The following is a 115,343-nucleotide window of genomic DNA, read 5'->3' as shown; positions in this document are numbered from 1 at the left end:
CCGGCTCCACGACTACACCAACAGCCGCCGTCTCAAACTCCTCTCCGAGGTATTGTCCATATCGGAGACGAAGGAGTTTTTGATCGTAGCCGATCTCGTTGGAAGTAGAATTGAATTTCTTTTCGGCTATTCTGGATTTTTCAGCAAGCAGCTTCTCGGTGTCAATGATGATTTGTCGCTGACTTCGGAAGTACTCTGGCAAAACTTGAATCGCCATGCCTTCCAGCACCGCATTGCTTTCCTCGCTGTCATCAAAATACTTGATGAAATAGGTATCAGTCCGACTTGTGTTGGCCTCGGGGGACTTATTGTCCACAGCCGTCCAATAATAATAGAGCTCATCTCCCGGCTGAAAATCCAGAGACGAAACATTCAACACAAAGCCGGAGATCTTGGATTGGAATGGGACAGTTTCTACAGGAAAGCGCGTCTCGCGGAATTTTACATTTTCCCCTTTACCCCTGACCAAAGTGGCTACAATCTCCACCTGGTTTACTCTGAAATCATCCCTGATGTCAGCTTTGAGCGAAAGCTTGGGGTCATTTCCCGGGAAAAAGAACTTATAAATCTCCTTTTCCTCGGGTATGATTTGAGGACTTTGATCCTCGATGGATTCGATGGTGTAAAAGTCCGATTCAAAAACTCCCACACTATCCCTGAATGCCTGAATGGAATAAATCCCCGAACTAATCAATTCCTGACTGAGCTGAAAACCTGAATCAGAAGCCTGAAAATCCAATTTGTCTCCGGAGGAATTGACCAAAAAAACATCCAGATCACGGCGATTTCCAAAGCCAAGTGTCCAGGTCAGGAGAGATCCTTTCATCGCCTTGATATCCAAAACATCCTGTAACTGAGCAGGAATTCCGGTATAATCAGGGGATTGGATCCGGACTTGAGTTTGGGTCAAAAGAACAGGAGCATCCGCCACCAAAGTCGCCGGGAAATTCTCCTTCGTTCCAGCTTGGCCCTGATTTTTCTCCTTCAAATCAGGAATGTAGTCCAGCCCAAAACTCAATAAATAGACAAAGCCAAAAGCCAATACAAAAGGCAAAAGGCCCCGGTGAAAGACCGTGATTCTGGGAGGAATTTTTGAACCAATCCGCTCCAACTGCATGCGATCAGCGATCGTGAGTTGAGATTTTTCGAGCAGTTCCAGGCTGAATTCTAAATTTCCCGCCTCCTCATGCAGGATATGAATTGCCTCTTTCCTTTTGGATCTAAATCCGCCAAAAGCAAACTGAAATACCAACATCAAACCCACTCCCAGCATAGTCGCCCAGGGTTTGGGAAGACCAAGCGTAAAAGCGACCAATCCAACCGAAAGCGCCAGCAATAGCGCCTTGATCCAGCCATTCAGCTGAAGTTGGGTCTCTATTGAGCGGATATGTTGAGGCAGCGTTTTCACAGGTCGTTTCGATAAGCCAGAAATCGCTCAAGGGCAAAAACCAGAGCGATCAAGACCAGGATGATTTCTGAGGTATTTGGAAAAACGGAAAGCTGGGCTTTGGGGATTTCGATAAACTTTTGGGCGATTTGGCGCTGGGTCAAAAGCGGATCAGCAGCTCGAATTCCGAAAAATTCAAGCAATGGTGAAAGAATCAATTCAGGCAAAAGGCCCTTTTCCAAGACTTCATCTGCTGGCAATTGAACCGAATGGTAAAGCGAAATCATCGATTTATTCCCGGGAGTATCAAGGGAAGAAGTCAGAAAATAGAGTTTGGCATTGTCAGCATTTTCGGGGATCTGGTCGGTAAAAACCAATTTGGCTTTTCCAGTTTCTACTTCAGCAAAGGATAATCCATAGACCTCAGTCAATGCGGCCAAAGCGGCTTTGATGTTGGACTTTTCACCTTCTTCTATTTCCAGGCTATAGGGAATGGATCCTGTAAAAACCACTTGGTGATTTGGGTCCTTTTCAAACGATTTTGCCAAAATTCCGCGTTCATCCAAACCCAAAAAAGAACCTGAATCCAAGGCAATCACCTGTTGAGCGATTTTGGTCTGAGTCCATTCTTCGGCTAGATGCAGTTGGGGAAATACAGGCACCCAAATGAGTGTAGAAGGCAAATCTCTCGGATTTCCAGAGGTGTAAATGTGAAGCGAATCCAATCTTTTGGGTAAGAGGTCAACGTATTCCTGAATTTTTTCCCCCTCGAACACCGGCAATTCTCGAAAACCTGCTTCATATGAAGGCAAGCCCTCAGCCAGCCAAAAAACCGACTCCCCATTTTCCAATGCTTGGTCCAGCTCAAATCGAAACTCTGAGGCAACCTGCTCATCCGGGATGATCAAATGAACAGTTTCATCAGCTGTTTTATCCAGATTTTTCCACCAAATCCCCACTGCAAAAAGTACCAGCAAAGTCCAAAGAAGGATTCGAAGCAGCAAAAGAAGAATTTGGTCAAGCTTGAGTGATCGGCTTGATTGAGACTCCTGTGGCTGGAGCCAGGCCATGGCAGCCCAGGCAATGACTTTTCCCTTTTTTCCATTCCAAAGGTGGATCGCCAATGGAATCGAAATTCCCAACAATCCCCAAAACAGGCTTGGTTGAATCCAATCCATCAGGGCAATTTCTTAAGGTTGAGAATTCTCCGTGCAAGCTCAGCCAAAGGGGTCTGCATAGATTCCCGGATGAGATGAACCTGCGGTAGCTGAAACTTCCGATCCAGATGGCTGAGGTAATCCTGAAACTTCCTATGAAAGTCCTCTCTCAACTGTCTGGCATCCTGCACCACTTCGCGACCGCTCTCCAAATCCCGAAAAACAAAATTTCCCTTCATGGTAAAATCAAGTTCCTGCTCCCCAAGGACCTGCACCAGCATCAGTTCTTTTCTCGGATGGCGAAATGCCTGCACGAGGTTTTCCCATTCTGAATTTTCCTGAAGAAAATCCGAAACCCAGATGATTAACTCTCGATTGCGGCCCTGCACCAAAGAGGCAGGAATCAGCTCCAAAGGCCAGGAACCTTGTGCTTTCTCCTCCCCTAGATGAAATAATATCCGCTGAAAGCTCTTTGGGGTCGGAGCTACTTTCTGCTCGATTTTACCAGCCGAAAGGGTATAATAGCTCAAAGAATCTCCCTGCAAAAAGCCTAAATAGGCGAGGGATGCAAGGAGGTTTTTGGCGTAATCCAAGCGGGAAAAACCGTTTTCGGAGTAATTCATCGAGCCTGAAAGATCCAGCATCAGACGGATGTGCAGGTTGCTTTCGGTGGTCGATTCCTTGACCATGTACTTGCCGGACCGGGAAAAATACTTCCAGTCGATCCGCTTGAGATCATCTCCCGGACGGTAGTGCCGGTATTGCTCAAACTCGCTCCCCACCCCCACCCGGATCCCCGAATGGACGCCCTGCCTCAGCTGTTCGCTGATCAGCCGGGCCGAAAGGCGCAGGTCGTTGAGTTTGATGATCTCCAGATTACTTGGCATGAACAGGGACTAGTTCGACGATTTTTGAAATGATGAAATCGGTATCCAATTGCTCCGCTTCGGCTTTGAAATGAAGCGAAATCCGGTGGCGTAGGACCGGGTACACCAGGTATTTGATGTCTTCAGGAATTACCGAATAGCGGCCTTTCAGCAAAGCCCTGGCTTTGGCACAGAGGATCAAAGCCTGTCCTGCCCGTGTTCCTGCACCCCACTCTACATAAGTTTTGACCTCGGGAACATTGGTGTTTTCCAATCTCGTAGCACGTATCAGTCTGGTGATATAGGTCAAAAGCGAAGAGTCCAAATGAACCTCCCGAGTCAGTTGCTGAAGCTGGACTATTTCGGAGGCTGTAATGATTTTGTCAATGTGCGGCTTGTACGTGCCTGTGGTTTTTTCCAAGACTTCCAGCTCTTCCTGCTCGCTGGGGTAGCCCAGTTTGATGTAAAGTAAAAAGCGATCCAACTGAGCTTCTGGGAGCGGATAAGTTCCACTTTGCTCGATTGGATTTTGCGTAGCAATGATCAAAAAAGGATTGGGCAAAGCGTAGTTTTTTCCTGCATAGGTCACCACTTTTTCCTGCATAGCCTCCAAAAGTGCCGCTTGGGTTTTCGGAGGAGTTCGGTTGATCTCATCTGCCAAGACCATATTGGCGAAAATAGGCCCTTGGGAAAATTGAAAAAACTTCTTGCCTGTGCTGTGGTCTTCCTCCAGGATTTCTGTGCCGATAATGTCGCCCGGCATCAAATCCGGAGTAAACTGGATCCGCTTAAAACTCATTTCCATTACTTCAGAAATAGTCTTCACCATCAGCGTCTTGGCCAAGCCCGGAACTCCTTCCAGCAGACAATGACCTCCGGCAAGCAGGGTAATAAGTACTTCGTCCAGCACTTCCTCTTGCCCTACGATGACTTTGGCAATTTCTTTTTTTAGCTGGGGAAGCTTATCCACCAGTTGTTGGTATTTTTTCAGTTCAGTTTCCAAAAGGTCTTAGGTTAAAGCATACACCACAATGTTGACTCCAAAGCGTGTGTTGTCGATTTTGAGAAATCGCTTGTTTCGAAAATCGTAATCCCATTCACAGCCATAGTCTTTGTTACTATAGAGTACTCCGATTCGGCCGTTGATTTGGATGGCTTTAAGATAGTCGTGCACCAGATCATCTCCCCAGCCGTTGAGCTCGAAAGAAGTAGCCGGAGGACCATCCTCAAACTTGAAAAAACAGCGGTAAATCCAATGGTCATTTGGGATTTTTTGGAGGGAATCGGGGCCGAAAGTCCGGCTCATCTCCTCCTCAAAGGATTTGGCAAAAAGGCCATCAATGTCATGGTTGCAGTCATCGACGAATACAAATCCGCCCTGCTCCACGTAGGTTTTGAAATTTTTTCTTTCCGCTTGGGAAAACTCTACCAGCTTGTGTCCACTCAGGTAGCAAAAGGGGCTTTTGAAAATCTCCTCGCTGCTAAGCTCCACTACTTTTTCCTTTTCATCCACAGGAATCGTCGTGTACTCCACCAAGCTGTTGATGAGATTGGATGGCATGCGCTGATCCGTATCCCAATTGCCGGAGTTGTATTTGATTCTTGTGAAAAAGAAAGCCATTCTTTAATAGTTGGTAGTGATCAGTGATCAGTCTCAGTGGTCAGTTTTGTCAGGCTGAGCGGAGTCGAAGCCCAGTTAATTTCTGTACCGTTGGAAAAACCCTTCGAACTTCCTGACTTACGTCAGTCAGGTGCTCAGGGTGACACCCCAGTTAAGCGTTGAAACCATTTTTCGAAGTCAGAACCTAATGGTCAGTTTCCAAGGAAAAGTAAAAAGTAAGTAGTAAAGTGAGAAATTCATCTACTACTTACTGATCACTAATAACTGAACACTGCCTACTGAATTAAACAGCGTCAGAAAGACTGGAGAAGGTAAAGTCTCTGATCTTCATCGGCGGGATCATGCTTCCGCCCACTCGCTGTGGTTTGCCCAAAGCCTCAATGTTGTTAAGCATGATGATTGGGCTTTCGTTGAATCGGAAATTTTTCAATGGAAACTTGATTTTTCCGTCTTCGATGTAGAAAGTACCGTCTCGGGTCAAGCCTGTAAAGAGCAAAGTCTGAGGATCGACCGCTCTGATGTACCAAAAACGGGTCACCAAGACACCTCTTTCGGTGTTACTGATCATGTCTGCAACAGACTGGTCTCCACCGGAGAAGATAAAACCTCCACCACCGAATCCGCCGCCGCCAAAACCACCGCCTCCTGGTCTGGACAAAGGCGGCACTCCTTTTTTCTCTGCCCAATAGCGGGAGTAGGCAAGGTTTTTTACCACTCCGTTTTCTACCCAAACAGTCTTCTTTAAAGGCATGCCATCACCATCCCAAGGAGCCAAAGGAATCTCCGTATTGGCAGGATCGGAAATGATAGTCACTCGTTCGTCAAATAACTTTTCTCCAAGACGGGTTCCCCCACCTTTTTTGCTCATGTAGCTTCGCCCTTCGTCTGCACTTCTTGCATCAAGCCCTCCGAACATCAATCTAAGGAGATCTCCTGCTGCAGTAGGCTCCAAGATCACTGTGTACTTGCCCGGTTCGATCGCTTGGGCACCTTTTGAGGCTTGCGCTTTTTGCATTGCCACGGTGGTGACATCCTTAGAGTTTAATAAACTTACATCATTGAAATCACGAATGGCGTAGCCAGAACCAGTTCCGTCTTCAGTTCTCACTGTTACAGAAAAGTCAACGGAAGTACTTGTGTTATAATTGAATTGCCCCTTGCTGTTACCTCTTGCTACAAATCCGGAGAAATCTTCCAGATACCCAGCCGCTACCAATCCGGCAGCATTGCATGGCTCTATCGAGTCAATCGCCAACTGAGCCCGGTAATCAGGATTAATTTTATCGGTAGCCGTGCTGAAGGTAGCAGCGGACTGCTCAGGTTGAGGCCCCAACATCGGCATGTATTCCGGGTTTTCCGGAGCCAACTGGGCAATTTCCTCGGACCGCTCCACCGCTTTCTTCAGGGATGCATCATCCAACTCATTGATTGAGGATGAACCGATTCTTTTCCCAAAAACAGAGGTGACACTTAATTGAATTTCATTCGATTCGCCACTGGTACTTACTGTATTGCGCGCATAGCGAATATTACCAGTCCTTCCGCCGGAAATCGAAACCGCGGTTTCGTCGGCTTTAGCATAAGACAATGCCTTATCTATATATTTCTTTGCTTCTTCTTTAGTCAAAATAGCCATAATGCTCTTGTTGTGGTTAGATACTTCTTGCAGTGTTGATGACATTCACTCCATCGAAGCGGGTAGTCGAACTTCCGTGAGATACTGCAGATGACTGAGATGGTTGCCCTTTTCCGTCAAAGAAAGTACCCATGAATCGGTAGTCGTCTTTGTCGCAAATCGCAGAGCAGGAATTCCAAAACTCCTGGGTGTTGGACTGATAAGCCACATCCTCGAGCATGCCTACAATCTCCCCATTTTTGATTTCGTAGAAAACCGTCCCGCCAAACTGGAAGTTGTATCGCTGCTGATCAATTGAGAAGGATCCTCTTCCCAAGATGTAGATTCCTTTTTCTACATTTTTGATCATGTCCATAGGGTTCATTTTTTCTTTCCCTGGTTTCAAGGATACATTGGCCATACGCTGGAATTGAACAGAACTCCAGTTGTCGGCAAATGAGCAGCCATGGGATTCCTTTTCACCCAAAATTCCCACTTGGTCTCTGATCGCCTGATAATTGACCAAAACGCCGTCTTTGATCAGGTCCCACTCTTTACACTTTACCCCTTCATCGTCATAGCCCATGTTGCCCAGAGAATATGGCTGAGTCTTGTCAGCTATGACATTGACGATATCAGAGCCATACTTGAAATTGCCTGACTTCCACTTGTCCAGCGTGGCAAAGCTCGTTCCGGCGTAGTTAGCCTCATAACCCAAAACTCTGTCCAATTCCAGCGGGTGACCGATGGACTCGTGGATCGTAAGACCCAAGTGATCCGGATCAAGCACCAGGTCATATTTACCCGGCACGACAGATTTGGCAGTGATTTTCTCTTTGGCCTGCTTGGCTGCGGTGATGGCATCTTCGACCATGTCGTAAGAATACCTGTAGCTATTGAAGCCTGCCGCATTTGGAATTTTTTCTGAAGGCGTGCCATCCATGTACTCATAGCCCATACCCATTGGGGTGCTTAGGCCCTGTCTGGAACGGAAGCCTCCAGAAGCTTTGTCCACAGCGGTCACGGTAAGGTTTGGCCACAAGCGGTGAACATCCTGGTCAATATAGGATCCGTCTGTAGAAGCGAAATATTTTTGCTCATTGATCATAAACAAAGCCGAATTGACGAAAGCGGCCCCATTGTCCATTGCCGCGTTGTTGGCAGCCAGCATCAGGTCAATTTTTTCTTTCACCGGCACAGCCATTGCGTTTTTCTTGATCGGCGTGTTCCAGGTCACTTCGCCATAGCCCTTTTCGGGTGCCAATACGACTGGTTCTTTTTGGAGTTTGGAGTTTGCCTTGGCGATAGCCACTGCAGTCTCTGCGCATTTTTTTATTCCATCAGGTGTCACATCGGAAGTGGCCGAAAAGCCCCAAGTTCCATTGGCAATGACCCGAATGCCCACCCCGAAGGTCTCGGTATTGGCAATGTTTTGGACGTTTTTTTCGCGGGTGAAAATACTCTGAGATAGGTATCTCCCGATACGCACATCAGTGTAAGTCGCTCCTTTTGCCTTTGTGGCGTTCAGCGCAGTATCGGCAAGGAGCTTCTTGGCGGCCGCGTCGATCCCGGGCTCAATCAGCCGCTCGGCTGAGACGGGATTTCCCATCGCCATGACTCCGGGAGTCATCAGGGCACCAAGTCCCAAGCCGGATAGGTGAATAAAATCTCTTCTTTTCATTTTTTAAAACTAGTTTTTCTCTTGAACACTTAGCCTGTCAGGAATCCATTTTGGGAGAATCTCGCCTCTTGGCTTGTCTTACCTCAGAGATTCGCATGTTCAGGCTCAATTTCAAGAATTGTTAGTAAGATGGTTAGTTGATTTTCCTGTTGCTTAAATGTAATCCTATTCACCACTCAATTCAACGGGAATGTTATAATTGCGGTAAAATGGGTTTATCTGACGGGAAAAATTCAGTTTGGAAGCCCTGAATTTTTTGAAACAGGGGTGAAAAATCCATTAGGATCAGGCTAAATAGAGGATTTTTCTGAAAATCAGGTTTTTCCTGAAAACAAAATCAATGCCATGGAAACTTTCTTCAGCGATAAGAAATCCAGAAGCTATCAGATCAGCTAGTTAGCAATTCCAAGCGGATCGGTAACTTGCAGCGAAGCTTTTATATGATATTCCTATGGAACTCAAACTGACTGAAACCGAACTCCAATTTTTAGCCGAAAAATATTCAGGTTCAGAAATCAGCTTTGTCATTACCGGTCCAGAAAAATTTACCGTATTTCATCCAAAAGCTGAAGTTTCCTGTAAAATCCTGGGATTTACCAAAAGGTCTATTGTAGTGGGATATAACATGGGCTTTTGGAAAAACCTTCTGGTAAAATGGTTTGTCAAATTCGAAAAAGAAGGCATTCTATGGGATAAAAAGCAAAGGCAACTTAAAATCGATCCGTTTTCATTTCTGCCACAAAAAGAGAAAACCGCAACAGCAGATTTCAGCATTCAGAGGATTTCTTTGGAGCCCGGATTTTTGCTGATTCAGCTTGGGGTAATCCCGGAACAAAATTAAAAAGCCCCCCAAATCTCTTCGGAGGGCTCGTATTTCGTTCTTCGTATTTCCTATGAGATTGCTTCTCCGTCTAGACGGATCGCAATGATGTTAGACCTTCGGCACATTCCAGCCATTGTGATAATTGGCCTTCATCAGCTGGTTGGCTTCTGAGTCAGTGAACATGTTTTTTGTCGCATCCCAATACACTTTCTTGCCAGTCTTATAGGCGATATTTCCCATTTGGGCATTGATCGCAGCTACCGAACCGGTCTGAATCGCACACTTCAATAATTTAGGATCATTTGCAGTCATGGCTTCGACAAAGTTGACCGCATGCAGCTCCAAAGCAGAACCCTTGGGTTTGGTATGGGGAACTTCCTCAATCTTGTTTTCCTTCTTGCCATCGACTGTCTGGGTTTCTGGGATTACTTTCCATCCTCCACGATTCACGACCAAAGTTGCATTATTGCCGATAAAAGCGATGCCTTCTGTAGTGCCGTAATTTCCTCCGTCAATGCCTGTGGCATGTTCCCAAAGCATATTGAATCCGTCGTATTCATACACCGTCTGAAGCGTATCTGGAGTTTCGGAGGCGTCATCCGGGTAGGCAAACTTGCCACCGGAGGCCATCACGGATTTTGGCGCACTTACGCCCATTGCATACAATGCGATGTCAATCTCATGCACGCCCCAGTCCGTCATCAAGCCACCCGCATAATCCCAAAACCAGCGGAAGTTGAAGTGAAAACGGTTGGCGTTGAATTCCCTTTTCGGAGCCGGACCAAGCCACATATCATAGTCGACACCAGCTGGCACGGGGCCATTTGGCACAACCGGAACGGGCTTCATCCAACCCTGATAAGCCCAGCATTTCACCAATCGAATCTGGCCAAGCTTGCCGGATTTCACATATTGAATAGCCTCATCGTATTGGGAACCTGAACGCTGCCATTGTCCAACTTGCACGACTTTTCCGTAGCGCTCCTGAGCTTTTACCATAATCTGGCACTCTTCAATCGTATTGGCGATCGGCTTTTCGACATAGACATGTTTGCCTGCAGAGACGGCATCTACCATGTTCAAGCAATGCCAGTGATCCGGTGTTCCGATAATCACCACATCGATATCCTTGTCTTCAAGGAGCTTGCGGTAGTCTTTGTATTGCTTCGGTCTCGTGCCTCGGAGCTTGAATACATCCTCGGTTCGCTGATCGAGGACACTCTGATCCACGTCTGCCAAAGCCACGCAGTTGACCTGTGGGATTTTCAAATGGGCATTCATATTGGACCAACCCATTCCCTTACAGCCGATCAGGCCGTAATTGATCTGGTCATTGGGTCCGATGCTGCGGGTAAACCGGCCAAAGTCGGATGCGGTCAGGATGGAAGGCATACTCAGCCCTGCACCCAGCAGCATGGTATTTTGTATAAATCGTCTTCTTGAGGACATAGATAGATGGTTATTGGGTTATTAGTTGTTTAAAAAGTACGATTTCAGATTTACGATTTACGAGGCTGAGAATAGCATCATTCTTTGTTTTCTGAATTGAACTTTTTTCTTTCAAATCAAAGAGGATTGAATTAGAAAGCTATCTCAACTCTGCCGAAAGCCTCGTAAATCCAAAATCGTACTTCGTAAATCACAAAGGTCTTACCCAGATGTTTCTGAATCTTACCGGATTGCCATGGTCTTGCATTTTGATCGGAAGGGCCTCAGCATGTGCTTTGTAGTTTGGAATACCGATGTATTCGGTTGGGCCTTTGAGGATCACATTGTTTTGTACCAACACGCCATTGATCAGCAAAGTCACTGTCGCCGGAGAGGTTACCATGCCGTTTTTGTCAAATCTCGGAGCCTTGAAGATGATGTCGTAGTAGTTCCACTCACCCGGAGCTCTCAGGGGATTGACCAAAGGAGGATGCTGCTTGTAGATACTTCCAGCTTGGCCGTTAGTATAAGTTTTGCTTTCGTAGCTGTCCAAAACCTGCACTTCGTAAATTCCCATCAGGAAAAATCCTGAGTTGCCTCGACCCTGACCTTCGCCTACGATCTCTGTCGGTGCGGACCATTCCAGGTGGTACTGCGCATCACCAAATGCCTGCTTGGATTGGATATCGCCTTTTCCTTTGACCACAACCAATTCCCCATTTTCAATCAGCCATTCTGCTGGGCCGTTGCCTTCTCTCGCGCTGACAAATCCATTTAGGTTTTTTCCGTCAAAAAGTACGATCGCATCTGAAGGCGGAAGATTGTTTTGTGTTCCAGCGGTGATTTTCGGTGGAACAGGCGTGTAAAACTCAGTAGCCTGTGGCGGTAATTTTGGAGGGGTTTGCTCTTGGGCCTGGGATAAAGAACTTATAGAAAGTCCTGCTGCCAAGAATGCGATAGCAACTAGCTGCTTCTTCATACAATAGATTATTTTAGGAAATGAATGTTAACCCGATAAATAACAGGAAAAAAGCCGTGAATTGGAAAACCACTGATGGATTTTTGCTGGATTTGATAATTTCATTTTTTACTTTTCAAAAAATAACCACCCATGAAATCGAGCAAAACTCAAGCCTCACTCAAAGTGATGATTCATAACAATGCGAAATTCCATTTGACCTTGAAAAATCAATTATAATCACATGAAAAAAACTTTACTCTGGCTGCTTTTCACCTTATTTCTCGGCCAATTCACCTTCGCACAGGAGGACTATTATTTCCCCGGGGAAAAATTTGATCCAGCCATCCCATCCCCTTCCCAGTTTTTGGGATATCCTGTTGGCGATTGGCATACCCGCTATGATCTCATTGTGAAGTACTTTGAAAAGCTGGATCAGGTCAGTGAACTCGCCCAGCTTCAAACTATCGGATATACCCACGAACACCGACCAAAAGTCATTCTGACCATTGCCTCCGCTTCCAACATGGGAAATCTGGAGCAAATCCGCCAAAAGCAGCTCCAACTTGCAGACCCCAATCAGGCAAAACCGGATGTGAATTCCATGCCTTCCATCGTCCACTTAGGATATGGAGTCCATGGAAATGAGCCTTCTTCCGCAGAAGCTGCTATGTTGACCGCCTATTGGTTGATGGCCTCTCAGTCGGATTTGGCAAAAAATCTAAGAGAAAACTCAGTCGTCCACATCGATCCGACCCTGAACCCTGACGGACGCGACCGACATAGTCTTTGGGCCAATTCCAACAAAGGCTTCCCTCCTGTTGCAGATCCAATGGATCGTGAGCACAACGAAGCTTGGCCAGGCGGGAGAACCAACCATTATTGGTTTGATCTAAACCGGGATTGGCTTCCTTTGGCACATCCGGAATCCCGCGTGAAAGTGGAATGGTACCATCAGTGGTATCCCAACGTGACCACCGATTTCCATGAAATGGGCACTAACAGCACCTATTTCTTCGAACCGACCAAGCCCTTTGGCTCTGAAAATCCAGTCGTTCCGAGAAAAAACTATGATGACATCAATCCACGTTTTGCCAAGTATTTCGCCAAATACATGGATCAGATCGGTAGCCTGTATTGGACAAAAGAGGTTTTTGACAACAGCTATCCGGGCTACGGCTCAACCTATCCGGACATCCATGGAGGTTTGGGTCTGGTATTTGAAACCGCAAGTTCTAGAGGTCACGTGCAAAGCAGTCAGCGAGGAGATATCACTTTTGCTTTCACCATCCGAAACCATGTGGTAAACTCCTTGGCGACGATGGAAGCAGCTCTGGACAATCGGGTGTATATGCATGATTACTTGCGGGAATTTTTTGAGTCCGCAGTGGCTGAAGGTGCAAAAGACACCGCAAAAAGCTATGTCTTCGGAGATGAATTTGACGAAAGCAGAAACCGACTATTTGTGAAGTTTCTCCTAGATCACAAGATCAAAGTCTATGAAAACTCGGCTGATGTCACAGTTGCTGGCCAATCCTACAAAAAAGGAAAATCCTGGATCGTGCCAACCAATCAGCCTCAATACCGAATGGTAAGGACGATGTTTGAGTACGAGAAAGAGTTTGCCGACTCAGTATTTTATGACGCCTCAGCCTGGACAATGGCAGCGGCTTATGGGATTCCTTTTTCTTCTGCTGGTTCTGCTAAAGCTGGAACCGAGATCAAAGAAGCTCCTAAAGCAAATCATGTTTTCCCAGAAGGAAAAGCTTACGCCTACCTGATCGACTGGTCGGATTATTATGCCCCAAAGATGTTGTTTGAGATGCAAAAGGCGGGAATTCATGTTGAAGCAATTCACCGAGCATTTTCCTCCCAAACTCAAGATGGAAAAATCGATTTCTCGGCTGGAACCATGATGATTCCGATGGGTTTCCAAAAGTTGAAACCTGAAGAAGTCTCTGCCAAGCTGAAAGAACTGGCCGCCAAAAACGCCCAGAAAGTCTATACAGTGCAAACCGGACTCAACCTCAGTGGAATCGATTTAGGTTCTAATCTGGTTTCTGCTATACAGCAACCAAAGGTCCTGATGATGGTGGGAAATGGAATCAATGCCAATGAGGCTGGCGAAATCTGGAACCTGATGGACCAGCAGCTTGGAATGCCAATCACCAAAGTTAATTCCGATCAATTTGCCAGAATCAACCTCTTCGATTACAACACGCTCATTCTCCCAAGCGGGAGCTACAATTCACTTTCCGAAGGACAGGTCAGTCATTTGAAAGATTGGATCAACCGAGGCGGAACAGTCATTTCGATGAAAAGTGCTTCCCTTTGGCTGAATCAAAAAGAAATTACCAAAGAGGCTCCTGTCACTTTGGAGGAAGAACCAAAAGAAGCTGATTCACTTCCATTTGGTGTGAGAAATGATTTTGAAGGTGCCAAGGAAGTAGGCGGAAGTATTTACATGGCTGAGTTGGATCTGACACATCCAATTGCCTATGGCTATCACAGTAAGACCTTACCTGTGTACCGCAACACAAGTATTTTCATCAAACCGTCCGCTGATAAGTATTTGACACCGGTGAAATATTCCGCTGATCCGCATTTGGGAGGCTATATCTCCAAAACCAATCTGGAAAAACTGAAACTCAGCGCTGGAGTTGTCATTTCATCCGTTGGTCAGGGACGGGTGGTACATTTCTTCGACAGTCCAAACTTCCGCGGGACTTGGTTTGGGACGAACAAACTGTTTTTGAATGCCATTTTCCATGGGGAGAATATGAATTGATTCGATTTCGGATATACTTCCCAAATAAAAAGCTCCAAAACGAATCGTTTTGAGGCTTTTTTTAGTAATAATTGGTTTAGCAATGTTTACAACTTGAACTGGATAGGCAGAACCATTTGTGTGGCGACTGCTTTCCCATCCAGTTTTCCCGGAGTCCAGGTGCCAAAGTTGTCGACCACCCGCAGCGCTTCTTCATCACAACTTTTCCCGATTCCCTGTAGGATTTCGGAGTTGGTAACAGTACCGTCGGCTCTGACTACAAAGGTGACCATGACTTTACCCTCGATTCCCGCTTTTCGGGCGTCCTTTGGATATTTCAGGGTTTTGATCATGTAGTCGGTTAGGCCTTCCATCCCTCCCGGAGGCACGGGCATTTCGTCCACCTTATCATGGACAGTTTCTTGCGCTTGGAGCTCGATTGGATATGCCATCCAGGCAAAAATCAACAGCATCAAACACAGCAATTTGGTAACTGAATTGTTTTTCATGATTTCTATAGATTTGGTAAAAGGTTCTTTATTTTAAATATTTTTATTCAGGATTTAACTCAGTTTGAATCGTACCGGAAGTCTCATTCTGGAATTAACGACCCTGTCTTTTTGCATTGCCGGAGTCCATTTCGGTGAGTTTTCAACTACCCGAACAGCTTCTTCATCAGCACCACCACCGATTCCTTTTAGAACTTCGACATTGGAGATGGACCCATCTGAATTAATCAGAAACACAACGATCACAGTGCCTTCAATCCCCATTTGCCGGGCCTGAGCCGGATAGGTAAGATTTGTACTCAGATATTCCGACCAACCTTGCATACCCCCGGGAGGATTGGGTTGCACTTCGGTCACGTCGAATATTTCTTTTCCGTCTTTTCCCACATCATCGACCAGCGCCAGAATACTAGTAGGACCCAGGCTTTGCATAGCCTCCACTTGAGTGGGGCCTTCCAGTTCGGCCACTTGTTCCATTTGGCAGCTGGTCACGGTCAAAACCATTCCTGTTACGACTAATAGACTTAATGCCTTGTTTTTCAATTTGATAAGCTTCATGGTATACTTGGTTTTTGGTTAAAATTAGGCTGTATCATTCCAGGCCTTCGGTTTTTTCCAAAGGCTGGACATTTGCAATAAGAAATCTGATTGGGGACTAGCGCGTATTCGACTTAGGAGAATATCCAACCACCACGAGGTAATCCTTGCCGTATTGTTCGGCAATGATTTTCTCGCTTTCTTGGTTGGGAGAAGCAGTGCCTGGTTCTTTAGACAATACAAACCTAACAGGAAGACTCATTCTGGTTTTGACAGCTTGCCCATTGATCATTCCCGGATCCCAATTTGGACCCTCAGCGACTAACCGGACAACTTCCTGATCACATTCTCCTCCGATTCCTCTCAGAATTTCGATGTTGTGCAGAGAGCCGTCTTCATGGACTTCAAAACCTACGATGACCGTCCCTTCTACGCCTGCGGATCTGTCGTTTGCCGGATATTTAGCATTTTTTGCCATATAAATATTCCAACCGTTCTCTCCGGATACAGGCCTTGGTTTTTCTTCCACCCGATCGAATACTTCTTTAGAGCTTTGCATTTCAGAATCAGAGGCAAGCCTAACGACCACTTTTGGACTTCCATTTAGCACTACCTCGACACTTTTAGAAGTACTAAAGTGAGAAATAACAAGAATCGATTCCTTGGAGGGAACCTTCAAAGTAAAAAAGCCAGTCGTGTCTGTGACTGTACCAATTGTAGTCCCTTTGACCAGAATTGCCGCACCGATCGCCTTTTTACCTTGTGGATCGTTGACCCTACCCTCAACCACATAACTATCGCTGGTTTTTTGGGAAAAAACTTGCTCTTGAATGCCTAGTGAAGCAATTGCCAGCAGGATAAGAAACCGTGCTAAAACTTGGGTTTTCATGTTAGTATGAGATTAAGTTAGAAAATGGACAAAAAATAAGGATAGAAGTTAAGATTTGTTGTCTGGTTTTTTTGAAACATATGATTTGTTAAAATACTGGACTACAATCAATTGTATCCAATCACCACTACATTCGGTTTCACCTCACCCTTTTCTTCAATTTTTTCTTTTGACGCAACTGAGCCGTTGTCCAATTTAAACCTGATAGGAAGTCTCATCCTAGTATTGACGGCTCTTCCTCTTTGCCTGCCCGGCTCCCATCTTGGTGAATTGAGCACCACTCGCACCGCTTCCTGATCAGCTCCTCCGCCAATTCCTCGGAGAATTTCCACATTGTGGATCGAGCCATCTTTGTGAATTTCAAAAACCACAATGACGGTTCCTTCAATTCCCATACGCCTTGCTTGAAATGGATAATTGAGATTTTTGCTTAAATATTGATTCCATCCACTCATGCCTCCGGAAGGGATAGGTTGCTGCTCCACTAAGTCAAAGACTTCGTCGCTTGGATCCAATAGTAAAGTCGCGTTTCTTAAATCTTCAACCGATTGCTGAGGCAAGAGGTCTTCTCTTTCACAGGAAAAAACAAACAACAATAGGCCAACAGCCGGAATCAGTGCAAGAAAGCGCAGGCGCTGCAATGGCCCTGAAGCAGACTTTGCCATCATCTGAATCCGCTTTTTGGTCTGAAACTGGTTAAAATTATTCATAAACTGCCAGCCTGGCTTCGCTGTAATCAGCTGAAGAAGCAGTGTGGCATATTCCTTTGGAGCAACCTGTCTGGTGACGCCCTGATCAGCCTGATACTCGTGGACTTCCCGAAGATAATTTTCAAAAAGGTAAATCATGGGATTAAACCAGAAAATGACTTTTGCAAAATTTACCAATAGAAGATCCCAACTGTGTCTGAGTCTTACGTGAACCGATTCATGAGCCAAAATCTGTTTTTGTTTAGAATCCTCCGGATCAAAATCCGGCATCAGGATGTACTCAAAGAAGGAAGCAGGTACAAACTCCGGGTGTATCGCCACCCAAAAGCTTCCAAAACGGGTCAGCCGGGCTTGTCCGATCAGCTTTTGGGACATCATAAATCCAAATACCAGGCGGGAAGCCGTAAAAAGGGCTCCTAAAAAGTAAACCCATATCAAAACCTGAGACAAAGAAAACCACTGCTCAACAGTTGGCTTCACTTGATCACCCACCTGAAAAACAGGAAGTGTCATTTCTGAAACCTCCTTGCCAATCCCAAAAAGTTCAAGCCTGAGCAAAGGAATCAATCCCGAAAGGACTAACAAACTGAGCAGGATTGACCTGTTCCAGGAAAAAAAGGTCAATCCACTCAACCAAACCCTGTAGATCACCAAGGAAATCCCCAAGCAAATGGAGACTTCAACCAGATAAACCAAAAGCCCGTCCATTACTTTTGAGGATTATCCATCTTGTCGATCATGTCCTGCAATTCTTTCACTTCCTTATCGGAGATGCTTTTTTCCTTGACCATAAATGACAGGAAATTCCCTACTGAGCCACCAAAGAAATGCGTGACAAGCCGATTGAAGCTCTTTTTGCTATAATCTTCCTGATTCACCGCAGGCTTGTAAATATTCACCGTACCATACATTCTGTGAGTGAGATAGCCTTTCCGTTCAATATTTTTTATCGTAGAGGCTAGCGTTGTATAAGGAGGTTTAGGTTCCTGCATTTGGTCCAATACATCCCTGATCAGCAATTCTCCCTGACTCCAGAAGATCGCCATGATCTGTTCTTCGTTTTGATTTAATTCTTCCATAAATGAAAGGTAAAAAAGAGGAATTTATATTCCTACGATTTTTTCGTATTTCTACGATATAAATTTAAATTGATTCAAAAGCAACTTTTCATTGCAGGTTTTCATCTTTGATAAAGTGCTGAAAAACTGAGCCCTAAACACTCATTCATCCATGAATAAAGCCTTGAAAAAATCAATTTTAACCTATCTCATATTTTTGTTGATCTGCATTGCCGGAATATTTTGGTCAAAATACCTCGTGGACACTTATCCTTTTCTTAGAACCTGGGGCTGGGTTTCCGTCGTCATTTTGCTGATCGGGATTCCTTTTCTGTTTCTTCAAAAACAGGCCGGGATTCCCGAATTCTGGACAAAAGAGATTTCCAATCGGAACAGAATCTGGATTCCGGCATTGATAGGAATTGGATTCGGGATTTTGGACGTGATAATTATAAAGGGGATCCTGCATCCTGAGCCCTACACTGAACTACCTCCTTTTCTTCAGCCATTCCCGTATTCGCTTTTCCTCTATTTTTCGGGAGCATTTGAAGTGGAGGTTTTCTACCGGTTGATTCCGATTGTGTTGGTACTTTTCATTTTCTCAAAAATCGAAAAGGGAAAATACCAGACCCAGGCATTCTGGATAATTGCGGTTTTGACGGCAATCCGGGAACCTCTGGAACAAATGCCAAGCGGAGAAACCTGGTTTATCGCCTATGCCTTGATTTCAGGTTTTGGGATGAATTTCATCCAGGCGGTTTATTTCAAAAAATCAGGCTTCATAGCAAACTTAAGCCTAAGACTTGGCCATTACCTTGTTTGGCACATTCTGTTGGGGCTATATGTGCAAATGGTGGGGTTGGGATAAAGTCTAGAGTTTAAAAGTTGACTATTGAAGATTTTCCTTCACTTTTTGGAAGATGAAGAACAACTCCGATCCGATTTGATGCGACCGCTCGGAGTACATTTTTTCTTCCAAATCTGTCCCGTCAAAGGCTTTGGGGTCCTCGTATCGTAGTGGAATCCGCTTTTCAGTGCCTGGAATAAAAGGACAATTTTCATCCGCATGATCGCAAGTCATCACCGCTGCAAAACCGGTAGTTGGATTAATCGGATCATCGTAAACTTTGGAGAAAGTGATAATAGGTTCAGAGGATTCCCCGTGGAAAACAAAGTAAACCGGATTCCCCTCTCCTTTTTGAACCACTTTGAAACCATCCCTTCGAATGGCAGCTACCGCCCTTTCGTTGAATGCTGTTACTTCTACCCCACCAGAATAGCAGAAGGCTTCAATCCCGAAAAAATCCGCGGCAGTTTGCGCCCAAATTTGCGAAAACTGGCTTCTGCGACTGTTGTGGGTACAGATGAAATTTAGTCTGACTTCTTGGTTTGACTTGATTTTCCCCAAAATATAATCCACTGTCTGCCGGATTACAGGCATTCTGTCAGCGGAGATTTCAGAAATCGGCAGAGAGGAAATGGTTTCCTCCACTGCCGGATAAAAAGAGTTTATCATAAATGAATTTGAAACGATTTAGCAACAGCCTGAATTTGGAGCGCAGCAACCTGTGCCAGCGGCTTGAAGTTCAGATATACGGATTTTAGGTTTCTGGGCAGGAATACCGCATTTGTCTTTGGCCAGGCAGTCGGTCATTTTTTTGGTCAGAACAAAAGCCTCCCCATTGAATTCAAGGCCATATTTCCCAATGGTATCGCCCTGATATTCGACTTCAATTTCAAGATCTTCCAAGCCTAAAACCCGCTCTGAAAGCTGGATAATGTCCAATAATTTCTTTGCACCCAACCGGTGATCGTAATCACCATCCTCCCAAAGCTGGAAGTTGATGGATTTTTCATCTCGGAGCGTTCCTCCGCAGTCGATGAATTTTTTGTTGACCTGACCGATTTCCGTGATGTGAAAATGGGCCGGAACCTGAGTGCCGTCAGGCAATTGGAATGTCAATTGGCTTAACTGAGGCAGCTGGGATTTGATTTCAGAGAGTGTCATAGTATTTAGGTTATTGCAATATTACGATGGATAAATTCAAATTTTTTTAACAACAGGAATCGGAACTGCAGGAATTGTTCACCTGGTCAAACAAGCCATTGAAAAGTCCCTGCACTTGATCCCATTTTTGGGAATTGATGCAATAGCTGATCGAGGCACCTTCGATTGAACCTTTGATCAGTCCCAAGTCTTTCAGCTCCCGCAAATGCTGGGAAATCGTAGCTTGAGCCAAACCAAGTTCCTGGACCAAAGTGCCGTTGATACAGCTTTTGGATTTGACCAAATACTGAAGGATGGCAATCCTGGCCGGATGTGCAAAAGCCTTGGCAAGTTGTGCCAACTCATTTTGCTCTGCGGTGAAAAGGTCTGTTTTAGTGATTCCCATAATTACATTGCAATATTACGATGATAAAATTTTTCGAAACAACTTTTGATACCTTTTTTTCAAAATTATTTTTCAACCTCGGCTTCTTAGCCAGTATTTAGGGAATCTCAACAGGAAATAGATTCAGAATTGAAATCCATTCCTTTCTTCGGTCTCCTGTCTTCTGACTTCAGTCTTAATCGTATTTCGCCTGTATCAGGACCGTTCGTGCCAAAACAGGAGTAACGGCAAAGTATCCCAAAACCTCCGGATCGCCCTGAACTACCTTGATATTCGTGTCCGGATTTTGGGGTGGCGGACTAAACAGACCTCCGTCATTGAAAAGAAGGTTGACTAACTGATTGAGGTAATCAAAAGCATTCTTGTTTAGCCGAAAAAGCTCCAACCGGACTTTGTCATTTTCTTCGAAAGCATAGCCCAATTCAAGACCCTCTTCAAAAAACTTCAAGCCAAAGGTATCATCAAACAACAGGTAATCTTCCCGCTGATTTTTCAGAGTGTCATTTTCAATCACCCGAATCCGATAGTTATTATTCTCTTCGAACGGGATTTTGCCATAAACTTTGATATAATATCCTTCCTCCCGGAAAAGCCGCTCCTCTTCAAAACTCCAGGTCACACTGTCCACAATCGGAGGTTCAAGCATGACACCTTCCGACACATAGATATTGTCTTTCCATTTGACATGAAGCTGGTAGGTTTCTCCAACTTTTGCATGCTCCTGGGGATTGGCAGCCCGGTAATTATTGATTCCTCCCAGGAAAATAAAAGGGATCACTTTATCTGTTCCCGGAATCGTGATAAAAACTTCGGCGTCAGAGATTACCTGCACTTCAGTTGAATCATAGTAGTCCTTGGAAAGCGTGATTCTCACTTCATTGTAGATCGATTGATCTGTCCAAAAAGCTTCAATGGTCGGGACCAACTCCTCCTTTTCACCCAAAGGCAAGATCACTTCTTCCTGACAGGACCAAGACAAAATCGCGATTAAAATTCCAGCTAGCCTCTTCATCAGAATTGAAAATTATAGGTAATCGAAGGAAGAAAAGTAAACAGATAGGTCATCACGACTCCTGGTTGCGCAGAAGTAATTTCACCATCCGAGCTTGCGTCAAAGTTGATATCATCGTTGAAAATCGTCCTGAATTCGTATGCAAAGGGATTTTTCCTTCCATACAAGTTGTAAATGCTAAAATTCCAGCTTCCTCTCCATTTCCTGCCTTTGTCAGAATTCTTCCAGGTCACTGAGGCATCCATCCGGTGGTAATTGGGGAATCTGTCCACGTTCCGATATTCAGAGTAAAGCGGAACGGACTGATTATCGACCTCATACGATCCCACCGGATAGGAAACCGCCTGACCGGTAGTATAAACGAAGGTCAGACCTGCAGACCAGCTTGGAGAAAATTCATGGTTCAAGACCAAAGTCACATCATTTGGTCGGTCAAACCTGGGATTATATGCTTCATTTCTGCTCACACCTTCTATTTTTCTCCAAGTTCTTGACCAAGTATAGGCCAGCCAACCGGTCGTTTTTCCGATGTTTTTTCTCAGTAAAAACTCAGCGCCATAAGCCCATCCTTTTCCTGCAAGCAATTCGGTTTCGACCTGATCGGTAAAAAGCACCTGAGCACCATTCCTCAGATCAATCACATTGTCGAGGTCTTTGTAATATCCCTCTATGGAAAACTCCCAGCGATTTTGGTTGAAATTGTGAAACAAACCCAGCGACACCTGATCACTACGAACTGGCTCTATGTACCTTCCCGACAAAATCCATCGGTCAATCGGCAATCCTGCAGAACTGTTGGAAGCAATCTGGATGTATTGAAAATTACGGTTGTATGCGGTTTTGACTGAAAATTGATCATTGATCAAATACCGGAAAGCAATCCTTGGTTCGAGACCTTGGTAAAACTGCATACTTTCCATAGTGCCAAAACTCAATGAATCTGTGATTTCAACCTCAGGTCCTGGAACCCCTCCCTCGTATAGGTAATCCACGCCCTTTCCCACCTGATTGAAAAGCCCCCATCTCAGCCCACCTTCTACACTTAGCTTGGATGAAATCTCATGGTTGGCGCTAAAGAATAGATTATTGAGCAAACCGTTTTTGGGATTGGTCACGATTGATTGAATAGCACTATTCGGAGCAGGCTCGAGATCTATTGGGGCAAAATGATAGTATTGACTGTGAATCCCCCAATTTAATTGGGTTTTGGAATTGGGCAAAGCTGTCCAAATGGCCTTCAGCCCCGATTCTGACAGCTTATTGCTCCATTCAAAGCCGTTTTCCGGATCGTCAAACTCGACGGTATAACTGTATCTGGAATGATATCCCTGCAAATCAAAAAAGAACTTATCCGAGCTCACTCTGCTCCAATTTGCGGAAGTCACCCAGTTGGTCCAACCCAGGCCAAACTCATCATCCAATCCTAAAAAGTCACTTCCTTGATAGCTTGAGATCGATATTTTGTCTTTCTCGCTTACTATAAAAGCCAATTTTCCGCTTAAGTCGTGAAAATTCAATTTATTGTTTTTGAGGTTTTCATCGGAGGAAAGCTTAAGAAACACATCCGCATATGTTCTCCGTGCGCTGACAATGAAAGTCGAATTTTTTCCAAAAAGCGGTCCATCCAAGGTCAACCTTGAGGAAATACTACCAATCCCGCCTTCGCCGTGGATCTGTTCATTGTTGCCTTCTCTCAGCGAAACGTCGATCAAAGACGCCGCTCTGCCTCCAAATGATGCCGGCATATTGCCCTTGTAGAGGTCCACACTTTTGAGTCCGTCCGGATTGAAAACTGAAAAAATTCCGAAAAAATGCGAAGGATTATATACCGGCGCTCCGTCTAGCTGCACAAGATTTTGGTCGGCAGAACCACCCCGCACAAAAATACCGGTAGTCCCCTCTCCCGCTGATTTTACTCCTGGAAGCAATTGGAGACTTCGGAGCAAATCCACTTCTCCGAACAATGCTGGAATATTTTTGATTGTTTCGATGGGAACAGTCGCCTTCCCCATTTCCATATTTTTGACTTGCTCGTCGGGTCGGCGTTCTTGAATGATGATTTCATCCAGGGACATTTCTTCAGGTTTCAGGAAAAAACGAATGGGCTTGTCAGCCTCATTTTTATTGATCTGCCGGACAGAACGCTCAAATCCCACATAGGAAATGACCAACCTGGCAGGAAGTGGGATCAGAGGTAATTGAAATTTTCCGTTTAAATCTGAAACTACTCCGGACTCAATTTTTCCTTCCCAATACACATTGGCTCCGATCAAAGGCTCGGAGTTGCTGACATCCAAAACTTCGCCTGAAATAAATACCGGTTCCTGCGAAAATGCCTGATACCCAAGGCTTGTCAAAAAAAACAGCGTCAGAACTCTAAAAAGGGACATGCAGCGGAATATTGATCTGAGTATGCTAGGCGAACGGCCTGGTTAATTTAATGTTTGTTAATTCTGCCAAAAGTTTCTTGGGCTTTAAACCAATACCGGAAACCTGACTTTCAAAGTTAGGTTTATTTCCTAATTTCAGGCCATGATTTGGGCATACCCTGACATCAGACTCACCCTAGTGCTTGCGGGAGTCTTTGTGCTGCTTTACCTTCTTTATCTGACGCGATTTTGGGCTATCAACCGCCGGTTGAAAGTGGAGAAGCAGCGCCTATTCACCAAACTGATCATTCGATCAGCCTATTTCATCCTGTTTTTGATTGCGTTTGCAGGTCCTTCGATCGGCAATTCATTCAAAGAAGTAAAAGAAGAAGGAAAGGATATCTTCATTGCGGTTGATCTTTCCCAATCCATGAATGCCACGGATATCGGTCCCAGCAGGCTTCAGCGAATCAAATTTGAGCTGAAAAACCTGATCAAAAGCTTTCCCTCAGACCGGATCGGCCTGATTATTTTTAGTTCTGAGGCATTTATGCAATGCCCGCTGACATTTGACCAAGCGGTAATCCAACTTTACATTGATGGCCTGAATACAGGAATTGTCCCCAATGCCGGCACTGACCTGACTGCTCCTTTACGGATGGCAATGGACCGATTTATGAAAGATGAAAGTCAGGAAGTAAAAGCCAAATCCATTATTTTGATCTCAGATGGGGAGAATTTCGGAGATGATCTGGAAGGAGTAATTTCTGAACTTGCCGAAAACAACATCAAAGTATTTTCCCTCGGAATCGGGACAGAACAGGGAAGCGAAATCCCAAGAGGAAATGGAGTAGTCATTGATCCTGAGACAGGAAAACCTGCCATTTCCAAGCTTGAATCTCAGTCTCTTCGGTTGGCTTCTTCAGAAACCTCGGGAGAATACTTCGAAATCTCCGACGAAGCCCAGCAAATCGGTGATCTGGTATCAGCGATTGACCGATTGGAAGGTGGAGTAGCCAATACCCGCATGGTGGAAGCCAGTTCCAACAAATACTTCTACTTCTTGTTGGCAGCATTGGGATTGGCGCTTTTGGATATGATTTTACCCATCAAAACAATCAAACTCTGATGAGCTGGAGCAAATTGATTTTGACTGTATTTCTCCTAATCCCGAGTTCCTGGACCCGGGTGACTAGACTCAACAATGCCATACGAACTGCTGAAAAAAGCTATGCGGAGGCGAATTACGCACAGTCAGTCAGTGATCACATGGTTTTGGTCGATGAATTCCAATACAGCTCTTCTGAATTGAATTTCGACTTGGGACTCAGCCATCAATATTCTGAAAAAGTGGACGAGGCCCTGACCTGGTACGACCAGGCTTCCCAAAGTCCTTCCAAAATGCTTGCCTCATTTGCCTTCAATCAAAGCGGAGTGATCATGGGCAACAAAAAAGAATACGAGGCAGCATTAAGCAAATTCCAGTCGGCTCTAATCCAAGATCCGACCAATGAACAGGCCAGACACAACTATGAATTGCTTGCCCGTTGGCTGAAAAGAGACGAAGAGCGTAAAAATCAGGATCAAAACAAGCCAGAACCTTCGGATTTTGCGAAGCGAAAGAAAGCTGAAGCTGACCGCTTGGTGGAACAATTCCGCTTCAATGACGCTTTAAGTATCATGCAGGAAGCAATGACACAGGATTCGACTGTTGCCGCATATCAGGATTTTATGACCACGCTCCAGGAGGTAGTTGAAATCGATGAAAATTAAACTTTCAGTATTCTTACTTGGTGTTTTTCTGATTTGCTCAGGAAAAAGCATGGCTCAATCTGCCGGGGATTATTTCAACCGGGCGGCACGTTCCTATGTGAAAACGGAAAAAGAGGGTGCCTTGAAAGAAGTGAATGACGGGCTGACCAAATTTCCAAATGACGCAAAACTTAAAGCGCTTAAGGAAAAGCTGGAAAAGGAACAGGAAGATCAAGAACAGGAAAATAAACAAGATCAACAGCAGCAAAACCAACAAAATCAAAGTCAGGATAGCGAAGGAGAAAAGGGAGATAGCGAGTCTCAGCAAAAAGACGGCGAACAAACCGAAGAAGACAAGGCCAAGGAAGGTCAAAAAGGCGAGGATCCTTCCCAACAAAGTGAGGAAGCGGGTGAAAATGCGAACGACCAGATGGACGCCAACCTAGCGGACAGGCAGAAGAAGCTCGACGAAATGCGCGAAAAGCTCAAGAGCATGAATCTTTCGCCCGAGCAAGCATCGCAAATCCTGGAATCTCTCAATGCAGCGGAACTTCGGTACATTCAGGACAATAAGAAAAAACCTACTCAGAGACCAAAACGCGGATTGCCTGACTGGTAAGAGAAAAAAAAAGCCAGCAGACCGAAGACTGAAGGCGTATTCTCTTCGGTCTACCGTCTTCTGGCCTTTAGACTAAACCCAAATATCCATGAGCAAAGAAGTATACATCGTATCCGCCGTTCGGACACCCATCGGAAGTTTCGGCGGAAAATTATCATCCTTAACTGCCATCGAACTTGGCAGCATCGCCATCAAAGGCGCTTTGGCTAAATCTGGTGTTTCTCCCGAAGCTGTAAATGAGGTGTTTATGGGCAACGTGATCTCAGCCAATCTCGGTCAGGCTCCGGCCCGTCAGGCATCAATCGGCGCAGGAATCGGATACAATGTTCCCTGCACCACAATCAATAAAGTCTGTGCTTCGGGAATGAAAGCAGTGATGCTTGCCACCCAATCCATCATGCTCGGCATTAATGATGTCGTGGTAGCCGGAGGCATGGAAAGCATGTCCAATGTCCCCTATTACATTCCAAAAGCACGCTTTGGCTACAAATATGGAAATGCTGAACTGACCGATGGACTGGTGAGAGATGGACTTTTTGAAGTATACTACAAGTTCCCGATGGGAAATTGCGCTGAGAATACAGCCAAAGAGATGAACATCACCCGCGAGGAGCAAGATGCCTACGCCATCCAATCCTACAAACGCTCAGCTGAAGCTTGGGAAAAAGGATTGTTCAAAGATGAAATCGTCCCAGTGGAAATGCTGGGAAGAAAAGGTGAAACGATCCTGATTGATGAGGACGAAGAATTCAGAAACGTGATGTTTGATAAAATTCCTTCGCTTAAGCCGGTTTTTGACAAAAACGGAACTGTGACCGCCGCCAATGCTTCCACCATGAATGACGGAGCTTCCGCCTTGGTGTTGGTTAGCAAAGAGAAGGCAGAAGAATTGGGATTAAAGCCTGTGGCCAAAATCCGTGGATTTGCAGATGCGGCCACTGATCCACTTTGGTTTACCACTGCTCCTGCTTTGGCTATTCCAAAAGCCTTAAAACATGCCGGAGTTTCAGCTGACGAAGTTTCTTATTACGAAATCAACGAAGCATTTGCAGCGGTTGCCATTGCCAATCAGCGGGAATTGAAACTGGAAAATGACCGACTTAATGTATTTGGCGGAGCTGTTGCTTTGGGCCATCCACTTGGAGCGTCCGGTGCTAGAATCATTACAACATTGAATTCAGTCCTTCACCAAAAATCCGGCAACATCGGCGTAGCAGGAATTTGTAACGGCGGCGGCGGTGCTTCGGCGATTGTGATTGAGAGGATGTAAAACCTTCTATTGAGCGCAAAAAAGCCCGGAATTTAATCTCCGGGCTTTTTTTGGGCTACTAAATTACTGCGACTGATCACTGTAAACTAAAACTGGACCCTGCCTACTGAGACTGTTCACTGGTCACTGGCTTAGGAAATCCCGAAGTAAACTCCATTTCCAACTTTTCCTTTCCTCCGATCACAAACATCGCTTCCACTCCCGGAAGGCTTTCTGCAAGAGCTTTGGCTTTCTCGGGACCCATGGCCATAAAAGCAGTAGCCAAAGCATCCGCCTGAGTTGCTGATGGCGCCAAGACAGACACGGAGACCATCGAATGGCTTACGGGAAAGCCAGTTTTAGGATCCAGGATATGAGCTCTTCTGTTTCCGGCTTCATCAATGTAAAACTTCCGGTAATTGCCCGAACTGCTGATGGAGCGATTGTCAAGTTCGACTTTGGTCAGCATGGTGCTGGTCACACCCATTTCCGCCTGAGCGGGATCCTCGATGCCAATGGTCCAACTGGTATTTCTTGAATTCAAGCCTCTCGCTTTCATCTCCCCCCCGATTTCGACCATGTAGTCGGCAATCTCATTTTTCTCCACTACTTCCACCAATTTGTCAATGGCATAGCCCTCACCCAGCCCAGTGATATCGAGCATCACTCCGGGCTTGGCTGCAAAATAACCAGAGTCTGTGATGGAAATATTTTCCTCAAATCCTACCAAAGCAAGTAAATCAGCCACTTTCGCAGAATCCATTTGCTCTCTTTGTTCAAAGGAAAAACCCCAGGATTTCAACAATGGATAAAGAGTCGGTTCAAAATATCCTTCAGACATCCGGTGATATTTCGCAGCGGAATCAATCATGTCTTTGAAAGTGAACGATGGAGTTAAAAGTTTTCCAGCTTGGTTGAATTGTGATACTTCAGATTCCTGAACATACGAATTGGCAGCTGCATTAATGAGGGCAAAAACCGAGTCAAATTCAGGCTGTAGGTCTTTTTCCATATCAGAAACCTGAATGCGATAATAGGTTCCGAATATTTCACCTTCATAGGTTTTGAAGGATTTTTCCTTTTCGGAACAGGACGAAAAACCAATCAAGACAATCAGAAGGAAATGCAATGTAACTCTCATAATCAGCGAATTAGCCAAAGGAAGTGGAAGACTTCTTTCGGCAGGAGAAGAAAATTTGCCCAAAAATAGTCAAATTGAATTCCTTCACCGTAAATTTTCCGGGAAGTGAATTTCCTCCGGATCGGATTTTTGATCCACCACCTTTCGATTTACAATTCAAAATGAACCGATTTTCATCAAAAGCTTTGTTCTTGACTTCTGCTTTATTCCTGGCTTTTTGTGCCTTTGGCTTTGCTCAGGATACCATCCGGACTTACTACGATGAAGATTCCCTTTATATCAAGGAAATCCTGACCAAAATCAACGGAAAGGCAGAAGGTGAAGTCAGGCTTTTTGATCCAAACGGGAAATTGATCTTGATCGGAAACCTCAAAAATGATCAACGAAACGGGTTTTTCTATGATCTCGATCCCGAATCTGGGGATACAGTTCGTATTGTGGAGTTTCGAAATAACCTGCGTGAAGGAAAGTCCATGAGTTACTATCCCGGCGGTGGAATTCGTCAGGAATCTACTTTTGCCAACAATCAGCTCGAAGGAAAAGTCATAACCTATTTCGAAGACGGAAAGATTAGTGACCAAACCACATTCAAAAACAACAAACCGGACGGACTTTCAGAGGCCTTTTTTCCGGATGGAAAGCCCAAAACCAAAATCAATTTTCTGGCGGGTCAATACAACGGCCCCTATGAAGAACATGATGAAAATGGACAATTGATTTTTAGTACAAACTATACGCGAGGAGTGGTAGATGGAAAAGAGACCCAATATTTTCAGGATGGGTCAATAAAAGCTCAGAGAGAATTTCGCGTCGGAGATCTCAACGGAATCTATGAACTGAACTATCCTGACGGAAAACCGGAAAGAAGAGGAAGGTATAAAAACGGATCACCGGAGGGAGAAATGATCGAATATTTCCCCGATGGATCTGTGCGGATGAAAGCTGTTTATCAAAAAGGAGTTCCGACCCAACCTATAGTCTATTACCACTCCAATGGAAAAATAAGGCAGCGTGCCACTTATAATAATCAGGGGCAGAAAATCATGGAGGAAAATTTTCATCCAAATGATGAATTGTCAAGTTTGGTCAGGTTCGCAAATGAGCTGGAAGAAGGTGAAGTAAAAGTCTACAGAGAAAATGGCAAACTACTGGAAATCAGAAATTATACAAAAGGAAGCCTAAACGGAAAACGGGAGCTTTACGACGAAAACGGTCAGCTGATCACAACCGAGCTTTGGGAAAACGGAAATAAAATCAATAAATAAAACCCAAGTCTAAGGCAGTGGAAATCCATTTTTCTATTTTTGCCCAAACGATTTTCAAATGAGCAAAGCCATCAAGGAAACCCATTTCAATTTCCCCGGACAAGTGGGTTTTTACAAAGGAAAAGTAAGAGACGTCTATATCTTTGATAAGGAACTGGTTGTGGTTGCTTCTGACCGGATTTCGGCATTTGATGTAGTTTTACCCAAACCAATTCCTTTCAAAGGTCAAGTGCTAAACCAAATTGCAGCCGGTTTTCTGAAAGCCACTTCCGACATCGTTCCCAACTGGGTGACTTCTACCCCGGATCCAAGTGTAACAATCGGCAAGCGTTGCCATCCTTTCAAAGTAGAAATGGTCATCCGAGGCTATCTCGCCGGACACGCCGCCAGAGAATACAAATTAGGCAAACGAGTGCTTTGCGGCGTTGCTTTGCCCGAAGGGCTCAAAGAAAACGACAAACTCCCGGAGCCCATCATCACTCCGACAACCAAAGCGGATGAAGGACATGATGAAGATATCTCCAGAGAAGACATCCTGGCAAAAGGGATCGTAAGTGAGGCGGATTACTTGATTTTGGAAAAATATACCCGGGCGCTTTTCCAGAGAGGTCAGGAAATGGCCAGGGAAAAAGGCTTGATTCTGGTGGACACCAAATATGAATTCGGTAAATTCGGTGAAGAAATTCTCCTGATCGACGAAATCCATACTCCTGACTCTTCGAGATATTTCTATGCTGAGGGCTATCAGGAAAATCAGGACAAAGGCCTTGCCCAAAAACAACTGTCAAAAGAATTTGTCCGTCAGTGGTTGATTGCAAACGGATTCCAGGGTAAAGATGGACAGACAGTGCCAGAAATGACCGATGAAATTGTAGAAAGCATCTCCGATCGCTATATTGAGCTGTTTGAAAACATCACCGGACAAACGTTCGTGAAAGCGGAAACCGAAAACATCGAATTAAGAATTGAAAATGCAGTTTTGACCCATTTGGGACTCAAGAACAAACTTTAAGAACTATGAAATCAAGCATGATTCCCAAAGTCACATACTGGGATGAATCTAATCATGCGAGATTCCATGTTACCATTAAAAAAAAATTATAAAAACATGAAATACACTATCGATAAAAAAGAGCAATATGTAGTCTTTGCTCCATTGGAAGAAAAGATTGATTCCTTGCTTGCTCCAAAGTTAAAGTCTGAATTATTGACAATTCACGCCGAAGGTTATGCCAATATCGTTTTGGACATGAGCCAGGTAAAATATGTAGATTCCAGTGGCTTGAGTGCTTTACTGGTAGGAGACAGAGAATTCGGCCGAAACGGTGGGATTTTTGTCATTTCCGGTGTTCAGGACCATGTGATGAAGCTATTGAAAATCTCCATGTTGGATAAAAAACTGAATTTGGTCAGTTCGCTGGAAGAAGCAGGTGAGGCGATCTTTATGCACGAAATCGACGGAGGCGAAGACGAAGAAGGAGCTTGATCCCGGATTTTGAAGTCACCATTTTAGGAAATACCTCTTCCATTCCGGTACATGGAAGGAATCACACTGCCCAGGTCGTCAGATTTGGGCAGGAGTTTTTATTGATAGACTGTGGTGAAGGCACACAGATCCAAATGCGAAAGTTTAAAATCAAGTCTTCACGTATCAGCCATATTTTTATCTCCCACCTTCACGGGGATCATTATTTGGGTTTGATGGGCGTATTGTCCAGCTACCATTTAGCAAAACGAACCAAGCCTTTGACGATTTTCGGACCCAAAGGCCTGGATGAAATCATCACCACCCAGTTTCGTTGGAGCAACACTAAACTCTCCTATCCGCTGACTTTTAATGAGACGAATCCGAGTGGGCAAAATTTACTTCTGGACCATCCCAGATTTACAGTTTATAGTTTTCCATTGACCCACAGGATTCCAACCACAGGTTTTTTGATTCAGGAAAAAGCAGGGCTGAGAAGCCTTAACAAGGAAAAACTTCAGGAAAAGAAGATTCCATTGGCAGCGATTCATAGCCTGAGAAACGGTAAAAGTTTTCAGGATGAAAATGGAAATCTGTACAAACTGGAGGAATACACCTTGCCTCTCGCTCCCTTGAGAAGTTATGCTTTTTGCTCAGACACACGGTTTGAACCAAAGCTTTCCAATTATCTTAAAGAACCAACCTTGCTTTATCATGAGTCCACTTTTATGGAATCAGATGCAGCACGGGCAAGTGATACCTTTCACTGCACTGCAAAACAAGCAGCGGAAATTGCAAATTTAGTCAATGCAAAATCCTTACTTTTAGGACACTTTTCCTCTAGATATGTCCATTTGGAAGATATGCTCGAGGAGGCAAAAACTGTATTTATTCGATCTGAGTTGAGTGAGGAAGGAAAAACCTATTCTATTTTGCCCGCAAATGAATGAAATCCACCACAGCCGCAAAACCAACCTTTTTATCATCCTTGGATCGATCTTTTTGACCAATGCGATTTTGGCGGAGATCATCGGTGTAAAGATTTTTTCGGGTGAAAAGACACTCGGTTTTGAGCCGATCAACTGGAATATATTTGGGGAATACATCTTGGATTTTAATCTGACTGCAGGTGCGGTCATTTGGCCGATTGTGTTCATCACCACGGATATTATCAATGAATACTTTGGAAAAAAGGGAGTCCGGAAAATCAGTTTTATTACAGCAGGACTGATCGCTTATGTGTTTGTGGTGATCAGTGTGGTGACCGTATTGGTTCCGGCTGACTTTTGGTTGGATGTAAATTCCCAAACTCCCACTGGAACTGGATTTGATATCAATTATGCATTCAACACCATTTTCCGGCAAGGAATGGGAATAATCGTCGGCTCACTTACGGCCTTCTTGTTGGGCCAGCTGATTGACGTTTTTGTCTTTCAAAGGCTTCGGGCCATCACTGGTCCCCGCATGATTTGGCTTCGTGCAACAGGTTCAACTTTGATTTCCCAGTTTTTCGATTCTTTTGTGGTTTTGGGAATAGCTTTTTATGTTTTCGGGAACTGGAGCCTCAGCCAAGTTATCGCTGTCGGGATCATCAATTACACCTATAAGTTTGCTGTAGCGATCCTTCTAACCCCGCTTTTGTACTTGGGACATGGCCTGATTGATCGGTATTTAGGAAAAGATCTGGCTGAGGAAATGGTAAAAGAAGCCAGCTCAGACCGGGCATTTATATAAATAATGATTAATTATTAAAAAAATTTTCCATTTCGGATTTCCTAGGTTTAACCATTTTTACTTTCGTATTTCAGTATCCTAAATCGAATATCCAAGATATAAAATCAAGAAAAACCAAATTTATTTTGCTCTTATCCCTTCATTTTTAACGAATATTCTAAAAACTTTTGAACCAGTCTTGGATTTCAAAATTATTAACCCTACTTTTGCATCGTCAATTTTGACACAGCGTATTTTTCGTGCCGTGAATCCTTACTGTCGCTTGTCTGGGATTTAGGATAACATGGCAAGAAAAAGTAAGGAAAACATTCATGGAAATCACAACACAATTCTCAGACCTGGGGATTTCAGTAGAAATCTTGCGGGCAGTGGAAGAAATGGGTTATACAACCCCTTCCCCAATTCAATTACAGGCTATTCCTTTCGTATTGGAAGGACGCGATTTGATCGGTCAGGCTCAAACCGGAACCGGTAAAACTGCAGCTTTTGCAATTCCAATCATTGACCTAGTCGATTCAGAATTGAACAAGCCACAGGCCATCATCCTTTGCCCTACCCGCGAACTTGCGGTTCAGGTAGAAGGAGAAATCCAAAAACTATCCAAGTATCACAGAGGCATCAACTCTGTTGCGATCTACGGTGGAGAATCAATAGACAAGCAGATCAGAGTACTTCGTAAAGGAGTTCAGATCGTAGTTGGTACTCCAGGTCGAGTTCAAGATCACATCAACAGAGGAACATTGAAGCTTGACAGCATTGGAATCATCGTATTGGATGAGGCTGATGAAATGCTGGACATGGGTTTCAGAGATGATATCGAGGCAATTCTTTCAGAAATGCCTGCAGAAAGACAAACTGTCTTTTTCTCTGCAACGATGGCTAAGCCAATCTTGGATTTGACAAGAAAATATCAAACCAATCCTGAAATCATCAAAGTCGCTAAAAACGAATTGACAGTTTCTAAAATCGAGCAGGTTTACTACGAAGTAAAGCCTTCTTTGAAGATGGAATTGATGACTCGTCTGATGAACATCAACAATTACGCTTTGAGCGTAGTGTTCTGTAACACGAAGAGAATGACTGACGAAGTAACGGAAGCTTTGGGTGCTAGAGGCATCTTGGCGGAAGCGCTTCACGGTGACCTTTCTCAGGCACAGCGAGATAAAGTAATGGGTAAATTCCGTAAGGGACTTTGCTCGGTATTGGTAGCAACTGACGTAGCTGCCCGTGGTATTGACGTGGACAATGTAGAGGCAGTATTCAATTACGACCTTCCATTGGACGAGGAATATTACGTACACAGAATCGGCCGAACCGGTCGTGCTGGTAAGTCAGGTACTGCGATTACGTTCATCACAGGTCGAAGAGAAACAATGAAACTCAGAGATTTGGAGCGTTTCACTAAAGCTACCATCAATAAAATGACGCCTCCATCTGTCACTGAATTGGTTGAGCTGAAAAAAGCACAATTGGTGAAGGACGTTTATAGAGTATTGGCAGTAGAAGAAGATAATCAGCTTTTCGAAGCGACTATCGGACAGATGCTTGCTGAAGGGTTGACTATCGAGCAGATTGCTCTTGGCTTGATCAAGATGAACATGGGTGAAACCGTGAAAGAATTGAAAGAGCAGGATTTCGGAATCGAAGCCTACGGAGCAAGAAGAGAAGGATCAAGAGAAGGAGGTCGTGATTTCGGTCGCGGAGAGAGGGGATCTGATCGATTCGGACGTGGCGAAAGAAGCGGTTCTGATCGATTTGGAAGAGGCGAAAGAGAAAGCGGTGGCCGTTTCGAAAGAGGCGGAGAGCGCGGTGGAAGATTCGGTGACAGAAAAGAAGGTGGGGACCGATTTGCAGCCCGTAGTGAAAGTGGACCAAGAGACTTCGAAAGAAGAGCTCCTAGGGAAGAAAGAACACGCGATGCAAACATGACTCGCTTGTTCCTGAATCTTGGTAACAAAGACAGAATCCGTCCTAACGATATCGTAGGTGCAATCGCTGGAGAAACTGGCGTTCCTGGCAAAAGCATCGGTGGCATCGACATCTTCGACAACTTCTCCTTCGTGGATGTTCCTCACAAAGACGCAGAACATGTGATCAAAGTGATGAAGAACAACACCATCAAAGGAAAGACCGTCAACATGGAAATTTCAAAAGGTTAAATTGGTTATAGGTTAATTCGGTTTAAAGGCACATTTCTTCAAGAAATGTGCTTTTTTTGTGCCTTTACCTCACGGCCCACCCATGCAGCTTTTTTTCCAGGAAAATATCACCGAACCCCTCACCTACCTCGACGAGGAGGAATCCCACCACTTGGTCAAAGTGCTGCGCAAAAAACAGGGCGACCCAATCCTACTGACTAATGGAAAAGGACAGGTCTTTGAAGGCGTGATTTTGGAAGCAAATCCCAAAAAGACCAGTCTGAAAGTCCTGAGCTCAGCTATTGTTCCGGAGGATAAGTTTCACATTCACTTGGCTATCGCTCCGACCAAAAGTCCGGATAGGATGGAATGGATGGTGGAAAAAATCTCCGAACTCGGATTTCACGAAATGACACTTTTGGAAACCATGAATTCGGAGCGAAGTTTTCTAAAAACAGACCGACTGCACAAAAAAATGATCTCGGCTTGCAAGCAAAGTCTGAAATTCAGGATTCCTGTATTGCACCCGACCAGAAAACTTAGCGACCTATTTAAATCCAAGGACTTTGAAGGTTTTCAGAAATTCATCGCATACGTAGATGAGACCCATGAAAACCACTTTTTTGATGTTGCTCTCCCCGATGGAAAATATCTGATCCTAATTGGCCCTGAGGGCGATTTTGACCCAAAAGAGATCAAAACGGCTATTGAAAACGGCTTTCAGGCAGTTTCCTTGGGAAAAAGTCGCCTTAGAACCGAGACTGCCGGGATGGCTGCAATTCAGATGCTTCAAGTACTAAACCGCTGATTTTTCCGTTTTTTTACTAAACCCTCAAGTATCCCTTGAAGTCCCCGATCAAAATTTTTAACTTAGATATTTAACAAACCCTCCAAGGGTTTCGAACCCTTGGAGGGTTTTTACTATTAACAAAAACTGCTGTGCCGTACAAAGAGCGAGAGATCGAAAAAAAGTACCATTCCATTGGTGAAGTTGCCGAGATGTTTAAGGTAGCACCTTCGCTTATCCGCTATTGGGAAGGGGAATTTGACATTATTCGCCCCAAAAAGGATAAAAAAGGCAACCGACGCTATACCAAAGAGGACATTCAAAAGATCAAGTATGTTTACCACTTGGTAAAGGAAAAAGGATATACCCTTCAGGGAGCTCAGGAAGTGATTTCTTCTGGAAAAAATCACGGATTTGACAAAGTTGCAGCAGTTCAGAAACTTCAGGAAATCAAAGACTTTTTAATCAATCTGAAGAATGAACTCAAAGCCCGAAACGGATCTTGAAAATCTTCGCTACCATTTAGCCCTTTCTCAAGCTCCCAAAGTTGGCCCGGGAGTATTCAAAGCCATTTTAGCCTATAGCGGTTCCGCAAAGGTTTTTTTTAGTCTCAGCAAAGGAAAAGCGGGAAAGATCCCAAGAGTTGGGGAAAAGCTGCTCGAAATCCAAAGCCAAGCCGTTTCCCTTCTTCGAAAAGCAGATGAGCTGATTTCCCTAAGTGAAAAAAAAGGATTCCGTATCTTGGTTTCAACCGATCCTGAATTTCCTGCCAGACTTAAAGCCCACGAAGACGGGCCAGTCATACTGTTTACACAAGGGAATTGCAATCTGAATTTTGAGCGAAGTGTGGGGATCGTAGGAACAAGAAGTGCAACTTCTTATGGTAAATCCATCACTCGAAAAATCGTCGAAGACCTCCTGCCCTACCAACCAGTCATTATTTCCGGATTAGCTTATGGAATTGACATTGAAGCCCACCGAGCAGCATTGCAAGTCGGGCTTCCAACAATCGCGGTGATGGGTTCTCCGATTTCTCAAATCTACCCGGCAGCCCATAAAAAGACGGCTGAACAACTGCAGGAAACAGGCGTCCTTTTGAGCGAATATGCACCGGGAAGCCCCATGGTACCCGGAAATTTTCCGGCACGAAACCGGATAATTGCCGGACTTTCTGATGCGTTGATTGTGGTGGAAGCTGCAGAAAAAGGCGGCGCTTTGATTACGGCTGAAATTGCCTACAGTTACAACAAGGATGTTTTTGCAGTTCCGGGAAATTTACAATCTCCCTTTTCAGAAGGATGCAATCATTTGATCCGAAAAATGAAGGCCTCGATCTATACTGGGCCAGGAGATATCGCTGAAGCACTTTTCTGGACAAAACCGGGGGAAGAAAAAGCCAAAAAGCCAACCTTGGAACTGAGCAATCGGGAGGAGGAGGAAATTTTGATCCTAAAACTTCTCCTAGAAAAAGGTGAATCAGAAATAGACCAAATCAGCTATCTGACTGAAATCCCGTTAGGGATGCTTTCTTCTAAATTATTATCTCTTGAATTTGAAGGAATTGTGAAGTCTCTTCCTGGGAAAAAGTATAAGTTGATGGTGTAATCCTGCTCCCGATTTATCCTTCAAAAATCTCTTCCAAATTGAGTCGAAACCCTTCAATGCAAGCAGATTCAACAATATCACCTGAAACGAATAATCTGGAAGATTGATATTTTCCATTGACAAGTGAATAGATTAACAATGTCTGCTCATTGGGATGGATCACCCAATATTCCTTTACTCCTGCTTCTTCATAGACCTCGTACTTATTTTTTAGCTCTCTTTTGTTATTTCCGGGGGAAAGTATTTCAACGACAAGGTCAGGAGCACCAATGCAGCCTGCATCGTCCAGTTTCCCAGAATCACAAACCACACACAAATCAGGCTGAACCACAGTATCAATGTCCTGATTTCTCTTGGACTTCACCGGTAATCTGACATCAAATGGCGCATGAAAAACCTGGCAAGATTTTCCTTTTAGGAAATTGAAAAACTCCGCTGACAAACGAATCGAAACCTTTTGGTGAGACATCCTTGGTGCGGCAGCATCTCGCTTAAACACTTTTCCTTTGATTAGCTCGACCATCACGTCCATTTCCCAAGTCAGGTAATCAGCATAGGTGTAGCGGCCATATTCGATATCCGGCTCTTTTACAAGATGTTTATCCTCATTTTCCATAAACTAAAGCTACAAAAAAATCAAAGTCTAAAGGCAAATTTCCCTCAGTCCATCTTACCTATCTCCCCTTCAATCTTCGAATCACTTTCGGAAAATACCACAGATAAAACCCACTGATACCCATCAATATCAAACCCAATGCTGTCAGAGTTGAATAAGTCAATTTGGTTGCCTCATCACCTCCAAGGTAAAAATCAACAATGCTGCCGTCGTGCACTTTTTCGATCCAGTCCGAGTGACGGGTTTCAATCGAAAGCACTTCTCCGGAAAATCCATCTAACTGAACTTCTGTAAAATGGGTTTTGAATGTCACCTTGGCCACACCCTTGTCCGGGCGGATATCGATGCGGTCAACCTCGGTGGATTCACCGATTTTGGCCATTTCCGCTTCAGCTATACTCACCATTTCCGCAGGGGAAATCCAATTTCCCTGTTGAATTTTCGTCTCCAAAGTCGGAGGTAACAACTCCGCCTTCTTTTTCCAAGCCAAAAGAATTGAGGTTATTCCAATTAAAAAAAAGAAAATGATCAAGGGAATCCCCAGCCATTTGTGAAGGCTTCTGAGCCACCGGAGTGATTTTACTTTACTTTGGACTTTGGGCTCAGTCATCAATCAGGTGTTAAATACAAATTTCGTAAGCTTCATGGATTCAGCTAGTTCTGACTTGTCCAGTTTCAAGTCATACCCTTGATATTCCAAAGTCTCAATCATCACCTCAGTCGCCATATTTCCGACAAGTTTGTCTTCCGCCATCGGGCATCCTCCAAAACCTTTCAAGGCTCCATCAAATCTCCGACAACCGCCCTTTAGACCTGCAAGCACTTTTTCTTCAATCCCTTCGGCTCTACTGTGCAAATGAGCTCCAAACTCAATTTGTGGAAATGCCTGAATCTGAACTTCGAATAAGTTAGAAATCAATTCAGGCGTAGCTACACCTATCGTATCTGACAGCGAGATCGTCTCTACCTGAAGCTGAGCTAGTTTTTCGACAAATTCAGCGACCAGTTCGGGAGAATAAGGATCTCCATACGGGTTGCCAAAACCCATACTGAGATATACAACCTGCTTTTTACCTCTTGCTTCGCAAAGATTTTGGATTTCCTCAACAGTTTTTAAAGCTTCAGAAATGGAAGCATTGGTATTTCGCTGCTGAAAAGTCTCTGAAACAGAAAGCGGAAAGCCCAAAAAATCAATTTCTTGAAAATGAAGTGCATCCTCCGCCCCTCTTACATTAGCCACGATAGCCAAAAGCTTGCTTTTCGCCTGATGCAAGTCCAACAGATCCAACACCTCAGCAGTATCCCGCATTTGCGGAATCGCTTTTGGACTCACAAAACTCCCAAAGTCAATGGTATCAAAACCGACCTCCAAAAGTTGGTTGATGTAGGCAGCTTTGATCGCCGTATCGATAAATTCAGGAATTCCCTGCATCGCATCCCGTGGACATTCGATCAGTTTAATCATGTCCCAAGATAAAAATTAAAGGAATCGGGAAATTGTAATTGGGATGATTGGCGAAAAGGTTGAGAAAAAAATTAGCTCCAAGTTTGAAAAAATAAAACCTTCGGGGTCTTAGAGACCCCAAAGGTTTTTTAAAACACAGCTTTTGCAATTTTGTATGTCGTGTCTGCCTTGCTCATCGTATAGAAATGAAGCGAAGGCACATTGGCTTCGATCAATTCCTTGCATTGCTCAATTGCCCAAGCGATTCCAACTTCTTTGACATCTGCATTGGTTTTGCATTTTTCAAGTTCATCCGTCAGTGCGTCTGGCAAATCAAGGAAGAAAGTTCTCGGCAGATTAGTGATTTGACCCAAAGTTGCAATCGGTTTGATCCCCGGGATGATCGGCACCGTGATACCCGCCTCACGGACTTTTGCCACAAAATCAAAGAACTTCTTGTTGTCAAAAAACATCTGAGTCACAATGTATTCTGCCCCTTTATCGACTTTTTCCTTCAGATACTTCAGGTCAAATTTTAAGCTCGGGGCCTCGAAATGCTTCTCCGGATAGCCTGCCACACCCACACAAAAATCAGTATGAAAGCTGTTTTCAGTTTCTTCATGCAGATACCTGCCGTTGTTCATTCTCACGATCTGTTCCACCAATTCACTGGCAAAGCTGTGACCTTCCGCTTCTGGAATAAATCTTCCTTCGGTCTTTGGCGCATCGCCTCTGAGCGCCAGCACGTTGTCCACACCGATGAAATTGAGATCAATCAGCGCGTTTTCTGTTTCTTCTTTGGAAAAACCGCCGCACAGCAAATGCGGCACCGCATCGACATGGAAGCGGTTCATGATCGCTGCGCAAATCCCGACTGTACCGGGACGCTTTTTGGTACTGACTTTTTCCAGCAATCCGTTGGGATGCTTTTTATAGATAAATTCCTCCCGATGATAAGTCACGTCCACAAAAGGCGGCTTGAATTCCATCAAAGGAGCAATCCCCTCCATAAGTTCTTTCAGACTTTGGCCCTTGAGTGGAGGAAGAATTTCAAATGAAAAAAGAGTTGAATTCGCGTTTTTAAGGTGTTCGGTTATTTTCATTATTTAGATATTGCTAAAGTTGGGGCTGGGGAATAGGCCAAATTTGGAGATAGTAAGCGCTCGGCTTGCTGTAGGTTGATCCCTTTTCGTTCAGCATAGGATGCAACCTGATCTTCACCGATTTTGCCCAAGCCAAAATATTTACTTTCTGGATTGCCGAAGTAAAATCCGGAAACGGAACTGGTCGGATACATGGCAAAACTCGAAGTCAAGGTGATTCCGACGGAATTTTCCAGATCTAGCAGGCTGCCGATGGTAACTTTTTCAGAGTGCTCCGGACAGGCCGGATACCCTGGCGCTGGTCGAATTCCAGGATATTCCTCTCGGATCAAGCTGTCATTGTCCAATCCTTCCTCAGTCGAATAGCCCCAATAGTTCTTTCGGACTTCTTCATGAACAAATTCTGCAGCAGCTTCGGCCAATCGATCAGCCAAGGCTTTGAACATGATGTCGTTGTAATCATCACCAGCTGCTTGGAATTCAGCCAATTTGGTTTCCATACCCAAGCCTGAAGTAACTGCGAAGCAACCCAGGTAATCGATTTTTTCGGGATGCAGGTAGTCCGCAAGTGACCGGTTAGGTACTCCTTTTCCCTTTTTGCCCTGCTGACGCAAAAAGTGGAATTTAGCTAGTTCCTGAGACCCATTTTCCGGATCAAAAACCACCGCATCGTCCTCAATTCGCTGAATCGGATATATTCCGAAAACGGCATTGGCAGAAAGCCATTTTTCAGAAATCAGCTTATCCAGCATTTCCTGTGCATCTGCAAAAAGCTTTTTCGCTTCATGACCCACCAAAGGATCCTCCAGGATTTTGGGATATTTTCCGCTCAGCATCCAAGTACTGAAGAAAGGAGTCCAGTCGATGTATTTCCTCACCACTGTAAGATCGAGGTCTTTCAAAACCGTCTTACCCAACACTTTTGGCTTTACCGGCTCAAATGAACTCCAGTTTATTTCCACTGGATTGGCTTTTGCTTCCGTGTAGCTCACCAATTGCTTCAAGGATTGCTTGGCCTCATGCTCCTCACGGAGAACTCGGTAAGTTTCCTTGAGCTGAACTCGGTAGCTTTCTTTGGTTTCTTCAGAAATCGCCTCTCCTGCAATTGGAACAGACTTACTTGCATCGGTCACATGCACGACCGTGCCGGAATAAACCGGATCGATTTTCACTGCTGTATGAATCCGGGAAGTAGTTGCTCCGCCAATCAACAAAGGAATTTTCAATCCCTGACGCTCCATTTCTGAAGCCACATTGACCATTTCGTCCAAAGACGGAGTAATCAAGCCACTCAATCCGATGATATCTACTTTGTTTTTGATGGCTTCGTCAATGATTTTTTGCGCATCCACCATAACTCCCAAATCGATGATTTGGTAGCTGTTGCAAGCCAAAACGACACCAACAATATTTTTTCCGATATCGTGAACATCACCTTTGACGGTTGCCAGAAGGATTTTTTTCAGGGAGGAAGCTTCCTCACCTTCACCTGGTAGCGGCATGAATGGTTCCAAATAAGCCACTGCTTTCTTCATCACCCGGGCGGATTTCACCACTTGGGGCAGGAACATTTTTCCTTCACCAAAGAGATCTCCCACCACATTCATCCCATCCATCAGCGGACCTTCGATGACTTTTAGCGGATTCACCAATTCCAAGCGGGCAGCTTCAGTGTCTTCTAAGATAAAGTCCAATATACCTTTAACCAGTGCGTGTTCGATCCGTTTTGCTACTGGGTCAGTTCGCCAAGCCTCATTGACGACTTCCTTCTTTCCAGCTGCTTTGACGGTTTCTGCAAAATCCAAAAGTCGCTCAGTCGCATCTTCTTTTCTGTCAAAAAGCACATCCTCGACTCGCTCCAAAAGGTCTTTTGGAATGTCGTCGTATACCTCCAACATCGTCGGATTGACGATACCCATGTCCATGCCATGATGGATCGCATGGTAAAGAAAAGCCGCATGCATGGCTTCTCGTACTCGGTCATTTCCCCGGAAAGAGAAAGAAACGTTGCTGACTCCGCCGCTGACTTTGGCACCGGGGAGGTTTTCCTTGATCCACTTCGTACCACGGAAAAAGTCCAGGGCATTTTTGCGGTGCTCCTCCATCCCTGTAGCAACCGGGAAAATGTTCGGATCAAAAATGATATCCTGACAATTGAATTTGACCTGTTCGACCAAAATCCGATAGCTCCGCTCGCAGATTTCGATTCTGCGCTCGTAGGTATCCGCTTGGCCTTTTTCGTCAAAAGCCATTACGACGACTGCCGCTCCGAATTTTTTGACAGTTTTGGCTTGATGAATAAATTCAGCCTCTCCGTTTTTTAAGGAAATTGAATTCACGATTCCTTTGCCCTGCACACACTTCAATCCTGCTAAAATGATGCTCCATTTGGAGCTGTCAATCATGATCGGGATTCGGCTGATTTCCGGTTCGGAAGCGATCAGATTGAGGAATTTAACCATGGCAAATTCCCCGTCAAGCATCCCTTCATCCATGCAGACATCCAAAACCTGAGCACCGCCACGGACTTGATCCAGGGCGATTTCGAGTGCATCGTCATACTGCCCATTCAGGATCAGTCGGGCAAATTTCTTTGATCCGGTGATATTGGTCCGCTCACCGATGTTGACAAAATTGATGTTTGGAGTGAAAATCAAAGGCTCTAAGCCCGAAAGTTTCATGTAATTCTTAGACATTGCTTTCCTCCTCTTCCGTTACTTCTTCAATTTTTCTCGGCTTGTATTCAGCAGCCATTTTGGCCAAGGCATGAATATGATCAGGCGTGGTACCGCAGCAGCCGCCCAGAATATTCAGCATGCCCTCTTTCAAAAAGTCCCTTACTTGGTCAGCCATTTCATTGGCTCCCTGATCGTAGGCTCCAAATTCGTTTGGCAATCCTGCATTGGGATAGGCAGACACATAGAATGGTGCATTTTGGGCCAAAACTTTCAGATATGGCCGAAGCTCTTTGGCTCCCAAAGCACAGTTTAACCCAACAGATAGCAAAGGCACATGGGAAACTGAAATCAAAAACGCTTCAGTGGTTTGACCGGAAAGTGTACGCCCAGAAGCATCCGTAATCGTACCGGAAATCATGATCGGTATTCCGCCTTCTTTCGGATCAAGTGGAATGTTTCTTTCCTCGTAAACGTCCTGAATCGCATACAAAGCTGCTTTTGCATTCAGGGTATCAAAAATCGTCTCGACCAAAATGATATCCGAACCTCCGTCAAGCAATCCCCTCACCTGCTCAGAATACGCTTCCGCCAACTGGTCAAAAGTAATCGCGCGGTATCCGGGATCATTTACATCCGGAGAAAGAGAAGCAGTTTTATTGGTTGGGCCGATGGCTCCAGCGACGAATCTTGGCTTGTGTGGTTCCTTGGAGGAGAATTCATCCGCTACTTCCCGGGCAAGTTTAGCCGATTCAAAATTGATGGCATAGGCCAGGTGAGAAAGTTCGTAATCAGCCTGGGCAATAGTCGTACCCGAAAAGGTGTTGGTTTCGATGATATCAGCTCCTGCCTCTAGATATTCCTTATGGATCTGCTTGATAATATCCGGACGGCTCAAAGAAAGTAAGTCGTTGTTGCCTTTCAGGGATTTGGGATGATCTGCCAAAGCAGGAGTTCTAAAATCTTCTTCAGAAAGTTTGTACCGCTGAATCATGGTACCCATGGCTCCGTCAAGGATCAAAATCCGGTTCTGAATAGCTTGGAGCAGGGTTTCCGTTCTGTTTTGCATCGTGATGTAGTTAATTCAAAAAAGCCGATCGAGCAAAACACGGAGAAAAGTACTAGTACTTGTCCGCTCATCTGTTCCCGGCATTTCCGGAATGGGAGTTAGCACCTTGGTTACAGGTTGCTAAGACGTCGCAGGGCCCTTCCCTCGGTCTTTCTCGATAAGCAAGCTCAAAGTTAATAGCATTTTGGAATAAAAGCAGGAGGACAGGTTCAAATCAGACGATTTTATTCATGAAATATTCAAGCTTTCTGATTATGGCCGAACTCCAACACTCAAGCCCACGACCGGTCCGGTGAGAAATTGGGCCATTCCCAATTCTCCCAATCTATAATTTCCCATTGCAAGTTCATATCCTGCCGACGCGCTCACCACCAAATCGAAAAGTTTTCGGTTGGTCATCGGAATCCCGTATTCTACCAAAAATTCAGGCTTGGCCATCAATCCGGAACTTTTCAGATAACCGTCAAAATAGCGTTGTTCGAAAATCTCAGGAAAATCCGGCTTTTCATTTTGACTAAGGGTATATCGGAGATTTCCATAGCCCAATCCACCCATTGCTCCGAAAGAGAAATTTTTAAACTGAAAAAACTTCACCCCTCCGTTTGCATAAATCCGCACACTGTTCAGGGACTGATTTTGAAAATTTGTGGCCGGGCCTTCCAGTGCTGAATTGTAAACATCAATCCCGTAAAGAAAGCCATCGGTTTCGCCCAAAATTCTCAAACCCCAATTCGATGGAGTTCCATCCAGTGGCAAATAACCTGTATCAATAAGTTCCTTGTTGAGTTTGTCCGCATTATTGAAATGAAATCCCCGGAACAAGGACACTCCAATTGAGGCATCTTTATAGAAAAAATTCCGGTCAGGAAGGGAAATCCCAGCTCCGATTCTCAAAAAAGCCCCTGCTTGAGTATTGTCAAAGGACATGGCGTTCATCTGCCATTTTCCCTCAAAGGGGCTGAACGAATAGCCAACTTTTGCCAAAACTTCCACCGCTTCTTTTCTACCGGGAAGATCAAAATCATATGAAAGTTGAAATCCGATTTCGGTCAAAAAATCGCCAAAATATTGAGTTCCTTTCTGGATATTATTTTCACGTAGGATAAACCCCTCCTGAGGTTCTCGCAGGAAAAGCTCCAGGTTTTGGGTAGGATTGGATGGCAGCATTTCAAAATTCAGATATCCAACACCCAATGACATGTAGTGAATCAATTGGAATTTACCCTCCTCTGTCAGTGAATATCCAACATTGAAAAGCCCTCTAGTGGTGCGATATCTGATTTCAAATTCATCGTATTCACTGACCTTGCTTTGGTGATGGGAAAGCTCAAAACCAAGAACAAAATCATGGATTCTGGCCTGATAACCAAGTCCATAAGTACGATATCGGTTTCTTAATGGTGAAAGCCCCCGGTCGGCAAGCATTTCGTTAAACTGTCTGAGGTTGGCGCCAGAAATCCCCGTAAAGCCGTAGATAGTCGACCGCTTGTTGTAGAGTTCTTGGGCAAGTACAAATTCCGGAAGTGATAAGAGGAAAAGGAAAAGAAAAAACCTTCTAAGAGGAGTCATGAATTCAGGTTTGAGGGAAGCGGTTAAGTTTAGCTGCCTTTGGGCAAAATTAATGCTAAACCCCAATTTCACCCCGATCTTTTGGATTGAGATATTTTAAAATTTTTTCAAAAAGTATTTCCGGAGTAAAAGGCTTCGGTATAATATCATTCATTCCACTGAGTTTCATCTCTTCTTTTACTTCATTGATGGAGGCCGCGGTCAAGGCTAAAATTGGGACATTCCGCTTAGTGAAATCACTATGCTTCCGGATGGATTTGGCAACTGAAAAACCATCCAAGCCCGGCATCTGCAGATCCAGGAGGATAAGATCAAATTGGCCAACATTGAACCGATCCAAGGCTTCCTGGCCATCAGAGGCGATTACCAGGTTTCCTGCATTCCACTTGGTCAGGAATTTTCGGATCAAAATCTGGTTGACAGTATTGTCTTCTGCAACCAAAATAGATGCATTTTCCAGGGATCGGTGTTGGGAAAATACCCTTTCCTTTTCCTTCTCAAACTTGCCGGTTTCTACAAATTCAAATGGAATGGTGAATTCAAAAACACTGCCACCTTCATTACGCGGCCTCACTTCAATTTCCCCTCCAAATAATTCTACCAAACGTTTGACAATTGCAAGCCCCAATCCGGTACCTCCATATTTCCTGCTTGTGGAGGAGGATGCTTGGGTAAATGCCTCAAAGATCGACTTCCGTTTATTTTCAGCAATTCCAATTCCAGAATCTTCAAACAAAAACCGGATGTCAGTCCATTTACCCTGAGTGAATTCTCTCGAAATCGAAATCCTCACAAAGCCTTTCTCGGTAAACTTGATCGCATTGGAAACCAGGTTGTTTACAATCTGTCCAATCCGAAGTGAATCTCCAATCAGTATTTCTGGAATTGCCTCATCCATGACACAGGTTACTTTCAGCCCTTTTTCGGTGGCTTGGAAACTGTGTGAATGCACAATCCTGTGGATGATGTTTCTCAAATCAAAAGGGGCCTGTTCCAGATCTACCTTTCCTGAATCAATTTTGTTGTAGTCAAGGATGTCGTTGATCAGGGCCATCAGATTTTCCGCCGAAAACTGGAGGGTCTTGAGGTTTTCCAACTGATCGGGACGTGGATTTTCTTCCATGAGAAAATGTGAAAGTCCAATGACAGCATTCATCGGAGTGCGGATCTCATGGCTCATCACCGAAAGAAATTGAGATTTGATCTGAGAGGCCTGTTCCGCTTTTTCCTTGGCAAGAAGGAGTTCCCGTTGGGTTTCCTTAAGTTTGGAAATATCCCTGGCGACACCCGTGTAATACCGGTGAATCCCACTTTTGTCTACAATCAGTTTCCCGTTGGAATTGAAAACCCGATAATCGCCGTATTTATGGCGAAGCCTGAATTCAAGAAATTGATTGGTGGCCAGGAAATCTTTGGTGTCACCCAACATTTCCTGAAATACTCCCAAATCATCCGGATGCAGAAAATCAAAAATACTTCTTCCCGTGACTTCTTCGCTGTCATAACCAAGAAACTGCTTCACATTGGGAGACACGTAATGAAGCAAAAACGTCTCTGTGAGGGAGAAAATAATTTCGGTAGACTCCTCCACCAGGCGGCGGTATTTTTCCTCGGATTGCTGTAAGTCAAGCTTGGCCTGATATTCTTCCTGAATATCCCTGACGATACTCAGGGCATATTTTACCTGACCATTTTCCACAATAGGCCTGATCGTGCGGTGGTAATGTCTGTCTTTGAAGAAAAATTCGGTCTCGACGATTTCCATATTATTGTAAACCCGGTCGAGAATTGCATTGATTTCTCCATAAGGGGTTAGCTGCAAGTCCTGAAGTTTTTTTCCTTCAAAATCCTCCCGCTTCAAGCCCCATTTTTCAAAGTTTGTGCCCTCTGCCAAAATATATGTCCGCTCGGAATCCACCAAGAATATGTTGGTTCCCGGAATGTTGGCTGCCAAAACCCGGTATTGGTTGTCTCGCTGCTGTTGGATCAGCTCCAGATTCTTCCTGTCCGAAATATCCTGGAATAGACCTTCATGCAGGATTATCTTGCCCGATTCCGTGGTCACATCACGTGTTCGATCTTCCACCCAGACAAATTCTCCAGATGCAGTTTTAATCCGGTATTCACCTGAAAATGCAGGAACTCCTTCCAGTGTTTTACCGGCTTTGGATTTTGCGAAAATCTTTGCGGAATCTTCCGGATGCAATAAATCCAAAAATGAAATTTGATTTTTGATCAGATAAGCCGCGTCATACCCAAATCGGCTGATATTTTCTGAAATATATTGGATTCTATACCTATTGTCGGGATCCACTCTGAACAGTACCGCTGGACTGTTTTCAACAATCAATTGAGCCCTTTTTGCGATTTGTTCCGATTTATACTTTTCTTCCAAACCTCTCAAAATCACCGAATAACCGATTTTCTCTTTGCCTTCGGCATGGATAGCCTGGATCGAGATTTCAAAAGGAGATCTTTCGGTATGCTTGGTTTGAATATCACGTTCTGATTTCCAAACCTCTCCCAGTTTCAAGCCACTGGCGATGGTTTCTAGGTTTTCTCTCTTATTCCAAACAAAATTCACCAAATCGCTTAAGTGACCTTCGAAGTCCCTGGCGGTCTCCGGACAACACAATTGAACTGCGGCTTCATTCAGATAAATGACTTCAAAACCCAAATTGGTCACCAAAATAGGATCGTTCACCTGTGCTAAAATCTGAGACTGAAGTCGCAGGTAGGTGTCAGAAGCCCGCTTGTGGGAAATATCCGTGCAGAATCCATAAACCTCCAGTCCCTGGGTCAGAAATTCACTTTTGCCCTCAATTTCATAACTGATAAACTTGACCTCCCCTTTCTGATCCGAAATCGTGAACTCTCCGGATGTCCGGATCAACTCCTTGCTGGAGAGTTTCAGGTTTTTAATAAATCCCGCCCTAAAGGGCTTGTCTATCCGGAAAATCAGTGAGGAAAATTCCTGTGTGATGGGCTTATTACCCAAACCAAACAGGGCAGCCAAGCCTCCTGAAAAATAAAAGCGGTTTTTATAGGTGCTAAACCTCCAGGAACCTGACTTGGAAAGCACTTCGGTATTTGCCAGCAGGTTTTCGTTCCTTTCCAGTTTTCGGGTCATTTGGCTACCCAGATAGGCACCTGCCAATACATCACCCAATTGCCGGAGTACCTGAAGCTCCTTTTCCTCAAATGGAAATTCCTGGAATTCGGATTCAAACCGGATGAGTCCAAGAAGTTTTCCACCGGAAATCATGGGAACCAAAATCCTTGAATTTCCCAGTTCTCTGATGGCATGCTGCTCTGACAACTCACCTGAAACCAAGCGAACTTTTCCCTTTTCCAAAAAAGGCTGGTTTTCAAAAATTATCCCCACCTCTTCCCTGGACAGCCGATATGGCCGATTTCCTTCTTTTCCGTAGGTCCAGGAATTCAGTGCTTCCAACTCTTCGGTTTCCCGATTGAAAACCAAAATTTCACCATTTCTCGCATTCAAAAACTCGCCAAATCTGGCAATAGCAGAGAAAAAAACCGGCTCCAAATCCCTAAAACTCCCATTGATCAGCCTTGAAGAAATCTGGATGATGAGGTTTTCAATTTCATAGCGCCTTTGGAGGGAATTTTCAGTATGAATGTATTCCGTAATGTCCCTTGAACTGAAAAGGATCCCCTGAATCTGAGGGTCATTGAGGAGGTTTTTGGCAAAACTTTCCAGGTAAATCCGCTTCCCGTCTTTTAATTTCACCCAAAAATCAATGGCTACTTCCGACTCAGAATTCAATACCTCATCAAAGTCTCCTTTGACAATTTCTATAATTCCCTCCAAGACAAAGTCTTTGAAATTTCTTCCCTGGATTTCAAAAGGCTGAAAACCCAACCTTTCCGTTGCCGAATCACTGATAAACTTATAATTGCCGTATTTATCAAGTATTGCAATGAGGTCGTAGCTGTTTTTGAGGATACTCTGCATGTAGTGGAGCTCCGCAGTCAAGGCATCTCCCTCGATCAAAATTTCCTCATTTTGCTCAGTATTCCAGGTCTTGATCCGGCTGCCTTTGGCAATCAAAAAACGCGAATTGTAGCTCGACGGCAAGTTGATGAAGCTCCACTCAAAACATATTTTTTTGCCAATTGACGAAACAAGTGATTTAATCATCCGGCTTTTTGGCAATTCGCCCTTCTGAAAAAAGCCTTCAAGTTCATCGATCAATTCCCTTTTATTAAAGAAAAGCATCCATTCATCCGGGGCTGGATTGAAATTTTCCAGGAAGTATTTGTTGAAAAAAATAATTTCCTCTGATTCCATCAAAAACAGAGGTTCCTGGATTTCATTCAGAAAATCAGAAATATCGAATTGCTGGAATTGGCTCATGAATCGGGAGAAATGATTTTGGGGAACGGGTTTGAATTCCGCCAAAAAGGAAGGTAATATTTGAAAAGAAAACCTTAAACACAAACAGGAACTCTCATTATTTTTAGTTTTGTCCGGTTTACTTCAACTTTTCGTTACTTAAGAATTTCTGAAACATTTGAGTTTTTAACCAAACTTTCAGAGAGAAAAAACCGTGTGAGCACATGAAATACACTTAATCCTAAACCAATTCCTTTTCTATGATTATTTCCACCACTCCATCACTTGAAGGCTACCAAATCGATCAATACCTAGGGATCGTCTCTGGAGAGACAATTATAGGCGCTAACGTCTTCAAAGATTTTTTTGCAAGCATAACCGATATTGTTGGTGGCCGCTCCTCCGCATACGAACAGGTTTTACGCGAAGCAAAGGCGACAGCCATGTCAGAAATGGAAATGCAGGCAAGACATTTTGGAGCAAATGCGGTAGTAGGAATCGACTTGGACTATGAGACCATCCGCGACGGGATGCTCATGGTGACCGTCTCCGGCACTGCAGTGAAAGTGACCAAACTCTAAATCAAAAAGGCCTGAGAAATTCAGGCCTTTTTGATTTGATTCATGACAGTTTTGGTATCTGTGAGTTTGCAAAAATGATTTTCTACTATCACAACCGGTGCTGACTTGCACATATCCATGCATTTGGTCTGTAAAAATTTGCAATGTCCTTTGAGTGAACCTTCTGTGGCTGCTTCCTTCAAGGCTTTGCGTATCTTTTTTGATCCGGCCTTTTTACAATCCGGCCCACTACAGATAAAAACCAACTTTCTATTAAACTTCATCACATTCCTGAGATAGCCTGCATGATCAATCCACAAAGATAACCTCCATAAGTTCCTAAAGCATAACCCAACACTGCAAGTAATACTCCAACTGAAGCAAGTGATGGATCAAAAGCAGATGCGACTATCGGAGCCGAAGCAGCTCCTCCGATATTTGCCTGAGAACCCACTGCCACATAAAAGAATGGGGCTTTTATTAGCCATGCTACAAGGGTCATAATTAGAACGTGAAACATCATCCAAATAATCCCTACCAAGAACAAAACTGGGCTATCCAAGATCGCGCCTAAGTCCATCTGCATCCCGATAGTAGCTACAAGTACATACAGGAGCACACTTCCCATACGTGAGGCACCGGCACCTTCCAGATTTCGAGCCTTAGTAAATGAAAGCACCAGACCTGCCGTGGTAGCAATTACGACAATCCAGAAAAAGGCAGAATTCAGGGAATACTGATTGAGCTCGGGATAATTGGACTCAAACCAAGGAGCCAAGAAATCAGCCGCTAAATGGGAAACTCCAGTAACACCAAATCCAAAACCCAAAATCAGCATGGTATCGCCAAGGCTCGGAATTTTCATGATTCCCTCTCGGTGTTTGGCAATCCGGTCCCTTAGCTCATATATGGCTGAAGTGTCCGCTTTGAGAAGTTTATCCAGTTTTTCCGGTTTTGCTGCCCAATACAGCAAAAACGCCATCCAAAGATTGGCTACTAGGACATCGACTGCAATCATTTGCCCAAATAAAGTTGGACTCGCTCCAAACACCTCCAACATGGCGGTTTGGTTGGCTCCACCACCAATCCAGCTACCTGCAATAGTAGAGAGTCCGCGCCAAATCTCGTCGGATCCTGTTCCTGAATAGATCTCCGGATAAAAAAAGCCAACAGTCAATAAAGCCAGTGGTCCACCTAAAATTACCCCGACTGTGCCTGCCAAAAACATAGTAAGTGCTTTCGGGCCTAGTTTTAGGATTCCTTTCAGATCTATACTGATGGTGAAAAGTACAAGTGATGCCGGCAAAAGGTACCGTGAAGCTACTCTGTATAAGTTAGAGGATTCACCTGAAATCAGACCAAGTGAATTGAAAACTGCCGGGATAAAATAGCAAAGCAAAACCGTTGGGACATACGTGTAGAATTTCACCCAAAATGGTCTTTTGCTGGCAGAGCTTGCAAAAACGAAGGCCAAAGTTGCCATCAGCAACCCAAAAACTACTGCGTCATTACTAATCAAAGGAGTATTTTCTTCCATGTCAAGGGATCCAATTTGAAGTGCAACAATACCAACAATTAGCTGAAAAGTCCAATCCCTATTCTTGTCCTAAGTCCAGGATTTGAATTAATTCACTCAATATCATCGCAGTAGCTCCCCAAACAACCTCCCCGTCAATTTCAAAGTAGGGTGTGTCCAACTTTAATGCTGGACCAAATTCAAGGACTTTTTGCTTTCTCACTTCAGGCTTCAACAAGAATTGAAGGTTTGTCTGAATAATTCTGAAAACTTCCTTTTCTTCGGGGATAAGGTCTGGCCGTTTTTCCAAAAAACCGATCACTGGACTCACTAAAAAATTGCTGGTTGGAATATAGAGGTCGCTCAACTTACCCAAAATCTGAACTTCCCTCCGATTAATACCCACTTCCTCTTCTGCTTCTCTCAGGGCAGTTTGGATGATGTTGAGGTCTCCCTCTTCCATTTTCCCTCCGGGAAAAGCTACCTGGCCACTGTGGAATCCCGGATATTCGGGTCTTTTGATCAATGGAAAAAATGAACCCATTTCACCTGGATAAAACAAAATCAAGACCCCACTTTTCCGGTGATTTTCTGGCAAAACGGGTTCAAAACGCCTCATATCCACAGGTTGTGGAGACATCTTCAGATGGGCATCTTTACCGGGAAGGGGATCTTTCAGCCTTCTTTCCAGCTGCCGGATCAATTGATCAAATTCCATCGGAGGTCAAATCCACGGACTTTAACTTCAAATCCAAATAGGATTCCTGGAGGTATTCTTTTGCAACCTGGTTCAATTTGAATTGGGCGAACCGATGTGTTCTTACATCAATAATCCATGCCATCGGCCTAAAACCTTCCTCTTCCTGAAAAAAACCCAAAACCAAAAATTCAGTGGAATTCAACCACATTCCATCCTCAAACATTCCTGAGGGCCCCATGAAAAGCAAACGCTCTTTCATTCCGTCGGCCCGATACCAAATCACCTCAGAATCAGGGTTTAAAAAAGGTTGATCCAGACTTTCTTGAGCCTCCACTTTATAGGAATAGATGTCCATTGTGCCATTTCCTTCGGGATGCGTAAGCTGATAAGGGAAAAGTGGATCATTCGCCAGAATCGGGTTTTTCTCTGGCATTTCCATCGGATCAATGGAATCTGTAAAGACAAATTCAAAATTACTGCCATCAAAATTCCCTACTTTTTCACCCCAGTGTTTTTGCCAAGTGGATTTTTGTGCCAATCCAAGATCAATTTGATTTCGCATTTTCTCCAATAGTGCTGTTTCAGGGCTCACCTCCACGGCGGTCTCATTTTTGGTGGAATCGGAAGATTCGCAGGCAACTAAAAGGCCAAACACCACTAGCCAAACGGGGAAATAAGGGATCCTGAATTTGCTCATAGGTAAAAATTGAAAGTTGAAGCTAAGAGTTGTGTTGGAAAAATCAAACCAAATTTAAGAAGAGGAGAAAAAGCCAATTCCCAACAAAAGCAATATTTCAAACACTATTGAATCAGAAAAAATTAGAGATTAATTGAAAGCCCTGGAAAGACGCTCCGATTTGCCGAATTTTATACTTAATCCAGATGGCATGTACCTGGATTTTGTCAAACCAAGAGATTTTATAGAAGCTAACAGCAGCTTTTTGAAAAAAAAGTCACCTTAGTTTTTGGAGAAAGAAGTTAGGAGGCAAAGTTGCCTCCTAAACATAATTTTCACCTCGCTTAATTACCTAAATCTCTGAAATAAAGTTCCTTGGCTTCGATCATCATGCCCGTATTGTGGCATTGAATGGCAAAAAAGCCATTTTTATACTCCTCATCTTGGTAGCTCATCACCAGTTCATCATTAATCCAAATCTGGATGTCCGGGCCAACCGCTCTCACGCTCATGGTAAACCATTCATCATCTTTAGTGATCAGTTTGGTCGCTTTTCCTGTTGGAGTGCCTGGTTTCCACAACCATCCGGTGTGGGCTTTCTGGGAATGACAGATTTGTGCTTCATACCCTCTTGGGTATCCGTCTGGATTATCTGAGGGAGGATTACTTCGAAAATACAATCCGCTGTTGCCTCCCCCTCCCTGATCACTAATACGGAAGGTTCCTTTTACTTCCAGGTCAGTAAGCTCTGGTGTAGCATAAATATGCCCATTGGCACCCTGGCCAATCATCACCCCATTTTCCACTATCCATTCAGCTTTCCCACGTACAGTCCATCCTTCCAGGTTTTTTCCATTGAAGAGGGATATCCAATCTGTGTCCTGACTGAAAGTGCAAAGCGGTAAACTGAGCATCAGAACCGCTATGAAAAATTGCTTTTTCAAATTCTTCTGTGATTAATTTTCGATCAATTGATGATACCTCGCCATGTAGTACGGCAAAAGATAAAAGGTGCCTTCTTGCTCAGCCGTTCCGCCGCCTACTTCCCGATATAGCAGTGCAAAACCGTCTCGGTCCTGACGCACATGTCCACGCTCATCGACAGGAACAGCATAGGTATCGTATCTCCAGCCCATTCCCTCACCCTGTCCCGGTGTTGGATCAAGTACAATATCCAGTCTGTGCGTATTGTCCATTTCATATCCGATGAGATCAAAAGGTATCCGCTCCAGAGTTTCTACAATATCTTCGCTTTTGGTATCCCAAGTGCTATAGAGTTTCACTTTCTGAGGAGCATAGAGTTTGTTTTCGGGAAAAACAACTTCGGGGTTAAAGAAACCTTCCTGAGCTTTCTCTGCAAACTTTTGACTCAATGCACCATAAATGGTATTCCAAAAGGAATTCTTTTGTTTACTGATGTGTAGCCAGGTGTACTCTAGTGATTCCCGGTACATCAATAAAAGCTCAGGATCTTTTTCGTAGTTGATCAAACCATAAAAACTCATCAAAGACAGGTTATTGTCCCAAGGAACAACATTGTCCGGCGGGAAAAACTCCTTGGCATGCATGGCATTGATGTGATAGTTGTATTTATCCCGAAGCATTTTGGCAACTTCATCGTATTTGGAATCACCAGTGACATGACTGGCCACGTTAAGAAAAGACAACATCATCATGGAATTGAGTCCACGCTGATCCCATCCCCAAACTGAAGCCATATATTCAGGAGAAAAATTTCCCCAACGGGTAGATAGGCCGTCATGATCTTTTAGCATAAACCCGTTTCGAATCAAGTGATCAGTGATGTCGGCTACGACATCTCTTACCATTGCTTTTTCCTCTTCAGTTTTGGCAACTAAATCATAATAAACCGCATAGAAGAAATAATGTCCTGCCAATTCATCTGAACTGGTATCGCATTTCCACATGTATTTTCCGTCTTTACTAGTCGGAAAGCGAGGATAGATATCCTTCCAAAATGGGTCAGATTGCTGATGCCTTTTGTTGTATTCTCTGCTATATTGTTCATTGACCGGCTCACGATAATCAATCGGTATGATCACCCGAGCAGGAAAACCAGACTCATGGGTGATGTCCACTAGCCATTTGCAGGCTACAAGACTACGGTCTGCCAAGGCCTTGGCTTCCGGATCTCCGGTAACTGCATAGCGAAATGCCTGTGCTGCTCCATACATGGAGGTGTACATGCCGTCATTGTCAGAGATACCCAGCTCATACGAACTGATTTCAAAAGGAACCTGAAGGTTATTTGGGGCCACAAATCCCATTCTCACATGCCGATCCTCTGTTTGTTTGGTGAAAAAGGCAGCTTTTTCCTCATAGGTCATCGGTACGGAGGCGATCTGGCTGATCCCCTGATTGGTGGCGATCCAAGCAGTACCGGATTTGTCGATAGTTATGTCATTGACGTGATCGTCAGGCAACCAGCGACGGCTGAACCGGTAGTAGAAATAATCATCCTGAACGCGGATCGCGCCTTTTTTGGTTCCAAACCAAACCTCTCCATTTGGCCCAGCGAAGGCACTGGTGAAGTTGTTGTAAGGAAGACCTTCTGCTCCGGTAAAGAGTTTCCACTTTCCTTCGTCCAATCTGCCGATACCTTGTTTGGCACCAAACCAAAGACGACCCTGGCTGTCCACCACCAAAGCGGCAACATCCTTGGGCGACCAGCTATAACTGCTATCTGCAGGAAGCACAGATTCCAAGTTATTTCCCGAGGTACTGCGGTATAATCCGTTTTCAGTACCCACCCATACTTTTCCTAGGTGATTGATTGAGGATAAAACTTTCCCGGATCCTTCAGGAAGTTTAATCCCAGAAAGCGTTGGTTTACTGATCTTATTTTTGGAACTGGTCCATCTCTCTCCATTAAATTCAAAAAAAGATCCTTTAGACTCTGCAACAGGAACACCATTGATTAACTGGATTCTATCGATGGATCCTTCAGGAAGGTCTTTTTTAGAATCATGAATGATCGCCACATCCTGGTTAAAGACCTTTTCCTTTTTGAGAGGAATAAAAGCCGTGCTCAACAAGAGTACAGCAGAAGCAAGAAAGAATTTCATTAGTTAGGGGTTTGATTTTTTTGTTATATCGTTACCGATTCACCCGTTCCGGATGAATCATTTCCTTCTCCGGACGTTGATTTTATTTTGCTTATATCTTCCCGAAGCCTTTGACTGAAAAGTGCCATATCCGAACTGTGGATCACGATATTCACACCTTCCTTGATCCAGTCGATTTGTCTTTGGGGCTCGAGGGAAAAGTGAATCCCAACGCCAAGCGTATGCTTTCTGGCCTTTTGGACAATGGTTTTGACCATGGCAATAAAATCCGGGTGATCATATTGCTCTGGTATGCCCATATTAATGGATAAATCATGGGGGCCGATAAAAACCGCATCCAGTCCCTCAATACTCAATAATTCATCGAGTCGCTCCACTGCCGGGATGCTTTCGATATTGGCAATGCAGAGATTGCCGTGGTTGAAGCGATCCAGATATTCTCTTAATTCTGGGCTGGGACCTGTTTTTCCGCTAAGAATACTTTCCAGTTTTTCACCCTTCAGGGGTCGGTATTTGGTGGCGCCGATTAATTCTTTGATTTGGGCAGGATTCTCAAGGTAAGGTGCAATTACTCCAATGGCTCCATCATCAATCGCCTGACTGGCCCGGTAGGGATCTGGCCGGCGGATGCGTACAATCGGTGTGAGTCCTTTGGCTTGGTAACCCAGACACATCCTCGAAAGGTCAGCTCTGTCGATGGCAATGTGCTCGGTATCCAGAAATACAAAATCAAGTCCCGAATCAGCAACTAGGTTTTGCCATCGTGGCGCGTTGGTTGTAATGCAGGTGCCATAGACAGTTTTTCCCTGTATTAGCTTTTGTTTCAAATCATCCTTTTGAAAACCGATCATTTTCTATTGAATCAGGGTATCATTTTTGGCTTGCCGACTTAATTATATACCCCATTCTGCCTGAATTGTACTAGTTGAATTCCATCTATTTGAGTGAAATGAATGAAAACCAGGCAATAAGTATTTTGTCCAATGATCTACAAGTAGATATACAGTTGAATTAATAGTCCCTTCCTACTTTACTGAAGTATTAACACAAGGAAAAATCCGCTCTTTTTTCACCAGTATATGAAAACCACTACTTCTCTAAAATTCATTTTATCCAGTTTTCTCTTCATCCAATTTACCTGGGTACAAGCTCAGGAAATGATGGATTTTACCAATGCTTCACTTTTCGTTTCGAAAAAAGAATCAGCTGAGCTTGGACATGTGATCCAAGTCTTTCAGGAAGAAGTGGAAAAAAGAAGTGGCAAAATGATCCAACAAAGTAAGAAGTTGGATATGACCCTTCCTCAAATCGTGCTGATAATGGAAAAGGGAGTGGAAGAACTTCCCGAAAGTTTGGCAAACCCGCTCAATGATCTGGAAAATATCAATCCGGAGGGATATCGGATAGTGATGCTGCCTTTGGAGCAAAAAGTGATTATTCAGGCAAAAACGAAGCGTGGCGCATTGTATGGAGTGGGGAAGTTGTTGAGGAAAATGAAAATGGGCCCCGATGAAGTGCTTATACCTGAAAACCTGACAATGGCATCTTCACCCCAATATGAAATCCGTGGTCATCAGCTCGGCTACCGGCCCAAAACCAACAGTTACGATGCTTGGTCGGTGGCTCAATTTGATCAGTACATCCGGGACCTGGCCATCTTTGGTGCCAATAGCATTGAAATTATGCCTCCCCGTACTGATGATGATTTCACCAGCAAGCACATGCAATTGCCAGCCATCGACATGATCAGGGAGCAATCACGGATTTGCGATAAATACGACCTTGATGTATGGATGTGGTATCCCAATCTGGGCAAGGACTACCGGCATCCCGACTCTCTTAAAAGGGAAATCGAAGAACGGCACGAGGTTTTTTCTTCCGTTCCGCGTTTGGATCACCTTTTTATTCCGGGTGGAGATCCTGGAGATCTGGAACCGGACGTCCTTTTTGAATGGATGGAACAGGTGGCCGACATTCTTCATGAGCATCATCCGAATGCTAAAATCTGGATCTCACCTCAGGTTTTCCGCCCTACCAAGGAATGGTTTGATATCTTCTTTGCACAGGTCAATAAAAAGCCGAAATGGTTGGGAGGGGTTGTTTTTGGTCCTTGGGTCAAATTACCAATTGACGAAATCAGGGAAAGATTGGACCGGGAAATTCCCATCCGAAGATACCCTGACATCACCCATAGCTTGAGTTCACAATATCCGATACCCAGATGGGATCTTGCTTGGGCCATTACCTTGGGCAGGGAATGTATCAACCCACGGCCAAGCGATGAGAAAATGATTCATAATGCTTTGGACCAATATGCTAATGGAAGTATTTCCTATTCCGAGGGCACCAATGATGATTTGAATAAATTCATTTGGAGCGACCAGGATTGGGATCCAGAAATCCCTGAAATTGAAACCCTCAGGGATTATGCCCGCTATTTTATTGACTCAGATCAGGCAGAAGAACTTGCTCAGGGATTTGTGGCCTTGGAGGAAAACCTTCGGGGTCCCCTGCTGACCAATACCAAGGTGACTACCACCTTGCAGCAATGGCAGGATATTGACCAAAAGAGCAATCCCGAGGTTAAGAAGAATTTCCGTTTCCAGATGGGGTTAATCAGAGCTTACTACGATGCGTATGTCCAGAAAAGGCTCGTTTTTGAGAAATGGTTGGAACAATCCGCCCTCGAAAAACTTGGAAACTATCAAGAATTAGGTGCAGACCAAGCGATCCAGCAATGCAAATCCACCCTTGCTTCTGCCATTAAAGAACCCATTGCACCTGGCCTGAAGGCCAAAAGCGAATCCTTGGCTGACGAGCTTTTCCAAAGTATTGGTGCCCAGCTGACGGTGGAAAAACACGGAGCTATGGATGGTCGGGGCAATTTTATAGACAATATGGACAGTCCTTTAAATGATATCGCATGGATCTATTCCCAACTTTCAAAAGCAGAAACAGCTTCCAAGGAAGAGGAAAAAGTAGCGATTATCCGAGGAATTCTGGAGCGGACAAATCCCGGTCCGGGAGGGTTTTATGATAATTTTGGCGATCCGGCAAGTTGGAAAAGAGTGGTTTTTCGGTATGATGTTGCCAAGGACCCCGGAAGCCTCAGAACCCCAAGGGTAAGTTTTGGAGTGGGTTTGAAGGATGTAGAATGGGTTCATGTAGTCAAAGCAACAGGATTTGACAGCGATGCTGCTCCCATGGCTTGGATGCATCAGGTGAACACACTTTACGATTTGCCACTGGAAATCCATTATGACCAATTGGATCCGGAAAGCACCTATACGATCAGGGTCGCCTATACTGGGAGGTTCAGATCAAAAATGAAAATGACTTCGGATGGCCTGCTCGTTCATGATTTTATCCAAACGGGCATACAGCCAGTTTATGAATTTCCCATTCCAGCAGAAGCTACCAGAGACGGTAAAGTGACTTTCTCCTGGACTTGCGGGGAAGGTCAGCGGGGTTCCCAGGTGTCGGAAATTTGGATTATCCGGAATTGAAAAAATGATTACCCGCAATTTGCCAGTGAAACTCATTTGAACTTACAACAAGCGGATAATCGTCCACAGACCACGGACAACAGTCGACAGCATCTCTGAATGGACCCCAAACTTAATATTGTTTTGTTAGTGGGAAAGAATCGCCTTCTAGATTAGGAAAAAAGTCTTAGACCATACCAGCAGAAATCCTTGTGCTATTCTCTGCTCTAAAGAAGTAACTTGAATCGGTAACAAACAAAAAAGGCCTGGATATCATCCGGGCCTTTTCCTGCTCTCAAACCTATTAAACCTATTGTAGATATTCAATTCATGAATATGCTCGAAAAGTAGAAAATGTTTTCATTCCCTCCAAACAATCGATTGCGAAAAATTTTCAATATTTTATTCTGTGACATTTGTTCTCCTATAAATCACAGAAAATCAGGGGCTTTTTAAAAAAACATCTTCTCCTTTTTCCTAAAAAAATTCATTTTTAACCTTTGTTGCCAAATTTCCTATGCCAACCCGAGCGCTACCACTAGCCAATAAAATATTTGAAGGCTTTCTTACCTATGTTGAGACCTTCAATACCTATACCAGACTTGCCCCACTTTATTTTGCACAGCGCAACTGGCAGGCAACCCAACTCAATCATCGTCAACGACTTAGACTTTACAAGGATCTTTTGTTTCAATTGTCAAAAGTGTTTCAGGAAATACTTGGAACAGATTCTGACAATCGGAAAATCTGGACTTTGATCCGAAATGAATACCAACAATTGATTCAAGACAGACCGGATGTGGAGTTGGCAGAGACATTTTTCAATTCTTTATTCCGCAAGGCCTTCCCTAACAACCCATTGGATGAAGAATTGATGTTTGTGATGGAAGGATACAACTCCTGCGAAATCCGCGAAAATTCGGAATTGCTCCACACTTACCCTGCTGCGATGGGATTGGAGCTGATCATCCGACAGATACTGGAGGATTACGATTTTGGGGCTCCATTTATGGAAAAGGAAAGGGATATCGAGTTCCTTGTGGAAGGAGTCAAAAAAGTAATTTTAACTAGATATAAGGTTGAAGTGGGAACAAAAACCCAACTTCTAAAGCCTGTTTTTTACCGAAACAAAGCCGCCTACCTGATCGGAAGAACTTATGTCGGCAATAAATGGATGCCTTTTATCATTCCTTTCATGCATGGTCCAAAAGGCGTCTATGTAGATACACTGATCTTTGACCCGAATTTGATGAGTCATTTATTCAGTTTTACCAGGTCTTATTTCATGGTGGAGGTGGCAGTTCCATCCCAAATCATAGGGTTTTTGAGTTCGGTCATCCCCCACAAAAAAATACACGAACTCTACAATGCCATCGGCTTCAACAAGCATGGAAAGACTCTTTTTTACAGAGACTTTCTCTACCATTTGAATAAAAGCTCTGATGAATTTGTCGTCGCACCGGGGATCAAAGGAATGGTAATGACCGTATTCGCTTTGCCATCGCTAAACATTGTTTTCAAGTTGATCAAAGATCACTTTGAACCTCCTAAAAACATGACTAGGCAGGAGGTTCGTGAAAAATACAAACTCGTTTCTCTTCATGATCGAGTAGGCAGAATGGCCGATACCCATGAGTTTGAATACTTTAAAATTCCACTAAATCGTGTTAGTCCGGAATTGATGAATGAGCTGCGAAACACGACAAACTCACTTCTCCAGATCACAGAAAATCATCTGATTATCAAACATCTATATACGGAGCGAAAAATGGTTCCGCTCAATATTTTCCTCGAAACCTGCACAACAGAAGAAGGAAAACGTGCGGTCGAAGATTACGGTCGCGCCATCCTGCAACTTGCCCAAGCCAACATTTTCCCAGGAGATATGATGACCAAAAACTTTGGGCTTACAAGACAAAAACGGGTGATTTTTTACGATTACGATGAAATAGAATTCCTGGTGGACATGAATTTTCGTGAAAAGCCAAAGCCGGAAAACTACGAGCAAATCTATGCTTCAGAGCCTTGGTACGAGATTCACAAAAACGATGTCTTTCCTGAGGATTTTAGACGTTGGATGATTGGAAGAGCTGACTTAAAACCACATTTTTTGGAGTATCACAAAAATTTATTTGACCCTGCCTATTGGAATTCTTTGAAGCAAAGAATCCAAAATGGGGAGTTAATCCATGCTTTTCCCTATCCGGAAGAAATCCGATTTCGGTCCGGAGAGCAAGTCTGACATTGAAAGCATTTCATTTTTAACCCAACAAAACTTAATTTCGAAACTTCGGGTTAACATTTCCATCACCCCCAACCCATGATTCAAGAAGTTTCTTCAACTATTCATATTCCCACCCGGACCAAAAAAATCGTCCTTCAAACACCGGAAGACGACGATAGGCCGGTTTACATTTCAGGCAATTTCAACGAATGGACCACTCAGGATTTTAAGTTCAAAATGAACAAAATCGAGGAAGGAAAATACGAGTTTGATTTCCCTGAAAGCCCTGAATTCGAGGGTGAACTGATCTACAAATTCACAAAAGGAGACTGGTCAGAGGTAGAAATCGACCGCTACGGAAACCGAACTCCCAATCGTCATTGGAATGACGACAAGCCGGTGAAATTCGAAAAAGTAGCCAAATGGCGAAAAAACTGGCTCCCCTACCGACCTTCTCAACTTCCCCAAATCCACCTGATTTCCGAGGAATTTGAAATTCCCCAACTCAACAAGACCCGCAAAATCTGGGCGCTCCTCCCCCACGATTACGATACCAGCACGGAGCAGTATCCGGTGCTTTACCTGCACGATGCCCAAAATCTATTCAATGAGAATGCAGAGTTTGGCAACTGGCAGATCGATAAAAAGCTGGCAGTAATGTCGGATTATGGGATCGGAAAAATCATCATTATCGCAGTGGAACATGCAGAGGAAGAGCGACTTCAGGAATACAATGTCGGCAAAACTGTCTTAGGCCAAGGTCACGGCAAACAATACATCCGCTTCATTACCGACACGCTGAAACCATTTGTGGATAAAACCTACCGAACCAAATCGGAACGAGAGTTCACAGGAATCGGCGGCAGCTCCATGGGCGGATTGGTCAGCATTTTCTCAGGCCTAATATATCCGGAAGTTTTTGGAAAACTGATGGTTTTCTCACCCTCACTTTGGGTAATCCCAAAAATCAAACTTGGTTTTCTGGACTTTTTCGAACCTCAGGAAACACGACTTTACCTCTATGCCGGAGGGAAAGAAAGTGAAACGATGGTGGACCTAGTGACCAAGTTTCGCAAAAGAATCCTCAAGCGTGAAACGTTGCAAGGCAAGATGAAAGTGCGACTTTCAATCAATAAAAAAGGCAAACACAACGAATCCTATTGGAGCGACGAGTTCCCCAAAGCAATAGAATGGCTGTTTTTCAGTGATAAACCGGAGTAAAATCCCAAACCAGCTTTTATGAATTTCAAGATCAATCCCAAAAATCCTTCGACATCTGCATTGAAGGTTATTCCAGTTTTTGAGAAACAAACAGAAACTATTTTAACCGAAAAGCTCGGTTTTTCAGGCCCTTCCAAGTCTCTCTTTTCCGGAAAAAAAGACACCACCTATTCTTATGAATCAGACAATCAACTGATTTTACTGGTGGGATTGGGTGAAGATCCGGAATACAAAACGATCGAAAACTCCTTTCGGAGAATTCTTTCAAAAAGCCAATCACTGATTGAAAAAGAGGTTTTGTTGGACTTTCCGGAGTCTTTTTCTTCAGAGCAACAGGAAGCAGCTTTGGTAGGATTTCAGCTGGGCAGCTATTCCATCGGTTTTTACAAAAAAGAGAAAGCAAAAGATTTTGAAAAGCTCAAAGTCGAAGTAATCTCAACCCTCGAAAAAGCAAAAAATCTTGTCGAACGCGCTGAAAAAATTGCCGCTGCCAAAATCGAAGCTTTCAAATTGGTTGACCTTCCACCCAACAAAATCACCCCGGAATACCTGGCGGATTGGGCCAAGCACATGGGCAAAAAAGCCAAACTTGATGTAAAGGTCTTTGACTCCAAAAAAGCGAAATCGGAAGGATTGGAAGCCTTTTTGGCTGTCGGTCGAGGTTCGGCCAAAGACCCGAAATTCATCATTCTGGAATACCGTCATCCGAAAGCTAAGTTTCATATAGGTTTGGTTGGCAAAGGGGTAACCTTCGACACCGGAGGACTGAATGTCAAAACTCAGGGCATGCACCACATGAAATCCGACATGGGCGGCGCTGCTGCCGTGTTGGCTACTACACAACTTGTTGCCGATTTGGAGCTTCCTATCAACTTGACTGCTATCGTTCCGTCGGTGGAAAATGCGATCGATAAGGATGCATACTTACCGTCAGAAGTGATCGGAAGCCATGCCGGACTGAGCATTGAAGTGATTGATACAGATGCCGAAGGCCGCTTGATTTTGGCGGACGGACTTTCCTACCTGATCAAAAACTACAAAACTGATCAGGTAATCGATCTGGCTACACTGACAGGAAGCGCTATCGGAACTTTTGGTTACGAATGTGCGGCACTCTTTTCCAACGACGGTGCCCTTTCACATGGATTGCAGCAGGCAGGTGAGGCTATCGGAGAAAAATCCTGGCCATTGCCACTTTGGGAAAACTTCGGAAAAGAGATGGATTCTGAAATTGCCGATATCAAAAATTACCACGGCAAACCTTTCGCCGGGGCGATTACAGCCGCCAAGTTTTTACAGGCATTTACCCATGAGCATCCTGCTTGGGCCCATTTGGATATCGCAGGAGTTGCATTTTCTGATTCGGAATTTGCAAAAACCAAAACGGGAACAGCCTACGGTGTGAGTCTTTTATTGAGGTATATCGAAAATCAACTTTAAAAAAAACCGGCAAGTCTTCTGATTTGCCGGATTTTTTTTCACTTTCAGAGGATAAAATTTTCCTCACATGAGCGCATCCAAGACTTTTCTCTGCATTTCTAATTACTTCAAAGGGAACGCATTTTTAACTGCACTAAAAAAACAGGGAAATCGTGTTTTTCTGGTCACCACAGAGCAGCTCCGACACAAACCTTGGGCCTTTGAATACATCGATGAGGTGTTTTATATGCCTGGTCAGGATCTGGATTGGGACATGGATTTACTCCTGAAAGGCGTTGGCGGACTGATGAAAGATCACAAGATCGAAGCGATCATTGCTTTGGATGATTATGACGTTGAAAAAGCTGCATTTCTACGCGAAAACCTTCGGATTCCAGGAATGGGCCAAACCACTGGGCGCTACTTTCGGGACAAACTTGCCATGAGAATACGGGCAAAGGATGCTGGAATCCGGGTTCCGGCTTTTTCGGCTTTATTCAACAACGAGGAAATAAATCATTTTGCAGACACGGTCGAAGCTCCTTGGGTTTTGAAACCGAGGTCAGAGGCTTCGGCTCATGGGATTATCAAAGTTCACAACAAAACTGACTTGTGGAAGCATATCGATGAGCTTGGTGAAAATAGGATTTATTACCTCGTGGAGCAGTTTAAACCTGGTGATGTCTATCACGCAGATGGACTTCAATTGGATGGAAAAACATTGTTTTTGACCGTTTCTCGCTATTTGGCGACTCCGATGGAAATCTCCCAAGGGGGAGGAATCTTCCGGTCCGCCAACCTCAAGTATGGTTCGGACGACGATAAGAAAATCAAAAAAGTCAACGAAGCCATCATGAAGGCCTTTGGTCTGAAAAATGGCGCTTCGCACACAGAATTCATCAAAAACAGAGAAGACGGAGAGATCTACTTCCTTGAGACTGCTTCCCGTGTAGGGGGAGCGCACTTGGCAGAAATGGTCGAAGCTGCCACGGATATCAACCTATGGGAAGAATGGGCGAAAATCGAAGATGCTGTCGCTAAAGGTGAAAAATATGACTTGCCAAAACCATCGAAAAATTACGCAGGAATTGTCCTGACACTTTCCAAATATGAACATCCGGACTTGAGCAGTTTCGATGATTCGGAGGTTTGCTTCAGGGTTCCACTGGAGTATCACGCCGGGTTGATCGTCAAATCTCCCAAGCAAGAACGGGTCATGGAATTGCTGGACAACTACGCCGAGCGATTTGGAAAGGAACTTTCAACAAGCGCTGATGCTCCTGAAGTGAAGAAGTTTCACTAAGAGTGGATAGACAATGGACAATAGTCCATAGCATTTAAATCAAAGATAACTATAACACTTCCGGTAGTTTAAGGAGAAAAAAGACATTCATTTCCTTTCCATATAGCACTATCGTCTATGGACTATAATCCATTAACTGACTAAAACTTCTCCTCAATCCCCAATCCGAACAACGCGAAATCATATTTCACCGGATCTCGGGGATCAAATTCACGGAGTTTTTCAGTCAACTGAACTGCCGTAAGCCAATCAGTTTGTTTTCTAGTGATCAGACCAAGCCTCCTCCCAACCCGATCCACATGCAAATCACAGGGACAGATCAGTTGGGCAGGGCTGATTTTTTTCCATAATCCAAAATCAACTCCTTTGTCATCCGTCCTCACCATCCAGCGGAGATACATATTTATCCGCTTGCAGGCAGCTTTTCGAACAGGAGTTGCAATGTGTTTTTTGGTCCGTGCCGGTGAATCCTGTAAACTGAAGAACACATGATGAAACTGGGTCAAAATTGACTCCATTGCATCAATATGTCCGGTTTGGCCTTTTAGAAAAGCTTCTTCAAGAGTCTCATAATTCCGATAAAACCATGTTAGAAAGTGGATGAAATACAAAGTGTCCACGTCATTGAAAGTGCGATGTTTGAAACTCAAAAAAGGCTTCAAATCGCTTTCCTGATGATTTAGAAGGAAATCATGAGGAGCTTTATCCATCAACTGAAAAAGCTCCAGGCATTTGTTGATGATGGTCTTTCGCTGTCCCCAAGCTAGAATGGCCGCAAAAAAACCTGAAATCTCGATGTCGTGTTTATTGGAGAAGCGGTGTGGAATAGAAATCGGATCGTTTGGAATAAATCCCGGCTGATTGTATTGCTCGACTTTTTCGTCCAAAAAATCCTTCAGATTCTGCATCAGAGGGCCACTTTCACTTCACCGCCCTGTGTTCCGTCAAACCATTTGAAGGAAAGTTCATTGTCCACTTTTTCGGAAACATGCCAATCAAAACATTTGATATTGGTCAGCGACCGGATTGAATCCTGGTCTGGGTCATACAGACAAATGTCAAAATCAGGCATGTCTTTCGACTCAAGCGTGTTCCATTTTTCCAGGATATAGCCCTCTTCCAAAACACGGACCTTGTTTCCAAAAACGTAATCCTCCAAAACAGAAGGCACACCATCTTTCCTTCTCAGCTTAAATCCCGAAGGCCCAAACATGATCTGCTTGCAGACTTTTGCTTCCAGCAAATCCTTGGAAAAAGGCATGGTTTCCCACTCAGTTTCCTTCAAAACAACTTTAGTGCCTTCTGGCCTGATTCGGGTCAGCACTTGGGAGAGCTTGGAAAAAAGAAAAGTCATACCGATAAACAGCAATCCAAAACTCGCCAAAATCGGATAGGAAATGATGAAAATGGCATTCCAGATAAACCGAAAGGTATGGTGAAAGAAAAGTTGGACTTTGTTCATGGTAAGGCACTCCTTGGACAAAGGTACGGCTGACCGCTTATAAAGCCAAGCCCAGATCCGGCTATGGGTGGAGGCACAATTGTTTAGACATAAACAAAATCCCCCTCCTGTCATTGGGAGAGGGATTTTTGTAGAATTTTTACTTATCAGTTTTGGAATCTATTAGAATCGTTTTCCTCAAATCAATAAAGCACCTCAACCGGGAATCGCTGATTCACAGCCTTCAGCTGATCAAAAGCTGCCTGAGAAAGTTTGATCACCAATTTGGAGTTGTCTCCTGTTTCGGGAAGGGTTCCGACTACCCTGGCAAAAATCGTCAGGTCGTTCTCCTCATTTTTCACCCGCATAATACTTCCTACCGGAGCGGAGCGGTGCAAGACCAGGTATTTTTTGTGTCCTCCAGTTCCTTCAATGAGTTCAGCTTGACCAGTTTCGGTGACGTTTTTAAAACCTCCTGAAGTATTTTCGGGAGTTGGATCAACAGTCATTTCAGCCGAAGAAGCGGCAACTTTTGGAGTGCCGATCACAGGAACGGTCGAAGGCCCTTCCGGGGCTCTGCCCACTTTGATCATTTGACCAGAACGTAGGTTATTGGATGTCAAAGCATTCCACTTGATCAAATCCTCTACACTGGAATTATACTGGGTAGAAAGTGAAAATAAGGTCTCTCCCTGTTTTACAGTATGGGAAATCCACTCTCCGGGAGCAATAGGAGTTGTATTGGCGACGGTGGTTGTGGTCGGGTTCGAAGTTTTGATAGACTCTGGCTGAGGCTTGGTGGCTTCCGGTTTGGTTTTCGGTTCTTCCACCTTTTTCTCAACTGGTTTCGGCTGTGATTTGGTTTGGTTTTCCACTATCACCGGAGTAGTAGCGACTGTTGTCGTAGCTGCCACAGTTGGAGCGGGTGATGTGGTCGTAGGATTGTTTGCCAAACCTGTTTCTTTCACAACCAGGGCCTGTCCAACACTCAGGTCATTTCCCAAAAGTTTGTTCCACTGCTTGAGTGAATCTACAGACACCCCATATTTTTTGGAGATTGAAAAAAGAGTTTCACCCGGATTGACTTTATGGAGAGTGGAGCCTGAAGCAACTGCGTTTTTTTCAATGTATGGAACCCGGATGGTCTGGCCGATTTTCAAACCCTGCTTTAGGACTTCATTTGCATTTTGAATTTCCCCAACAGGCACCTGGTACTTTCTGGAAATTGCAAATAGAGTCTCTTGCGGAGATACCTTATGCAAAATGAAGGTTTTGTCTCCTACTCTTTCTATCCCAATCGAGTCTCCTGCGATCAACTCGGAAGCTTGTGAATAAGAAAGAGTTAAACCCAAAACCAACAGAAGAGCGCTTAAGAATTTGAATTTGGAAATCATAGTAATCGGGATATTGATTGAAATATTTCAAAAATTTCATGAGTCATTTCGCAAGAATTATGCTAGAAATGGCGCGTGAAGGCTTTTTCACACCTTAATTTCCTATCATAGAATTTCGATAAACCCAGTTTGGAATCTTAAAACAAAATATTGGCGTATTGATTGGGTGATCCTTATCTTTTCCTACTTATTCTCCCATTCAAAATGCTACTTCGCTATTTCTTCTTTTTTCTTTTAGGCTTGATCAGCTTTTCTCTTTTTGCCCAGGAAAAGCCCGTGAAAGTATTTACTTTCAAAATCGATGCGGACATCGATCCAGCCATGAATCGCCGTGTTCAAATTGCATTGGAAGAAGCTAAAAAAAGCGAGGCTGGGCTAATTATTATTGAAATGGACACCTATGGCGGGGTGGTCACTGATGCGGATGAGATCCGGACCCAGATTCTCGAAAGTGAAATCCCGATTTATGTGTTCATCAACAAAGACGCCGCCTCAGCCGGTGCCTTGATTTCGATCGCCTGTGACAGCATCTACATGGCACCGGGATCCAGCATTGGAGCAGCAACAGTTGTAAATGGAGCTGACGGCGCAGCTGCACCGGACAAGTACCAATCCTACATGAGATCCATGATGCGTAGTACGGCTGAAGCAACAGGCAGGGATCCAAAAATTGCTGAAGCAATGGTGGATGAGAAAATCGTGATAGAGGGCATTTCAGAAGCCGGTTCAGTGATTACTTTTTCGGTTTCGGAAGCGATCAAACACGGTTTTTGTGAAGGAGAATTTGATTCCATTGAAGAAATACTGAAATCACAAAACCTGGAAAAAGCTGAGATCCTGGCCTATGAAGAAGACACCGTTGATAAGATAATCTCCTTTTTCTTAAGCCCTGCAATCAGCGGAGTCTTGATCCTGATCATCATTGGGGGAATCTATTTCGAGCTTCAGACACCTGGTGTTGGGTTTCCGCTTTTAGCAGCCATCATTGCCACTTTGCTCTATTTTATCCCATACTATCTTAACGGGCTGGCCGAAAACTGGGAGATTTTGGTATTTGTTTGCGGTATTATTCTTTTAGCAGTAGAGCTGTTTGTCATTCCGGGTTTCGGGATTTTCGGAGTTATGGGTATCGTGTGCATTATCGGTGGACTGGTGCTCGGGATGGTTCCCAATCAGGATTTCAACTTTGACTTTGTACCGGCTTCACAACTTTTTGGAGCTCTTTTAACCGTGATTTTGGCAGCTTTGGCATCGGTTGGACTGGTCTTTTGGCTCACACCCAAAGTCAACGAATGGGGAGCTTTCAAGCACATTACTTTGGCCACAACTCAAGAACGCAGTCAAGGCTATACCTCATCATTTTACTCTGACAGCCTACTTGGCACTTCTGGTATCGTTCACTCCCGCTTGAGACCCAGCGGAAAAGTCGAAATCGATGGTGAAATATATGATGCCTATTCACGGGGAGAATTTATTGATCAAGGGGAAAAAATCATTGTCATCTCCACAGAAGGCACCTCCCTGAAAGTCAAAAAATCAGAGGCCTGAAAGTGGAAGATTTCCCTAAGTTTGCGGCATGAATCCATTTCAGTCCATTTATGAACTGATCGGCGAAGATCAAATACGATTGCTTGCCCGATATTTTTATCTGGAGGTAGCACAAAATCAAGCTTTGAAAAAGCTCTATCCTGAGGATTTGGCTCCTGCCGAGCGGAGACTTTTTCTTTTTTTGCTCCAGGTATTCGGAGGGCCACAAACCTACCTAGAGGAAAGAGGGCATCCAAGACTGAGAATGCGGCATCTGGACTGGAAAATCGACCCATCAATTAGGGATCATTGGCTCAATGCTATGCTGAAAGCACTTGACAAACTCAATCCCGAACAAAACGCCAAAGAAATGATGATGGGTTATTTCATCAAAGCCGCCAACCACATGATCAACCATGAGTAAGTTGCTGCCACGGATTCATTCCATCTATGCGGCAGTGACTTTCGTTTTGACTTTCCTGCTCATTTTTCCTTTTATCCTGGTCTGCATTTGGGTACCAGATTGGAATAAATATGGGCGAAAAATCAACCGTTATTGGGCAAGGTTTTACTTTTCTTTGATCTTAATTCCTGTCAAAATTGAAAAGCAGGAAAAAATTGAAAAAGGCAAACCCTACATTTTTCTAGCAAACCATTTCAGCTATCTGGACGTGGCGATGATGGGTTTTATCCCCGGTGACGTTCTTTTTGTCGGAAAAGCTTCTATCCGAAATGCTCCCCTTTTCGGATATTATTTCAAAAAATTGCACATCGCAGTGGATCGGGACCGCATGAAAAGTAGGGCAGAAACTATGCGAAGAGCCGGAATTGCATTAGACAACGGAAGCGGAATCGTGCTTTTTCCCGAAGGGGGAATTTACACCCAGCATCCCCCAAAGATGATTCCATTTAAAAACGGAGCTTTTCGCCTAGCTATGGAGAAACAAATCCCGATTATCCCTGTCACTTTATCCTTTAATCATCTAATTTTGCCCGAGGACAACCAGTTTTTGGTGCACCGAAGATCGGCTAAAATGGTTTTTCATAAGGCTTTGGATCCAAAAGATTTTGATTCAGTTGAAAGCTTAAAGCAAAAATGTTTTGAGACGATTCAAACGCAATTGGATTTGGATAATCCTGCAACTCATTCCCAGAAATCTCAAAAATGAAAATAGATAAAGACTCAATTAAGAAAATCGCGCACCTGGCGAGATTGGAATTTGACGAAAGTTCTGCTGAAAAAATGTCGAAAGACATGTCTCAGATTCTGGACTGGGTGGAGCAACTCAATGAACTTGACACCACCGATATTGAACCTCTGACGACCATGTCTTCGGAGGTCAATGACATGCGTGAAGACAAAGCAGGAAAACATCTCAGCCACGAAGCAGGCCTTAAAAATGCTCCAAAAAAGGATGCTGACTACTTCCGCGTACCGAAGGTTTTGGAATAAGAATGCTGAATAACTCCTCATTTTCGAATTCATTTGCAAAAATCTCAGCCCTCCTGCTTTTAGTGTCGGGAGGGCTTTTTGCACTTCATGCGATCCTTTTCGGATCTGCATATTATCCTAATATTGCTCCGGCAGCCTTTTTGGATACCATTGCCGTTCCGCTCGATTGGGTGAATCTGGGTACTCTTTCCTTTCCCATTCAGGTTGATAATTTTCTGGTTTTTCAGGAGTTTCACTCCCTTCCTCCGGGATTTACCCTTGTGGAAAGTTATCTTTTTGGAGGAATAGTTTTCTTGGTCGCGGTGTCTGCTTTGGCACTTTTCAGCACATTCAAAAAGATCCCATTCCTGATTGCCGGAGCAGCGTGGATTGTGCTTTTGACCCTTTCCAATTCCAACGGGCTCAATATCGGTTCTCCAAGTTCAAATACTCCGCTGATCATCCTGATTGCGGGCACCATTCTACCGGTGATTTATTTCCATGTTTGGAAACCGGATTCAGCCTTTTGGATGAGATGGCTGACTGTTTTAGTGACTTCGGGTTCGGCTATTATCGCTTTAATCAAACTCAGTCCGATTGCCAACCCACAACTTTATATCGCCGAACAAAGCTTGATCCTCGGATTGGGAATGTCCATTGCCTGGGTTTTCTGGCAAGGGCATGGGTTGATCTCTGGGACCTATTTGCTTTTGGCGAGAGCCAATCAAAACATCAACATGAAGATTTCCTGGCAAATCCTGGGAATTGGAGCGCTGTATATTTTGACTTTGATTTTTTTGCTTTTGGATCTGAAAGGGGAAGTAAATCTTCCTTTCCCCACTTTTTCGCCGCTTTACCTGGTCCTTCCTATCGGGATTTTGGGTTGGATTTCTTCTTCTGCCAAATTTCAACAGGAGCCTGAAGTTGCAGCCAAGCCTGCATTTCTTAAAGCTCTCTTTCTAATCGGATTCTCAGTCACATTTTGGGTGATCTGGAAGCTGGAAATCTCCGGAAATCAAGCAGCGGAAGAGTTTTTAAAACATTTGATTGTTTATTCTCAGTTTGGATTTACGCTGTTTTTTATCGTTTACATACTGAGTAATTTTTTGTCTGTGATGGATTCGGGAAAATCGGTTGACAAGATTCTCTATAAGCCTTTTTCACTACCCTATTATCACCTACGGGTCGGAGGCATGATTACTGTTTTGGTGGTGACGATCTACATGGACGCTATCCTGGCGCCTCAGGTCAATTCACTGACGACCAATATTCTTGGTGATTATTACTATCAAACCGGCCAAAAACTGGAAGCAAGTATTCTGTACGAAAACGCTTGGGCGGCATTCCGAAAAAACCAAAAAGCAAAAAACGCCACAGCGCAGCTTCTTTTTGAACTCAACCAACCAACACTTGCCAAAGAGCATTTGAACCAAAGCTTTTCAGAAGCTCCTCAGGTGGATGATATCCTCCTTCTGAGTTCGAGGATGATTCGTGAAAACAAGCCTTTTGAGGCAGTTTTTTATCTTGAAAACGGATTGAAAAGATTCCCGGGAAATCCCTATTTGATCAATAACCTGGCTTTGCTTTATGTGAAAGTTCAAAAACCTGAGGAAGCACTTCAACTTTTGTCCGAACACCAAACTTCAGATCCGGTACTTTCCGCCAACTTGATTGCAATGCAAAGCAAACTTCAAAAAGACCAAATTGAGACAGGTTCAGGCGAGGAATTGATCACCAAAATCAATCAATTGGCGAGGAAAAATCAGCTCGGAGAGGCAAGTTCTCCCGCTGAATTGAAAAGCCTTTGGGAATTGCTTGACAAAGAGACCTCTCCCATGCTTTTGAATGCAGGAATCAGAAATCTTTTTTCCATCAAATCTTTAACAAATACTTCTGAGGATCTGGTTTGGATTGATTCCACCAGCAAAGCGCCAGAAATGCTGGAATACCTGATGCAGGTTCAGGAAACCGCTTCTATCCGAAGTTTGGCAGCGGGAAGGGTGACCGAGGCTGTGAAAAATCTGAATGGTTTGGCCTTCCGAAATTCAGGTGATGCCGGCTATTACCTCAACCTGACTGCCGGAATTTTGGCCAGGAATCTGGATTTTGAAAAGTCTTCTAAAGACATCATTGCCGCTGAAGAAAAAGGGTTCAAGGCATTCAGACCCTATCATTTGGCTATTTTGGATCTTGGCGGATTTGGAGAAAAAGCGACAGAATTTAGAGCCAAATACCAGGTTCCAATTTCAAATTCTCAGGATGAACTGTTGACCATGCTTTCCAAATTCAATCAGACGATTCCGGACAAGCTTTTTGACCAATGGAATGCGCTTGGCTCTGTGGAAATGAAAGCGACTTTGGCTTACCTGCTTTTGGAAAGAAAAGCTCACGGCTTGACTAAATTTCAATTGAACGAACTGGGAAATTCCCTAAAAGGAAAAGTTGAAAACGAGGAAAAACTAAGCCAGTTTCTTGAAAACCCTGATTGGTCCAATCAGACCTCACTTTCCGCCTTTACTGAATTTCTTCAGGCGGGAGAAGAATTGACAGCAAATCCCTATCGGACTCCCCTGATTCTCAGTGCAGCTGACAGATTGCCAGACCCTTTGGCCCAATATGAATTGCTCAATACCGCAAGTGAATTCAGCAAGGATCCTTTGCTTTGGATCCGAAAAGTTCAGGCAGCAAAACGAATCGGTTTGGACAATTATGCCACTGATGCTATCCAGGAGATGAGTACCTGGTTGACATGGGACGAAATAGAATTATTGCAAGGCACAAACTATTGACCAATTTTCACGTATTTTGACACATTGGTCTTCCAAATTTTAAAAGCTAAACCACTATCTTAAGCAAAATTTTCTACCATGAGCAGAGTCATTGAAACCCACGAAATTAACAAAACCTATAAAATGGGCTCCGAAATCATTCAAGCCCTCAAGTCAGTAAGTATTACAGTGGATCGTGGAGAATATGTGGCCTTCATGGGGCCTTCCGGATCCGGAAAATCCACCTTGATGAATATCATCGGGTGCTTGGACTCTCCTACCTCCGGCACTTACATTTTAGCGGGAAAAGACGTCAGCGATATGAGTGAAAATGAGCTGGCAGATATCCGAAACAAGGAAATCGGATTCGTTTTCCAAACTTTCAACCTACTTCCAAGAGCATCTTGTTTGGATAATGTTGCTTTGCCGCTGGTCTATGCCGGGTTTGGAAAAGCTGAAAGATCCGAAATGGCTTTCAAAGCACTGGATAATGTTGGTCTTGGAGACAGAACCAAGCACCGTCCTAATGAACTTTCGGGTGGTCAGCGCCAGCGTGTGGCTATTGCAAGAGCATTGGTAAATAATCCAAGCATAATCCTTGCCGATGAACCCACCGGTAACCTGGATTCAAAAACTTCCCATGACATCATGGAGCTTTTTCATGAGTTGCACGCCAAAGGCAACACGATCATCATGGTTACTCACGAAGATGACATTGCGCACTATGCGCATCGGGTGATCCGTTTGCGTGATGGTTTGGTGGAATCTGACAAAATCAACCCCAATCCTACCCGCGGCATCCCGGTTCACGCTTGAATTCCCCCAGTATTTTAAAAAGATTCTTATTTTTGCCGCTGTAAGAACGGGGGCCGAATGAAAATCTATACCAAAACAGGAGATCAGGGAATCACATCACTTCTGGGCGGCATGCGAGTGCCAAAATCCGATTTGAGAATAGATGCCTATGGTACAATCGATGAGTTGAACTCCTATTTGGGCTTGCTCAGAGATCAAGAAGTCAACGGAAAAAGAACGGATTTGCTCAAAGAAATTCAGGATCGCCTGTTTACTATCGGTGCTGATCTAGCAACCGTACCTGGCAAGGACAAAGTCAAAAAACCGGATCTTTACCCGGAAGATGTTGAACTGCTAGAACGGGAGATGGATTTGATGGAATCTCAATTGCCGATGTTGACGGCATTTATCCTTCCCGGCGGACATCAATCTGTTTCCTTTTGCCATTTGGCAAGGACGGTTTGCAGACGCGGGGAAAGAATTGTCGTGGAACTTGCTTCACTCGAACCGGTCTCTGAACTTGTTATCCAATATCTCAACCGACTTTCGGATTACCTTTTTGTTTTGGGTAGAAAAATGGCCCAGGAACTGAATGTAGAAGAAGTTACCTGGAAGCCACGGTTAAAATAAGGCAAGTTTGTAAATTGACTCCCAAATAAAATCAGGACAAAATTAGGCCCGGTTTTAAAATGAAAAAACTTAGGCATTTCGCCTCCAAATAGAAAGCGTATGAAGACCTCACTTGCTATCCCGGTTCAGAAAACCACCAAGTCCAAACTTCCGGAAACAGATTTTTCCACTCTGGTGTTTGGTAAGACCATTTCTGACCACATGTTTGTGGCAGATTACAAAAACGGAGAATGGACAGATCTTCGCATCGAACCTTATGGAGCTTTGGATATTCATCCTGCCAATGCTGCCCTACATTACGGGCAGTCGATTTTTGAAGGAATGAAAGCTTACAAAAATGAAAAAGGAGAGATTCTGATTTTCAGAGGAGATGCCAATGCCCACCGAATGAATGAATCGGCAGTAAGAATGTGCATGCCGGAGATTCCTGAAGAAATCTTCATGGAAGGTTTGCTTCAGCTTTTGGATCTGGACCGTGACTGGGTTCCGTCTGGAAAAGGTGCCAGTTTGTACATCCGCCCTTACATGTTTGCAACGGACAATTACATCGGTGTCAAGCCTTCTGAAACTTATAAGTTCATCATTTTCACCTGTCCGGTTGGAGCCTATTACAGCAAGCCTGTCAATGTAAAAGTGGAGACGGATTTTACCCGGGCAACAGAAGGTGGAACAGGCGCCGCCAAAACTGCCGGAAATTACGCTGCCTCCCTTTTCCCGGCACTTCAGGCCCAAAGAGCCGGGTATGATCAGCTGCTTTGGACCGATGGAAAATCACACAGCAAAATCGAGGAAAGCGGCACGATGAACGTGATGTTTGACATCAACGGCACCCTGATCACCGCACCAACCAACACCGGAACGATCCTAAAAGGAATCACGAGAGATTCTGTGGTTCAATTGGCAAAAGACTGGGGAATGCCTTTGGAAGAGCGATTCTTGACTGTGTCCGAACTTCAGGAAGCTTTGGAAAAAGGAACCTTGAGAGAAGCTTTTGGTACAGGTACTGCTGCTACAATCGCCCATATCGCCAAAATCAATGTCAACGGGAAGGATTATATTCTTCCAGAAAATAAAGCGAATGCTTTTTCCAACAAAGTTCTGAATGAACTGGATGGAATCAAATACGGTGACATTGCCGATACGAGAGGCTGGATCGTAAAAATCTAAAAAGACACGGGAAGGCAACTTCCCGTTTTTTGTTACTTTTCAACTATGAAAATTGGCTTAACACTAGTTCTTTTCCTTTCATTGATTTTTGGAGCACTCGCTCAATCCACTGATTTCATCCTATTAAAAAGGGGACGAAATCAGAAAACCCAAATTCGTTTTTATCCCGGAGAAGAGATCACATATAAAAGCAAAAAGCTTGGCTATTTCGTCACGGATCAGATTGTAAATGTTGACAAAGATTTCATTTACCTGACGGAAAACATCCTGAGTCCATCCGATATTCTTGAAGTGGACGTCCGAAATAAAGATCCGAGAAACCGAACCATGCGTAACCTTACCGCACTTTTCCTTGGAGCAGGGGGAATATTACTCACTGTGGAAGCTATAAACAGCCTTTACCAGCAGGACCAACTCAAAATCGACGAGGGAGTTGCCATCACCTCAGGAATTTTGATCGGAACCGGCTTAGCCTTGCTCCCATTGCGTTACAAAACTTTCAAAAACACCACCGGCTTTGGGATACAAATTATCCTTATGCGGATGGAATAATGGAAGTTTTCTGGCAAAAGCGGATATTTTTTCGGACTTTTGCAGCCTAAATTTTCACCTAGACAGATGACTTCAGAACAACTGAAAGACTTGAAAGCCCGCACATCGGCTTTGAGGAGGTATCTTTGACTACGATCGTAAGAAAGTAGAGATCCAAGACTTTGAGGCCGTTTCGGCCCAGGCAGACTTCTGGAACAATCCCGAAGAAGCCGAAAAAACCATGAAACAGATCCAAGCCCGAAAAGGCTGGACTACTTCTTTTGAAAACCTGGATCAAAAAATCCAGGACCTGGAAGTGCTGTATGAATTTTACAGTGCGGGAGAAGTTTCGGAAGAGGAATTGAAAGCCGATTTTCTGAAAGCAAAAGATTCTGTAGAAGAACTCGAGCTGAAAAAAATGCTTTCTAACGAGGAGGATCAGCTCAATGCGGTACTTGAAATCAACCCCGGTGCGGGTGGAACAGAAAGTAACGACTGGGCTTCCATTCTGATGCGGATGTACATCATGTGGGGAGAGAAAAACGGCTACAAGGTAAAAGAGGTAGACGTCCAGCCGGGTGAAGTTGCAGGAATCAAATCCGCTACTTTGGAATTTGAAGGTCCATTGGCCTATGGATTCCTAAAGTCAGAAACCGGAGTTCACCGCTTAGTTCGCATTTCACCATTTGATTCCGGAGGAAGAAGACACACCTCTTTTGCCTCAGTTTACGCATATCCGGAAGTGGATGACTCGATCGAAATCGAAATCAACCCTGCCGATGTCGAACTCCACACTTCCCGATCTGGTGGTGCTGGTGGACAGAACGTAAACAAGGTGGAGACCAAAGTACAGCTAACACACAAACCTACGGGCATTGTGGTCGTCTGTCAGATCGAGCGTTCTCAGCTTGCAAACCGTGAAAAAGCAATGCAAATGTTGAAGTCACGACTTTATCAGATGGAACTGGAGAAGCGGAATGCAGAGATTGCCAAAATCGAATCCTCAAAACTCCGGGTAGACTTCGGGTCGCAGATCCGAAACTATGTCCTTCACCCCTACAAATTGGTGAAAGACAACCGTACCGGACATGAAACATCCGATGCTCAGAGTGTTTTGGATGGAGGTTTGAATGAATTCATGAAAGCCTTCCTGCTCGCCCAAAGCGAAGAGGAAGCAAACAAAGATTAATTAACAAGGCCGGAAATTTTCTCCGGCCTTTTTGTATTCCCTTAAAAACTGAATGCGGCTACTCCCCTCTTTTTTTACGCTGGACTTTTTCTTGCTCTGCATGAGCTCATTTCTTTTTTTCTCCTCATTCAACATGATCATTCCGGAGCTTCCGGCCTATCTGAGTTCACTGGGCGGAGAGGATTACAAAGGACTGATTATCGCACTTTTCACGCTTTCAGCCGGACTTTCCAGACCTTTTAGCGGAAAGTTGGCGGACAAAATCGGCCGCATCCCCGTGATGATGGTTGGGGCCACCGTTTGTTTTGTAGTCGGCCTACTCTACCCGCTTCTGACTTTTGTCTCCGGCTTTCTTTTTCTTCGATTTGCCCATGGATTTTCGGCGGGGTTCACTCCTACCGGAGCCTCGGCTTATGTTGCTGATATTGTTCCTTTTCAGAAACGTGGAGAAGCCATGGGCATCCAATCTCTTTTCGGTTCCCTAGGAATGGCGGCAGGTCCGGCAGTCGGAGGCTGGATCGCGAGTATCTGGTCGTTTAATACCGTATTTTATTGCGCTGCTTTTACCGCGATTTTCTCCATTTTGATTTTGCTCAGGCTGAAAGAAACACTTCCCGAAAAAGAACCACTTTCTATAGGTCTTTTCAAATTAACCCGACATGAAATCATCGAAAAGCGGGTTCTTTTGCCTTCGATCATTTTGTTCTTGTCTGTATTCTCCTTCGGGGTAGTTCTGACAATTATACCCGACTTTTCCACTCACCTTGGGATTAAGAACAAAGGGCTGTTTTTTGCCGTCTTCACGATTTCTTCCCTTGGAATCAGACTGATTGCCGGTAGAACTTCAGACCGATATGGTCGGGTGGTTGTCTTGCGGGCTGCTGTGATCTGCATGATGATGGCCATGGTATCTGTGGCTTTTGCCGAAAGCAAAACAGTTTTGCTTCTATCAGGAGTCCTTTTTGGTGCAGCTGTGGGCATGTACAGCCCAACCACAACCGCTTGGGTAGTGGACCGATCATTGGACAAATTCCGGGGACGAGCATTAGCCACCATGTATATTTTCCTGGAAAGCGGGATCGGCGTCGGCGCGGTGATTTCAGGATGGCTTTATGCAAACAATCCTGAAAACTTCCGGCTGGTATTTCTTTCTTCGGGCGGAGTGGCTTTCCTTGCTTTTCTGATTCTGATTTTCATAAAAAGAGACCGAAAAACCTATCTTCCCCATTAATAGCCGAGATAATTGCTAACTCGTGGAATGGCTAAAATTGACTTTTGGCGGCCGTTGTAATAAGTGACTTTTGACCCGTCAAAGAAGGCTCCTTCTTCCAGCATCACGCGAACATCTTTGTTCCATTCCTTTACAAAAACCACTGCATTCAATTCAATTGCGTAGCCGGTATTGGCATGTAAAGGAAAGTCTCCTGCACCTGGCGTGTCACTCTGATTGTCCCACATTCCGATGGTCGGACCGGCTGAGTGACCATAAAAACCCAAAGGATGGGTATAAATACTTCCTCGAATCCCCTCCGCTTCCATTTGTTTTCTGGATTCACGCAGGATTTCATTTCCGGTCCGACCTGTCACATAGTTGGAAGTCAGAATATCCTGAAGGCGATTTCCAACAGCCAATGCATCCTGAAGGTGTTTTGGAACTTCCGTTTCTCCTGCTTTCAACACATATGCCAATTCCTGTGTGTCGGTATTCAGCCTGAGGTAACTGATCCCAAAATCAATGTGCAACAGGTCTCCAGGCATGATTACCTGCTCATCAGGACGGACTGCAAAAGAACGGTTGGCCTCATTGGAAGCTGGATCGGGCCGCTGAATATCCACCGTTGGGTGAAACCAGGTATCGAGTTTCATTTCGGCTATCTTCTCCCTGTAAAACCAAACCACATCATCTGTGGTAGTGACTCCCGGGGTGATCACCCGATCCGAAAGACCCTCCGCCACTATATAATGTGCCAATTCCTGAATGTGCTTATAAGTAGCCATTTCCGCTGCCGTGCGGGTTTCCAGCCATCTCACGGCCAAATTTTGGGCGGAAGTCACTTTTACTCTTTGGGATTCCGGAAGATTTTTAATGAATTCTTCGTGATCAAAATGAGTCAAACCATCAGCATGACCGTAATCCTTGGCGAAATTCAGTCCGATCTTTTTCGGGTTCTTAGATGAAATGACTTCCATCAAGGCCTTCCATTGATCCGGCTGTGTTTCAGGATCCCAAGCTCTTTTGAATGATTTCCCCACATCATATCGAGCAATCGCGAAAGTTTCAACTTTTGCATTTGGAGAAGGTTGATACATCACCAAAATTGTTCTTCTTCGAGCCGCATGCCAAGTCGCAGGCAATAGCGTCCGGATCACCGGATCTTCGTTATACTCCCTGGACATCACTATCCACATATCAATCCCGGTTTCGGTCATCAAGGCAGGCAAAAGATTCTGAATCCGATCTTCCAACCAAGAATCAATCACCTCAGCCTGTTCCCGTTGGGTAAGCACGGCAGGTTGCTGGGAAAAAGAAGAAAATGTGGTCAAGGCCACCAAAAAGAGAAGTAAAAGTCGCTTCATCGGATTCAGATTAGATTTGAATCCAAGATAACTTTTCGAAGGAAAAGGAGAAGCTCCTTTTATGGAATTGATGGGAAATTGGAAACAGTTGGCTTTTCTAACAGCCTTCTTTTGCTCAAGGAATGAAATCTATACAGCAGCATGCCTGCTGTGATACTCAAACCGATCAGCAAGCCATACCAAATTCCCTGCGCGCCCATTCCAAAATTAAACGCCAGCACGTACCCCAAAGGAAGTCCCAACACCCAATAGGCCATCAAAGTAACAATTGTCGGTACTTTGACATCCTCCAAACCACGCAAAACCCCAAGTCCCACCACCTGAACACCGTCAGAAAGCTGGAACAATCCCGCGATAATCAACAAGGAGGCTGATAAGGCAATCACCTCCGGATCATCAATATATAAAGTGGGCAAGAAATACCTGAAGCTGACGAAAATCAATGCACAGGAAAACATAAAAACCACCACCATACCAAACACCACCATCCCGGCTTCCCGCATACCTTTCATGTTTCCTTTGCCGATTTGATTGCTTACCCGAATCATCCCGGCAGTAGCAAGTCCTGTGGCCATCATGTAAGAAATGGAAGCTAAATTCAAAGCAATCTGATGGCCTGCCAGTGCATTCACCCCTATCCATCCCATCATGATTGCTGCCGTACTGAAAGCCGATACTTCGAAAATAAATTGAAATCCGGTTGGGATACCGATTTTGAGAATCCTCGTAATCATAGGTAAGCCTGGATTGGGAAGTGAAAGCTTGAAATGATACTTTTTATAACGCTGTGAACCTAAAATATACGCTCCCATCATCAAAGGCATTAGGACTCTGGAAATAAGCGTGGCCCAACCCGCCCCATTCAATCCCAACTCAGGAAATCCCCAAACTCCCCAAATCAAAACCCAGTTCAGAAAAACATTGACCAGGTTGGCGAAAATCGTGATAAACATCGCCTGACGGGTTTGGGACAGGCCTTCAGCCATTTGCTTGAAAGTCTGAAAAACCATCAATGGAATCAACGAAGCGGTAATGATTAATAAATAAGGAACGGCCAAAACGACTACCTCTTCAGGTTGGTTTAGGAAATGAAGTCCCTGAGATAAACCCAATACAATCCCTGTCAAAATCACACTGGTGGCAATGTTGATCCACAAGCCATGGCTAAAAAGCCTGGAAATCCGCTTGGTCTTTCCTTTTCCATCGGCCATTGAAACCAAAGGAGTAATCCCCATCGAAATTCCGATTCCAAACATCATCAGGACAAAAAAAATGCTATTGCCCAAAGAAGCAGCTGCCAAAGGCAAGGCTCCAAGCCTTCCCACCATCATACTATCCGCCACTCCGACAGAAACCTGTCCGAGTTGACTCAGCATGACCGGATAGGCCAGATGAAAAGTCGTGTTTAAATGATCCCTGAGTGTCATTTCTTTAATAACCTAAAATCCGGGCAGCCTTGAGGATTCCTGCCACACTGATACTGTCGGTGATTTCACCTGACATAACCATCTCTATGACTTCAGAAAATGGGAGTTTTTTGATTTGAAGGATCTCGGTTTCTTCAAACTCCGTTTCTCCCTCAGTTAGTCCTTCTGCCAGATATATAATACCCAATTCGTCCGTCACCGAATTGGAGGTGTGGATTTTCATTAGTTCTGTCCACTTCTCTGCGGTAAGTCCGGTTTCCTCTTTGAGTTCTCTTTTTGCAGAATCAAGCAGGTCTTTCCCTATCGGCCCTCCACCCATTGGAATTTCCCAGGCATACTCATCCAATGCATATCGGTATTGTCCGACCAACCAGGTGTTTCCTTCCAGGTCAATCGGAATTATTGCCATCGCACGGTTCTTGAAATGAACTTTGCCATAGATCCCATCTTTGCCTACAGGATTGATGATGTCATGCTCCTCCAGCCTGATCCAGGGATTTTCATAGATTGGCTTTACTTTTAGAGTTTTCCAGGGATTTTCCGTCATAGTTGTACAAAAAAAAAGGGCGGTTGAGCCGCCCTAAATTTATATTAAAACCTTGCTTAAGCAGGAATTGGGAGCACTTTTGAGTCCTTAAAGGTAGAGAGAATTACCATGGATTGCATGGAATCTACTTCCTTGATTTCTGACACTTTTTCAAGCATCAATTTTTGATAAGCGGTAATATCCTTCGCGATGATCTTCAGGATAAAATCCCCGGTACCGGTGATGTGGTGACATTCGATGATTTCAGGAATCTCGTTGATTTCACGCATGAAGGCATCGATATTGCCTTTGTTGTGGCCTATAAGGCTCACCAATACAAATGTACTGACACCCAATCCAATTCTTTCAGGATCTAATTTGGCGTGATAGCTCTTGATGATTCCGGATTGCTCCAATTTCTTCACCCGCTCAAGCGTTGGGGCAGGTGACAATCCAATGTCTTTTGACAATTGGGCATTGGTGATTTTTGCATTGGCCTGAAGGATTTCCAGTATCCTGCGATCTATTTTATCGAATTTGATTCTTACGCTATTGTCCATGTTATTCCGTCTTTACAAAATTTTATGTTGCGCAAATTTAATATAATTGATGAATGTTTTAAATCGATTTCAAGGTTTTTGATGAACGGAAATCAAAATATTGTTAATCTTTTAAAGGTTTTTAACAAAGAATACTTCTAAAACTCTTTGCACACTTGAAAAAATTCAAATTATCTCCTGTTCTAAAGTTCTCAAACGCAGGAAATTTCATTAAAGTTTATTCTTTTTTATAAAATCTCTGGCTTCTTTATGAGCGGGGTGTTTTCGCTTGGCATATTTTTTCACTCTGTCAAAATATTTTTTTGCCTGCACTTTGTTTTTGGCTGCAGTTTCCATTTTTCCAAGCTGGATGAGAGAGTGTAAATAATACCCGCTCTCCTGAGACTCTGATTCTTCACCATATGCTACAGTTTTGAGGTAATATCTTTTGGCCTCAGGCATGTCTCCCATCCTGTAGTAATATTCAGCTATGTAAAAAGCAGCAAACCTTCCACTGTTGGACTCATAGCCATATTGTTTCTTGTCAATTCTTTCCAAAATCTCAATGGATTCATCTACCGACTCCGTCCAACGCCCCACCGAATAAAGGTGTCTTGCATACGATCGATGGAAATAGGGATTATTGGGGAACTTGGAATGCAGGTATTCGGAGATTCTCAAGGCATCATATGGGCGCTTTTCTTCTGAAGCATAAAGCCTAAAGAGAAAGTATTGGGCCTCCACACGGGTATAGAAGGCATTTGAGGCCACAGTTTCCAGCTGCTGAAGCCCAAGTGCCTTATTTCCTTTTGGAAAAAGCGCCATCACGGGTTTTAACAAGGGATAATTCTCAGGAATCCAAACTGAAAAATAGTTGAAGAGCGCATCACCCAATAAAAGCTCCGGATTGAATTCCTCCTCCCCTCTGCTGAGATCCATGTACTTTAGGGCATTTTTCCCGGCCCAAGCCGCTTTGGTCCAACTTTTTCGCTCACTATAAAGTCTCCCTTGAAACCCATATCCGGCTGCCAAAAAGAATGCCGCTTCCTTATTTTTGGGGTTTTCATCAAACATCTTTTCTGCTTTTTCATTGGCCCGGTCCAGGTATTGGATGAAGATGTTGTCGTATTTGGTATTGGTCACATCTATCTCAATCCTCCACCAATAACCCAAAGCCATCAAAAAATCAGGGAGCGGATGCTCGGGATATTGATACATGATCACAGCAAAATCATGCTCAGCTGTAGGGAAATCAAAGTTGTACATACTGTTGATCGCCTTGGTGATGCGAAACTGCAGGCCCTTGTCCAACAATAGATATCCGGAAGGATTGGCAGCGACCACCGGATCTCCCGCCTGCCCAGAGACCTGAGCGGAAAATACCAAAAACAATAAACTACAAACAGCTATCCTTACCCGAATACTCATTACTTTCTTTTTGTTACGATTGCAAAACTAAGGTGAAATCCAAACAAACATTTAGATTTGGCTACTTTAACAATTGAAAATGGCAAAACCTGCTTCCCCGATTGCAGAACGACTGACAGAGTTGATTGATTTCGACAAAAGGCTTTATTTTTTCATCCTGGTGATCATTTTTTTGATAATCAGGTATTTGACCAATACCCTAGTCTTAGAATCCATCCCCGATTATGAAAATTTAGACCAGCAGGGAGGGCTGATGTTTTTCCATATTTTCAATATGCTCAACTATTTATGGACTCCATTTGCTCTCCTTTGGAAGTTTACGGTAACAGCATTTCTCTTTTGGTCCTTGGGATTGATGATCGGATACAAGGCCAATTTTAAGGAGCTATGGAAATTTGCACTGGTCGCCGAAGTGGTATTTATTTTACCAGAACTCCTTCGCCTGTTAGTTTATATGAATCCATCCGGAGCTGTCACTTACTCCGATATTCAAAATTTTGAGCCGCTTTCGGCACTTTGGATAGTCGGACCTAGTAATGTGGCTGAAAAGTACCATTATCCGCTTTCTGTTCTCAATATTTTTGAACTGATGTATGGGGCATTGTGGGTTTTGGGATTTCATACCATAAGTAGAAGAACAGTAGAAGAAAGTACGGTCGTGGTTCTTGTTGCGTATTTTCTTCCTCTCCTGCTTTGGTTGGGATTTTTCATCGGGGCTTACCGGTAGGTTTTAGAGTTCTTTTGATCTCCGGTCTATTTCAGGAAAAGATGTAATGATCCGGGTCTTACCAAAAAAAGGCCCGGTCATCGACCGGGCCTTTTGAACCCACTAACCCAACTTTATATCAAAAACCAAGTCCAACTGCCATCGCAACTGGAGTGAAATTCAAGTCTGAAACTTTGGTGGCTGCACCGGTCATCAGGTTGATGCTATAAACACCAGCGGCACTACCGACGGTCAACACCGCAAAGGCACTTCCGGAATTTCCACCTATATCAAAACCGTTTTGTGCGGTAATTGTAATTCCCAGCGAACCAACCGGTACGAGTACCCCATCATTCGGAGGGATCTGGGTAAACAGCATACCCGTGTTGTGATCGATCACAAATAAGGTCGTCGTAGAAGCTCCAGCTATATTATTGGTGTAAGCAGCGGCGGCGACCATTGGTGCGCCCGGATTCAATCTTCCGTCCGTGGCTACGACCGTTCCCAGATCCGGATGAAGCCTGAGATTCTGACCGGTACTGGTTACCAGCCTTATCCTGTCCACAGTTGGATTGAAGTCAAAACCTGCAAGGTCCCCTTCCAACATAGGCATCAGCGGATTGCCTATTGAAGTGAGCAACCCGTTGGATGGATTTACGGAGTAAATCTGACTGTTGGAAGAAATGGCAAGCAGTTGACCGTTTGCAGGTCTGAAGTCCAGTCCGACTATTTTTTCATTCATACCCAATCCCTGATAAGCCACCATGGTGGGTTGCGGACTCATGGGGTTAAAGCGGTAAAGCATTCCCGCTGCATCAGCAGCATAGGCGATGGGATTGGTTTTGAAAGCCAAACTGATTACTGGCTGGGAAAAAACTCCAACCCAAGAAGCGGCACCAGAACTCAAATCAATGGAATACAATCTCGTTTCGTTTTCAATTCGGTTTACTGAAAGTGCAAGAGAATTGTCCGCAAGAATGTCAAAATCAGTTTGACCTTCGAAATCGACTCCCAAACTTCCTACTTCCACCAAGCCCCCATCATTTGGTGGCACCTGCTGATAAACCTTATCAGTGGCAATGTCAATATCAAATAATATTGTTGTGGAGGCTCCAGAAACTGAATTGGTATAGGCAACAGCTCCAATTTCAGGATTCATTCCCCCGTTGATTCTCCCGTCAGTAGCGACTACTGCCCCAGTCTCAGGATTTAGTCTCAGGTTTTGACCACTTTCCGCGACCACCCTGATCCGGTCTACTGTGGGATTGAAATCAAGAGAAGCAGCTCCTCCTTCGATTGCCGGAGTGAAAGCCCCAGCTCCGAGGGCAGTTGCCATTCCCGAGTTTTCATTGATAAAATAGATCCGGTTGCCGGAACTCAACCCATACAATTGCCCAGTTGCGGGACGATAGTCTATTGAAATTATCGACTCGCCAGAGCCTAAGCCTGTGATGGGGATCGCTTCAACGGGAGTAGTCAGATTTCCTTCTTCGAAATAAAGGAGTTGGTTTCCCTCTGCCAATGCAGTGAAGCTCACATCAGGAGTCATCCCTGGAGTTTCAACGATCGGCATTTTTACCTCGTCATCACAGGAAATCATTGCTGTAGCCAGCATTGCCATGGCCAGGTTTATTGAAAAAAAGGTTAGATTTTTCATGGTTGTTAAGTTGATTGTTGGGCGATATACGAGGTGGGGTTTTGGTCTGGATTAGGTGAAACAAAAAAAAAGTGAGTCGATTGACTCACTTTTTCACCTTTAACCCAAAATTAACTATGAATTATACCGTCTCAAAAGGCCATCTCATGATACCGCCAGACAAGTTTTTTAATTTTTCAAAGCCCAAATCTGCCATAATATCGCAGGCCTGACCACTTCGGTTGCCACTCCGGCAATACACCAAATAAGTTTTGTCCTTTGGGAGATTTTTTACTTGGTTGGCAAAATTTGAGGACATGATATCGATGTTTCTCGCTCCCCTTATTTTTCCTGAGGCAAATTCTCCTGCTGTTCTTACATCAAGGACTACAGCATCTGACTTAAGGTTCAAATCATGGAATGGGCCTGCAGGAATGTCCTCGTATTTTTTTGTTTTAGTGCTAAAGAAGTTGAACATGGTTGTTTTTTTTCAAAGTTACCGCTGTAAATAGCCTCAGGTCAGTAATTAAAGTCACCTATCCTTAGATTTTCTTTTGGGTTACAAAGAGGTCAGTTCTTTGCCGATGATATAGATACCCATGACCAATACAAACCATCCAAATCCCGTTTTTAGGGCCTTTTCATTGATCTTTTTAGAAAGTGCACTTCCTATAAATATCCCGGCAATGGACAAGCCTGTGAAGATCAGGAGCATTTTCCAATCAATCGTCTGAGTGGAAATATCTCCCAAAAATCCGATCAATGATTTAGCAGCAATGATCAATAAAGAGGTCCCAACAGCCATTTTCATCGGAAGTCTGGCAAATAGCACCAAAGCAGGAATGATCAAAAAACCTCCCCCCGCACCGACAATTCCCGTGATTACACCTACTACCATTCCTTCCAATGCGATCATTGGAATATTGAATCGGACTGATTCATTTTCATCACAATCCGTACACTTTTTATTCCTGATCATGGACACCGATGCGGCTAGCATGATCAAGGCGAAAAAGACCATGATCCCGACATTTTTTGTGATGTCAATTGCACCTATGGAAAATAAGGGATCAGGCAGCCATGGCACCAGAAATTTTCTGGTCAAAAAGACCGCTATAAATGATGGAATGGCAAAGACAATTGCAGTCTTATAATTCACGAGCCCTTTTTTCATAAATGTACCCGCACCTACCAAGGAAGTTGAGCCAACGACAAACAGCGAATATGCTGTAGCCAAAACCGGATCCACCCCAAGAATATAGACTAAAACAGGCACTGTAAGAATGGAACCTCCACCCCCAATCAAACCCAAACTAATTCCGATTATTACTGCCGCGGCAAAGCCTACCAGGATAACTACATCCATATTTTTTTATTCAAATTTTACGATACAAAAGTAAGCCGGGCATATAGCCCTAAGTGGTGACAATTGTTACAATTAACCAAAAAATGAGCGCTTGGAGATAATGTTTCCTGATTTAACTTCACCCTAATCATGACTTTAATCCTGTTTTTTCAGGTCAGGAAAATCTAAATTTCATCAAAATCCAACAGTCATGAAAATCATCGTTCCTTTAGACTTTTCTGAAAATTCCTACAAAGCCCTTGAATTTGCCATTTCGATGGCTGATAAAAAAAAGGGGGAAATCATCCTAGTCCATGTAGTGGAAATTGTCTATGATTTTGCTTCCCAGGCAGCCCTTGCCTTGGACTCGATGTTTAAGGATGGGGAAAAGCTGCTCAAGGAAAATATTGAAAAATACCAAGCCTCGGGAGTTAAAATGAGTTACGAAATTCTTGAAGGAAATGCTGCAATCACCGTGGCGAGAATTGCGGAGGAAAGCCAAGCAAATCTGATTGTCATGGGAACTCAGGGTGCCAGCGGAATCAAAAAAGCACTGATTGGTACGACGACAGTTAGTTTGATTCGAGAGGCAAACTGCCCAGTACTTGTTGTGCCTGCGCAGTCTCATGTTTCAGAAATAAGGAAAGTCACACTGGCGCTGGAATTTGCCAACCATGAGGAAAAATTCATTGACTGGATTGTGGATATGTCCAAACGCTGGGAACTTGGACTGGAAATCCTCCATGTCCAGACCAACAAAGGATTCAAAGAGGAGCTGGCTGTATTGGGAATGGAGAAATTTTTGGAAAAAAAATATCCGGAAGTAAAAGTGAAAATTCACACATTCTATGCCGAGAGTGCCTCAGCAGGTCTCGAATTGTATATGGAAGAAAATGACAACATGATTCTCGTGATGTGTCATCAGCATCGAAACCTGTGGGATCAAATCATTCAAAAAAGCCAGTCCATTCAATTAGCCTATCATACTCATATTCCGCTTTTGATCATGAGTTGAGGAAAAAAAAATAGCCCGGTTCAATTAACCACGGGCTTTATATTGGAGAAAGGAAATCATTTATTGATCAATTCCTCAAAATCATCCCGGATATAGATAATATTCCTACCAAGCTCAATCCATTTCTTCTTTTCCAACTGCTTCAAAAGCCGGGAAACAACCTCCCTTGATGTCCCCAACTCATTGGCGATTTCCTGATGCGTGGTGTGAAGTTCATTAGCCTTATGCTGTTTCATTTTGGTTACGATATAGCGCATCAGGCGCTCATCCATGCGCTTAAATGCCACGGCGTCCAAGGCAACCAAAAGCTCCTGAAAACGCATTTGATACGTGGTGGAGACAAAATCTTTCCATTGCTTAAATTCATCTGAGAATTGCTCGTGAACTTGAATTGGGATAAAAATCAATACTGCTTTATCCTCTACCACTGCCCGGATTTCGCTGGGACGTGAGGCTGTGCAGCAAGTCAGAGAAAGAGCGCAGGTTTCTCCCGGATCGAGGTAATACAGGAAAAGCTCTTTTCCATCCTCATCCATCCGCATAATTTTTACCGAGCCTTCAATTACAAGGGGTACTGCTTTGATAAATTGGCCAGGCTCCATCAACACCTTTCCTGGTTCGAAGCTCATTTCTTGCCCTTGGTCAAGGATTGCCTGCAAAAGCTTGGGATCGGTTAAGTTGGGTAGCGCTTGTTTGAGCCTATCGATTGTCATTTTTTCAGATTATGCACAAAAATGATTCTTTCATCAAAGTCAAGTTAGTGATAAAAATCACACAGGCTATCCCAAATACCATTCTCGGAGAATCCTATTGAAAACCAGCCCTGTACGTGACTAATATCACTTTCCCCCATTTGTACTCGCACTACCTTCATCGGAGACTAATAAACCAAAACATGAACCATTATCAAATCTTGATCATCGGAGGCGGAACTGCCGGAATAACCCTCGCTGCTCAGCTCAAGCGAAAAGACTCCTCCCTGAAGATGGCCATTATCGAACCCTCAGAGAAGCATTATTACCAGCCTGCCTGGACGCTGGTGGGTGCGGGAGCATTCGATTTCAAAGAAACGGAGCGTGAAGAGGCAGATTACATTCCAAAAGGTGTGGATTGGATTAAGGATAAAGCAACCGAAATCGACCCGGATTTAAACAAAGTTACCACCGCCCATTCAGGAGAGTTCACTTACGACTTTTTGATCCCAGTTCCGGGGTTGGTAATGGCCCCGGAGCTTTTGCCCGGATTGACTGAAGCTTTGGACAAAGGCGTGGTCTGCTCCAATTATACCGATCCTGAACATACTTGGGAAGTTCTCCAGAATTTCAAAGGCGGAAATGCAGTCTTCACCCAACCAACCACACCGATCAAATGTGGCGGAGCCCCCCAGAAAATCATGTATCTGGCTGAGGAATACTTCAGAAAAACAGGGGTTCGGGACAAAACAAATGTGCTCTATGCCACACCGGGAACTGTGATTTTTGGAGTTCCGGATTTTGCAAAAACCCTGAACAAAATCATACACGACCGGAATATTATTTTCAAGCCATTTTATGCACCGGTGAAAATCGACCCGGGAAATCAGGAAATCACGTTCCGATATTCCAAACCGGGCGAAAGCAATTGTACCATTATGGAAGGCAACCCACTTGGTGAGGAGCTGGCCGGAGCATTGGAGATCAAAATTCACTACGACATGCTTCACCTTGCTCCGTCTCAGACTGCACCGAAGTTTATCCAAGAATCAAAAGTTTCCATTCAAGAGGGTCCGGGAAAGGGTTGGATAGATGTGGACATCCATACGATGCAGCATTTGCGGTACCCGAATATCTTTTCTCTGGGCGATGTCGCTTCTCTGCCAACCGCAAAAACTGGTGCTGCCATCCGTAAACAAGCCCCTGTTTTGGTGGAAAACCTGTTGAAATTGATGAAATCAGGAAAAGTCGGTGAAAAATTCTATGAAGGATATTCCTCCTGCCCCATTGTAACAGGGTATGGTAAAATGGTACTCTGCGAGTTCAAATACGACAATATCAGGGACAGTGATCCCCTTATTTCCAAGTTTGTAGACACTACAAATGAACAATACAGCATGTGGCTTTTAAAAAAATACGGTCTTCCTTATATGTATTGGAACCTAATGCTTCGAGGTAAAGCTTAAACTGAGGAGAAAAAATCCCTGCCTAAAGTCAGGGATTTTTCTTTTACTTTTCACTTCAAAACCCACTTGTTTAACTCCGAAAACCGGTCCCAATTCATCCAAAGTATTTTGGAGAATTTCTTGGGATTGGGGTAAATTTCAAGTCCTATTTTTCTACGATGAAAAAACTTGTGGTTTTGTCAGGTGCCGGAGTATCTGCTGAGAGTGGAATCTCTACTTTCAGAGACAGTAATGGACTCTGGGAAAACCATGAAATTATGGACGTGGCCTCTCCCGAAGGCTGGCGAAAAAACAGAAACCTGGTTTTGGATTTTTACAACCAGCGGAGGAAGCAAGCCCGGGAATGTCAGCCCAATGAGGCCCATTTAACATTGGCAAAACTCGAAAACCATTTTGAGGTAAAGATCATCACCCAAAACGTCGATGACCTCCACGAAAGAGCTGGTTCGAGTCATGTACTCCACCTCCACGGCGAACTTTCAAAAGCCCAAAGTTCACTCGATGCCAGGCTAATCTATCCTTTGGATCATTGGGAAATCAAACCGGGTGACAAATGCGAAAAGGGAAGCCAGCTTCGCCCATTTATTGTCTGGTTTGGAGAGGCAGTTCCAATGATGAACCCAGCCATAGAAATTGCCAAGACTGCTGACATTTTTCTGGTTTTGGGTACTTCAATGCAAGTTTATCCGGCTGCAAGCCTAATTGATTACGTTCCCCAACAAGCAAAAAAATTTCTCATAGATCCCCAAGCCCCAGATATTCCCCAAAAAAATAAAGTTCATTTCATCCGTGAAAAGGCAACAGTTGGGATGAAATTATTGTCAGAAATCCTCCTCAATACCTGAGTGAATGGATTTTCGTTCCAAAAACAGGGGTCGATCAGACTGTTTACCAACTCATTACTATTACAAATTTTCAATTACCTTAAGATTCTGAATAAACAGAGTCATTAATTCGGGTTCTTTCAGACAAAATTGGAGGTTTGATTTTTCCAATTTTGAAAAAGACTCCAAAAATTTTCGAATAGCAGTTAGTTAAAACCCATCGAATCCGTGCCAAATCCTAAGAATTCAGCCCTTTGATCCACAATGAATAGAAAATTTAAATATTCTATTTGGGGTCTGGCATTTTGGTTCTTGCTGTTTCTGGGTTGGGAATGGTGGCGAAGCTATCCCAAAGTCAGGTTAAAGCCGGTTTCCATTCCTGAAACCAAATATGATAGAATCGACTCCCTCCTTACCGAAAGTCTCAGTCAATTTTTGATTCCAGGCCTTGCTGTAGGAATAATTGAAAATGAAAAAGTGACCTATTTGAAGGCTTTCGGTTTCGAAAACCTAAAGTCCAAAGACACTTTGACCTTACGAAGCATACTGCCAGTTGCCTCAGTTTCAAAGCTCTTCACGGCACTCAGCCTCGCAAGTTTTGCTTTGGAAAACGGAATTTCCATAGACACTTCCTTCAATTCCATTTTACCGAAGGACAAAAAACTTCCCAATGAATTCAATGAAATCTCCCTACGTGAACTACTCATCCATACCTCGGGAATTTCAGATAGCCGGAGCTTTAGCAACTTCATCAGTAATGCTGAAAAAAGAAAACTCAGTAACCTACCTACCAATCTTTCATTACCCGATCCGAAAATAACAGAATATCACTATGCGGATGCCAATTTTGACCTGATAGGCTATATTCTGGAAGTCAGTTCAAAAACCCCATTTGAGGATCTGATTTTGGAAAACACCCTGACTGTTGGCGGAATGGAGAGCAGTCGATTCGTCACCGAACTTCCCGGAAAATCAGAAACAGCCCATGGATACAAACAGACTTTTCTTTGGAAAAGGATAGAACCCAGGGTTTTCAAATTGGATCATTACCCTTCGCCTTCTTCAGGTTTAGTCCTCAATCCGGAAGATCTGGCCAAAGCCCTGCTGCACATCAGCCGTGGTCCTATGGGTGCATTCAGCGAAGAACTGGCTTGGCTTCAAAACGAATCCGAAACACCGGCAGGATTCCAGAAAATCACCCTCAACAACATTGATTTCATTGGACACTTTGGAGAACAGGGAGGATTCAGTTCCCTGGTTATTTACTCTCCTGAGATGGAAACAGCACTTTTTCTGGTCACCAATGCCGAAGATAATTTTGACTTTCGAAAACAGATTTCCAGCGGAATTCTCAAACTATTGAACCCCTAGCCTTCAATAAATGAAACTTTCTTTTCCCCATCCGATGATCATTTTGCTGGGCTTTATTTTGCTGGCAGCACTTGCAACTTTTATCATCCCATCGGGAAGCTTTGAAAGGGTTTTGGATGAGGAAACGGGCAGGGAAATTGTCATTTCAGGAAGTTACCAACTGACCGAAGATCGAAACATAAGTCTTTATGAAACCGGCTTGGCAATTCCCGAAGGGATAATTCTAGGAGCTGATATTGTGGTATTGATTCTACTGATCGGTGGGGCATTTTATGTAATCGAAAAAACCGGTGCCCTTCAGGTAGGAATAGAAGCCCTCGTCTATCGGTTCCGAAATACCCAATCCCTCTTGTTGGTGATTTTCAGCTGTTTCTTCTTTTTGGGCGGGGCAAGCTTCGGAATGCAGGAAGAAGTCATTGCAATGGTTCCGGTTTTGGTCCTTCTAGCCAAAAAAATCAATTATGACATCCGGGCGACTATTTCACTTTCGTTGGGTTCCGCGGTGGTAGGTGCATCATTTTCTCCGATCAATCCATTTGGATCCCTTTTGGCACAAAGTATTGCCGAGGTGGATTTCTCACAGGGATTTGTTTATCGGGTGATTTTCCTGGTTTTGGTGTTTGCAGTCTGGACAGGTTTTCACATCCATTGGGGAAAATCCAAGCTCCTAACCTTAGAAAAAGCAGAATTCAAACCCGTCAAAATCTCCGGATCGCACGGCTTGATTCTCTGCCTGACCCTGGCAGGAATGATTATTATGCCTTGGGGAATAATCCAACAAGACTGGGGATACAATGAGATGTCTGTTTTGTTTTTTGTCATTGGGATAATATCCGGCTTAATCGGAAAAATGGGCCTCAATGGTACCGCCAGGGCCTATTCTCAGGGATTTGGAGAGATGATTTTTGCAGGGATCATCGTGGGACTGGCGAGGAGCGTGTATTTGATCATGGAAAAAGCCCAGGTCATCGACACGCTGATCCAGGCTTTGTTTTCCCCTTTGGAATCGCTTCCTACCGCACTTGCAACCATTGGAATTTTCGTCAGCCAGGGAATTATTCATGGAGTCGTTCCAAGCACATCAGGCCAAGCTGTTTTAACCATTCCTCTAGCCAGCCCATTGACTGATTTGTTGGGAGTTTCCCGTCAAATCGCAGTCCTAACCTATCAATATCCTGCCGGGTTAATGGACCTGATTATTCCCAACAACGGCGGAATGATGGCAGTAATCGCAGCTGCAGGCATAGGATACAACGATTGGATCAAGTATATCTGGAAAAGCTGGCTTTTGCTTTTGGGTATCGGTTTGATATCAGCCATTCTTGCCTTACTTTGGTTTGCTTAAAATCAATCAACCTGTTTAACCTATGCAAATCAACGACCACAATCCCCTCCTTCCCTACCAGCCAGCCGCGGATCGGTACAATCAGATGAACTATCGCTATTGCGGAAAAAGCGGCTTAATGCTTCCCGAAATCAGTCTTGGACTTTGGCATAACTTCGGACATAATGCTGACTTGACTTTGGGCAGAAAAATCCTGAGAAGAGCATTTGATTTGGGGATTTGCCATTTTGATCTGGCAAACAATTATGGTCCACCTTTTGGCTCAGCCGAGGAAAATTTTGGAAGAATCCTACAAAAGGATTTTCTACCCTACCGCGATGAATTGTTGATTTCTTCCAAAGCCGGATGGGATATGTGGCCGGGACCCTATGGCAATTTTGGATCAAGAAAATACCTGATCGCCAGCTGTGACCAAAGCCTGAAGCGAATGGGTGTGGATTATGTCGATATTTTTTACCATCACAGACCTGATCCAAAAACTCCCCTGGAAGAAACCATGGGTGCTTTGGATCAATTGGTACGCCAAGGAAAGGCATTATATGTCGGCATTTCCCAATATAGTGCCGAAGACACCGCAAAAGCTTACGATATCCTCAAATCAATGGGAACTCCGCTCCTAATCCATCAGCCCCGCTACAGCATGATCGATCGCTGGGTAGAGAAAGGTTTATTGGATGTTTTGGGTGAAAAGGGAATTGGAAGCATCGCCTTCTCTCCACTCGAGCAGGGCATGCTGACGGACAAATACTTGAAGGGCATACCAGCTGACTCCCGTGCTGCCAAAGACGGCCGCTATCTGAAGCCCGAACAACTTGCAGCGGAGAAGTTGGAAATGATCGGAAAACTGAATGAAATCGCAAAGGAAAGAAGTCAAACTTTGGCCCAAATGGCAATTTCCTGGCTTTTGAAGGATCCCAGAATAACTTCTGTTTTGGTTGGAGTTTCCAAACCTGAACAATTGGATGATAATGTCGCGTCAGTGAAAAACACCAGCTTCAGTCCCGAGGAAATCACCCGAATAAAGTCAATTCTAAAGGCCTGATGCCTCAAAATGTTTCTTCCCGAAGTGCCTTGATTTTGATCGTAATCGCTCAATTTCTTGGCACTTCGCTTTGGTTTGCAGGAAATGTTGCCGCACCAGAATTTGAAAAGGGACTCGCAAGTCCCGGAATGACTACCTGGGTCACAACTGCTGTTCAGTTGGGATTTATCGTCGGAACATTTTTGTATGCCCTCGGGGCTATTTCAGATCGCTATTCACCGTCCAAAGTCTTTTTCCTGAGTGCAGTTTTAGCCTCCCTTTCAAATTTTCTTTTAACAGTAATTCCTCTGAGCTTCGATTCAGTCCTCGGCTTTCGGTTTTTGGTTGGATTTTTTCTCGCAGGAATCTATCCTGTGGGAATGAAAATCGCTTCTGACTATTTCGAAAAAGGCCTGGGATCAGCATTGGGTTTTCTCGTTGGTGCTTTGGTTTTTGGGACAGCCTTCCCCTTCCTTTTAAAAGCCACCGGATCGGAAATTTCCTGGAAGGCCATCCTTTGGACCACCTCCGGCTTAGCTTTGGCTGGTGGAGCCTTGGTTGGGTTTTTGGTACCCAACGGCCCTAACCGAAAGCCCAACCCAGTTTTTGATTTAAAACTTCTGCCAAACTTGGCCTCCAATCGGGCTCTTCGTGGAGCAGCTTCCGGATATTTTGGACACATGTGGGAGCTGTACACGTTTTGGGCTTTTCTTCCTTTTCTCATCCAAGGGCTAAAAAAGGGAAGCGAAATCGGAACTGAAAATTCTCTTTGGACTTTCCTGATTATCGCTGCCGGAGGAGTTTCCTGTGTTTTGGGAGGTTTGATTTCAGGGAAAATCGGAAGTGAAAAAGTAGCACTTTTCAGCCTGGCCGGTTCAGGGATTTGTGGTGCATTGTTGATTTTGTTTCCCGAAATCCCAAGCGGTTTGATATTTCCATTTCTCCTGATTTGGGGGATTTTGGTGGTTTCAGATTCACCGCAATTTTCAACCTTGGTAGCACAAAGCGTAAGTCCGGAACATCGGGGAACGGCCTTGACAATCGTGAATTGTATCGGTTTTGGACTTACGATCCTGAGCATACAGGCCAATCAATACCTATCGGCGTATTTTTCACCACAGGAGTTTTTGGGATGGCTGGTCATTGGGCCGATTTTGGGCTTGATGGCTTTTCGGTATTTTCGGGTTAATACAAAGGATTGAAACACAAAGCATCAAAGAGAACAAAGAAATGACCCGAAGTGAATCTGCCAAATCAAACAAGCTGAAATAAAAAGCCCAAAAAAAAGAGGCCCCTTTCGAGTGCCTCTTGCGAAATAGTCAAACCGGACTATCATCTAACTACATTTTCCAGGGTTGCCAAATAAATCCATTTTTGGTCTCTGGAGTTAATACCTTCATTTACAGCATTTCGTTGTTCGGCAGTTTGAGATAGGTCCTCATACGCCTGTGCGTTGAAAAACTGCATGTAATCCTTGTACATGTTCATGGTCAAATGGGTGGATTTGGCTTCTGAACCTTGAGGAAGTGCTGTTCTTAAAAAGCTCCAATGTCCCATCATTCCCTGTTCGATCCTTTTTTGGTGTATAGGTCTGAACACTTCAATTTCGGCTTTTTCATAATCGTTGAATTTGCCCTCCACAGCTTTCATCAAGTCAAAAGATGCTAAAACCCCAGGCCTAAACTGAAAGTTGTCATCGGTGGATACAATTTCCCGCATGTAAAGCCGCATTGGCATATCCCTCATGGACAGGGATTGCTCAAAAAGAGTCTGAACCTGGCTTTCACTAAGATGGGGATATGCGATTTTGGTGTATTCTTTTAATGATTCTTCATCCAAGCCATTCATCATTTTGACAGGATCGTCGTAGTAGGTCACCATGATATATTGAAAATTACCTCCGTCTCCTCCATTTTGGAGAGACCAAAAATCCCAACCTTTAATTCGCTTATCGTTTAGTGCCTGACGATAGACTTTTTCCATCAGATCTTTGAACTCGATGTAATCAAAAAGCTGGTCTTTTTCCACCTTGATGAATTCGAATACCATATACTGAGTTTGCTGGGCCTTAAGAACTCCCGCCCACAGCAACCCACAAACCAAGAGCATTAAAAGCTTTTTCATGTTTTACTGGATTTAGGGTTAATTGTGCTAGGAATAATTTAAATATTTATTCTGTAAAAAATCAATTTTCAGAATAAAAACATTTTTCAGATTAATTTCACCCTATAAACTTCCTTTAAAGAAAGTATTGCCAAAAATGAAATTTTTCTAAAACTCTTGGCAAAACCTTAGTATTTTAACAATCAAAACACAGATACAATGAAGGGTCTATCAAGAAGAGATTGGTTAAAAACCACTTCCATGGGAAGCGGTTTAGCGCTATTAGGGAGTGCAGGGATTGTATCTTCCCTGAGTGCAGCCGAAATTAAAAAGTATAATCCCCGTCCAATGGCCGGTCCTATCAGGCTTGGGTCCAATGAAAATCCTTATGGTCCCTCGGAATCCATGAGAAAAGCAATGACTGCAGCCTTCGACAATGGATGCAGATATCCCTGGGGCTACAATGGGGCGTTGGTAAAAATGATTGCAGAAAAAGAAGGAGTGCCAGAAGACTACATTGTTTTGGTGGCCGGTTCTACTGAAGGTCTAAAAGTCGCAGGAATCACTTTTGGAAAAGGCGGTGAAATCATCACCTGCGCCCCTACTTTCCTGTCCATGATGGAATATGCCGAGCTTTGGGGTACAGAGATCAATTGGGTCCCTTTGACCAAAGATTTGGATTTTGATTTGGATGAAATCGAAAAGCGTGTCAGTTATGAAACCAGCCTGGTTTTTCTTTGCAATCCCAACAATCCCACAGGCAAGCTTTTGCCTGCGAATCGAGTTCTGGATTTTTGCGAAACAGTAAGCAAAAGGACCGTAGTATTCAGCGATGAAGCCTATTACGATTACATCACCGAACCCAACTATCCAAGCATGATAGAATTGGTCAAAAAAGGTCACGATGTGGTGGTATCCCGCACGCTATCAAAAGTTTATGGGTTGGCAGGTATCCGGATGGGATATCTCGTTGCCAAACCTGAGCTAGCCAAAAAACTGAAGGATCGTGTCGTAGCCAATACCAATATTATGGCGATTGAAGCTGGAAAGGCTGCACTGTCTGACAAAGACTTTTACCGGTTTGCCCTGCAAAAAAATGCCGAAGCTAAATCCATGATCATCGAAACCTTGGATGAATTAAAACTTCCCTACCTGGAGTCCCACGCCAATTTTGTGTTTTTCCAGGCTGGAAGAGATATCGCAGAACTTGGAAAAACAATGGCCGAAAAAGGATTCATCATCGGTCGTCCGTTTCCTCCCTTGAATGACTGGTGTCGAATCTCCACCGGGACAGTCGAGGAAATCGCCCTTTACAATCAGGCAATCAAAGAAGTGCTTGGCTGATGCTCAATCCTAATTTGGTTTTGGAAAATGAAACAGTCCTGCTGAGACCAATGTCCCGGAAGGATTTTGCTTTGCTTCAGGAATTGACCGGAGATCCTGAAATGTGGATCTATTTCACATTTGACCTCAGTATTCCTGAGGAATTTGACAAATGGGCTGAACCTCATTTTCGCGGAGAGCGGGATCAGTTTACTGTGATTGAAAAAGCAACAGGAAAAATAGCCGGAACAACTGCTTTTGGGAATTACTCAGCCAGAGATCAACGGGTAGAGATTGGTTGGACTTGGCTGGGCAAGGCTTTTCGGGGAACCGGAATCAACCAGGCAATGAAAAAAGCGATGTTGGATTATTGCTTTGGGGAACTGAAACTTAAGCGGGTTGAAATCAAAACTGATGTCCTGAATATGCCGGCCCGTATGGCCCTGCTGAAATTCGGTGCTAAAGAGGAAGGAATTCTGAGAAGCCATACGCTGATGACCCATGGCAGGAGAAGGGATACAATATATTACAGTGTTTTGGAGGGAGAATGGGGGTGAATTGTTGGAAGCGGGATGTTGGATGTTGGATTTGGGACTTCGGATATCGGATTTCGGAATTTGCCAGAACTGAAAAATAGTTTAGAATTTACAACCCAAAAACACTTCACTGACCAGCAAATACCCGAATCTGATCAGGGGAAATCTGATGGATAAATTGCCTCAAAATATAAAAGGTCTCAGGAACCTTGGGGACCGTCTCTAGTTCATTTGGATCTGGGAATTCTTCTCTTTTCAGGAAAGAATACCTACTGAGCATTCCCGCCTCAAAGTAACAAAATGCCTTTTCCCCATCTTCCCTTCCGGGTAAAGTCAGCATGAGATCTTTTTTTGATTCATGGATCAGTTTTATAAACTCATCCACACGAAGATTATAAGAATCCGGGTTTTCGCCAGAACGGCATGCCCCAAGGCAATTTTGGTCTTGGACCACTTCACAGCTCACCTTTCTCAAACCACAAAGTTTCTGGCAAAGCCGGTAATTTTCAATCCCGGATTTTAAAAACTGAAGAGCCTCATCAGAAGAAAAAAAGGTCTCAAGAGGTCTTAGGTTTTTGGTCAATTTAGCCACCTGAAACCGATGGTATCCCGAACCATCCTGGTAATGGAACAAACCCCAAAGTGCCTTGGGCAACTTTAAAGCTGAATTGAATTGTGGCCAAAGCCTTTTGATTTCCAAAGTTTCGACCAACAGCGCCATTACCTCAGAACCGGTCAGTTGCCATTGTAAATCCACCACTTCCCCTTTTAGCTGCTGCTTGAGATGAGGTAAATCCCTGCCGGAAAAGTGTCCCTTGAAGCGGTCCCGAATATTCAGGGCTTTTCCCACATAAATTACTTTTCCTTTGGCATTCAGCATGTAATACACCCCACATGATTCCGGAATCTGACGAAACTTTCCAAGAGGAAAATGCGGTGGTAGAAATGCCTCGCCACTGTTTTTTTTCAGCGAGGAAAATATTACTTCCTGCCGTTCCTTCATCATTCGGTCAAACAGTAAAGCTGTGGCTTTGGCATCTCCCATTGCCCTGTGTCTCGCCAAAATCGGGATTTTCTGACTTTCACATAGCCTTCCCAAACTGTATGAGCCCAATCCAGGATAAACTTTTCGGGAAAGCCTCACGGTGCAGAGTTTTTGGGAATTGAGTTCCTTCCCTGTTTTTAGAAAAGCCTCCCGAATAAATCCAAAGTCAAAATTGACCGAATGGGCCACAAAAATCCGCCCGTCCAAAAGTGTCCAAAGTTGATCAGCGATCTCCTGAAAAGTCGGAGCGGATCTGACCATGCTGTTGTCAATCCCAGTGAGTCCAGTAATATAGGCTGGGACGTGATGGCCGGGGTTAATCAAGGTCTGAAATTCATGGACAATTTGCTCTCCATCGTGGATCAAAACAGCGATTTCAGTAATCCCTCCACCCGAAGGTGCTCCACCGGTGGTTTCAATATCGACAATGGCAAATTCCATGGATAAAGGTAAAACTTATGGATGGTATAAAAGTTTTACTGACACCAAATGACGGAAGACTTTTGTTCCGCTATTTTCTTACATAAGCTTCGATCAGCTTTTCAGCACATCGCTCTCCGTCCATGGCAGCAGACACGATTCCGCCGGCATATCCTGCACCTTCTCCACAAGGATAGAGGCGTTTGATCTGCGGATGCTCGAAGGATTCCCGATCCCTTGGAACTCTTACAGGTGAGGAGGTTCGGCTTTCCACCCCGATAATCTGGGCATCATTGGTCAGGTAGCCTTTCATTTTTTGACCAAATGCCTTAAACGCCATAGCAAGTCTTGCAGAAATGAAATCAGGAAGCACTTCCCGCATTTCTACAGATTCCAAACCAGGTTGATAGGAAGTATCTAAGAGGGAAGAGCTCACTTTGCGGTTGACAAAATCCACCATTCGTTGGGCAGGGGCCACCTGCGTCTTCCCACCCATTTCAAAAGCTTTCTTTTCAACATCCGCCTGAAAATGCAGGGAGGCCAGGGCCCTGAATTTGTGGTATTCAGGCAAATCTTCAAGTTCCACCGAAACCACCATTCCCGAATTGGCAAACTTACTGTCTCTTCGGCTCGGACTCATGCCATTCACCACGAGTTCTCCAGGAGCTGTGGCAGCGGGGACGATAAATCCTCCCGGACACATGCAGAAACTGAATACACCCCGTTGCTTAGCCTGAAACTCTGTCTGCTGAACCAATGAATAGGCAGAGGCAGGCAAATAAAGACCACGATCTACTTCGCAGTGATATTGGATCCTGTCAATCAGGTTTTGGCTATGTTCTATTCGGACACCCAAAGCAAAGGGTTTGGCTTCTATTAAAACCTGTCTCCTGTCCAGCAAATGAAATATATCCCTGGCGGAATGCCCTGTTGCCAAAATTACACCCAAGCCTTTAATCTGATCTCCGTTTTGGGTAACAATCCCCTTGATTTCATCCCTTTCTAAAATCAGATCATCCACTCTGGTTTCAAAATGGATTTCTCCTCCCGATTCTAGGATACTTTCCCGAAGTTTCGATACAAGCAGTGGCAGTTTGTTGGTTCCGATATGGGGATGTGCATCCACCAGAATATCTTCCGTAGCTCCATGAGCCACAAAAATCTCCATGATCCTACGGATGTCCCCCCTTTTTTTGGATCGGGTATAGAGCTTACCGTCTGAATAAGTACCTGCCCCACCCTCTCCAAAACAATAATTCGAATCCGGATTTACAATTCCCTCTTTATTTATGGCCGCAAGATCCCGTCTGCGGGTTCTGACATCTTTCCCTCTTTCCAGTACAATGGGTTTGACTCCAAGTTCTATTGCTCTAAGCGCAGCAAATAACCCTGCAGGCCCCGCTCCGACAATTACAATAGGTTCTGAATTGGAAACATATTGATAGGAAGGAGCATGATCGAGCAGGGAACCCGGAATTTCATTCAGAAACAGTTCTGCCTCCACATTGACGATCACTTTTCTGCCTCTGGCATCGATGGATCTGCGGATTTGCCGGACGAAGGCGTGGGAAGTATCCGGAGTTACTCCGGCTTTTTTGAAAACAGCTTTTTCAAAATTATCCGGATCGTAAGCATCTTCAGGGCTCAATTGGAGGGAGAAGGTCTTTTTCATAGTAAGGTGTTTATCCTTAAATCAATGCGAAGATACGAAGGTGGGCTGAAAATTGATAAGGCGGAAGACAGAAGACAGAAGACCGGAGACAGAAACCGGAAGAGGTGAAAAAAACAACCTCTAATGAAGTCATCCTTTCAAGTGTTTTTTAATGTCGGCAAAGTTGTGGATACATTTAAAAGCAAAAGCCGCTCTTCTAAAAAAGCGGCCTTGCCTAATAAAATGTTCTTGGTTCTTGGTTCTTGGTTCTTGGTTCTTGGTTCTTGGTTCTTTTTAATTCATTCTGTCCAAAACCTCAAATCTGGATGAATTGGAAATGTATTCCGGAACCAGTGATTTCAGATGTCGAACCAAGTCAGTTTCGTTGTTTTTACCGATCAATTCCTGGAAGAACTCAATTTGACCATCAATTTTGTGGTAGGATGAAGGGGATACCTGGGCGATTTTGATTTTAGGATGGTGGGTTATTTTGACCATTTCAAAATCATTCAAAAGCTCTTCAAAGAGTTTTTCACCTTCTCTTAATCCACTAAACTGAATTTTGATGTCAGTGTCCACTTTCTTCCCTGAAAGCTGGATCATTTTCTTTGCGAGATCCAATATTTTTACCGGCTCGCCCATATCGAAAATATAGATCTCACCACCTTCGCCCATTACTCCTGCTTCCAAAACCAATTGACAGGCCTCAGGAATTGTCATGAAAAACCTGGTGATATCAGGATGGGTCACAGTAATTGGCCCACCATTCATGATTTGCTTTTTGAAAAGTGGAATTACGGAGCCGTTAGAGCCCAGCACATTTCCAAAACGGGTGGTAATGAATTTGGTGTGGTATTTTTTATGGTTGGTATCCAAGTATTGATTCAATGCCTGAACATACATTTCCGCAGCCCTTTTGCTGGCACCCATAACATTGGTTGGATTTACTGCTTTGTCAGTAGAAACAAATACAAACTTTTCAACCTGTGACAAAACGGCCAAATCCGCCAAAATTTTCGTACCGATTACATTGGAATGGACAGCTTCCTCGGGATAGTTTTCCATCATTGGCACATGCTTATAGGCTGCGGCATGGAACACTACCTGAGGCTTGAATTCTTTGAAGACTTCTTTCATCTTCTTTTTGTTTCTCACATCCCCGAGGATAATTTTTATAGAACAACCTGGATGTTGCTCCTTGAATTCCTGTTCGATATCATACAGAGGTGACTCAGCAATATCAAGCATTACGATCAGTTTGGGATGGTAATAGGAAATCTGCCTGCAAAGCTCAGAACCTATGGATCCTGCAGCACCCGTTACCATAACAATTTTACCTTTGAGATCTTGCTCAATTCTGGGATTATCCAAAAGAATCTGCTCCCTGCTAAGGAGGTCTTCGATTTTAATTTCGCGAATGGCGCCTGCTGTTAGTCCTCCATTGATCCACTGGTCCACAGGTGGCACCATGGAAACTGAAACATTCAATCTTAGACATTCATCGATGATTTCATTTTTCCGATACACGGAAAGATCTCTGACTGCAATAATCAAATCGGTGATGTTAAAAAGTTTGACGAGTCTTTCAAGGTCTTCCAAACCTTTATGAATCCGCTTTCCGTCAATGTTTTTTCCATCTTTCTTAGAGTCGTCATCCAGGAAAGCCACAATATTCATGTGAGTTTTGCTGTCCTTTTTAATCGCTTCTTGTGCAATGATCCCAGCTTCTCCGGCACCGAAAATCACACCTTGTCTAAGCTCTTTTTCGGCAAAGCCATTTTTCAGATAAACAAACAATTCCTTAACCAAAAGCGGTAGAATATCAGCATAAACATAGCTGACAAGCTTGCAATAATCAGAACTGAAGTAGGAAGGAGAAATCGGTCATTCAGAAAATTTCCATGGAAAAAATTAAGGAAAAGAAAAAGTGTGAAATTGATCAGGACAGTTTTAAAGATATTCGAACCATCCCGAAAACCTGTATGGCGGACAATCCCTTCATAGCTCCGGGTATTCTGCATCACTAAAAGGCCGCCAACCATGAAAGTGAAACTTCCTGCAAATGCATCGTATTGCTCGATAAGTTCCAGTTCAAAATTAAACCGAACCAGGTATCCAAACAGCGAACAATAAAAGAGGATCAAAGAGTCAAGCGTGGCTATTATCCATCTGGGAAGGATTTTTAACCTGGATAAAAAATTCATAGTAGAGATAGTATCAAATCGACAAAAACAGGAAAACCCACTATATTTTGCTTATCAAACCACAAAGTAATCAGATTTTTTAATTTTATTCAAAAATATTACAATAATCCGGCATTGGAAGGGACTGTACTCATTTTATATTGAAGAATTCGGGGACAGAATAACATCTAATATTCTGAATCACTTAGAGTTGGGAAATTCGTTCTATTCTTACATAAGTAATTTACAAAAAATATCATTTGATAATCCACAATTCAAATAGGAAAAGATGTTGCTCTTTCGGATGAAGAGAATATTTGGCAGACAAAGTTAAAAGCAATTAGTCTTCGAAGTAACCGTATCCGCCATAGGGGAACCAATATTCAAATTGAAGGTTTTTTTTGTTTCATAAGTCCTTGCTACAAAGTCTGAAGGGTAATCAGGGCTTATAACACACATTGAATACAAGTAGAAAGGAAAGTTTTAAATTTTTTCCTGCCAAAAATCAAAATTCTGCAACATTTTCCCTGGCTAAATCCCCGGAACCTGTAAACCTGCCAGCTGAGACATGCCCATGTTGACTGACCCCTTTCCCTCTAAGTACATTCCAGAGTGTTTGAAAGAGGATTCTCAAATCCAGCCCCAAAGAAAGGTGATTAACATACCAAACATCATATTCAAACTTCTGTTCCCAACTGATAGCATTTCTTCCGTTGATCTGAGCCCAGCCGGTCACCCCGGGTTTTATATTATGCCTCCTGGCTTGTTCAGGATTGTATAAGGGGAGATATTCTGGCAAAAGTGGTCTGGGTCCTACCAGACTCATGTCTCCTTTTAGAACATTTAGTAACTGTGGAATTTCATCGAGAGAGGACTTTCTTATCAGCTTTCCAAGTGTGGTGATCCTTTTCTCATCCGAATTGTGGTGCCCATCCAACTCACTTTTATCCAACATGGTCTTGAACTTCATGATCTGGAATGGCTCCCCGTTTTTTCCTGGCCTTACCTGAAGAAAAAATGGAGAACTTTTAAAATGTATCCTGAGGATAAAATACAGAATTAAGAAAACCGGTGATAACAGCAAAAACAGTAAAACGGAAAGTACCAGGTCCAAAACCCTTTTCCAAAAATTGGGGTAATTCACATCAGGAAATTTTGCTCAATTCTTTTTCAATGATCTCTGCAATGATTCTCTGGTCATCAAAGGTGAGGTTCACTGAACTTGGCAGGCACAGGCCTTTCAAAAATAATTTTTCGGCTATTTTTCCGCCATAAAATGGTACCCCATGATACACCGGCTGCAAATGCAAAGGCTTCCACAAAAACCTGGATTCAATGCCTTTTTTAAAAAGCATAATCCGAAGTTTGTCATTTGAAAAGCCTGTCTCTTTCTCCTCAATCAGTATAGTGGTCAGCCAATAGTTGGAATTGGATCCTTCTAGCTCCGGCTGAAACTTGATCCCCGGAAAATCTTCAAAAAGTATCCGGTATCTTTCGTTAATCAACCGTCTTTTAGAAACCCAACCATTCAGTTTTTCCAATTGGGCAAGGCCAATCGATGCTGCCAGATTATTCATTCGATAATTATAGCCTATTTCCAAATGCTGGTAATAAGGTAACTCTTCCCTTGCCTGGGATGAGAGGTATTTTGCTTTTTCCAAAACGCTGACATCGTTTGAAATCAGGGCACCTCCACCCCCAGTAGTGATGATTTTATTCCCGTTGAAAGAGAATATGCCGATTTTTCCAAATGTACCGCAGTTGGTATCCCTGTAGGTACTTCCAACGGCTTCGGCGGCATCCTCCAAAAGCGGAATGGAATACTTTTCGGCTATTTCCAGGATTTCCCGCATTTTTGCAGGCATCCCAAACAAATGAACTACTATTATCGCTTTAGGTTTTTTTCCCAAGGCAATCCGGCTTAGCACAGCGTCTTCCAACAGCTCAGGAGACATATTCCAGGTTTCCTCTTCGCTGTCAACAAAAATGGGGTTCCCCCCTAGGTAAACAATGGGATTGGCCGAAGCACAAAAAGTAAAAGACTGACAAATCACCTCATCTCCAGGTCCTACACCCAATAGCAGAAGTGCAAGATGAAGGGCAGAGGTACCAGAATTCAAGGCAACCGCCTGATGAGATTTGGTAAGGCGGGCAAGCTTATTTTCAAATTTATTGATGAATTCCCCATAGGTAGCCAGGTGACCAGAATTAATCGCCTGCTGTATGTACAAGCTCTCGTTTCCGTCAAAAACCGGGAAAGAAAGAGGAAGTGTGTAAGCCATTCGAATCAGGGGTGACAATGAGTCTCGGTTAAACTTAACACAATATTCACAAAAACCAAACCCAATTCACAGCCACTAAAAACAAAAAAAGCCCGGAGTCGGGCTTTTTTCTATTAACTATCGAACAATTTGGTTCAGTTGAGGTTCATATTTCCGGATTCCACAGATTGCTCGACAAGCTTGATTTTAATTTTCTTACCTGAATGTAATGGCCTTGTTTCCAATACTCTAGGAGAATTTCTGACTTTTTCTTTTACAAATTTGACCGTCACTTTATCCAATTGGAATCCCAGGAAAAGGACAATTGCAGAAAGGATTGGCAATACGATATTGTCTGAAAAATTTCCTAGGGCAAAAACCAAAAAAATTAATATCAACTGCAAAAATCCTAATGTCAAAGCGACTTGATTGTGTTTCAAACCCATCCTCATCAGAAAATGGTGGATATGACTTTTGTCGGCAGTCATAGGATGTCTTCCCTGCGAAATTCTTCGGGTAAACACCCTTGCCATATCGTAAAGTGGGTAAATCATCAGGACAATGCCTGCAGTGAATGAAGGTTCAAGCTTTAGGAATGCATCCACAGGTAAGGCAGCATTATATTCCATAAATGCCACTACTAAACTCCCCAAGGCAAATCCCAATGTAAGTGATCCTGTATCCCCCATAAATATTTTTGCAGGATGCCAATTGAAAATCATGAATGCCAATACACCGCCTAATAGTGTGAAGCTAAGGACAGCGAAACTTTCCAGTCCCTGGACATAAAACCAGCCACCCAACAGAGCGAGAGAGATTGATGCCACCGTACCTGCAAGTCCGTCCAAGCCATCAATCAGATTGAATGCGTTAGTGAGCGCCAGAAGAACAAATGAACTGAATCCATAGCTAATTAGTAGGGGAATCTCATGAAGTCCCAGAAATCCATGGAAATCTCTAATCCGGATATCGCCAGCCACAACCACCAATACCACAGCAACAAACTGGCCCGCCAACTTATGCTTGGCTTTGAGTTCGACCATATCATCCCGTAAACCCACAAAAAACATCACGGCAATGGCTCCCAATAGGTACCTGATATCAGGTAGTGGAAACTGCCAGGCCCAAATTCCCATGGAAACCAGAGTAGACAGGACAAAGCCGATCCCTCCCATGGAGGGCGTAAATTTCTTGTGGATTTTCCGTCCGCCTGGGGCATCTCCAATTTTAGCCTTGGTAAGAACTGAAATAACGATTGGAGTAATTAAAAATCCCACCGAAAAAGAGGTGAGGGCAGCTAAAAGAAAGTACATAATAGGTTGGTTTAAAAGCCAAAAGCCAGAACAAATTTACAGGTCAGCAATTAGTATACCTAGTTTTTAACAAATAAATAATTTTTATCCCTATTCTTTGAAAAATGCAACAGTTAGTCAATTCTAATTCAAAGGTGGTTTTTTACGATTTGAAAACCATTTTTTATAGTGCAAGAAATTTTTAGAGAGAATTCCTTTGCCTGTTTTTTTTTCAAAATTGATGGAAATGGATTAAAAACTTGCCGAAAAATTTCACTATCCAAGATCATGAATTATCCAGAATTTAAACCCGAAAAAAGAAAAAAGGTTACCAATTTAACTTCCTTTGGCCTAAATGGTTCCTTAGAATGTTAAAGGAGGGAAAAATCTGATCCAATATAAAAAAATCAATAAAAATTCTCATTCCCATAGATAAGGTCAGGAATGCGGAGGAATTCAATCGAAGCCAATGAAGAAAAAATAAGCAGATTGTGGAGGAGTTCCGGCAATTTGATGCTTTATTTTCCGGATACCTAACCAGTTGACCGGTTGCCTGAGCTGAGCGAAGTCAAAGCATCGGGTTGTCCTGTTGTCGGCCGCGCGTTGTCCGGTTGTCCGGTTGTAGGGTTCTCAGATTACCGACTTGCTAATCTAAAGATGGAAATTTGGTTTCCTGAAAAATTCGATCCGCGTCGGAGGACCAAGTCAGTAAGTAGCATGATCCTAACCATGGGTAGGGCTGAGTGCTTTGATAGTTCCTTCAGAAAGAACCTATTGATGGAACAAATCCCAACAATAGAAAATGACCATGGAGGAAGCATGGCTTCCATAAAAAATGAAAAATGACCTTTTACCTCGGGCAAGGATATGGTGGGTATTAAGCTTAGCCAAAGAAAGTAGATGGTAGTACATTGGAATAAAGTCCAGCCCTGATCGTTACTGAAGAGAATAAGGTCTGCGGGAAAATTGCGGCTCTTGTGTACATGAACAACGGCTTCAGTTCCTTCGGTTTTTAGAAATCTTGCCTGTATTGCCATGTTCAATTGGTTTTTAGTGAAACATGACCAAATCTGAGGGCAGGGAATGAAAAATCAAACCGATTGTGGAATTTGTGGAAAGTATGGAATCTGTGGAATTTGTGGATTCTGTGGAATCTGTGGACTTGACACGAATCCCAGGGGTATCCAAAACCTAGCTTATATGTTGCTTTGATGCTACTTTGATGCTACTTTGATGCCGCTTTGATGCCGCTTTGATGGTGCTTTGGTGCCGTTTTAATAGTGCGAAGGTAAATGGTTTTACATTCTGAGAGCAGGATAACTGGTGGTTCGTATCCTTGATAGAAACTTTTTGAACGTCAATTGTTCTTATATCTTCGCCCCTTTGGCTTGCCCCAAAAGGTCAAGACGAAGCCCCGGATAGCTATCCGGGCTCCTGCCGCACTCGGCCGAACACTGGCTCGCTCCAGCCTGCTGCTGGCAGGGGCAAATCCGCCCACCGCTCCCTCCTACTCGAGCATTTGTATTTACAACATGGCCTTGATAGCATTCGATCAATGGAATCCAAATTATGAAGTCATGGTGAAAAATAACCCAGAATGGGTCAAATGATTATAGCGGCGCGTAAAGCGTAGCGAAACCCAAAGTAAATTAAAACGGGTCATTGACCTCGGCGCAGAAGTATAGTGGTTACGAGAAAGTCAATACCGGGGAGCATTGGGATTGTTCAGAGTTTAAGAGTTGAATTGTTGAATTGTTGAATTGTTGAATGATTCGAAACTTCGACGAGCTCAGTGCAGGCATGCTTACCAACCATCGCCTAATTGTTCAAAAAGCTCATTAACCGATGTTGAGAATTTAGATTAACGGAAGAGTTGTAACTAATGGATTGGTAAATTTCAAAAAAAGGTTTTCAGAAAAGCCGTGAGTAGGGATACTCTCTGCGGCTGAGGTTGAGAAATAAAGCCACTCGATCCGCCGTGGCGGACGGAAAATCCCCCTTGACCCCTTTGTTAATCATTTCTATTCCCAATAAAAATTATTGTCCAAAGGGAATTTTCGCGGAATAATTTGGGGATTGTATTTTTAGTCCGGCTTCTGGAAAAACAGGAAAAAGGGAAAATTTAATCACACTTTCCCCAAATACTTGGAATCTGAGAATAAGTAAGGATTGGAACTCGTCTTTCGGTAAAATGCCAAATAAACACACCAAGACTTGTTTAAATCTTTCTCAGATAAGGTAATTGCAACAGATAAACTTGCCCTAGAACCCGCCTTTTCTTTCCAATGGTGTTCCCCCGTATCTGGGTGAAAAAGCAATACCATACTGTAATCCGGAATAAATGAGGTCCCTTTTCCAGAACTATCAGCCCAAGTGATTTCTATTTGATTTTCAACTCGATTGGCTTGAGCATCCTCAGGACCCAATAAAGGCCCTTTGCTGATTTTCAGATAGGCAGGGTCGATTCGAGGGTTTTGTCTGAAATTATATCCTTTCTGAACCAGCTCCCCGAAGGCACAATGAATTCCCTTCTTACTATGGGTGGAATCATTTTGGAAACCAAAATTCAAAACCTTTTTTATTGGCTTGAGGAATGCATTGATTTCTCTAAAGCGCTGCCGGTTGAGTAACTGGAGAGCAGTGGGATGCGTTTTGTTGCGATGATTAGGAGATGGAAGGCTTCTCATAATCGTTTGTCCATCCAGTTCATAGAAGGTAAACCCTCCTGATTTTCCTTTGGGTCTAAGGCCTCCGAAACTGACTAATTTTGCCATAGCCTTGTTGATTTAAAGTGAAGGTATTAATGAATCGAAAGATCAAAAAAGGCAGTATTAGCTCCAGGCAAACGTGCGGAATATGCGGATGTTGCATAGAAATGCATCGGTGTAAATACCTTAAACCTGGGAAAATACCCGATATAATGCCCGAATAAACCCCGTATTTGGGACGAATCTACAATGGGATATAGGGGGCTTTGAATATTCTTGTTTTGTTGGTAGGATGGTTTTTTAATCGCTGATTAGGTCGAGTATAGGTCAATTTTGAACTTGACAATAATTTTTTTTTCGTTCTTTTCTACTGGAGCTGAGATGAAGTATCTGATTGCCTTTCCACTTTCTGTTGACGAATGAGATCAAACTCTTCTTGAGCAATTTGAAGATGATTGGAGAGCAGTTCGAAGAAATAAAGTCGTTGGCTGATTTCGTCAGGAGACTTATCTCGCTGAGATAAAAACACAATCCAACCCTGAAGTATCTCCCATAAAAAAACATCACGAGTTGAGGCAAGGTACGAGTCGAATATTTCGTCTTGGTGATACTTAGTTTCTAATGTTAGCATAAAAATCAAAGTTTTAGATTTATTGAAACTGATTGTTTGCAGGATTATTGATGCCAATTTCCTAGATCATAGTGGAATAGACTATTCTAAAAGGGAATGATTTAGAATTTTGGATACAGGCTAGGCTGCCACAAAACAAATTTTCTCTTTTAAAAAGGCTGGAAGACCGGAGACCGGAGAGTCCCTGAGATTAGATCTTACTAGCAAATAATCATATTTAGAATAAAATGGGATTAAAATATATGATTATGCGCAATTGAACCATTAACCTGATTCCCTTTTCTTTTGGGGCTGGAAGACCGATGACCGCAGATCGAAGACGCGAAACTATGGTCTTTCATAGTAGATTTTAGACTCTTGATCTCGTTACTGGTATAAAGCGGATATACATAATAAAATATTCGAATGCAAACCGGAAAAAGTTGAAAGAAAAAATAAAAGGACAATAATTGTCAATCAAAATTCTCTCAAACTTGCGTTAATCGGCAGACTGGAATAAATTAGTTTTATTCTTATATATGGGAAATTCCTATTTTCCCAATTATTACTAGACTATGAACGAGAAAATTCACCACGGCAGAAATATCAAGCGTTTTCGGGAGATGATGGGCATCAAACAAGAGGCCTTGGCACACGAACTCGGTTCAGATTGGTCTCAAAAAAAGATTAGCCTTCTTGAACAAAAAGAGGAAGTAGAAGAAGAACTTCTCCGTCAGGTTGGTGAGATATTACGAATTCCTGTTGAGGCTTTCCAGAAATTTGATGAGGAGCAAGCGGTAAATGTAATTTCAAACACATTTAATCATGGATCTTTTTTAAATACCGGCAATTCTCCAACCTTTAATGTGAATCCAATAGAAAAACTTATTCAACTCCATGATGAAAAAATTGCTCTTTATGAGCGAATGCTTAAGGAGAAGGATGAGATGATGGTTAGAATAGAGAAGCTGTTGGGTAAATGAGGTATAAGGAATACTGAAGACGGTAGGCCGAAGAGGCGGAACTATGGTCTTTCTGGTCTAGCAGCAGTCGTTTCAGGAGATCGGATTGCATCTAGTATTGTTCATTGATAGTGAACATATTTCTTAAATATTATTCTTTATAAAAGAACATTATTAGGCGGATTATCTTGGGTTCGTTGGGATAGGTATTCTTGAACGTGTGAGGACAGACTGAGGGCAGAGTGTTGTTACCTATAATTTTAGACCACTTTACCAACAAAAAAAGCCCCGGAATTCTCCAGGGCCTTTAGGTTTAGACCTGGCAGGTTTTTGAAACCTGCCAGGTCTGTTAGCTGCTAATTTTCCTGCCTATTCCAAAAACAAATCAAGCTAGCCTGGGCCATTACGGGAATCAGGTTTTCCCCTTTTGGGAATTCCCGCGTACTGGCCGGATCGAACTGCTATTGGTTGTTGCTGGAGTGGATTCACTTGTTTAAAATTTTGACAAAAAAAAGCCCTGGAATTCTCCAGGGCCTTTAGGTTTAGACCTGGCAGGTTTTTGAAACCTGCCAGGTCTGTTTGCTGCTAATTTTCCTGCCTATTCCAAAAACAAATCAAGCTTGCCTGAGCCATCACTGAAGTCAGGTTCTCCCCTTTTGGGAATTCCGGCAGTCTGGCCGGATCGAACTGCCATTGGTAGTTGCGGGCGTGGATCAGCTTGTTTTAAAATTTTGACACAAAAAAAGCCCCGGATTTCTCCAGGGCCTCTCTAAGCAACTTTTACTCAAATTAATATCTGTAATACTCAGGCTTGAATGGTCCTTGAACCTCAACGCCGATGTATTGTGCCTGGTCTTCAGAAAGGGTATCCAATACCACACCCAACTTGGCCAGGT

At 43.8% G+C, this 115,343-nt stretch carries 102 protein-coding genes and 1 riboswitch (1 of these 103 running past the window's edge); of the genes, 44 read left to right on the top strand and 58 right to left on the bottom strand.

Features of this window, described 5'->3' with window-relative positions; genetic code table 11:
* The 7 genes from B0E43_RS15315 to B0E43_RS15285 all read right to left on the bottom strand — a co-directional run.
* Positions 1–1,408, bottom strand: the 5' portion of a protein-coding gene (locus B0E43_RS15315; RefSeq protein ID WP_077351294.1) for a hypothetical protein. The gene continues 770 nt to the left of window position 1, outside the view; 1,408 of the gene's 2,178 nt are visible here — the first part of the coding sequence; the start codon lies at positions 1,406–1,408; its stop codon lies off the left edge, out of view.
* Positions 1,405–2,565 carry a BatA domain-containing protein gene (locus tag B0E43_RS15310; protein WP_077351292.1) on the bottom strand — a complete coding sequence of 387 codons (1,161 nt, stop codon included), beginning with the start codon at positions 2,563–2,565 and terminating at the stop codon, positions 1,405–1,407. Before B0E43_RS15310 ends, B0E43_RS15315 begins: the two co-directional genes overlap by 4 nt.
* The gene (locus tag B0E43_RS15305; protein ID WP_077351290.1) at positions 2,565–3,431 is read right to left on the bottom strand and encodes a DUF58 domain-containing protein; all 867 of its coding nucleotides are present in this window, start codon (positions 3,429–3,431) and stop codon (positions 2,565–2,567) included. The genes B0E43_RS15310 and B0E43_RS15305 overlap by 1 nt, the downstream gene beginning before the upstream one ends.
* Complete coding sequence (locus tag B0E43_RS15300; protein WP_077351288.1) at positions 3,421–4,413, bottom strand: MoxR family ATPase; 993 nt, start codon at positions 4,411–4,413, stop codon at positions 3,421–3,423. Before B0E43_RS15300 ends, B0E43_RS15305 begins: the two co-directional genes overlap by 11 nt.
* Before the next feature lie 6 nt (positions 4,414–4,419).
* On the bottom strand, positions 4,420–5,031 hold the full coding sequence (locus tag B0E43_RS15295) for a DUF4159 domain-containing protein (protein WP_077351286.1): 612 nt from the start codon (positions 5,029–5,031) through the stop codon (positions 4,420–4,422).
* Between the two features lie 283 nt (positions 5,032–5,314).
* Complete coding sequence (locus B0E43_RS15290) at positions 5,315–6,667, bottom strand: TldD/PmbA family protein (protein WP_077351284.1); 1,353 nt, start codon at positions 6,665–6,667, stop codon at positions 5,315–5,317.
* 16 nt (positions 6,668–6,683) lie between these two features.
* Entirely contained in the window at positions 6,684–8,327 is a 1,644-nt protein-coding gene (locus tag B0E43_RS15285; RefSeq protein ID WP_077351282.1) for a TldD/PmbA family protein, read from the bottom strand.
* Between the two features lie 451 nt (positions 8,328–8,778).
* On the opposite strand from B0E43_RS15285, the gene B0E43_RS15280 reads away from it, so the two are divergent.
* Positions 8,779–9,168, top strand: coding sequence for a hypothetical protein (locus B0E43_RS15280; RefSeq protein ID WP_077351280.1), 390 nt, complete (start codon positions 8,779–8,781; stop codon positions 9,166–9,168).
* A gap of 90 nt (positions 9,169–9,258) precedes the next feature.
* On the opposite strand, the gene B0E43_RS15275 is transcribed toward B0E43_RS15280, so the two are convergent.
* Entirely contained in the window at positions 9,259–10,599 is a 1,341-nt protein-coding gene (locus B0E43_RS15275; RefSeq protein ID WP_077351278.1) for a Gfo/Idh/MocA family protein, read from the bottom strand.
* Positions 10,600–10,789: 190 nt separating this feature from the next.
* Positions 10,790–11,557, bottom strand: a complete 768-nt coding sequence (locus B0E43_RS15270) for a DUF1080 domain-containing protein (protein ID WP_077351276.1) — start codon at positions 11,555–11,557, stop codon at positions 10,790–10,792.
* 223 nt (positions 11,558–11,780) lie between these two features.
* Here B0E43_RS15270 and B0E43_RS15265 point away from each other — a divergent pair, with 223 nt between their 5' ends.
* Positions 11,781–14,324: a M14 metallopeptidase family protein gene (locus B0E43_RS15265; protein WP_077351274.1), complete on the top strand. Its 2,544-nt coding sequence runs from the start codon at positions 11,781–11,783 to the stop codon at positions 14,322–14,324.
* Between the two features lie 86 nt (positions 14,325–14,410).
* Here the strand turns inward: B0E43_RS15265 and B0E43_RS15260 are convergent, their stop codons facing one another.
* From B0E43_RS15260 to B0E43_RS15240, 5 genes are all read right to left on the bottom strand, one after another.
* Positions 14,411–14,812, bottom strand: coding sequence for an energy transducer TonB (locus tag B0E43_RS15260; protein WP_077351272.1), 402 nt, complete (start codon positions 14,810–14,812; stop codon positions 14,411–14,413).
* A 54-nt stretch (positions 14,813–14,866) separates the two neighbouring features.
* The gene (locus tag B0E43_RS15255; protein ID WP_077351270.1) at positions 14,867–15,370 is read right to left on the bottom strand and encodes an energy transducer TonB; all 504 of its coding nucleotides are present in this window, start codon (positions 15,368–15,370) and stop codon (positions 14,867–14,869) included.
* Positions 15,371–15,467: 97 nt separating this feature from the next.
* Entirely contained in the window at positions 15,468–16,238 is a 771-nt protein-coding gene (locus B0E43_RS15250; RefSeq protein WP_077351268.1) for an energy transducer TonB, read from the bottom strand.
* A gap of 107 nt (positions 16,239–16,345) precedes the next feature.
* A complete protein-coding gene (locus tag B0E43_RS23190) occupies positions 16,346–17,656 on the bottom strand; it encodes a M56 family metallopeptidase (RefSeq protein ID WP_077351266.1) in 1,311 nt (436 codons plus the stop codon).
* Entirely contained in the window at positions 17,656–18,027 is a 372-nt protein-coding gene (locus B0E43_RS15240) for a BlaI/MecI/CopY family transcriptional regulator (protein ID WP_077351264.1), read from the bottom strand. The genes B0E43_RS23190 and B0E43_RS15240 overlap by 1 nt, the downstream gene beginning before the upstream one ends.
* 151 nt (positions 18,028–18,178) lie before the next feature.
* On the opposite strand from B0E43_RS15240, the gene B0E43_RS15235 reads away from it, so the two are divergent.
* Positions 18,179–18,874 carry a hypothetical protein gene (locus B0E43_RS15235; RefSeq protein ID WP_077351262.1) on the top strand — a complete coding sequence of 232 codons (696 nt, stop codon included), beginning with the start codon at positions 18,179–18,181 and terminating at the stop codon, positions 18,872–18,874.
* A gap of 21 nt (positions 18,875–18,895) precedes the next feature.
* Here the strand turns inward: B0E43_RS15235 and B0E43_RS15230 are convergent, their stop codons facing one another.
* From B0E43_RS15230 to B0E43_RS15210, 5 genes are all read right to left on the bottom strand, one after another.
* Positions 18,896–19,522, bottom strand: coding sequence for a protein-tyrosine-phosphatase (locus B0E43_RS15230; RefSeq protein ID WP_077351260.1), 627 nt, complete (start codon positions 19,520–19,522; stop codon positions 18,896–18,898).
* A gap of 18 nt (positions 19,523–19,540) precedes the next feature.
* The gene (locus tag B0E43_RS15225) at positions 19,541–20,014 is read right to left on the bottom strand and encodes a DUF6428 family protein (RefSeq protein ID WP_077351258.1); all 474 of its coding nucleotides are present in this window, start codon (positions 20,012–20,014) and stop codon (positions 19,541–19,543) included.
* Between the two features lie 46 nt (positions 20,015–20,060).
* Positions 20,061–20,399, bottom strand: coding sequence for a helix-turn-helix transcriptional regulator (locus tag B0E43_RS15220; protein WP_077351256.1), 339 nt, complete (start codon positions 20,397–20,399; stop codon positions 20,061–20,063).
* A 175-nt stretch (positions 20,400–20,574) separates the two neighbouring features.
* Entirely contained in the window at positions 20,575–21,411 is an 837-nt protein-coding gene (locus tag B0E43_RS15215) for a DUF4249 domain-containing protein (RefSeq protein ID WP_077351254.1), read from the bottom strand.
* A complete protein-coding gene (locus B0E43_RS15210) occupies positions 21,411–23,801 on the bottom strand; it encodes a TonB-dependent receptor (RefSeq protein WP_077351252.1) in 2,391 nt (796 codons plus the stop codon). The genes B0E43_RS15215 and B0E43_RS15210 overlap by 1 nt, the downstream gene beginning before the upstream one ends.
* 142 nt (positions 23,802–23,943) lie before the next feature.
* On the opposite strand from B0E43_RS15210, the gene B0E43_RS15205 reads away from it, so the two are divergent.
* The 4 genes from B0E43_RS15205 to B0E43_RS15190 all read left to right on the top strand — a co-directional run bounded on the left by B0E43_RS15205 (position 23,944) and on the right by B0E43_RS15190 (position 27,421).
* Complete coding sequence (locus B0E43_RS15205; RefSeq protein ID WP_077351250.1) at positions 23,944–24,909, top strand: VWA domain-containing protein; 966 nt, start codon at positions 23,944–23,946, stop codon at positions 24,907–24,909.
* Positions 24,909–25,553 (top strand): hypothetical protein, encoded by a 645-nt coding sequence (locus B0E43_RS15200; protein ID WP_077351248.1) that lies wholly within the window; start codon positions 24,909–24,911, stop codon positions 25,551–25,553. Before B0E43_RS15205 ends, B0E43_RS15200 begins: the two co-directional genes overlap by 1 nt.
* Positions 25,543–26,151 carry a hypothetical protein gene (locus tag B0E43_RS15195; RefSeq protein ID WP_077351246.1) on the top strand — a complete coding sequence of 203 codons (609 nt, stop codon included), beginning with the start codon at positions 25,543–25,545 and terminating at the stop codon, positions 26,149–26,151. The genes B0E43_RS15200 and B0E43_RS15195 overlap by 11 nt, the downstream gene beginning before the upstream one ends.
* A gap of 88 nt (positions 26,152–26,239) precedes the next feature.
* Positions 26,240–27,421, top strand: a complete 1,182-nt coding sequence (locus B0E43_RS15190; protein WP_077351244.1) for an acetyl-CoA C-acyltransferase — start codon at positions 26,240–26,242, stop codon at positions 27,419–27,421.
* 103 nt (positions 27,422–27,524) lie between these two features.
* Here B0E43_RS15190 and B0E43_RS15185 read toward each other — a convergent pair whose 3' ends face one another.
* Positions 27,525–28,541 (bottom strand): FAD:protein FMN transferase, encoded by a 1,017-nt coding sequence (locus B0E43_RS15185; protein ID WP_139352786.1) that lies wholly within the window; start codon positions 28,539–28,541, stop codon positions 27,525–27,527.
* Between the two features lie 161 nt (positions 28,542–28,702).
* On the opposite strand from B0E43_RS15185, the gene B0E43_RS15180 reads away from it, so the two are divergent.
* The 9 genes from B0E43_RS15180 to dprA all read left to right on the top strand — a co-directional run bounded on the left by B0E43_RS15180 (position 28,703) and on the right by dprA (position 37,535).
* On the top strand, positions 28,703–29,806 hold the full coding sequence (locus B0E43_RS15180) for a toxin-antitoxin system YwqK family antitoxin (protein ID WP_139352785.1): 1,104 nt from the start codon (positions 28,703–28,705) through the stop codon (positions 29,804–29,806).
* A 58-nt stretch (positions 29,807–29,864) separates the two neighbouring features.
* Positions 29,865–30,818, top strand: a complete 954-nt coding sequence (locus tag B0E43_RS15175) for a phosphoribosylaminoimidazolesuccinocarboxamide synthase (RefSeq protein ID WP_077351238.1) — start codon at positions 29,865–29,867, stop codon at positions 30,816–30,818.
* A 96-nt stretch (positions 30,819–30,914) separates the two neighbouring features.
* The gene (locus B0E43_RS15170) at positions 30,915–31,292 is read left to right on the top strand and encodes an STAS domain-containing protein (protein WP_077351303.1); all 378 of its coding nucleotides are present in this window, start codon (positions 30,915–30,917) and stop codon (positions 31,290–31,292) included.
* Positions 31,289–32,221: a ribonuclease Z gene (locus B0E43_RS15165; protein ID WP_077351236.1), complete on the top strand. Its 933-nt coding sequence runs from the start codon at positions 31,289–31,291 to the stop codon at positions 32,219–32,221. The genes B0E43_RS15170 and B0E43_RS15165 overlap by 4 nt, the downstream gene beginning before the upstream one ends.
* Entirely contained in the window at positions 32,214–33,005 is a 792-nt protein-coding gene (locus B0E43_RS15160; RefSeq protein WP_077351234.1) for a queuosine precursor transporter, read from the top strand. The genes B0E43_RS15165 and B0E43_RS15160 overlap by 8 nt, the downstream gene beginning before the upstream one ends.
* A 311-nt stretch (positions 33,006–33,316) precedes the next feature.
* Positions 33,317–35,164: a DEAD/DEAH box helicase gene (locus tag B0E43_RS15155; RefSeq protein WP_077351232.1), complete on the top strand. Its 1,848-nt coding sequence runs from the start codon at positions 33,317–33,319 to the stop codon at positions 35,162–35,164.
* An 82-nt stretch (positions 35,165–35,246) separates the two neighbouring features.
* Positions 35,247–35,951, top strand: a complete 705-nt coding sequence (locus tag B0E43_RS15150) for a 16S rRNA (uracil(1498)-N(3))-methyltransferase (protein WP_077351230.1) — start codon at positions 35,247–35,249, stop codon at positions 35,949–35,951.
* A gap of 131 nt (positions 35,952–36,082) precedes the next feature.
* Positions 36,083–36,436, top strand: coding sequence for a MerR family transcriptional regulator (locus B0E43_RS15145; RefSeq protein WP_077351228.1), 354 nt, complete (start codon positions 36,083–36,085; stop codon positions 36,434–36,436).
* Positions 36,408–37,535: a DNA-processing protein DprA gene (gene dprA, locus B0E43_RS15140; RefSeq protein ID WP_077351226.1), complete on the top strand. Its 1,128-nt coding sequence runs from the start codon at positions 36,408–36,410 to the stop codon at positions 37,533–37,535. Before B0E43_RS15145 ends, dprA begins: the two co-directional genes overlap by 29 nt.
* A 13-nt stretch (positions 37,536–37,548) precedes the next feature.
* On the opposite strand, the gene B0E43_RS15135 is transcribed toward dprA, so the two are convergent.
* From B0E43_RS15135 to B0E43_RS15100, 8 genes are all read right to left on the bottom strand, one after another.
* Entirely contained in the window at positions 37,549–38,151 is a 603-nt protein-coding gene (locus B0E43_RS15135) for a Uma2 family endonuclease (RefSeq protein WP_077351224.1), read from the bottom strand.
* Positions 38,152–38,209: 58 nt separating this feature from the next.
* Positions 38,210–38,761 (bottom strand): PepSY-associated TM helix domain-containing protein, encoded by a 552-nt coding sequence (locus B0E43_RS15130; protein ID WP_077351222.1) that lies wholly within the window; start codon positions 38,759–38,761, stop codon positions 38,210–38,212.
* 3 nt (positions 38,762–38,764) lie between these two features.
* Positions 38,765–39,616 (bottom strand): hydroxymethylglutaryl-CoA lyase, encoded by an 852-nt coding sequence (locus B0E43_RS15125; RefSeq protein ID WP_077351220.1) that lies wholly within the window; start codon positions 39,614–39,616, stop codon positions 38,765–38,767.
* 128 nt (positions 39,617–39,744) lie between these two features.
* A complete protein-coding gene (metF, locus tag B0E43_RS15120; protein WP_077351218.1) occupies positions 39,745–40,698 on the bottom strand; it encodes a methylenetetrahydrofolate reductase [NAD(P)H] in 954 nt (317 codons plus the stop codon).
* The gene (metH, locus tag B0E43_RS15115; RefSeq protein WP_077351216.1) at positions 40,698–43,394 is read right to left on the bottom strand and encodes a methionine synthase; all 2,697 of its coding nucleotides are present in this window, start codon (positions 43,392–43,394) and stop codon (positions 40,698–40,700) included. Before metH ends, metF begins: the two co-directional genes overlap by 1 nt.
* Positions 43,387–44,442, bottom strand: a complete 1,056-nt coding sequence (locus B0E43_RS15110; RefSeq protein WP_077351214.1) for a homocysteine S-methyltransferase family protein — start codon at positions 44,440–44,442, stop codon at positions 43,387–43,389. The genes metH and B0E43_RS15110 overlap by 8 nt, the downstream gene beginning before the upstream one ends.
* A 64-nt stretch (positions 44,443–44,506) precedes the next feature.
* Positions 44,507–44,606, bottom strand: a riboswitch (SAM riboswitch).
* Between the two features lie 88 nt (positions 44,607–44,694).
* Positions 44,695–46,011: a hypothetical protein gene (locus B0E43_RS15105; RefSeq protein WP_254423441.1), complete on the bottom strand. Its 1,317-nt coding sequence runs from the start codon at positions 46,009–46,011 to the stop codon at positions 44,695–44,697.
* 55 nt (positions 46,012–46,066) lie between these two features.
* A complete protein-coding gene (locus B0E43_RS15100; protein WP_139352784.1) occupies positions 46,067–50,392 on the bottom strand; it encodes a PAS domain S-box protein in 4,326 nt (1,441 codons plus the stop codon).
* A gap of 239 nt (positions 50,393–50,631) precedes the next feature.
* Between B0E43_RS15100 and B0E43_RS15095 the strand changes: the two genes are divergently transcribed.
* Positions 50,632–50,952, top strand: a complete 321-nt coding sequence (locus tag B0E43_RS15095; RefSeq protein WP_077351210.1) for a YbjQ family protein — start codon at positions 50,632–50,634, stop codon at positions 50,950–50,952.
* 20 nt (positions 50,953–50,972) lie between these two features.
* On the opposite strand, the gene B0E43_RS15090 is transcribed toward B0E43_RS15095, so the two are convergent.
* The 7 genes from B0E43_RS15090 to B0E43_RS15060 all read right to left on the bottom strand — a co-directional run bounded on the left by B0E43_RS15090 (position 50,973) and on the right by B0E43_RS15060 (position 57,760).
* Positions 50,973–51,215, bottom strand: coding sequence for a (2Fe-2S) ferredoxin domain-containing protein (locus B0E43_RS15090; protein WP_077351208.1), 243 nt, complete (start codon positions 51,213–51,215; stop codon positions 50,973–50,975).
* Positions 51,215–52,468: a DUF819 domain-containing protein gene (locus tag B0E43_RS15085; RefSeq protein WP_077351206.1), complete on the bottom strand. Its 1,254-nt coding sequence runs from the start codon at positions 52,466–52,468 to the stop codon at positions 51,215–51,217. Before B0E43_RS15085 ends, B0E43_RS15090 begins: the two co-directional genes overlap by 1 nt.
* 58 nt (positions 52,469–52,526) lie before the next feature.
* Positions 52,527–53,165 carry a CoA pyrophosphatase gene (locus B0E43_RS15080; protein ID WP_077351204.1) on the bottom strand — a complete coding sequence of 213 codons (639 nt, stop codon included), beginning with the start codon at positions 53,163–53,165 and terminating at the stop codon, positions 52,527–52,529.
* On the bottom strand, positions 53,155–53,844 hold the full coding sequence (locus tag B0E43_RS15075) for a hypothetical protein (RefSeq protein ID WP_077351202.1): 690 nt from the start codon (positions 53,842–53,844) through the stop codon (positions 53,155–53,157). Before B0E43_RS15075 ends, B0E43_RS15080 begins: the two co-directional genes overlap by 11 nt.
* A gap of 323 nt (positions 53,845–54,167) precedes the next feature.
* Positions 54,168–54,767, bottom strand: coding sequence for a DUF1080 domain-containing protein (locus B0E43_RS15070; RefSeq protein ID WP_139352783.1), 600 nt, complete (start codon positions 54,765–54,767; stop codon positions 54,168–54,170).
* A 12-nt stretch (positions 54,768–54,779) separates the two neighbouring features.
* Positions 54,780–56,909 (bottom strand): hypothetical protein, encoded by a 2,130-nt coding sequence (locus tag B0E43_RS15065; protein ID WP_077351198.1) that lies wholly within the window; start codon positions 56,907–56,909, stop codon positions 54,780–54,782.
* Positions 56,910–56,932: 23 nt separating this feature from the next.
* Entirely contained in the window at positions 56,933–57,760 is an 828-nt protein-coding gene (locus B0E43_RS15060) for an HpcH/HpaI aldolase/citrate lyase family protein (protein ID WP_077351196.1), read from the bottom strand.
* 228 nt (positions 57,761–57,988) lie between these two features.
* Here B0E43_RS15060 and B0E43_RS15055 point away from each other — a divergent pair, with 228 nt between their 5' ends.
* The 5 genes from B0E43_RS15055 (at position 57,989) to B0E43_RS15035 (ending at position 66,561) form a co-directional block, all read left to right on the top strand.
* Positions 57,989–60,415: a hypothetical protein gene (locus B0E43_RS15055; protein ID WP_077351194.1), complete on the top strand. Its 2,427-nt coding sequence runs from the start codon at positions 57,989–57,991 to the stop codon at positions 60,413–60,415.
* 496 nt (positions 60,416–60,911) lie between these two features.
* Positions 60,912–62,636 carry a bifunctional isocitrate dehydrogenase kinase/phosphatase gene (gene aceK / locus B0E43_RS15050; protein ID WP_077351192.1) on the top strand — a complete coding sequence of 575 codons (1,725 nt, stop codon included), beginning with the start codon at positions 60,912–60,914 and terminating at the stop codon, positions 62,634–62,636.
* A 78-nt stretch (positions 62,637–62,714) separates the two neighbouring features.
* Positions 62,715–63,839, top strand: coding sequence for an alpha/beta hydrolase (locus B0E43_RS15045; protein ID WP_077351190.1), 1,125 nt, complete (start codon positions 62,715–62,717; stop codon positions 63,837–63,839).
* 18 nt (positions 63,840–63,857) lie between these two features.
* Entirely contained in the window at positions 63,858–65,279 is a 1,422-nt protein-coding gene (locus tag B0E43_RS15040) for a M17 family metallopeptidase (RefSeq protein ID WP_077351188.1), read from the top strand.
* A gap of 67 nt (positions 65,280–65,346) precedes the next feature.
* Positions 65,347–66,561: an acetyl-CoA carboxylase biotin carboxylase subunit family protein gene (locus B0E43_RS15035; protein ID WP_077351186.1), complete on the top strand. Its 1,215-nt coding sequence runs from the start codon at positions 65,347–65,349 to the stop codon at positions 66,559–66,561.
* Between the two features lie 140 nt (positions 66,562–66,701).
* Here B0E43_RS15035 and B0E43_RS15030 read toward each other — a convergent pair whose 3' ends face one another.
* The 3 genes from B0E43_RS15030 to B0E43_RS15020 form a co-directional block, all read right to left on the bottom strand.
* The gene (locus B0E43_RS15030) at positions 66,702–67,469 is read right to left on the bottom strand and encodes a TIGR02757 family protein (RefSeq protein ID WP_077351184.1); all 768 of its coding nucleotides are present in this window, start codon (positions 67,467–67,469) and stop codon (positions 66,702–66,704) included.
* Complete coding sequence (locus B0E43_RS15025) at positions 67,469–68,023, bottom strand: hypothetical protein (protein ID WP_077351182.1); 555 nt, start codon at positions 68,021–68,023, stop codon at positions 67,469–67,471. The genes B0E43_RS15030 and B0E43_RS15025 overlap by 1 nt, the downstream gene beginning before the upstream one ends.
* A gap of 182 nt (positions 68,024–68,205) precedes the next feature.
* Positions 68,206–69,396 carry a LysM peptidoglycan-binding domain-containing protein gene (locus tag B0E43_RS15020; protein WP_077351180.1) on the bottom strand — a complete coding sequence of 397 codons (1,191 nt, stop codon included), beginning with the start codon at positions 69,394–69,396 and terminating at the stop codon, positions 68,206–68,208.
* Between the two features lie 204 nt (positions 69,397–69,600).
* Between B0E43_RS15020 and B0E43_RS15015 the strand changes: the two genes are divergently transcribed.
* The 11 genes from B0E43_RS15015 (at position 69,601) to B0E43_RS14965 (ending at position 80,666) form a co-directional block, all read left to right on the top strand.
* Positions 69,601–70,944, top strand: a complete 1,344-nt coding sequence (locus B0E43_RS15015) for a nodulation protein NfeD (protein WP_077351178.1) — start codon at positions 69,601–69,603, stop codon at positions 70,942–70,944.
* A 28-nt stretch (positions 70,945–70,972) separates the two neighbouring features.
* Entirely contained in the window at positions 70,973–71,347 is a 375-nt protein-coding gene (locus B0E43_RS15010; RefSeq protein WP_077351176.1) for a cyanoglobin, read from the top strand.
* Entirely contained in the window at positions 71,340–72,092 is a 753-nt protein-coding gene (locus tag B0E43_RS15005; protein WP_077351174.1) for a 1-acyl-sn-glycerol-3-phosphate acyltransferase, read from the top strand. Before B0E43_RS15010 ends, B0E43_RS15005 begins: the two co-directional genes overlap by 8 nt.
* Entirely contained in the window at positions 72,089–72,376 is a 288-nt protein-coding gene (gene gatC, locus B0E43_RS15000) for an Asp-tRNA(Asn)/Glu-tRNA(Gln) amidotransferase subunit GatC (protein ID WP_077351172.1), read from the top strand. Before B0E43_RS15005 ends, gatC begins: the two co-directional genes overlap by 4 nt.
* Before the next feature lie 2 nt (positions 72,377–72,378).
* Complete coding sequence (locus tag B0E43_RS14995; protein ID WP_077351170.1) at positions 72,379–75,144, top strand: hypothetical protein; 2,766 nt, start codon at positions 72,379–72,381, stop codon at positions 75,142–75,144.
* Positions 75,145–75,222: 78 nt separating this feature from the next.
* Positions 75,223–75,939, top strand: coding sequence for an ABC transporter ATP-binding protein (locus tag B0E43_RS14990; protein ID WP_077351168.1), 717 nt, complete (start codon positions 75,223–75,225; stop codon positions 75,937–75,939).
* Positions 75,940–75,996: 57 nt separating this feature from the next.
* Complete coding sequence (locus B0E43_RS14985) at positions 75,997–76,548, top strand: cob(I)yrinic acid a,c-diamide adenosyltransferase (protein ID WP_077351166.1); 552 nt, start codon at positions 75,997–75,999, stop codon at positions 76,546–76,548.
* Between the two features lie 99 nt (positions 76,549–76,647).
* On the top strand, positions 76,648–77,715 hold the full coding sequence (locus B0E43_RS14980) for a branched-chain amino acid aminotransferase (RefSeq protein ID WP_077351164.1): 1,068 nt from the start codon (positions 76,648–76,650) through the stop codon (positions 77,713–77,715).
* 45 nt (positions 77,716–77,760) lie between these two features.
* Positions 77,761–78,267 carry a hypothetical protein gene (locus tag B0E43_RS14975; RefSeq protein ID WP_077351162.1) on the top strand — a complete coding sequence of 169 codons (507 nt, stop codon included), beginning with the start codon at positions 77,761–77,763 and terminating at the stop codon, positions 78,265–78,267.
* A gap of 66 nt (positions 78,268–78,333) precedes the next feature.
* Positions 78,334–79,435, top strand: a protein-coding gene (gene prfB / locus B0E43_RS14970; protein WP_139352782.1) for a peptide chain release factor 2 whose coding sequence is annotated in 2 segments (ribosomal slippage) — positions 78,334–78,393 and positions 78,395–79,435 — 1,101 coding nt in all. Because the reading frame shifts where the segments join, the coding sequence is not laid out codon by codon here.
* Positions 79,436–79,535: 100 nt separating this feature from the next.
* A complete protein-coding gene (locus B0E43_RS14965) occupies positions 79,536–80,666 on the top strand; it encodes an MFS transporter (protein WP_254423440.1) in 1,131 nt (376 codons plus the stop codon).
* Here B0E43_RS14965 and B0E43_RS14960 read toward each other — a convergent pair.
* The 5 genes from B0E43_RS14960 to B0E43_RS14940 form a co-directional block, all read right to left on the bottom strand.
* A complete protein-coding gene (locus B0E43_RS14960; RefSeq protein WP_077351156.1) occupies positions 80,663–82,012 on the bottom strand; it encodes a M24 family metallopeptidase in 1,350 nt (449 codons plus the stop codon). The two genes, B0E43_RS14965 and B0E43_RS14960, sit on opposite strands and share 4 nt — an antisense overlap.
* Positions 82,013–82,071: 59 nt before the next feature.
* A complete protein-coding gene (locus B0E43_RS14955) occupies positions 82,072–83,439 on the bottom strand; it encodes an MATE family efflux transporter (RefSeq protein WP_077351154.1) in 1,368 nt (455 codons plus the stop codon).
* Between the two features lie 4 nt (positions 83,440–83,443).
* The gene (locus tag B0E43_RS14950; RefSeq protein WP_077351152.1) at positions 83,444–83,986 is read right to left on the bottom strand and encodes an NUDIX hydrolase; all 543 of its coding nucleotides are present in this window, start codon (positions 83,984–83,986) and stop codon (positions 83,444–83,446) included.
* Between the two features lie 56 nt (positions 83,987–84,042).
* Entirely contained in the window at positions 84,043–84,525 is a 483-nt protein-coding gene (locus B0E43_RS14945) for an Lrp/AsnC family transcriptional regulator (RefSeq protein WP_026970059.1), read from the bottom strand.
* 210 nt (positions 84,526–84,735) lie between these two features.
* Positions 84,736–85,926 carry a tetratricopeptide repeat protein gene (locus B0E43_RS14940; RefSeq protein WP_371454706.1) on the bottom strand — a complete coding sequence of 397 codons (1,191 nt, stop codon included), beginning with the start codon at positions 85,924–85,926 and terminating at the stop codon, positions 84,736–84,738.
* An 85-nt stretch (positions 85,927–86,011) separates the two neighbouring features.
* On the opposite strand from B0E43_RS14940, the gene B0E43_RS14935 reads away from it, so the two are divergent.
* A complete protein-coding gene (locus B0E43_RS14935; RefSeq protein WP_077351148.1) occupies positions 86,012–86,659 on the top strand; it encodes a sulfate ABC transporter permease in 648 nt (215 codons plus the stop codon).
* A 118-nt stretch (positions 86,660–86,777) separates the two neighbouring features.
* Here the strand turns inward: B0E43_RS14935 and B0E43_RS14930 are convergent, their stop codons facing one another.
* The 3 genes from B0E43_RS14930 to B0E43_RS14920 all read right to left on the bottom strand — a co-directional run bounded on the left by B0E43_RS14930 (position 86,778) and on the right by B0E43_RS14920 (position 89,640).
* Positions 86,778–88,295, bottom strand: coding sequence for a DUF4394 domain-containing protein (locus B0E43_RS14930; protein WP_077351146.1), 1,518 nt, complete (start codon positions 88,293–88,295; stop codon positions 86,778–86,780).
* Positions 88,296–88,416: 121 nt separating this feature from the next.
* Positions 88,417–88,752, bottom strand: a complete 336-nt coding sequence (locus tag B0E43_RS14925; protein WP_077351144.1) for a rhodanese-like domain-containing protein — start codon at positions 88,750–88,752, stop codon at positions 88,417–88,419.
* 81 nt (positions 88,753–88,833) lie between these two features.
* Positions 88,834–89,640, bottom strand: a complete 807-nt coding sequence (locus B0E43_RS14920; RefSeq protein ID WP_077351142.1) for a sulfite exporter TauE/SafE family protein — start codon at positions 89,638–89,640, stop codon at positions 88,834–88,836.
* Between the two features lie 190 nt (positions 89,641–89,830).
* Here B0E43_RS14920 and B0E43_RS14915 point away from each other — a divergent pair, with 190 nt between their 5' ends.
* Positions 89,831–90,634 (top strand): universal stress protein, encoded by an 804-nt coding sequence (locus B0E43_RS14915; protein ID WP_077351140.1) that lies wholly within the window; start codon positions 89,831–89,833, stop codon positions 90,632–90,634.
* 56 nt (positions 90,635–90,690) lie between these two features.
* Here the strand turns inward: B0E43_RS14915 and B0E43_RS14910 are convergent, their stop codons facing one another.
* The gene (locus tag B0E43_RS14910) at positions 90,691–91,347 is read right to left on the bottom strand and encodes a Crp/Fnr family transcriptional regulator (protein WP_077351138.1); all 657 of its coding nucleotides are present in this window, start codon (positions 91,345–91,347) and stop codon (positions 90,691–90,693) included.
* Between the two features lie 182 nt (positions 91,348–91,529).
* On the opposite strand from B0E43_RS14910, the gene B0E43_RS14905 reads away from it, so the two are divergent.
* The 6 genes from B0E43_RS14905 (at position 91,530) to B0E43_RS14880 (ending at position 98,555) form a co-directional block, all read left to right on the top strand.
* The gene (locus tag B0E43_RS14905; RefSeq protein WP_077351136.1) at positions 91,530–92,792 is read left to right on the top strand and encodes an FAD/NAD(P)-binding oxidoreductase; all 1,263 of its coding nucleotides are present in this window, start codon (positions 91,530–91,532) and stop codon (positions 92,790–92,792) included.
* 158 nt (positions 92,793–92,950) lie between these two features.
* On the top strand, positions 92,951–93,637 hold the full coding sequence (locus B0E43_RS14900) for an NAD-dependent deacylase (RefSeq protein ID WP_077351134.1): 687 nt from the start codon (positions 92,951–92,953) through the stop codon (positions 93,635–93,637).
* A gap of 243 nt (positions 93,638–93,880) precedes the next feature.
* On the top strand, positions 93,881–94,987 hold the full coding sequence (locus tag B0E43_RS14895; protein ID WP_077351132.1) for a serine hydrolase: 1,107 nt from the start codon (positions 93,881–93,883) through the stop codon (positions 94,985–94,987).
* A gap of 10 nt (positions 94,988–94,997) precedes the next feature.
* The gene (locus tag B0E43_RS14890; protein WP_077351130.1) at positions 94,998–96,332 is read left to right on the top strand and encodes a YfcC family protein; all 1,335 of its coding nucleotides are present in this window, start codon (positions 94,998–95,000) and stop codon (positions 96,330–96,332) included.
* A 22-nt stretch (positions 96,333–96,354) separates the two neighbouring features.
* Positions 96,355–97,374, top strand: a complete 1,020-nt coding sequence (gene mgrA / locus B0E43_RS14885; protein WP_077351128.1) for an L-glyceraldehyde 3-phosphate reductase — start codon at positions 96,355–96,357, stop codon at positions 97,372–97,374.
* Positions 97,374–98,555, top strand: a complete 1,182-nt coding sequence (locus tag B0E43_RS14880; protein ID WP_077351126.1) for an MFS transporter — start codon at positions 97,374–97,376, stop codon at positions 98,553–98,555. Before mgrA ends, B0E43_RS14880 begins: the two co-directional genes overlap by 1 nt.
* A 130-nt stretch (positions 98,556–98,685) precedes the next feature.
* Here the strand turns inward: B0E43_RS14880 and B0E43_RS14875 are convergent, their stop codons facing one another.
* Entirely contained in the window at positions 98,686–99,477 is a 792-nt protein-coding gene (locus tag B0E43_RS14875) for a hypothetical protein (protein WP_077351124.1), read from the bottom strand.
* A 198-nt stretch (positions 99,478–99,675) separates the two neighbouring features.
* Here B0E43_RS14875 and B0E43_RS14870 point away from each other — a divergent pair, with 198 nt between their 5' ends.
* Entirely contained in the window at positions 99,676–100,800 is a 1,125-nt protein-coding gene (locus B0E43_RS14870) for a histidinol-phosphate transaminase (RefSeq protein WP_077351122.1), read from the top strand.
* Positions 100,800–101,336, top strand: a complete 537-nt coding sequence (locus B0E43_RS14865) for a GNAT family N-acetyltransferase (protein ID WP_077351120.1) — start codon at positions 100,800–100,802, stop codon at positions 101,334–101,336. Before B0E43_RS14870 ends, B0E43_RS14865 begins: the two co-directional genes overlap by 1 nt.
* Positions 101,337–101,442: 106 nt before the next feature.
* On the opposite strand, the gene B0E43_RS14860 is transcribed toward B0E43_RS14865, so the two are convergent.
* The 9 genes from B0E43_RS14860 to B0E43_RS14810 all read right to left on the bottom strand — a co-directional run bounded on the left by B0E43_RS14860 (position 101,443) and on the right by B0E43_RS14810 (position 113,506).
* Positions 101,443–102,801: an exonuclease domain-containing protein gene (locus B0E43_RS14860; protein ID WP_077351118.1), complete on the bottom strand. Its 1,359-nt coding sequence runs from the start codon at positions 102,799–102,801 to the stop codon at positions 101,443–101,445.
* Positions 102,802–102,871: 70 nt separating this feature from the next.
* A complete protein-coding gene (locus B0E43_RS14855; protein ID WP_077351116.1) occupies positions 102,872–104,452 on the bottom strand; it encodes an NAD(P)/FAD-dependent oxidoreductase in 1,581 nt (526 codons plus the stop codon).
* 273 nt (positions 104,453–104,725) lie between these two features.
* Positions 104,726–106,240 (bottom strand): polysaccharide biosynthesis protein, encoded by a 1,515-nt coding sequence (locus tag B0E43_RS14850; protein WP_371454702.1) that lies wholly within the window; start codon positions 106,238–106,240, stop codon positions 104,726–104,728.
* Complete coding sequence (locus B0E43_RS31400; RefSeq protein ID WP_371454701.1) at positions 106,213–106,635, bottom strand: hypothetical protein; 423 nt, start codon at positions 106,633–106,635, stop codon at positions 106,213–106,215. Before B0E43_RS31400 ends, B0E43_RS14850 begins: the two co-directional genes overlap by 28 nt.
* Before the next feature lie 484 nt (positions 106,636–107,119).
* Positions 107,120–107,758, bottom strand: coding sequence for a sugar transferase (locus B0E43_RS14845; RefSeq protein WP_077351114.1), 639 nt, complete (start codon positions 107,756–107,758; stop codon positions 107,120–107,122).
* 1 nt (position 107,759) lies between these two features.
* Positions 107,760–108,896 carry an aminotransferase class I/II-fold pyridoxal phosphate-dependent enzyme gene (locus B0E43_RS14840; protein WP_077351112.1) on the bottom strand — a complete coding sequence of 379 codons (1,137 nt, stop codon included), beginning with the start codon at positions 108,894–108,896 and terminating at the stop codon, positions 107,760–107,762.
* A 134-nt stretch (positions 108,897–109,030) separates the two neighbouring features.
* Entirely contained in the window at positions 109,031–110,188 is a 1,158-nt protein-coding gene (locus B0E43_RS14835) for a glycosyltransferase family 4 protein (RefSeq protein ID WP_077351110.1), read from the bottom strand.
* A 2,105-nt stretch (positions 110,189–112,293) separates the two neighbouring features.
* A complete protein-coding gene (locus B0E43_RS14815; RefSeq protein ID WP_077351102.1) occupies positions 112,294–112,941 on the bottom strand; it encodes a DUF6266 family protein in 648 nt (215 codons plus the stop codon).
* Positions 112,942–113,242: 301 nt separating this feature from the next.
* Complete coding sequence (locus B0E43_RS14810) at positions 113,243–113,506, bottom strand: hypothetical protein (RefSeq protein ID WP_139352780.1); 264 nt, start codon at positions 113,504–113,506, stop codon at positions 113,243–113,245.
* Positions 113,507–114,060: 554 nt separating this feature from the next.
* Between B0E43_RS14810 and B0E43_RS14805 the strand changes: the two genes are divergently transcribed.
* Entirely contained in the window at positions 114,061–114,468 is a 408-nt protein-coding gene (locus B0E43_RS14805; RefSeq protein ID WP_077351098.1) for a helix-turn-helix domain-containing protein, read from the top strand.
* A gap of 768 nt (positions 114,469–115,236) precedes the next feature.
* Here the strand turns inward: B0E43_RS14805 and B0E43_RS14800 are convergent.
* Positions 115,237–115,343: adenosylhomocysteinase (locus tag B0E43_RS14800; protein ID WP_139352779.1), on the bottom strand; the 107-nt coding region annotated here is incomplete at its 5' end.

Origin of the sequence: Algoriphagus sp. A40 (assembly GCF_002002735.1) — a bacterium.
Lineage (GTDB): Bacteria > Bacteroidota > Bacteroidia > Cytophagales > Cyclobacteriaceae > Algoriphagus.
Note: the sequence above shows the minus strand (reverse complement) of the source record. Positions and strands in the feature narration are given on the sequence as shown.

Excerpts from the sequence above, each read along its gene's own strand:
- B0E43_RS15310 (WP_077351292.1), bottom strand. The coding sequence starts at position 2,565 with ATGGATTGGATTCAACCAAGCCTGTTTTGGGGATTGTTGGGAATTTCG.
- B0E43_RS15305 (WP_077351290.1), bottom strand. The coding sequence starts at position 3,431 with ATGCCAAGTAATCTGGAGATCATCAAACTCAACGACCTGCGCCTTTCG.
- B0E43_RS15295 (WP_077351286.1), bottom strand. The coding sequence starts at position 5,031 with ATGGCTTTCTTTTTCACAAGAATCAAATACAACTCCGGCAATTGGGAT.
- B0E43_RS15290 (WP_077351284.1), bottom strand. The coding sequence starts at position 6,667 with ATGGCTATTTTGACTAAAGAAGAAGCAAAGAAATATATAGATAAGGCA.
- B0E43_RS15285 (WP_077351282.1), bottom strand. The coding sequence starts at position 8,327 with ATGAAAAGAAGAGATTTTATTCACCTATCCGGCTTGGGACTTGGTGCC.
- B0E43_RS15280 (WP_077351280.1), top strand. The coding sequence starts at position 8,779 with ATGGAACTCAAACTGACTGAAACCGAACTCCAATTTTTAGCCGAAAAA.
- B0E43_RS15275 (WP_077351278.1), bottom strand. The coding sequence starts at position 10,599 with ATGTCCTCAAGAAGACGATTTATACAAAATACCATGCTGCTGGGTGCA.
- B0E43_RS15270 (WP_077351276.1), bottom strand. The coding sequence starts at position 11,557 with ATGAAGAAGCAGCTAGTTGCTATCGCATTCTTGGCAGCAGGACTTTCT.
- B0E43_RS15265 (WP_077351274.1), top strand. The coding sequence starts at position 11,781 with ATGAAAAAAACTTTACTCTGGCTGCTTTTCACCTTATTTCTCGGCCAA.
- B0E43_RS15260 (WP_077351272.1), bottom strand. The coding sequence starts at position 14,812 with ATGAAAAACAATTCAGTTACCAAATTGCTGTGTTTGATGCTGTTGATT.
- B0E43_RS15255 (WP_077351270.1), bottom strand. The coding sequence starts at position 15,370 with ATGAAGCTTATCAAATTGAAAAACAAGGCATTAAGTCTATTAGTCGTA.
- B0E43_RS15250 (WP_077351268.1), bottom strand. The coding sequence starts at position 16,238 with ATGAAAACCCAAGTTTTAGCACGGTTTCTTATCCTGCTGGCAATTGCT.
- B0E43_RS23190 (WP_077351266.1), bottom strand. The coding sequence starts at position 17,656 with ATGGACGGGCTTTTGGTTTATCTGGTTGAAGTCTCCATTTGCTTGGGG.
- B0E43_RS15240 (WP_077351264.1), bottom strand. The coding sequence starts at position 18,027 with ATGGAAGAATTAAATCAAAACGAAGAACAGATCATGGCGATCTTCTGG.
- B0E43_RS15235 (WP_077351262.1), top strand. The coding sequence starts at position 18,179 with ATGAATAAAGCCTTGAAAAAATCAATTTTAACCTATCTCATATTTTTG.
- B0E43_RS15230 (WP_077351260.1), bottom strand. The coding sequence starts at position 19,522 with ATGATAAACTCTTTTTATCCGGCAGTGGAGGAAACCATTTCCTCTCTG.
- B0E43_RS15225 (WP_077351258.1), bottom strand. The coding sequence starts at position 20,014 with ATGACACTCTCTGAAATCAAATCCCAGCTGCCTCAGTTAAGCCAATTG.
- B0E43_RS15220 (WP_077351256.1), bottom strand. The coding sequence starts at position 20,399 with ATGGGAATCACTAAAACAGACCTTTTCACCGCAGAGCAAAATGAGTTG.
- B0E43_RS15215 (WP_077351254.1), bottom strand. The coding sequence starts at position 21,411 with ATGAAGAGGCTAGCTGGAATTTTAATCGCGATTTTGTCTTGGTCCTGT.
- B0E43_RS15210 (WP_077351252.1), bottom strand. The coding sequence starts at position 23,801 with ATGTCCCTTTTTAGAGTTCTGACGCTGTTTTTTTTGACAAGCCTTGGG.
- B0E43_RS15205 (WP_077351250.1), top strand. The coding sequence starts at position 23,944 with ATGATTTGGGCATACCCTGACATCAGACTCACCCTAGTGCTTGCGGGA.
- B0E43_RS15200 (WP_077351248.1), top strand. The coding sequence starts at position 24,909 with ATGAGCTGGAGCAAATTGATTTTGACTGTATTTCTCCTAATCCCGAGT.
- B0E43_RS15195 (WP_077351246.1), top strand. The coding sequence starts at position 25,543 with ATGAAAATTAAACTTTCAGTATTCTTACTTGGTGTTTTTCTGATTTGC.
- B0E43_RS15190 (WP_077351244.1), top strand. The coding sequence starts at position 26,240 with ATGAGCAAAGAAGTATACATCGTATCCGCCGTTCGGACACCCATCGGA.
- B0E43_RS15185 (WP_139352786.1), bottom strand. The coding sequence starts at position 28,541 with ATGAGAGTTACATTGCATTTCCTTCTGATTGTCTTGATTGGTTTTTCG.
- B0E43_RS15180 (WP_139352785.1), top strand. The coding sequence starts at position 28,703 with ATGAACCGATTTTCATCAAAAGCTTTGTTCTTGACTTCTGCTTTATTC.
- B0E43_RS15175 (WP_077351238.1), top strand. The coding sequence starts at position 29,865 with ATGAGCAAAGCCATCAAGGAAACCCATTTCAATTTCCCCGGACAAGTG.
- B0E43_RS15170 (WP_077351303.1), top strand. The coding sequence starts at position 30,915 with ATGAAATACACTATCGATAAAAAAGAGCAATATGTAGTCTTTGCTCCA.
- B0E43_RS15160 (WP_077351234.1), top strand. The coding sequence starts at position 32,214 with ATGAATGAAATCCACCACAGCCGCAAAACCAACCTTTTTATCATCCTT.
- B0E43_RS15155 (WP_077351232.1), top strand. The coding sequence starts at position 33,317 with ATGGAAATCACAACACAATTCTCAGACCTGGGGATTTCAGTAGAAATC.
- B0E43_RS15150 (WP_077351230.1), top strand. The coding sequence starts at position 35,247 with ATGCAGCTTTTTTTCCAGGAAAATATCACCGAACCCCTCACCTACCTC.
- dprA (WP_077351226.1), top strand. The coding sequence starts at position 36,408 with ATGAACTCAAAGCCCGAAACGGATCTTGAAAATCTTCGCTACCATTTA.
- B0E43_RS15135 (WP_077351224.1), bottom strand. The coding sequence starts at position 38,151 with ATGGAAAATGAGGATAAACATCTTGTAAAAGAGCCGGATATCGAATAT.
- B0E43_RS15130 (WP_077351222.1), bottom strand. The coding sequence starts at position 38,761 with ATGACTGAGCCCAAAGTCCAAAGTAAAGTAAAATCACTCCGGTGGCTC.
- B0E43_RS15125 (WP_077351220.1), bottom strand. The coding sequence starts at position 39,616 with ATGATTAAACTGATCGAATGTCCACGGGATGCGATGCAGGGAATTCCT.
- metF (WP_077351218.1), bottom strand. The coding sequence starts at position 40,698 with ATGAAAATAACCGAACACCTTAAAAACGCGAATTCAACTCTTTTTTCA.
- metH (WP_077351216.1), bottom strand. The coding sequence starts at position 43,394 with ATGTCTAAGAATTACATGAAACTTTCGGGCTTAGAGCCTTTGATTTTC.
- B0E43_RS15110 (WP_077351214.1), bottom strand. The coding sequence starts at position 44,442 with ATGCAAAACAGAACGGAAACCCTGCTCCAAGCTATTCAGAACCGGATT.
- B0E43_RS15105 (WP_254423441.1), bottom strand. The coding sequence starts at position 46,011 with ATGACTCCTCTTAGAAGGTTTTTTCTTTTCCTTTTCCTCTTATCACTT.
- B0E43_RS15100 (WP_139352784.1), bottom strand. The coding sequence starts at position 50,392 with ATGAGCCAATTCCAGCAATTCGATATTTCTGATTTTCTGAATGAAATC.
- B0E43_RS15095 (WP_077351210.1), top strand. The coding sequence starts at position 50,632 with ATGATTATTTCCACCACTCCATCACTTGAAGGCTACCAAATCGATCAA.
- B0E43_RS15090 (WP_077351208.1), bottom strand. The coding sequence starts at position 51,215 with ATGAAGTTTAATAGAAAGTTGGTTTTTATCTGTAGTGGGCCGGATTGT.
- B0E43_RS15085 (WP_077351206.1), bottom strand. The coding sequence starts at position 52,468 with ATGGAAGAAAATACTCCTTTGATTAGTAATGACGCAGTAGTTTTTGGG.
- B0E43_RS15080 (WP_077351204.1), bottom strand. The coding sequence starts at position 53,165 with ATGGAATTTGATCAATTGATCCGGCAGCTGGAAAGAAGGCTGAAAGAT.
- B0E43_RS15075 (WP_077351202.1), bottom strand. The coding sequence starts at position 53,844 with ATGAGCAAATTCAGGATCCCTTATTTCCCCGTTTGGCTAGTGGTGTTT.
- B0E43_RS15065 (WP_077351198.1), bottom strand. The coding sequence starts at position 56,909 with ATGAAATTCTTTCTTGCTTCTGCTGTACTCTTGTTGAGCACGGCTTTT.
- B0E43_RS15060 (WP_077351196.1), bottom strand. The coding sequence starts at position 57,760 with ATGATCGGTTTTCAAAAGGATGATTTGAAACAAAAGCTAATACAGGGA.
- B0E43_RS15055 (WP_077351194.1), top strand. The coding sequence starts at position 57,989 with ATGAAAACCACTACTTCTCTAAAATTCATTTTATCCAGTTTTCTCTTC.
- aceK (WP_077351192.1), top strand. The coding sequence starts at position 60,912 with ATGCCAACCCGAGCGCTACCACTAGCCAATAAAATATTTGAAGGCTTT.
- B0E43_RS15045 (WP_077351190.1), top strand. The coding sequence starts at position 62,715 with ATGATTCAAGAAGTTTCTTCAACTATTCATATTCCCACCCGGACCAAA.
- B0E43_RS15040 (WP_077351188.1), top strand. The coding sequence starts at position 63,858 with ATGAATTTCAAGATCAATCCCAAAAATCCTTCGACATCTGCATTGAAG.
- B0E43_RS15035 (WP_077351186.1), top strand. The coding sequence starts at position 65,347 with ATGAGCGCATCCAAGACTTTTCTCTGCATTTCTAATTACTTCAAAGGG.
- B0E43_RS15030 (WP_077351184.1), bottom strand. The coding sequence starts at position 67,469 with ATGCAGAATCTGAAGGATTTTTTGGACGAAAAAGTCGAGCAATACAAT.
- B0E43_RS15025 (WP_077351182.1), bottom strand. The coding sequence starts at position 68,023 with ATGAACAAAGTCCAACTTTTCTTTCACCATACCTTTCGGTTTATCTGG.
- B0E43_RS15020 (WP_077351180.1), bottom strand. The coding sequence starts at position 69,396 with ATGATTTCCAAATTCAAATTCTTAAGCGCTCTTCTGTTGGTTTTGGGT.
- B0E43_RS15015 (WP_077351178.1), top strand. The coding sequence starts at position 69,601 with ATGCTACTTCGCTATTTCTTCTTTTTTCTTTTAGGCTTGATCAGCTTT.
- B0E43_RS15010 (WP_077351176.1), top strand. The coding sequence starts at position 70,973 with ATGAATCCATTTCAGTCCATTTATGAACTGATCGGCGAAGATCAAATA.
- B0E43_RS15005 (WP_077351174.1), top strand. The coding sequence starts at position 71,340 with ATGAGTAAGTTGCTGCCACGGATTCATTCCATCTATGCGGCAGTGACT.
- gatC (WP_077351172.1), top strand. The coding sequence starts at position 72,089 with ATGAAAATAGATAAAGACTCAATTAAGAAAATCGCGCACCTGGCGAGA.
- B0E43_RS14995 (WP_077351170.1), top strand. The coding sequence starts at position 72,379 with ATGCTGAATAACTCCTCATTTTCGAATTCATTTGCAAAAATCTCAGCC.
- B0E43_RS14990 (WP_077351168.1), top strand. The coding sequence starts at position 75,223 with ATGAGCAGAGTCATTGAAACCCACGAAATTAACAAAACCTATAAAATG.
- B0E43_RS14985 (WP_077351166.1), top strand. The coding sequence starts at position 75,997 with ATGAAAATCTATACCAAAACAGGAGATCAGGGAATCACATCACTTCTG.
- B0E43_RS14980 (WP_077351164.1), top strand. The coding sequence starts at position 76,648 with ATGAAGACCTCACTTGCTATCCCGGTTCAGAAAACCACCAAGTCCAAA.
- B0E43_RS14975 (WP_077351162.1), top strand. The coding sequence starts at position 77,761 with ATGAAAATTGGCTTAACACTAGTTCTTTTCCTTTCATTGATTTTTGGA.
- B0E43_RS14965 (WP_254423440.1), top strand. The coding sequence starts at position 79,536 with ATGAGCTCATTTCTTTTTTTCTCCTCATTCAACATGATCATTCCGGAG.
- B0E43_RS14960 (WP_077351156.1), bottom strand. The coding sequence starts at position 82,012 with ATGAAGCGACTTTTACTTCTCTTTTTGGTGGCCTTGACCACATTTTCT.
- B0E43_RS14955 (WP_077351154.1), bottom strand. The coding sequence starts at position 83,439 with ATGACACTCAGGGATCATTTAAACACGACTTTTCATCTGGCCTATCCG.
- B0E43_RS14950 (WP_077351152.1), bottom strand. The coding sequence starts at position 83,986 with ATGACGGAAAATCCCTGGAAAACTCTAAAAGTAAAGCCAATCTATGAA.
- B0E43_RS14945 (WP_026970059.1), bottom strand. The coding sequence starts at position 84,525 with ATGGACAATAGCGTAAGAATCAAATTCGATAAAATAGATCGCAGGATA.
- B0E43_RS14935 (WP_077351148.1), top strand. The coding sequence starts at position 86,012 with ATGGCAAAACCTGCTTCCCCGATTGCAGAACGACTGACAGAGTTGATT.
- B0E43_RS14930 (WP_077351146.1), bottom strand. The coding sequence starts at position 88,295 with ATGAAAAATCTAACCTTTTTTTCAATAAACCTGGCCATGGCAATGCTG.
- B0E43_RS14925 (WP_077351144.1), bottom strand. The coding sequence starts at position 88,752 with ATGTTCAACTTCTTTAGCACTAAAACAAAAAAATACGAGGACATTCCT.
- B0E43_RS14920 (WP_077351142.1), bottom strand. The coding sequence starts at position 89,640 with ATGGATGTAGTTATCCTGGTAGGCTTTGCCGCGGCAGTAATAATCGGA.
- B0E43_RS14915 (WP_077351140.1), top strand. The coding sequence starts at position 89,831 with ATGAAAATCATCGTTCCTTTAGACTTTTCTGAAAATTCCTACAAAGCC.
- B0E43_RS14910 (WP_077351138.1), bottom strand. The coding sequence starts at position 91,347 with ATGACAATCGATAGGCTCAAACAAGCGCTACCCAACTTAACCGATCCC.
- B0E43_RS14905 (WP_077351136.1), top strand. The coding sequence starts at position 91,530 with ATGAACCATTATCAAATCTTGATCATCGGAGGCGGAACTGCCGGAATA.
- B0E43_RS14900 (WP_077351134.1), top strand. The coding sequence starts at position 92,951 with ATGAAAAAACTTGTGGTTTTGTCAGGTGCCGGAGTATCTGCTGAGAGT.
- B0E43_RS14895 (WP_077351132.1), top strand. The coding sequence starts at position 93,881 with ATGAATAGAAAATTTAAATATTCTATTTGGGGTCTGGCATTTTGGTTC.
- B0E43_RS14890 (WP_077351130.1), top strand. The coding sequence starts at position 94,998 with ATGAAACTTTCTTTTCCCCATCCGATGATCATTTTGCTGGGCTTTATT.
- mgrA (WP_077351128.1), top strand. The coding sequence starts at position 96,355 with ATGCAAATCAACGACCACAATCCCCTCCTTCCCTACCAGCCAGCCGCG.
- B0E43_RS14880 (WP_077351126.1), top strand. The coding sequence starts at position 97,374 with ATGCCTCAAAATGTTTCTTCCCGAAGTGCCTTGATTTTGATCGTAATC.
- B0E43_RS14875 (WP_077351124.1), bottom strand. The coding sequence starts at position 99,477 with ATGAAAAAGCTTTTAATGCTCTTGGTTTGTGGGTTGCTGTGGGCGGGA.
- B0E43_RS14870 (WP_077351122.1), top strand. The coding sequence starts at position 99,676 with ATGAAGGGTCTATCAAGAAGAGATTGGTTAAAAACCACTTCCATGGGA.
- B0E43_RS14865 (WP_077351120.1), top strand. The coding sequence starts at position 100,800 with ATGCTCAATCCTAATTTGGTTTTGGAAAATGAAACAGTCCTGCTGAGA.
- B0E43_RS14860 (WP_077351118.1), bottom strand. The coding sequence starts at position 102,801 with ATGGAATTTGCCATTGTCGATATTGAAACCACCGGTGGAGCACCTTCG.
- B0E43_RS14855 (WP_077351116.1), bottom strand. The coding sequence starts at position 104,452 with ATGAAAAAGACCTTCTCCCTCCAATTGAGCCCTGAAGATGCTTACGAT.
- B0E43_RS31400 (WP_371454701.1), bottom strand. The coding sequence starts at position 106,635 with ATGAATTTTTTATCCAGGTTAAAAATCCTTCCCAGATGGATAATAGCC.
- B0E43_RS14840 (WP_077351112.1), bottom strand. The coding sequence starts at position 108,896 with ATGGCTTACACACTTCCTCTTTCTTTCCCGGTTTTTGACGGAAACGAG.
- B0E43_RS14835 (WP_077351110.1), bottom strand. The coding sequence starts at position 110,188 with ATGTACTTTCTTTTAGCTGCCCTCACCTCTTTTTCGGTGGGATTTTTA.
- B0E43_RS14815 (WP_077351102.1), bottom strand. The coding sequence starts at position 112,941 with ATGGCAAAATTAGTCAGTTTCGGAGGCCTTAGACCCAAAGGAAAATCA.
- B0E43_RS14810 (WP_139352780.1), bottom strand. The coding sequence starts at position 113,506 with ATGCTAACATTAGAAACTAAGTATCACCAAGACGAAATATTCGACTCG.
- B0E43_RS14805 (WP_077351098.1), top strand. The coding sequence starts at position 114,061 with ATGAACGAGAAAATTCACCACGGCAGAAATATCAAGCGTTTTCGGGAG.